This is a genomic window from Virgifigura deserti (assembly GCA_003576685.1).
Classification (GTDB): domain Bacteria; phylum Pseudomonadota; class Alphaproteobacteria; order Dongiales; family Dongiaceae; genus Virgifigura; species Virgifigura deserti.
The window spans coordinates 1-113581 of the sequence record QOZR01000011.1; the positions used below are offsets into that span (position 1 = coordinate 1).

The window sequence follows — 113581 nt, forward strand, 5'->3', positions numbered from 1 at the left end:
TGGCGGGCGGGCTCGCCGATCCCGCCGCCCTGCTCGCCGCCGCCACCGCCGACGCCGACGGCAACGCCGTCCTCCAGCTCGACCCCGACAGCTCCATCACACTCATCGGCGTCAATCCCGACGAACTTAACGCGAAGATGGTCGCAACCGCTCCATGAAGTGGCAGTCGCTGCGGCGTCAGTCCATATTTAGATCGTCTTCCTATCGGCCCTATCCGGGGCCGATCGGTTTTCGTCTGTGCGCGGGTGCGACGCGGGGGCGTAGCATCGGCGATCGGCTTCGCGATGCTTTGGCTTCCGCCTTCACGGTCTGAGTGACCAGCATCCTCAGATTGGCCAGGACTGCAAGCAGCGCGAAATACACGTCATAGTAGGCGAGCGACAGGGCGCCTCCCGCGACGAAAAAGACGAAGAGGCTGACCTGGATCATGCTCGAGAGATCGCGTGCCCAGACGAGGTCCTCCCTGCCCTTAGTCCTGGCAATGATCCAGCGCGCATTGAGCCAGCCGATCAGCGCGACCATCATGAACAGCCCGAATCCGACAAAGCCGTGATCGCCAAGGACTTGAAAATAGATGCTATGCGCCGCTCGCCCCCGGTCCTGGGTATAGACGGCACTAGGATTGTAAGCCATAAAGATGCGCCGGTTTTCGATCGCCGAGAAGCCGCCGCCGACCAGCGGCCGCGCCTTGGCGAGATTGAAGGAGGCTGTCCAAGCGTCGATCCGACTTTGGAAAGATCTGTCCTCCTCATATTCGGAGATTGTTTCGGCTCGGCCGAACCATTTCTCCGGCATGAAGAAGATCGCGGGGATCAGCAGAAGCGGAAGCAATATGAGAAACTTGAACTTCTCCTTGGATTTCAGGATGAAGAACAGGATCAACGCGGCAAGCGCGACCAGGCCGCCGCGCGAATAGGTGCCAATGACGGCAATGATGGTCAGCCCGCCGGCACCCATGAGAGCAAGACGGATCCATTTCTCTTCTGTGTGCAACCGAAGATAATTGATCAAGGGAAGAACCAGGACCATCGCCAAGGCGACGACATTGTTGTCGCCGATCATCGTATCGGCCGGGCCGAGGACCTTGTACTGCCCACCGGTGATGATCGTGAAGGCGCCCCCCTTCACGCCGTAGAAGCCGATCGATATTACGATCACCCAAATCAACGCATGCAGTCGGACGCGATTCTGCATGACGGAAACGATGACGAAGACGAGCGCGACCGTCGTGAGATTGCGCTGCCACAGGTCCCACGAATGGCCCGGAACGAGCGCGGTCGCCGTCGTCAGGGTCGTCCAAAGCGCGAACAACCCAACCACGAGAACGGTCGAGTTCATCGGGATGCGCTTCGGTTCTCTCGAGATTAACCAAGCAACGATCGTGGCGATCGCGACCATTTTGTTGAAGGGCTGATCGTAGGCGAAGCCGTAGGTTTCGCGGTGCGGATTCATGAACGCGATCCACGCCCAGGTCAGGACGCCCACATGCGGCAGAAAGAACGATGGGACCAGCAGGCCGAGAAAAATCATGAGAAGAGCCAGATCGCGCATTTAATTCGGCCTCTATCTACCTGCTTGCTCTTTCGGATCCGTCTCTTGTATCGCTGTGCATATATCCGAACTCGAGATTATGGCAAAGGGACAGGGTAACGACTTAACGTCGGCCAGTGGAGGCACCCCGCCGTGGTGCGACCGTAGCAATAGCGCTGGCTCCTGCGGCGAGTGATCGCCAACGAAACTTGGCCAACTGAACTTGGAAGGTATCGTTAACGCATGTCTGGATTTCTGCTTTTGTTGGCGATGCTGGCTGTCGTCGCGGTCATCTATTGGAGCGTGAAGAATGACAAGCAATGAACGGATGTCACGCCATCTCCAAGGCATCGCGATGAGAACGGGTTGCGCCGACTCGCCGCGGCTCTCCGGAAACGGGAGCGTCACCTCGCGCAGAAGGGGCAACCGAGCATGATCGTCGCGTGCCGTTCCGTGGCGTTCAGGCACGGGCCGGTCAGGCCCCTTTTTCGATCGAACCGAGTCATGATACAAAATCATAGGATCCGCGGGGGGGCTAAATCAACCGAGACCTGTGGGTTCGAGCCGGCCAAGATGGCGCAAATCCGACGGCCGGTGCGCGTCGAGGCGGTGGAACAACTTGCCCCGGCAAGCCTTCAATCGGCCCGAATCAGCCGGAAGACCGCAGGGTTCGACCGACAATCATATGGCGAAGCCGACCAGATGGTTAATGAATTAGCGGGCAAGTTCGAGAAGTCCGTTCGTTGGCGCCGGAGTGTCGCCGATGGTGAGCGTCAGTCGGCGCCCAGCGCGGCGCGCTTTCGGCTGGCATAGGGACCGGGATGTCGCCGCTTGATCCAGCACTTTCGCCCGTGCACTCACCGGTAGTTGGCCCGGGCGATCGTCTGGGCATCCTATCGGTGACGACGCTTTATCCCAACGCGGCGCAGCCCGGGCATGGCGTGTTCGTCGAGAACCGCTTGCGGCACCTGGTTGAAAGCGGCGAGGTGGCGCTGCGCGTTGTCGCTCCGGTGCCCTGGTTTCCGTCCGGTTCCGCGCGCTTCGGCCGCTATGCTGCCTTCGCCCGCGCGCCGCTCCAGGAGACGCGGCATGGCATTGCCGTCACTCACCCGCGCTATCCGGTGATCCCGAAGATCGGCATGAGCGTGGCCCCGGCGCTCCTGTACCGACCCCTGGTACGCCATGTGGAGGCGCTGGTGGCCGCCGGTCATCGCTTCGATCTGATCGACGCCCATTATTTCTATCCGGACGGGGTTGCCGCCGCGCTGCTCGGCCGGCGGCTGGGCAAGCCGGTTCTGATCACCGCCCGCGGGACGGACCTGAACCTGATCCCGCAGCATGTCCTGCCGCGGCGGATGATCCTGTGGGCGGCGAACCAGGCGGCCGGACTGATCACGGTGTGCCAAGCCCTGAAGGATGTTCTGGTGGATCTCGGCGTTCCTTCCGGGCGTGTTTCTGTCCTGCGCAACGGGGTCGATCTGGCGCAGTTCCGGCCGGTCGAGCGGGAGTCCGCGCGCAAGGCGCTCGGGTTGACGAATCCGACCCTCCTGTCGGTTGGGCACCTGATCGAGCGCAAAGGGCATCATCTCGTGATCGAGGCGCTGGCGAACCTGCCGGGAATGACGCTGCTGATCGCCGGCGATGGGCCGGAGCGATCCGCACTCCAGCGCCTAGTGGAACGGCACGGTTTGGGCGACCGCGTGCGACTGCTAGGATCGGTCCCCCATGATCGGCTGCCGCAGATCTACGGTGCCGCCGATGCTCTCATCCTCGCCTCGAGCCGCGAAGGCTGGGCGAATGTGCTGCTCGAGGCGATGGCCTGCGGCACACCGGTCGTCGCCTCGAATGTCTGGGGAACGCCCGAAGTGGTGGCCGACCCCGCCGCCGGAACGCTCGCGGCCGAGCGCACGCCCCGCGGCATCGCCGATGGCGTCCGACGCCTGTTCCAGGCCCTGCCGGATCGCGCCGCCACCCGGGCCTATGCGGAGCAGTTCTCCTGGGATTCGACGACTCAAGGGCAACTTGACCTCTTCCGGAAAGTTCTGGAAGGTCGGACCTCACGATAGTCGGATGACGGCACAGCAGCAGGGAAGGGCGAATGGCACGATATCTGGTCACCGGTGGCTGCGGTTTCATCGGCTCCCATCTGGCGGACGCCTTGGTCGCCGGAGGGCATGATGTTCGTATTCTCGACGACCTTTCCACCGGCCGGCGGAGCAATGCGCCGGAGGCGGCGGAGCTTCGAATCGGGGATGTTGCCGACCCGGCCGCCGTCGCCGAAGCGATGGCGGGTGTGGACGGCTGCTTCCATCTTGCCGCCGTCGCTTCGGTTGCGAGATGCAACACCGACTGGGCCGGTGCCCATCGGGTGAATCTGACGGGGGCGATCAACATCCTGTCGGCCGCGCGGGCGACCGACGGGCAAGCCCGCGTGCCGGTGGTCTATGCCTCGTCGGCGGCCGTCTATGGCGACAACCCGGAGCTGCCGCTCGGTGAGGATGCGCGAACCTTGCCGCTCTCCGCCTACGGTGCGGACAAGCTCGGCTGCGAACTCCATGCGCGAGCGGCCGCGATCGTTCATGATCTGCCGACCATCGGATTCCGCTTCTTCAACGTCTATGGGCCGCGCCAGGATCCGAAATCGCCCTATTCCGGTGTAATCTCCATATTTGCCGGCCGTGTCGGACGCGGCGATCCGCTGCAGATCTTCGGAGACGGTGAGCAGACGCGGGACTTCGTCTATGTCGATGATGTCGTGCGATGTGTTCTGGCCGGCATGCGCCGCCTGCAGGATGCGCGCGACGAGACGCCACGCGCGGAGGTAATGAACGTCTGCACCGGGGCGGCGACGGCCGTGCGGCAGCTCGCCGAAGTGATGATCGACTTAGCGGGACAGCGCGTGCCTATCGAGCACCAGCCGCCGCGCGAGGGCGATATCAAGGTCTCGGTCGGAGATCCCCGGACGGCAGGCCAGCGACTGAACTTCAAGGCGACAGTACCGTTGCGGGAGGGCCTCAGCCGGACTCTTGCCAGCCTTGCCCATGGTTCGCCGCCGATAGCCACTGTTGGCTAGAGGTGGTTTTGCAGGTGTAAGGTACGACCTTCCTTCACAAGCGCTTGTCGATGGCCGCTGCCCGGAGATGAAATTGAAAGTCTTAGAGAATACGCGGAAAGTCTTATCGGCCGACGAGCCGGCACCGTTTCTGCGGTTGCCTCCGCAAGGCGATCTGACGCCGGAGCAGATTCGAGCGCACTATTTGGTTGAGAAAGACCTTGCGCGACAACTCATCGATGCGGGCAAGGAAGATCGGCGCATTCTGTACAATAAGCTCTATGACGAGCTTTTCGAAAAAGTCCCTTTCCATCCACAAATTCGGAAGAAGCAGGATCCTGCCTATTCGGAGCAGCAACTCCAATCGCAACTAAAGTTACTGCGGCGTTTTTTCGACAAGCAGAAGGTGTTTCTGGAAATCGGTGCTGGAGACTGTGCGCTCTCCAGGGCGGTGGCCGATCATTTCCGGCTCGTCTATGCGGTTGATGTGAGTGAGCAGATTTCTCGTGGCAACGGATTCAAGGAGAATGTCCGGTTTGCCCTCTCCGACGGCACCAGCATCCCTGTACCGGCTGGGACGATCGATCTCGCCTACAGCAATCAGTTAATGGAACATTTGCACCCGGACGATGCGGCCGAACAGTTGGGCAACATCTATGCCGCGCTGGCGCCCGGAGGATCTTATCTTTGCATTACTCCAAATCGCTTGTCCGGACCGCACGACGTGTCACGGTATTTTGACGAGGTGGCGACTGGATTCCATTTGAAGGAATATGTCTCCTCAGAGTTACGGCAGATGTTCTCGGATGTCGGCTTCACGAACTGCCAGGTTCTGATCGGCGTCGCGGGCCAGTACCGCAGGTTACCAGCCGGCAATTTCTTTCATTCCATTTTGGAAGGGGTGCTGCGGCGCTTACCACGCCGGTTGCGTCAGCAAGTTGTGTCGTTGTCTCCTGTAAATTCGGCTTTGGGTCTGGTCTGCATCGCGCAGAAACCGGACCAGTGTTAACTCAAAGCGCATCACTCATACGCCAAAGTTTGGAAACAACATGTCTCCCGAGCTTGCACGTTCAAAGGCTGGTGGATAGAGGCAGTAGGGGAGGTGGGGGCAATTTGTACATAGTTGTTGATGTTGGTCTGGAATGCCTTCGGTCGCTGCTGCGTTAACCGCTCTGTTCGGGCTTAAATCGGGTGCGGCGTGTGCACGGATTGAAACGGCCAGGGTTTCATGCCATAGACGACCGACAATTGACCCATTTTCGGATGCGTCAAACAGCCGGAGCGCCCTCGGAGGACCTCAGCCTCGCAGAGCGGCTTCCTGAGATTTAGAGAAAAGTATCAAGAAAATACGCGCGAAGGTACTGGATGAAGATCTTAATGCTATCCTGGTACTTTCCGCCGGGCAATTCGATCGGCGCAGTGCGCGTCGGAAAGCTTGCAAAATATTTTCACGAGCGGGGACATGAGGTTAGAGTCGTAGCAGGCCGTCATTGGGATCTTCCGGAGACACTCCCTTTGGAGTTGCCAGCGGAACGTGTGCACTTCACCAAATTCTTAGATGTTAATTGGCCAAGGGACAGGATCCAAGGATTATACAGTCGGCTCTTCGGTGGTGATGAGGCACAAGGGACGCCGAATGGAACCGCGAAATACCAGCCCAGAAGTGGGGCAGCCTCCATCACGACGGCGTTGCGCCATCTCAGCAATCTCTACACGGATGCGCTGAATTTCCCCGACAGCCGGATCGGCTGGCTGCCTTGGGCGATGTCGGAAGCAAAGCGCATCTGCCAGCAATCGCCGCCCGACCTGATCTATGCCAGCGGACCGCCTTTCACCTGCCTGTTGGCCGGCCACCTCATCAGCCGGCAGACCAAGACGCCGTGGATTGCCGAGTTTCGCGACCGCTGGGTCGACGATCCCTATAACGAATATCCCGATTGGCGTACCAATATGCTGGCGCGGCTCGAACGGCGTGTCGTCAACAGCACGCTGGGCATCGTCACAGTGTCCGAGCCTTGGGCCGAGTTCTACCGCGAGAAGTTCGGCAAGCCTATCGCCGCGATTTATAACGGTTACGATTCTCGCGACTTCGCCCTCGAGCCGGATGACGAACCCAAGCCGGCCTCAGAAAAGCTGGAGATCGTCTACACCGGAGTCATCTATTCCGGGCGGCGCGATCCGTCGCCGCTGTTCGAGGCGCTCCGGTTGCTCGGCCCGGATCGGGAGCGCTGCCGGGTCGTCTTCTATGGGTCCGCCCCGGAACTCGTCCATCCGGTGGCGGAGCGGTGCGGAGTGAGCGACCTCGTCGAGGTGCATCCGGCCGTCCCCTACAAGGATTCTATCCAAATTCAACGGGCGGCCGACATCCTCCTGCTGTTGCAGTGGAGCGATCCCAAGGAGCAGGGCAACTGTCCGGCGAAACTTTTCGAATATTTCGGTGTTCTGCGGCCGATCCTTGGGCTCGGTCTCGAGAACGGCGTTCCGGCCAAGTTCATTCGAGAGCGATCGGCCGGCTTCTTCTCGAACGACCCGCGACTGATCGCCGACCGATTGAGGGAGTGGCTAGAGGAAAAGGAACGGAATGGCTCCATCAAATCCTTGCCCCCGAGCGCGCGCGAGGGGCTGTCCAGAGAAGTTCAGTTCGAGAAGCTCGAGCATTTCTGCCTTGAGCGCTTGGCATCGGTCCGCTGAAGGCAGGAGAGAGAGCGGCAAGGGGGTCGGTAAAGTGCCGAACAGCATCCCTGTATTCTGTCGAGCCGCTATCTGCATCGCATGAACGATATCCCGGCGAGACTACGGCGACTGTCGCTTCTTCGGCTGAAGCGGATGCGACAGGTTTGGCGCCACCGATTCCTGTCGGATGCCGAACGGGAACTCACCTTCGTTTCGGGCGTTCAACGCTCGGGCACGAACCTTGTCATGGATATTCTGGAACGTGGCTGGGAGACCGATGTCTTCCATGAAAGCGATCCGCGCGCGTTCGATAACTACGTCATGCGAGATGTGCCGGTGATCCGCCGTCTGGTTGAAACTTCGCCATCGAGACGTGTGGTGGTCAAGGCGCTTTGCGAGGCGAGCGACCTTACGAGACTGATGGATGTGTTCGCGCCCGCACGAGCGATATGGATGTTCCGCCATTATGACGACATGATCAACTCGAACATGGTGGCCTGGCCGGGCGGCCGGAATCAGATCGACGCGATCGTCAAGGATCGAGCCAGCGGTGACTGGCGCGGCAAGGGCATGACCGACGAAACCCATGCGATCGTCCGCGAGCATTATCATCCCGGCATGAATGACGCCTCGGCCCTCGCCCTGTTCTGGTACTACCGTAACCAGCTGTTTTTCGACCAGGGTTTCGACCGGCATGACCGGGTGATGCTGATGCAATATGAAGCGCTCGTCACTGATCCGGCGAAGCATGTCGGCGGCATGACGCGGTTCATGGATGTTGCGTGCAGGCCGTCGATGTCGACCATGATCTCGCGAGGATCGATCGGGAAGAAATTCCCGCCGGTGATTGACGACAGGATTCGCGCGCTTTGCGATGCGATGCTCGCGCGGCTGGACGCAGTATGGAAGGCCCGATGGGAAGATTACGCGTGATGCGCCGATGTTCACGGTGCGGGGTTCGCAATCGGACGAGGTCGCACCACACCACCTCGGCGCGTGCCGGGCCATAACGATCCTCTCGGGAGCAGTTTAGCATGACCATGATCGCCGGCATCGTCGGCCTGCGGGATGACTTCCCCATTTCGAACGAGGTTTGCGACGATCTGCGGCAAGCGATTTCTCGTCATTCCGGCGAGCAGGTGCTCGAGCTGCGGGGAGACCGCCACTATCTTATCAAATTCGATATCGGCGCCTTCGGTTCTTCGGGGCTTCACCAAGACGATGCCGGCGCCATCAGTCTGTTGGCTGGCGAGCCCTTGCTTGATCGGACCGGCAAGGCGCGCAAACGGCCGCGCGCCGATGACCTCTCGGAGCTTCATCACTGCTGGCGGCGAAACGATCGGTCCGCTCTCAAGGCGGCGCGTGGTGCGTTTTGCATGGCGCAGTTCGACCCTGCGTCGCGCCGGCTCGACTTGGTTGCCGACAAGCTTGGCTTGCGGTCCCTGTACTACTATCGCGCGGACGATTATGTCGTTTTCGCATCGGCCCTCCGGGTGCTGGAGGCCAGCCGCGTCGTCAAGAAGCACATGGATGTCCGTGGCGTCGCGGAGATCGCGGCCATGCGGACTGCCCTTGCGGACCGCACGCCCTATGCGGGTGTAAAGGTCCTGAAGGCGGGGCAGATTATTAGCTTCCCGGAGAACGGCCATGCCGAAGAGCCTTATTGGCGATGGGACACGATCCGACCAGCTTCGGCGGATCTGCAGGATCTGCGGCGCGAGGCCTATCGGCTGTTCAGCGAATCGGTGAAACTCCGATTGGGCGAACATCAAACCGCCGTCGCCTTCTTGAGCGGGGGACTCGATTCGCGCTGCATCGTTACCGCGCTCAAGTCAGCCGTCGATGACGTTCATACCTATAGCGTCGCCTTTCCGGACACGCTCGACCAGCCGCTGGCTGAGCGATATGCCGAAGCCATCGGCTCCATTCACCGCCACGTGCCCATTTCCGACGATGGCGCGCATTCTCCCCTGACGAACGTCCTGCCTGTGCTCAATCCCGTGGAATTCGGGGCGAGCGAAAGCCCGAAACGGCCTCGCATCATCTGGTCGGGAGAGGGCGGAAGCGGCGTGATCGGCTATGTTTCTCAGACTACCCAACTGGTGGAGTTGCTGAGAAACGGGCGGATCGAAGAGGCTGCCACGCGTTACCTGGCAAGGAAGAACCAGATGTTGCCTCGAAGGCTCTTCGCACGATCCATCGCGGACCTCGTCTGCGACCTTCCCCGACGCGGCATGGTCGAGCGTCTGAGCAGTTTCGAATGTGCCGATCCGGGGCGCGCCATCAGCTTTTTCGATCTGATCGATTATCAGAGCCGGCATTTGGACGATCATTACGAGGACATCGACGTCACGCGCGTCGAGTTCGAGACGCCATTCTATGACAGCGACTTTGTCGCCCTGATGTATTCGGTCGGCATCGACGCCTGCCTCTATCACGATTTTTATCACAAGTGGCTTGCCGAGTTCCCGCCGGTAACGACGACTGTTCCCTGGCAGACCTATCCGGGTCATCGGCCTTGTCCACTTCCTCTTCCGGAGAATTTTCGGGACCAGTGGTCCAACTCGCATGGGCGCGACTGGAAACGGTTACGGGCGCGCCTTCAGCTCGATGAGCTGAACCGGGAACTCCGCGAATCGAAGTTTCCGTCGCCGATTCTAAATAGATTTTCCGTCAACTTGGCACGGTGGACGGCCAGGGCGGGAGTGGGGAATTACGGCCATATCCTGACCAAGGCGGCAATCTTCACCAAATACTGGAAGGCCTGTGGCGGACAATATGTTCTATCCGATCCGATCCGGACGACCGTCACCCACTAAAAATTAACGTTCTCAACCAAGTTCGCTTTCTGATGTATTCAGTTGCAGGCATCGCGGCTTGCGATGTACTTTTGGAAAGGGCGCTTGCGGCGGTATCGGTAATTGCGGTTGTCCAATGGGCCGTTTTTGGGGGAAGTGCCGGTTTTTCAAGCGCTCGCTGACTTCGGCCAGCTTCCTGCGCGAGGAGGGCTGGTGGTTGTATTCGGATGCCCGCCGTTGGTGGCTCCGGCCGGCGACGTTGCCGTACATATGGCTCCCATTTAACGGGTTTTTCAGGCAACTGGCTCCAGGGTTCGGTCATGCCTGAACCCAAGAGCCAAATGGCAGCGCCTGTTCGGGAGCGCACCTTCAAGCTGATCAAGACGGTCGTGCCGTCGCCGCTACTGGCTTTCGCCAGCAGGATCTTGCCGAAAGGCGTAAAGCGCGCCGTCAACCAGGCAGTCCAATCGATAGGCGGGCCAGTCGAGGGGCTGCTGCTGCGGCGCGCCGAGGCGCGAGTCCGCGAAAGCCGCCCTACCGTCACCCGAGATGCGCTGATCGCCGATCTGGAGGCGCTGGCGCTGCCCTCCGGCGGGATCGTGTTCGTCCACAGTTCACTGAAAGCCCTCGGCTATGTCGAAGGTGGTGCCGCCGCGGTCGTGGATGTGCTGAGGACCGTGATCGTCGAGCGAGGCGGCGGCACCTTGGCGATGCCGACCTTCACCGGCCTCGGCAGCATGTCCGAGACGCTGCGCTCGGGCGCAGTGTTCTGCAGCCGGACGAGCCCATCGCGGGTCGGTGCGATCACGGAGCTGTTCCGTCACGAGCCGGGCGTCCGCCGCAGCCTGCATCCGACGCATTCCGTGGCCGCGCTCGGGCCGCGCGCGGACTGGCTGGTGGAGTCGCATCACCGCTGCGTCGGCGCTTTTTCCGAGGGGTCGCCGTTGGCGCGCCTGCTCGAGGCGGACGGTCACTTGCTCGGGCTGGGCACCGGCCTTGGAACGGTCACCTTCTACCATGTTCTCGAGGACCTGCGTCCGGACTTCCCGTTCAGTGTCTACACGCCTGATTCGCCGATCGAAGCGATTTGTCGCGACGAAAGCGGTGTCGAGCATCGGCTGCGCGTGATGGCGCATGATCCCTCTGTCTCGCGAACCCGGATCGACCGACCGGAAGGCGAATGGATCCGCGGCTACATCACCCGTCATTTCGAGGCGGCCGGCAGCCTGCGCTGGGCCAGCGTGGGGGCAGGCAGCGCCTGGACGATTCCGGCGCGGAGCATGTATGTGGGCCTCGAGGCGCTGCTTGCCCGTGGGATCACGATCTACAGCACACGTAGAGAGGTTGAAGGGAAGGCGCTCGGCGAAGCGATTTAACCACCGAGTCGGCGCGGGGAAGCTAAGGGGGAGACATCGATGGTTCTTGTGATGGGAAGGACTTACGCTTCGGCTTGCGCGTCGGCCGGAGACACGGGACGTGGCCATGAGTGAGCAGCCTCGGCCGCGTGCGCATCGGCCATGGGGGTCTTTGCGGCATTCGGTGCTACGCTTGAAGCCGGCGCGCCGGCTGATCGATCGAGTCCGCGACCGTTTCGAATTGCCGGCGGCGGCACGGGCAGAGCGTGACCGCGATGCGCGCGGTCTGGCCGAGCATGAGGATCCCGGATTAGATCGAGTGATTGCCGAGGGAATCGAGTGGATTGGGCGGGCACAGGACCATTCGGCGACCGCCGATGGCGGTGTCGCGCGGCACTATTCTCTGGTCGGCGGCTGGGGGCCGTCCTACCCGGAAACCACGGGCTACATCGTTCCGACTCTGCTGCAATACGCTGAGCGGAGCGGCGAGGCCTCGGCTCGTGAACGCGCGCGAAGGATGCTCGACTGGTTCGTCAAGATCCAAATGCCGGGCGGCGGCTTTCAGGGCGGCACCATCGATGCCGCGCCCGTCGTTCCCGTGACCTTCAACACGGGCCAGATCCTTATAGGCTTGGCCGCGGGCGTGCGGGCATTCGACGAATATCGGGAGCAGACGATCGCAGCCGCCGACTGGCTCGTCGCGACGATGGATTCTGACGGCTGCTGGCGGAAGCACCCGACTCCGTTTGCTCGGGTCGGCGAGAAGACCTATGAGACGCATGTTGCCTGGGGCCTGTTTGAGGCCGACCGTGTCATCCCGGGCCGCGACTACGGCGCGGCGGGGCTGCGGAACGTCGGCTGGGCCCTGACGCACCAGCAGAGCAACGGATGGTTCGCCCGATGCTGTCTCACCGACCCTACGCAGCCGCTGACCCACACGATCGGCTATGTCCTCCGCGGCGTGATCGAGGGCTATCGGTTCGGCGGCGACGCAGCCCTGCTGCAAGCCGCGCAGCGAACCGCCGACGGCGTGTTAACTGCCTTGCAGCCGGACGGCTTCCTGCCCGGCCGACTGAATTCCGACTGGAAAGGTGCGGTGCCGTGGGTCTGCCTGACCGGAACCGCGCAGATCGCCCATTGCTGGCTGCTGCTGTTCCGCGAAACCGGCGACGCGCGATATCGTGACGCCGCCTTTGCCGCGCTGCGCTATGTTCGTCGCACGGTTCGCATTGGCGGTTCGCCCGAGATCCGGGGCGCGGTCAAAGGTTCCTTTCCGATCAGCGGCGACTATGGGCGCTACGAGTATCTGAATTGGGCGTGCAAGTTTCTGGTCGACGCCTGCATGCTCGAGCAGGAGATTCGCGCGGTCGAGGGGGCGGAAACCGTCGCTGCGGCGATATCGTAACGCGAAGCCGAGGCCCTGGGAACAAGCCGCCTAATAGCGTCCGCCCGACAGGAGGCCGGCCATCCAGCGCCAGTTCTCGGGCCGTGTCAGCAAGCCCTTCAGCTGTGCCTGCGCGCCACCGGCATCCTTGCGGGCGAGCGCGTAGTACACGCCCATGAAAGCACTCTTTGCTTCGGATTTGCAGGAAGTGAAGCGGCTTCGTCGTACCAGCGCCGGATGACTCGTTTCCTCCGATAGGCGCTTCAGCGCATGGTTTCGCTGTTCGGCCTCAGTCGCGTCGCACGGTACCGGGCACCCATCGTCGTCGATCCGCAATGGGATAGGATCCATCTCGATCCGGACGTCGTCTCCGTGGATGTTCAATGTGACTGCCAGGAGCATGCTGTCGGATGTTCCCGGGCGACGCTCCTGATAAGAATTCCCCTTCACCGGGAAGACATAGTTCCCCAGGGAATAGGCGATCAGGCCGTCTTTGTAGGCTTCCAGGCCTTGGACGACGTGCGGGTGGTGCTGAATGACCATCGTCGCACCCAAGTCAATTAGACGACGCGACAGCCGTTGACGGAACGGAGCGGGATGAGAGACGAACTCAAGATCAGCATGAAGGATCACGATAACGATATCGGCGATCTGCTTGGCAGCGATGACCCGGCGCACGAGACGTCGCTGCATCAGGGGAGCGATGCCAGGGCGGCTTCGGTCAGCATAGAAGAGGGACGCATCGCAGGCGCCAAGGAAGGCGATCCTCTTGCCCTTGCAGGTAAGGATCAAAGGCTTCTCGGCCTCCGCGAGGTCGGAACCCGCGCCGAAAAAGCGAAAGCCGTTCTCCCGCAGGAAACTGGCGGTCGCCTGCAGGCCGCGTGCGCCGAAGTCCATGATATGGTTGTTCGCTAGGCTGAAGATTTCGATTCCCGAGTGCTTGAGAGTCTCCGCCTGGTCATGCGGAACGACAAGGCGCCCTCTCACCTCCTCGAATGCGCCATCGGAGAGGCAGAGCTCGAAATTGCCCACCGTGAGATCGAACTGTTCGAGGAGTGGCAGCATTGCGGCGAAAGGTGCCCGCGGTCCTCGCCTTTGCACGAGATCCCAAACGGCCCTGCCCAGAAAGACATCGCCGACAAATCCGATTGTGATTGATGCGGGATTCGACGATGAGGTCATGGTTGGGCTCTGCAAGCTGCCGGCTCGTGCTGGCGTTCGTTGAACGATCGTTGATTAGTGCGGCTTTGGTATCGGATATAGGTGAAAAGTAAAACTGTTATTTCTACCCAATCAAAAGAAAGAAAATTTGAATTCATTAGTTGAAGGCGTCCTCAGAATACTTAACCTTAAAGCGGGATGGTTAAAGACTAGGGGCGCTACGCTTGCGGGGCTTCAGCGCGGCCAGGCGCGTGCCGAGATATTGAAGCCCCGCACGCTCCGCCCCTGATGGCCGTCCCGAAACGACCCAGAGCAACGCTAGCGATGCAACAAAGGTCGCGGCACCGAGCGGAACTTTGATTGCGAGCCGCAGCGCAGGCTCCAGGTCCGAGAGATCCACAGGAAGTTTCTGAACGACAACGGCCATCGCGAGCGCGGCGATCAGCGGGCGCCAAGTGAAACTAAAGAGCCGCCGGACAGAGAACGGAAGCACCGACTTCAGGAGGATGAAGTAGGTGGGCATGAGCAGCACGACTCCCGCGAGGTAGGTGGCGGCCACACCTTCCGGACCGACGTAATAAGCGGCGGCGGCCAAAACCGGGATCATGACGATCAGGCGCCACCAAGCCTGTAATGCGGCGTATCGGATGTGACCCAGTGTGCCCAGGATCAGGAAAACGCTATGGCTGTAGGCGGACACGCCCGCTGCGAGGGAGAGCCAGAAAATGAACGGAGCGGCATCGATCCATTGAGGTCCCAGAAGAACATACACCAGATCCTCGGCAATCAGGGCGATGCCGGCTGATGTCGACGCGGCCACGATGACGATAACGGACAGGACATTGAAATAGGCGTCGAGCAGCTGTTTCGGATCGTGGCTGAGCTTGGAGTATGCTGGGAACAGGGCGCGTTGGAGAGGACGGATCAACTCGTCACTGGGCAGTTTCGCCAGTTCGACGGCGATCTGATAGAAGCCCATCAGACCCGATGTGGCGATGGCGCCGACCGTGTACTGGTCAAGCCGGTTATGGAGATAACCGCCCATCGTCATGACCCAACTCCAGAACGAGAAATGCCAGATCTCTCGGATCTTCGTGAAGCAGATGCGTGGGCGATAGGGGTGGAGCAGATAGCTGAGCGCGACCGAGAAGACTTGGCCGAAGACGATTCCGCCGACAAGCGCCCAGTAGCTCCGCAGATAGAAGGCAAGGGCGAGCGTGGTGACGAACGACAGAAGCTTCTTGTAGACGCCAAACCGGAATTCCTTGGCGAAATCGAGTTCCTTGCGGAACAGAACGGTCCCGATGTTCTCGAATCCGATCAGATAGACGCGAAGCGAGAATATCTGGACCAGCAGCACGGCGCGCGGGTCATCGAAATACATGCCGGCCAGCGGGGCGGCCAGAACCACGGTCGTGCCGAGGACCAAGCCGACGAGCACCTGGGTCGTCCAGGCGGAGTCGAAATGTTCCCGCGTCGGGTTGGGGTGCCGGATCAGGGCCGCCTGCTGCCCGGTTTCTCCCATCATCTCGATCAGGCCGACGAACAGCATCGACATCGCAACGAGGCCGAAGTCCTGCGGAGTCAGGAGTCGGGCCAAAATGATCGTGCTGACGAGCCCGATCGCGCGAATGCTCCAGCGCATCACGACCATCCAGATCGAGCCGCGGATCATGTGTGGCCGAACGGCGGCTTCGGTCAGCTTCTGACTTTCGGGTCTGCTCGTCATGATGGCCTATCGGCTCGGACTGGTATCGGGGTCGGAATGTTTAATAGGCCGTGAATAGGGGCCAGCAGGCATCTTTAACCAGCAGGCATCTTTAACATATGCATGCGGGAGTTACAGAATCCCTGTCCGATTGATAATGTCGCCGTTGGTTCGAAGTCCATTCGGCCGAGCATAATCGATGAGTCCTCACGACGCCGGTGCGGTGGTGGGCGACGGCGCCTCAACCGGATCGGTGATGCCGGGCAGTTTGTTGCACGCGACCGGGGCGGGTTGCTCTGTGTTTCTCCAGTGATAGACGTGCAGCTTGACGTCGAGCGGCAGGACAATGGGCTCAGCCTGCGCGACGAGGAGATCGGCCGCCGCATCGGTCAGGCCTTCCGGGCTGCGCCAGTAGTACTCGTTCGAAATGAACAAGCCGGTCGGATAGCAAGCCAGGACCAGTCGCACCGACTCCGTCGCGCTGATAATCGGCCGGCCGGTGCGTGGATCGTCCTTGAACTCCGCCGGGTTCGGCGTCTCCATGAGGCGGATTCTGTTTACCAGAATGTCGGAGCGCCCGAAATAATAGAGCGAGCGCAATTCGTCGGTGGTGACGAGGACATCGACGCTCTCGATCAGGGGCGCGAGTTCCTCGCGGAGCGTGGTCCAGGCCTCGGTCCGTTCCGGCTCCGGCGGCTGGAGCAGCTCGCCGAACGTCTGGGTAAAGGCCGGATTGCCAAGCACCAGAAACGCGGCGACGACTGCGAGCAGCGTCCACCGGGCCGGACGCCGGATCCAGGTTCGATCGCCGATCTCCAATGCGCTCAGCGTCCGGTCGGCGGCGGCATTCAGGCCGCGGCCGAAGGCCGGCAGCCAGTGGGCGAGGGCGATGCCCCAGATCACGAAGAAGTACGGCATCGCGTAATAGATATATCGCTCCAGCTTGTTGCCGGCGAAAGAGTGCAGAACGAAGGCAGTGCCGAAGACGAGGCTCGCGAACAGCGCCGGCTGCGGCCGGGCGGCGATGGCCGCCAGTGCCGCGGCAGGCAGGAGCGGCCACAACGTGGGATACTGCTCCAGGAAGAGATTGAAGTAGAAGCCCGGGTAATCCTGATTCACGCGATTCCAGTAGGCCACGCTGCGGTAACTGCGAAACAGGTCTTCGGCCAAACCGCTATAGACCAGGACGACAGCGACGAGCACCGCGGCGCCGGCCAATGCCGCGATCCCAAGCAGACGGGTAGGGCGGGAGTAGCCGGAGCGAAGCCATGCGGTGGCCAGCTCATAGGCGACCCAAAGGCCGATTCCGAGAATGCCGATCAGCGTCGTCACCTGAAGATGCGTGGCGATCGCGAAGCAGACGGCCGTGCCGATGGCAACGGCCGCGCGAGCCGGGATGTTCGCGCGCCGGAACGGGTGGGCGAACAGATGGTAGACTCCGGCCGCGCCGAGCCAGAACAGAAGGCCGTGGACGGTGTAGAAGCGGGTGAACTGCGATAGCCAGATCGCGGCGGGCGCCAAGCCGAACAGGGCGGCGGCGATCCAGGCGGCGCCGCTGCCGGCGACCGCGCGAGTCCACAGGAAAACGGCCGCAACCCAGAGGCTGCCGGCAAGTGCCGAGGGAATCCGGGCGCTGATCAGGCTGTCGCCGAACAGCCCGAACCACCAGCCCAGCCCCATCGTATAGAGCGCTCCGCGGTCATAGATGCCGTCGGCGATCCGCAGCGTGCCCTCCGCCAGCCAGGACCGCGCCGCCAAAACATGGAAGAACTCGTCGATATGGGCGTCGTGATCCAAGTTGACCAAGCGGATCAACAGCGCGGCCGTGAAGACGATGGTTGCCTGAACCCAAATCTGAGCCCCGATCTGCGCCGGCGAGATATCGCGCTCCGACATCGATCGTCAGGCGCTCTGCCGCAGTTCGTCGACGGCGGATGAGACCAACGCCCGGGCCGCTCGCGCCGGCGAGAGCAGCCGCGAGCAGTTCCCGAACTCTTGACGCAGGCTGGCGAACGCCTTCGCCCGAATCAGGAGCCGGAACAATACCTGGAACTCACGATAAATCCGCATGGTGAAGATTCGGGAATAGTCCGATGGAAGCGATCTCTCCTCGATCCACCGCCGCACCCTGTCCATGGCGAAGATCTTGGCTTTGGTGTTCGTCTCCGGCGTAAGCGAACGTCCCAGGCTGTTTTTCGTTTGAACCACGACGGTATCGCAGCTTTGGACGTATCCGATGGCGCTTGCCTCCATCACCGCCCGCCAGAACAGATGAAAATCCTCATAGAGCGGCGAATCCGTATAGAAATACCCGCCGATTCGGTCAAGAAGGTCCCTTCGGAGCATAATAGTGGATGTCTTTAGAGAAAATGAACTTAACAAATGAGTTTTCGAGGAAAGAGCGTCGAAGTTCTTCGTATCACGGGGTTTGCTTCTTGTTCCGTCGAGATAGAGTGCCTGCCAATTCGTGTGTAGGAAATCGATCCTTGGGTTCGCTTCGACGACCGTGGCGAAGTTCGAAAGCTTGTCCGGTTCCCAAAGATCATCTGAATCCAGAAAGGCGATCCACGCGCCGCATGCCTCCCCGATTCCCCGATTCCGCGCCGCACCAGGCCCGGCATTCTCCTGCGGGACATATCGGATCCGTCTCTCGCGATCCGAGAATGTCTTGACGATGTCGGCCGTTCCATCGGTGGACCCATCATCGACGACGATCACTTCAAAGCCGTCGAACCGCTGCGAGAGCAGAGATTCGAGCGTATCCGCAATCAGCTTTTCCCTGTTATAGACCGGCACGATGACGCTGACGGCGACAGCGGGCGATGAAGAGCGTTCCGAAGTCACGACCGCACGCCCATCCGGATCAAATCCCGTTGCATATGCACCTGTTTCATATGCAATCGAACGGCGGCTCCGGTTGGCTTCCAGCTCTCTAGTCCGCTCGTCATGACGGCCCCATAAGCCCCGGCTTGCCGGTCTCGACGGCATGCGAGCATGCGCCGGCGGGTCCAGAGAATGGGTTGGCCACCCACTGGCCGATTGCCAACGCCGAAGGGAGCCTCGTGATGACGAGATCGTCATCGAACAGACTGAACCACCAACCCAGGAATGTGGTGTAAAGCCACCCGCGCGTGTAGACGCCCTCGGCGATACGCATCTCGCCGTCTGCCGCCCAGGAGCGTTCAGCCAGAATATGATAGAACTCGTCGAAATGGAGGAGCTGATCTAGGCTGACCAAGAAAACCGACAATGCGAGAGCGAAAACAGCCGTTGTCTGTACCCAAGCCGGCGTGACGCCGAAGGCACCAGCAGGCGATAGGGCGTGTTCCGAATTCACGGCGCAATCCGAACAGGAAGTGGAACGGCTATCAAAGCGGGCACAGTACACTGGAAATCAACGGAAAGCGAAGACCATTGGCCGGCGGAAAGGGAGCGGTCCATGCCGTAGCGATACGGGATCGACGATGGTAAACGCCTCTTCCGCGAGGAAAGTTCATCAGTCTCTGCTAGGGATTCCAAGACGAACCGGCAAATTCTCGAATCCCGGAAATTTTCGGAACCTGGCCAGTGTGGTTGGCGTTCGGAGAACCTGGATGATCGGCGGATGAGGGGGCAATGAAGATCGCGGTCCACATCGGTGGGACGGACACGGAGCGGATGCTCGCGCGGCAGGCTCTCACCGCAGGTGAATGCGAGGTCCGGTCGATCGACGGCGGCAGCATCGGCTGCCTTCAGGGCCTATTCGAGGAACGGGACGGCAATCTTCTCGCGATGACCGGGACGCCGCTCGATATTCCGGACTTTTCCCAGATCCGCGACTATCGTGACGCGATGCGCTGGCTGCCGCAATGCAACGGCGCCTTCGCCGCCCTCTACTGGGACGCGGCGAACCGGAAGTTGGTCGCCGTCACCGACTTTCTCGGATTCAAGCCGCTCTATCTGCGCCGTGGGCCGGGGGAACTCCGGCTGTCGAGCGATATGAGGGCGATGCCGGGCGCGCCTGATCCGGCTGGCTGGGGCGCCTTCATTGCTCTCGGCCACACGATCGGCGATCGGACCCTGATCGAAGGCGTCGAGCGGGTCCGGCCGGCCACGATCCTTGTCTATGACGTCGCGGCCGACCGTTTGGAGCAAGAGCAATATTGGCGCTGGCCCACACCCGCCGGGTCGCGTTCCTCGGAAACCGCTGACGGCGACGGCCTTGTCGAGGGCTTGCGCCACAGCGTGGCCGAATACGCCAAATATGGCGATCCTGGCACGGTGCTGCTGAGCGGCGGATTCGATTCCCGCCTCATCCTGTTCCTGCTGAAGGAGGCCGCGCTGACCCCCCGAGCCACGATCGTCTCCCACCGCGACGAGTTCCTGGATGCCGACGGGCGGCTGGCCGCCGCAATCGCCGGGCGGGCGAAGCTACCCTATGATCGCGTCTTCTCCAGCCAGCATTTCTTTTCGTCCGAAGCCTTTCTCGACTACCTCGTCGCGAGCGATGCCTCGACACCAAGTCTTTACCTTTTTATCTCTCAAATTGCGCAGTTCGTTGGCGACAGCGCCGTTTGGGAGGGCGTCGTGCCGGGCTATACGCTGACCGTGCCGCATCAGCCGCCGGGCGGGTTCAAGGCCTATCTCGCGCAGGAGTGCAAGGGCCGGGACGCGCCGATCTGGCGCGCCGCGGCGGTCCTCTTCCGGAGGCAAGCCGTGGAGGCGATGTATGAAGGTTTCCGGACCGACTTGCAGGCGGAAATGAGCAAATACGCGGATGACGGGTTCGGCGTCTCCGAGTTCATCGTCCGAAATCGGATGCGCAACCGGACCTCCATCAATCCCTACAAGGTCTACGAGAACCGCGTCAGGGCGTTCACGCCGGGAATGACGCGGGCCTATTGGGATATCGCCGGCACCCTGTCCTATGACGCCCGAAAGCAGAATCGGTTTTATCTCGATCTCTTCAGGCGACATTTCCCGGCCGCTCTCGCGGTCCCGATCCTCTCGGGGAACAGTCTGGTCCGGCCCTCGCCCTGGTCGGTGAGCTTCCTTTATAACCGTGTTCTCGCGGTGGCGGCGCGCCGGGCGGCGATGCATCCGAATGTCATTCGCCGGTTCGTCCCCTCCGGCGCGTTTCCTTTCTCCTACGCACGGTCGCGGTTCTTGGACAGCCCTCTGCTGCGGGCGCCGGACGATCCGTTCCTTGAGCCTGGCGCCAAGATCCCCGACCAGGAGTTGTTGGGCAAGGCGGCGGAGCGGCTGCTGTTCCATTGGCGGGCCTGGCATTGGGTGCAGGAGGGGCGCCTGCAGGAGGTACTTTCGCCCTTTCTGGAGCCGGCGGCCACGCCGTCCCGGTCGTGAGGGGGCTGTCATCCTTGTGCTTTATCAACCATCTTGACGTTGCGGCCTCTTCCGATCAGGCTCCCCGCCGGAACTTGGAACGCGGTCAGCGGCCAGACATAGCCTGAATGTTGAAAGTCCTCACTGTTTTCGGGACGCGCCCCGAGGCGATCAAAATGGCGCCCGTCGTCCGTGCGCTCGCCGCGAGCCCGTCCATCGACGGCCGTGTCTGCGTGACGGCCCAGCACCGGTCGATGCTCGATCAGGTCCTGCGGCTGTTCGACATCACGCCGGACTACGACCTGAACATCATGAAGGCCGGCCAGAGCCTGAGCGACATCACCACCGCCGTGCTCGATGGCCTGACACCGCTGCTGGAGGCGGAGCGGCCCGACCGTATCCTGGTCCATGGTGACACGACCACGGCGATGGCGGCGACGCTCGCCGCCTTCTATCAGCGGATCCCGGTCGGCCATGTCGAGGCGGGTCTGCGCACCGGCGATCTGGCGCGCCCCTGGCCGGAGGAAATGAACCGCAAAGTGGTCGACGCCATGGCCGACCTTCTCTTCGCGCCGACCGAGAGTGCGCAGGCAAACCTGCTGCGTGAAGGGTTGCAGGATCGTCGAATCCTGATCACTGGCAATACAGTGATCGACGCCCTACTGCATACGGTCGGGCGGTTGCGCAGCGAGCCTGCCCTGGCCGCAGAATGCGCTGAGCAATTTACTTTCCTGGACCCGGCCAAGCGGCTTATCCTCGTCACCGGACATCGACGCGAGAGCTTCGGCGATGGCTTCGACCGGATCTGCGAGGCCCTCGCCAAGCTTGCGGAGCGGGGGGATACGGAGATCGTCTATCCGGTGCATCTCAATCCCAATGTCCGCGAGCCGGTCCACCGGTGGCTCGGGGATCGACCGGGCGTGCATCTGATCGCGCCGATGGATTACCTGCCGTTCGTCTATCTGATGGACCGTTCATATCTGATCGTCACCGATTCCGGCGGCGTTCAGGAGGAGGCGCCGTCGCTCGGGAAACCTGTGCTTGTCATGCGCGAGGTCACCGAGCGACCCGAAGCGGTGGCGGCGGGTACCGTGCAGTTGGTCGGGACCGACGTTGACCGAATCGTGAAAGCAGCAACGGCGCTGCTGGATGACGCGGCTGCCTATAGCCGGGTTCAGCGGGCGCATAACCCCTATGGCGATGGACACGCCAGCGATCGTATAGCCAAGGAGCTTCTTCGTGCGGCACCAATTCAGTAAGATTTCCGTCATCGGCCTGGGCTATATCGGCCTGCCGACGGCGGCCACGATCGCCAGCCGCGGTATCGAGGTGGTCGGCGTGGACGTCAATGATCGCGCGGTCTCCCTGATCAACCAGGGCCATGTGCATTTCATCGAACCCGATCTCGACATGCTGGTCCGCGCCGCGGTCACGACCGGCCGACTCCGGGCCTTGGCCAAACCGGAGCCGGCCGAGGCTTTCATCGTCGCCGTGCCGACGCCGCTGACCGCGGACAAGCGGCCGGATCTCAGCTATATCGACGCGGCGGTCCGCTCGATCGCCCCGGTTCTGGAAGCCGGCAATCTCGTGGTGCTGGAATCGACCTCGCCGGTCGGAACGACGGCGCAGCTCGCCAAGAGCCTCGCCGAACTGCGGCCCGATCTCAGTTTCCCGCACGAGGCGGGCGAGCGTTCGGATATCCGGATCGCCTATTGCCCCGAGCGCATCCTGCCCGGCCGCATGGTTCTCGAACTGGTCGAGAACGACCGGATCATCGGCGGCTTGACCGCGACCTGCGCGGCGCGCGCGAACGAGCTCTACAAGACCTTCGTCAAAGGCTCCTGCTTCCTGACCGACGCCAGCAGCGCCGAACTCGTCAAGCTGACCGAAAACGCCTATCGCGACGTCAACATCGCCTTCGCCAACGAGCTGTCAATGATCTGTGATCGGCTCGGCGTCGACGTCTGGCGCGTCATCGAGCTGTCGAACCGTCATCCCCGGGTCAACATCCTGCAGCCCGGTCCGGGTGTCGGGGGCCATTGCATCGCGGTCGATCCCTGGTTCATCGTCGACAGCGTCCCCGAGGTGGCCCGATTGATCCGGACGGCGCGCGACGTCAATGACGGCAAGCCGCATCAGGTAGTGGCGAAGATTCGGCGCCATGCCGAGCGCTTCAAGGACCCGGTCATCGCCTGCCTGGGCTTGAGCTACAAGGCGAATGTCGACGACCTGCGCGAGAGCCCGGCGGTCGATATCGTCGGGCAGATCGTTTCCGAGCGCATCGGCAAGGTTCTCGCTGTCGAACCTCATATCGAGTCGCTGCCGCCCGCCCTCGCCGGACAGGACGGTCTGGAATTTATGGATGTGCGCGCCGCGCTCGAGAAGGCCGATATCGCCGTGCTTCTGGTCGATCACAACGCCTTCCGCTCGGTGGAGGCGGCGCAGTTGCTAAACAAAATCGTGATCGACACGCGCGGCTTCTGGCGTGATCGGCTGGCCGTCGTAGAACGCCCGAACTGATTTGTCGCATCCGGCCCAGTCAGCGATTAGCGGACCGTCGGCGTTCAGGCGAAGATGATCAGAAACAGCAGCCCCCAGAAGAGCAGGGCGATCGCTGAAATGAATTTCGCCCCCTTCACCTTGCGCCAAGCTGCGAACTCCTGGTCCGCATAGACGAGCGCCGGGACGCGTTCCCGATTTGATGATAGTGCCGCTTGCATTTGCCGGCGCATTCATCCCTCCCGAGTTATTCTTTTTATGCCGCGCTCGAGACCGTCAACCACAACACTTAGTAGATAGACGACCGACCCAACACAAATATTGTCTATTCTTTAGCGTGGGTCGTCAAGATGTCACAGCCGTATCATTTTTGTGGCAAATTCGCGCTCCTGTTGGTCCTCTATGCTGAGGCTTGAGAGCGGACCTGTTCTTGATAAATTCCATCGACGACTCCGTCGCGGTTCTTTACAGAACGCGTCGGTCGCGACATCAGGGAAATTCACCGCTGCTAGCTGGTTGAACGTTGACGGTGTTTGCGAAACCATTCGCCCGCCAAGTCACGATGTTTCGCGTCACCCGAGTTCGCAAGGATATGCGCCTGCTCCGCGCAGGTGATTTCCGAGGGTCCAAGACGATAAAGTATCTTCGCAATGGTATGAGGGAATACGTCGCAGAACACGTCAAAATCCGGAATCGTGTCCCGCATGTACTCATATAAATCGTTTATGAGGTAAAGGCGTTTGCTCCAGTCCTGGTCTTCCAGTTGCTTTACCCATCGCTCGGAAAGCTCCTGGGCCAAGTCCTCGTTCGCCAAATCTGCAGTCGGCATATCGTACCCTCGAGGTGAGCGGACCCCAAGCGGTTCCCTGTGTCCATAACCCATCTATAGCGTCCGAAGCAATTTTTGCGCCAATCTCACAACCTCTTCACAGGACGCGAAAATTTCTAAATTCGTAACATCGTTCGAAGGAATTTGTAAAGATTTCCGACTCCTGCCATCGGGGTATTAGGTATCGGGAGCTAGCCGAATGCTCCGACCGCCGCCTCCAGCACTTGGCCGAGCTCCGGCGCGAACAGCGCCCCGCCGATGAATGCGAAGGCGACACCCACCAGCCAGATCGTCGCGGAGGATGTGAGCAGGCGCGGCCTGTCGATCAACTGTAAAAGATCCGCCTGCTGCTGATGCAGAACCAGGTTGAGATTTTCGATTTCGGGTAGCAGCTTTCGCTCGACGGATGCTACGGCGACCTCCGCGACGCGCTCCTCCAGTGCCCGCTCATCCTGCGGCCGCGACTTTACTGCTTGCTCGAGCTCGTCGCAGAGACGGCCGAGGACCGTAGCCTGATCGCGCCATAGATCGCTCAGGTTCTTGCGATGATCTGCTTCGATGCGGCTCAGCGCCTGTTGCAGATGGCCGCCGAGCGCTTCGTCGATGAGGCGCGCGGCGCGGATGCGCATCTGCTCCGGGTCGGAGCCGGCCGAATCTCCGTCCGCGCCGACCAGTCGCGCGGAGGCCAAGCTGCCAGTCAGCTGCCGAACCTCGCCAACGATCTCCTCCAGAGACTTCTCCGCCAAGATTTCGACCCCCTCAATGGTGTTCGGCTGCTCTCGCTAGCGTTGTCGAGCGCAGTTTGATCTGGATCTTATCTCTAGTTAGCCTCTAGTTACGAATTAGTTGCGATTTTCGTCAAGTACGCTTCGGTGGTCGTAAAAGGCGGTGTTTCAGCCGCCGTAGGGCGCCTTCGACCTTCCGGGGCAAGCCTTCGGCCGTCAGGGCGAGCCACACTAGGCGCGTGGCGTGCGTCGACAGGCTGCGTTTGTGCTGCCCATCCCCGGCCATGAAGTCGTAGACGAGCCGTCCCTCGTCAAGCGCATGACGGATCGCCAGATAGTGGCTCACGAGGCCCGGCTTCAGGCGGTTGTCTTTGTCATAGGCGAAACCACTCTGGTAGGCATGCACCCACCCGCGCCAGGTGAAATTGTAGAGATAGCCGATCTCACGGTCGCCTGCGGAAACGCGGCAGAGCTCGACGGAGCCGGCCGCGACGCCGTCGCGGATCAGCCCATCATGAAACCGCTCGAAGACGGGCGCGGCGAAGGCGCCCGGCTGGCCCCGTCTGCGCCAATGCGCCTGATGCAGCAGCTTCATCCGGGCGAAATAATCCAGGGCTTCGGCCGAATCTCGGGCGACGCTGAACCGCAGCGGGCCGGAGGCCTCGTACAGGCGAACCGCGCGGCGTACCGCATGGCGTGTGCCGCGGCCGAGCAGGGCAAGATAGTCGTCGTCCCCATCATGCCCGAGGCGGTGTCCTTGGCCGCGTGCCGCACTCAGATCGACATAGGGGCGGACGGTCTCGCTGAGTATCCGCGGCGCGAAGCCGGCGGCAGTGGCGGCGCACCCGGCGGCAAGCTCGAGTTCCGGCCCGATGCCGCCGAGGATCATCTCGTCGCATCCGGGCAGGTTTTCGAGAAGCCAGCCTAGGATGATGCAGGGCAGGTCGCTTCCGCAATCACGTGCCAGAAGAATGCCATTGTCCTCGATGGTCAGGATGTCGGCTAGCGGGTCGCCGGTCTCGTGCAGCCACCATCGGCGCATCGGCAGCAGGGCCAGCCGGCGACAGCATCGCGAGACGAACAACGCCAGCCCGACGATGGACGAGCCATCGCGCAAGATCAGGAGCCAGGGTTTCGTTTCCGGCGGTAGAGTGCGAACCCAGCAGCCGATCCACGTCCAGGACAGGAAGAAAGACGGCTCCGCACGGCGTTCGAGATCGAGCCAAAACGCCTTCAGCGTTGCAGGGTCCGGGGCTGGTTCGAGCGTCAGCGTGAACCTGCCGAAAGCGGCCGGGAAGAGTCCGCGATTCTTCCGCGTTTCCGGCTTCCGCATCGGCTCCCCCGTCATCGGTTCCGCGGCCGGGAGGCGAAATCCCGTGACATTTCGAGTCGAACCTTCCGCTGGCCCATAAAACTCTTACGGCAAATCAGGAGGAATGTCCCCGTTTCGGATCGGAAGGGCAGGCTTCACGACGGCAGCCAGCCGCCGAAAGCGAGTGCGACTTCGCCATCCATGATGGCCTCCCCCTGGCTGGTAAGCGTGATGCGCACCGCGCCACCGGGCATGCGGACCTCGATTTCGTCGGCGGCAAGTAGGCCGCGCGCCCGCGCGCCGGCGGCGGCCACGCAGGCACCCGATCCGCATGCTTCCGTCAGGATGCCGGGGCGCTCCCAGACCCGAAGCCGGATCGCATCGGGGCCGAGGATCTGCGCCACTCCTACATTGGCCTGCGCGGGAAACAAGGGGTGGTTCTGAATAGCCGGGGCATAAGCCGGAATGTCGATGGCATTAAGGTCGTCGACGAAGAATACCGCGTGGGGATTGCCTATGCTCATGCCGACGGGATCCCGCAGCGGCCCGGAGGTCAATCCGAGATGGAGCGTGTCACGCGGCTCGCTCAAGGGCAGCGCTCGCCAGTCGGTCTCGATGGCGCCCATATCGACCGACACCGACATCGCCCCGGTCCGAGTGCAGTGCAGGAGTCTGGCGATGGTTTCGATAATGACCTCGTCGCGGCCGGTTTCCTCCATCAGCAGCCAGCCCACGCAACGGGTTGCGTTGCCGCACATTCCGGCCTCGCGCCCATCCACATTGAGGATGCGGAGAAAGACATCGGCCCCGGCCGCGCGCGGGTGTTCCAGCACCAGCAGTTGATCGCCGCCCACGCCACCGTGACGGTCGCAGATCCGAACGATCTCCGGCACGCTCGGGCGAAAGGGATCGTTGCGCCCGTCGACGATCACGAAGTCGTTGCGCAGACCGTGCATCTTCAGGAACTCACGGTCGCGTCTGATTATCCGCCTCATCGAGGGCGTTTCCCTATTGCCGGACGTCAATCGCATTTCTCCCCAAGGCAGCCGCGCCGTCGCACAGCCTTGGGAGTAGTCTGCACGTTCCCGCCGTTGGCTGCCAGTCTCCTTGCCATGCGTGTCACCCGGGCTCTCAATGAAAAGTCGCTACCGATCATCCGATATCAGCAGCTAAATTGCATTGCGGATCGCTTTGCTGCTAGGATCGCGAATAATGCCTCGCCTAAGAATATCAAGAATATCATGTCAGACGCGCTGACTGTCGCCGAACGTCGGCGGCCCTGGCTGTTGTTGGCACCGACATTGATCACGCTCGCGGTGCTGATGGTCATTCCGATGATCATCATGTTCACCTATTCCTTTCATGTTTATCTCGGAAACGGGCGCGATCAGCCGGACTTCTATCTCGGCAACTGGGCCGAGTTCTTCACCGACGGCTATTATCACTACGGTATCTGGCAGACGGCGCGGATCGCCGCGATCACGACGGTGATGTGCGCCCTCATGGGCTATCCGGCGGCGTATTGCATCGCGATGTCGCGTTTTCGGCGCAAATGGATGCTGCTGCTGCTGCTCATCCTGCCGTTCTGGATCAGCTTCATCATCCGCACGCTGTCATGGATCCATATCCTCGGCGAGCAAGGGGCGATCAACGCGACGTTGCGCTGGCTCGGCCTCATATCGGAGCCGATCCCGATGCTCTACAACGAGGGCTCGGTGATCATGGGCATGATTCACTTCCTGCTGCCCTACATGATCCTGAATGTCTATGTCAGCCTGGAGGGCATCGACCGCAATCTCGTATCGGCGGCCCGCACGCTCGGCTGTACCGCTTGGCAGGCCTTTCGCGAGGTGACGCTGCCCTTGTCCTTGCCGGGCTTGGCCGCTGGCTGTCTGCTTTGCTTCGTGCTCGCGGCGGGGAGCTATGTGACGCCGCTGATCCTGGGCGGCCCGAGCAACTTCCTGTTCGGCAATCTGGTCTTCGACGCCGTGATGGCCGAGTTGAACTGGCCGATGGGGGCGACGCTTTCCATGGTGCTGCTGATCCTGCTCGGTGCCATCGCCGCGATCTACAGCCGCTATATGGGGTTGAGCCGGATTTATAAGGGACTCAGCCGATGAACGGGCAGGGCGGCTGGGGCTGGCGAGCGGTCAAGGCGTTCACCGTTCTCGTCTATCTCTTCATGTTCGCGCCGATCGCGGTGACGGTGCTGCTGTCATTCAATCCGGCGCAGTTCGGTGGCTTTCCGATGGAGGGCGTCACGCTTCGCTGGTTCTGGGAGCTGGCCGCCAACGACATGGTGCTGCGTGCGCTCCGGACGTCGCTGCTCATCGGCGCGCTCAGCGCACTGATCTGTACGCTGCTCGGCATCCTCGCCGCCATGGCCTTGGTGCGCTATGAATTCCGCGGCAAGGAATGGATCAACACGCTGCTGATCTCGCCGGTTCTGATCCCGGAGACGGTGCTTGCGGTCGGCCTTCTGCTGTTCCTGCGCTGGCTCGAGCAGCCGCGGAGCCTTGTCCTGCTGCTGCTCGGCCATGTCATGCTCACCCTGCCGTTCGTCGTGCTGGTGGTTCAGGCTAGGTTGATCGGGATCAAGCGCGTCTATGAGGAGGCTGCGCTGAGCCTCGGCGCCAACCGTTTCCAGACCTTTCGCGAGGTCACGCTGCCGCTTCTGATGCCGGCGGTGCTGGCGGGAATCTTGCTGGCCTTCACCATCTCGTTCGATAATGTCACGGCGACGATGTTCTGGAGGCCGGCGGGTGTCGAGACGATGCCGACGCAGATCTTCTCGATGCTCCGCAATTCGATCAGCCCGGAAATCAATGCATTGGGCACGCTGATGATCGTCGTCACGGTCGGTTTGCCTGTTATCGGCGCCGCGCTTGCCCGCTATGTGGGCCGAGGTCAACGCTAATCCACGATAACCAAAAACGAATGGAGGGAAGAATGAAGATGGACACCACGAAGCGCCTCGAGCGTCTGGTCGAGCGATATGGGAACGGCGGGCTGGAGCGCCGCACCTTTCTTGGATTGATCGCGGCCGCCGGCGCTTCCGCCGGCATCATGACCCGGTGGAGCGGGACAGCGCTTGCCGCCGTCTCGGAGGTGCGCTTCGACGGCTGGGGCGGCATCGTGTCGGAAGCGTTGCGCAAGCACGCCTTCGATCCCTATGAGGCGAAGACCGGCCGCACCGTCGTCGAGGGAACCTTCGGCGACGAGATCGACGTGCTGACCAAGGTGAAGGCGAGCGAGCCCGGTGCCCTTCACGTGATCCATAGCTCAGGCATCGAGTGGTACAAGCGCTATGCCGATCTCGGCTTCACGTCGGTGATCAACGAGGCGAATGTTCCGAACCTGAAATATGTCATGACGGCGCTCATCGAGCCGTTCCGCAAGGTGACGCCGGAGGGGTTGTCCGCGGCGCCCTACGACTACGGGACGACCGGCATTGCCTACAACACCAAGTACATCTCCAAGGAGGAGGCCGAGGAACTTGGCGCCAACCTGCTGATCAAGCCGGAACTGAAGGGCAAGATCGGTGCTCTCGACCAGATGTCGACGCGCGTCTGGTACGGCGCCCTGCAGACCGGGCAGGACCCGAACAACATCGAGGACATTGATGCCGTCTGGGCGAAGGCGCGCGAGCAGCGCGAGCTGGTGAAGAAATATTGGGGATCCGGCGCCGAGTTGATGGACCTGCTCAGCCGCGAGGAGATCGTGGTCACCGACGGCTGGTCCGGCCGCATCGCCCACCTGCAGCAGGAAGGCTTCCCGATCGGCTATCTCGACCCGCCGAACAGCATGGCCTGGATGGAGGATATGCTGATCCTCAAGGGCGCGCCGATGGCGGAATGCGAGGAACTGGTCAACTTCATGCTCGAGCCCGACGTCGCGATTGCTGTCGCCGAGGGGCAGAACTATCCGCCCGCCCTTGATCCGACGAAGGTGACCCTGACCGAGAAGATCAAGAATCTGCCGGCGTTCGATCCCACCGGCACGATGAAGAACCTGACCTTCGCCGATCCGAACTACTGGGCAGCCCACTTCGATGAGTGGGAGAAGCAGTGGAATCGGATCGCCAAGGGCGCGTAACCGAGCCAACTATGCGCGGCGCCGGCCGCCGTTCCGGTCGGCGCCGCACTTCGATCATCGAGGGATCACAATAACATGACGCAGGGGGAGCCCACCGTCGAGCTGAGACGGGTGACGCTCGGCTATGGCGGTTTCATCGCGGTCAAGGACGTCGACCTGACCGTGCCGACCGGCACGTTCGTGACGTTGCTCGGCCCGTCCGGCTGCGGCAAGACGACCATTCTACGCGCGATCGCCGGACTGGTACCGGCGCTGGGCGGCGAGATCATCATCAAGGGAAGGCGCGTCAACGATGTGCCGATCCATAAGCGGAACATCGGCCTCGTTTTTCAGAACTACGCGCTGTTCCCGCACAAGACGGTGTTCGACAATGTCGCCTTCGGCCTGAAATATCGCGGCGTCGACAAGGCGGCGATCGAGAAGCGTGTGAAGCGGGCGCTCGATGTCGTCCGTCTGCCCGGAGTCGAGAGCAAGCTGCCGTCCGAACTGTCGGGCGGTCAGCAGCAGCGCATCGCGCTCGCCCGCGCGGTCGTCATCGAGCCCGACGTGCTGCTGCTCGACGAGCCGCTGTCGGCGCTCGACGCCAATCTGCGCGAGGAGATGCGCGTCGAGCTCAAATCGATCCAGCGGACTCTCGGCATCACGACCATATTCGTCACCCACGATCAGGAGGAGGCGCTCGCCCTTTCGGACTGCGTCGTGGTGATGGACCATGGGCGCATCGAGCAGGCCGGCGCACCCGAGGAAGTCTATCGCTGGCCCGCATCGCGCTTCGTCGCCGACTTCCTCGGCCAATCGAACCTTCTTCCCGGCCAGATCATTGATGTGGCGAACAGCGGTGCGACGGTCCGGCTCTCCGGCGGCGGCGAAATTCTGGTGCGCAACGGCGCCGGCGCGCAGCTGGGGCAGGCGGTGGAGACGGTGATCCGCGCCCATCGCGTGATGGTTCGTCCGCCGGGCCACGAGACGGGCCCCAACCTGTTCGATGGGCGCGTGCAAAGCGTCGCTTATCTCGGCGGCATGGCGGCCTATGTCATCGAAGGTGAGATCGGCGTCCACGCGATCAACACGATCGATCGGCAGATCTTTCGCGAAGGGGACCGGGTGCAGGTCTCGATCGCGCCGGAAGACTGCGTTCTGTTGGACGACAAGGGACTCCGGATCGGTCACTGATTCCGTTGATCCGGACGCGAGGGGGTCGGTGCGACTTGACCCAGCCTGTGCTACTCTTCAGTGGTGCAAGCCGAAGCGGGGGAGCCGTGCGCCAATGGACATGGTGATCGACTGTGCCGCCTATAAGGATGGGCGGCGCATCGCCAGTCCGGAGCTCGATCAGATCGGGGAGATTGTCCGCTCGGCCGAGCATTTCGTCTGGGTCGGCCTGCATGAGCCGGATGCGGATCTGCTGCGCAAGGTTCAGGCACAGTTCGGCCTGCATGACCTTGCCATCGAGGACGCGCACCGCGCGCATCAGCGACCCAAGATCGAGGTTTACGGCGACTCGCTGTTCGTCGTCATGCGTACGGCCCAGCTCGTCGACGGGAAGATCCTGTTCGGCGAAACGCATATCTTCGTCGGCCGGAATTATGTGGTCACCGTCCGCCATGGCCCGTCGATCTCCCATGCTGAGCTTCGCTCGCGCTGCGAGAGCACGCCTCGACTGCTGAAAAAGGGCTCGGATTTCGTCCTCTACGCCGTGATGGATTTCATTGTCGACAACTACTTTCCGATCGTCGACGCGCTCGAGGCCAAGGTGGACGTGATCGAGGACAGCGTCTTCGAGGCCTCATTCGAGAGCGACGACGTCAAGCGGGTTCACGATCTGCGACGCCGGTTGCTGACGCTGCGGCGTGCCGTGTCACCACTGTTGGAGATGTGCAATCGCCTGGCGCGCTTCGACCTGCCGCTGATCGACAAGGAGATGCGGCCTTATTTCCGGGATGTCCACGACCACGCGATCCGCGTGAACGAGGGCATCGATGCACTCCGCGACGAGCTGACCGTGGCGCTGGAGGCGAATCTTCATCTCGCTTCTGTCCGTCAGAACGAGGTTATGAAGAAGTTGGCCGGCTGGGCGGCGATTCTCGCCGTCCCGACCGCGATCGCCGGAATCTACGGCATGAATTTCGTGTTCATGCCGGAGCTCGAATGGCGCTTCGGCTATCCGGTGACGATCGCCGTAATCGTCGGAATATGCGGCTATCTCTACTACCGCTTCCGGCGCTCCGGCTGGCTCTAGCGTGCGCGGTCAGCTGCCGTCGCGCATCTCCTTGACGGCGTTGATCAGGCCGTTGGTCGACGAATCGTGACTGGAGACCGGATCGGGCGTTTCCAGCTCCGCGAGGATAACGGTCGCGAGCTGCTTGCCGAGCTCGACGCCCCATTGGTCGAACGAGTTGATCCGCCAGATCATGCCCTGAACGAAGATCTTGTGCTCGTAGAGGGCGATCAGCGCGCCCAGGGTGCCGGGATCGAGCTTGCGCAGAAGGATCGAGTTCGTCGGCTGGTTGCCGGGAAAGAGCTTGTGCGGCAGGAGCCGCTCCAAGGCGTCGCCCGACAGGCCGCCGGCCTGAAGCTCCGCCCGAACCTCGGCGGCGGTCTTGCCCCGCATCAGCGCTTCGGTCTGCGCGAAGAAGTTGGCGAGCAGCATGTCATGATGCCGGTCGATCGGATAATGGCTCTCCGCCGCCGCGATGAAATCGGCGGGGATCAGCTTGCCGCCCTGATGCAGCGCCTGAAAGAAGGCGTGCTGACCGTTGGTTCCGGGCTCGCCCCAGACGACGGGCGCGGTCGCGTAGTCGACTGCTTCACCGTCGCGGGTGACGCGCTTGCCGTTGCTTTCCATGTCCAGCTGCTGAAGGAAGGCGGGAAAGCGATGCAGGGTCTGGTCGTAAGGCAGCACGGCGAGCGTCTCCGCGCCGAAGAAACTGCCGTACCAGAGGCCGAGAAGGCCCATCAGCACAGGCATGTTCTCGTGCAGCGGCGCCGTCCGAAAATGCTCGTCCATGGAATGCGCACCGTCGAGCAGTTCGGTAAACCGCTCGAATCCGACGGCGAGCGCGATCGGCAGGCCGACGGCCGACCAGAGCGAATAGCGGCCGCCGACCCAATCCCAGATCTCGAAGGTCCGCTGCGGGTCGATTCCGAATGCGGCGGCCGCATCCTTGTTGTTGGTCACGGCGACGAAATGCTGCGCCAGCGACGCCATGTCGCCGCCGTTCTCGAGAAACCAGCTCCGGGCAGTCCGGGCGTTCGCCAGCGTTTCCTGCGTGGTGAAGGTCTTCGAAGTGATGATGAACAGGGTCGAAGCAGGATTCAGCCGTTGCAATGTCTGCGCAATCTGCGCGCCGTCGACGTTCGAGACGAAATGGACGCTGAGTTCCGCCGAACCGTAGGGCTTAAGCGCCTCGCAGACCATCTCCGGCCCGAGATGCGACCCGCCGATGCCGATATTGACGATATCGGTGATGCGGCCCTGGGCATAGCCCGCCCAGGCGCCGGACCGGACTGTCTCGCTGAACGCCTGCATCCGCGACAGGACCGCATTGACGGCCGGCATCACGTCCTGTCCATCGACGGCGATGAGGCGGTTGCTTCGGTTGCGGAGCGCGATATGGAGCGCCGCGCGCCCTTCGGTCGTGTTGATCCGCTCGCCACCGACCATGTGCTCGATCCAGTCCGGCAGGTCCGCCTCGCGCGCCAGGTCGAGCAGCAGCGACCGCGTCTTCGTCGTGATCCTGTTCTTGGAATAGTCGAGCAGGATGTCGCCGACTTGGAGCGAGAACCGCTCGAAGCGGTTCGGCTCCTGGGCGAATAGATCGCGCATCTGAACCCGCGCTATCGTCTTGTGATGGGCCTGCAAGGCCTGCCAACCGGGGGACTGCGTCAGCACCGACATCTTATCTCCTCTCGTTGCACACGAACGGAACAACCGACGCCACGCCCGCATGTCCTGTTTGCGGCCCCCGTTTGCGGCCCAACGTCGGTCGGCTGGTGTTATCACTGTCGATGATTGTTCAGAGTAGGGAGGCGATCGACCACGGCAAAGAAAAAATTGCGCAACGATTCAGCCGCTCGGCCATTGACAGCAATGGGATGGTGCGGCAAATCCGATCGCTTGGTTTGTTGACCCCATAGTACCGCCCTGGCCGCTGGGCCTTTTCACGGGCTTTGACTGATGAGTTCAAACGTTTCCTCGGATGCATGCTGGCTGGTCGGCGACGTTGGAAGCACCAATGCGCGCTTTGGTCTCGTCGCGGCCGGAGATCGGTCGGCCGCGCTGCGCGACGTTGCCAGCCTGCGGTGTGCCGACTACCCGGGCCTTGCCGCCGCGGTCGAGGCTTATCTGGCACGAGTTCCGGAACCGCGGCCGCGCGTGGCGGCCATTGCAATCGCGGCACCGCCGACCGGAGACCGCCTGTCCCTGACGAACCATCCCTGGACGTTCTCGATTTCCGAAACGCGGCAGGTCCTCGGCCTCGACCGGCTCGACATCCTGAACGACTTCACCGCGCTGGCCCTGTCGCTGCCGGTTCTGCCCATGGAAGATCTGGTGAAAGTCGGCGAGGGGAGCCCGACGGCGGATGCGCCCCTCGCGGTCATCGGACCGGGCACCGGGCTGGGCGTGTCAGGGCTGATCAAGACGGGCGATCGGTGGATGGCCCTCACCGGGGAAGGCGGCCATGCGGCGTTCTCGCCGGTGACGGAGCGGGAGATGGATGTCGCCCGCATGCTCAAGCGACGCTATGGCCATGTCTCGTGGGAGCGGCTGCTTTCGGGTCCGGGGCTGGTCAATCTCTACGAATCGCTCGCCGAGCTGACAGGCCAGGCGCTCGAGCCGCTGTCGCCGAGGGATGTGAGCAAGCGGGGGATGGAGCGGTCCTGTCCGATCTGCAGCGAAGCGCTGGATATGTTCTGCGGCACGCTCGGCACCGCGGCGGGCAATCTGGCCCTGACCCTCGGCGCCCGTGGCGGCGTTTATATCGGTGGCGGGATCGTGCCGAAGCTCGGCGCCTTCTTCCAGCGGTCGGCGTTCCGTCAGCGCTTCGAGGAGAAGGGGCGATTCGCCGACTATCTCGCCGCCATTCCCACCTATGTCATCAGCGCCCGTTATCCGGCTCTGATCGGCTCCGCCATCGCGCTTCTTGCTCCGGCGGTTTCGGCATGACGGGCCGTACCCTTGTCGACTCGTAAGAGACTCTAGGGGTGCGTCGTTCAACCCTGTGGCGGCGGATCGGCTACCGCCTTGAAGCAATTCTGCTGCATGCGCTGTTCGGGCTGGCGCGGCTGCTGCCTATCGACGCGGCGTCGGCGATCGGCGGCTCGATCGCCCGCACCATCGGGCCGCGGCTGCCGGTCAGCAACACCGGGCGTCGCAACCTGTCACAGGCCTTTCCGAAGAAATCGAAAGCGGAGATCGAAGCCATTCTGCGCGGCGTCTGGGACAATCTTGGGCGCACCACAGCCGAATATCCGCACCTCACCAAGATCTGGGATTACACGGAGGAATCGACGGGTGCGAAACGCCGCGTCGAATTTGTCGGGCTCGAACATTTCGCGGCTCTGCGCGACGACGGCGCCCCCGGTCTGATCTTCTCCGGCCATCTCGCAAACTGGGAGCTGCTGCCCGTCGGCGCAGCGCGGCACAATCTCTCCGTCGCGTCGCTTTATCGCCCGCCCAACAATCCCTACGCTGCGGAGCTGGTGCGCCAGATCCGCAGCGCCGCGATGGGCGGCCTGATCGCGAGCGGCCTCGAGGGCGCGATCGGCGCCGTGAGGGTGATGGAGAAGGGGGGACATATTGGAATGCTGATCGATCAGCGGTTCCGTCGCGGCATCCCGGTTCCCTTCTTCGGTCAGCCCGCGCTGACGGCTACGGTCCTCGCGAAGCTCGCGCGGCGGTTCGACTGCCCGGTTCACGGCGCACGCGTCGAACGGCTCGGCGGCGCCCGTTTCCGGGTGACCCTCTCGCCGCCCCTCCCGGTGCCGCGAACGGAGGACGCGAACGCGGACATCGCGGCGATCATGGCCGAAGCCACCGCGATGCTCGAGGGCTGGATCCGCGAGCGGCCGGAGCAATGGCTGTGGCTTCATAACCGCTGGCGCTCTTAGAGTGCCTAACAGGCCCTCTCGATGTGTTCGCGCGGCAGGAACATTGCGATTCGGAGACGAGTTGCCTAAAGTTTTTCCGCGAGTGGTCTGATCGGCATGCTTGGCTCCCAGACATTGCGTGAATCGGCTCATTCGGTCATAGAATTTGTGGTTTGATACCGAAGAGGGGGCAGTCATCGGCATCAAGCCACAGGGTGCCAGTTATTTCGAAAGCTAGTCATTTCGCGGGGACGAGAGCATATGGCCGAAACGTTCGACGCGGTCGCCGACATCATCGCCGATGTCTGCAACATCGACCGCTCGGAACTCCAACCGGAGTCGCACACGATCAACGACCTCGGGATCGACAGCCTGGACTTCCTCGACGTCACCTTCGCCATCGACAAGCGCTTCGGGATCAAGCTGCCGATCGAGCGCTGGATGCAGGATGTGAACGAAGGCAAGGTCGCGGCGGAGCATTATTTCATCCTCAAAAACCTGTGTGACCGGATCGATGAACTGGTTGCGGCCAAGGGCGCGTGACGACTGAGCATCCGACCGCTGCGGCGACAAAGCGGCCTGCCGGAGTGCCGGTGAAGTCGGCCGCCGGGCGATAACGGTCAATGCGCATCGATTATTTTCAACTTATCGATGCGGTGGAGGAATTTGCGCCGACCGAGGGGCGAATCCGTTGTCGGGCGACGGTGCCGGAGACTTCCACGATTTTCGAGGGGCATTTTCCGGGTTATCCGATCATGCCCGGTGTCCTGCTGGTGGAGTCGATGGCGCAGACCTCCGGGCATCTGCTCCTCGCGAGCAACGGCTTCTCGCGGATGCCTTTCCTGGCCGAGATCAAGACGGCCAAGCTCCGGAGCTTCGTGCAACCCGGCACGGCGTTGAGCGTGACCGCCATCCTCGAGCATGAGGGTTCGGGCTACGCCGTAACCCGCGGCCGCATCGAGCTGGCTGGCAAGGCCATCGCCGAGGCGGAGCTGCGGTTCCGGACGATGCCCTTCCCCTCGGATGCGTTCCGCGATCTGATGCGCGATCACGCGAGGCGGCTCGGCGTCCAATGAGCCAGAACGGACAGGCGGATCGGCCTTTGATGCGCGACGTTTGGATTACCGGCTGCGGTCTTGTCTCGGCCCTGGGCGAGGGCAAGGCGCAGCACTGGGCGCGCCTCGACGGCGCTGCGGCCGGCGAAGCGGTCGACAGCACCAGCTTCGCGCCCTTCCACGTCTATCCGATCGGCCCGTTGGAACTCGACCGCCACATTCCAAGGCGGGGCGATCAGCGCGCCATGGGACCCCTGATGCAGTACGGGACCTATGCCGCGGGCATGGCGCTCCAAGCCGCCGGTGTTGCCGGAGACGAAGACCTGCTCAGCCGCATGCATCTGCTGGCGGCGTCGGGAGGCGGCGAGCGCGATGTCGAACTCGACGAGCAGATCCTAGCCACCCTGTGCGGCGGCGAGGCGTCTCAAGCCGCGCTGAACGAGGCGACATTGAACGAGCAGCTGATGAATGGGCTGCGGCCGACCCTCTTCCTGGCGCAGCTTCCCAACCTTTTCGCCGGCAACATCTCGATCGTGCACGGCGTTAGCGGCTCCAGCCGTACTTTCATGGGCGAGGAATCGGCCGGCGTCGATGCGGTGCGCATCGGCTTCGAGCGGATCGCAGCCGGGCAGGGCGACCTTGTTCTCGTCGGGTCGGCCTTCAATGCCAGCCGCTGGGACACCCATCTGATTTATCAGCCGGGAGGCTTGCTGCTGAGCGGGCCGATGCGCGGGCTGTGGGATCGGCCGCGAGATGGGATCTGTCTCGGCAGTGCCGGCGCCTTTCTGGTTCTCGAAGCGCGGGACCATGCGGTGCGGCGCGGTGTGGCGCCCCTGGCGCGCCTCTCGGCCATCCAGAGCGACCGTTGCGGCCGGACCGCCGGAGCGGCGGCGAGCAACGCGGCGCGGCAATGGGCGACGGTGCGGCCGAAACTGCGCGACAGTGCCCTCGCGGTGCTGAGCGGCGCCTGCGGCTCCGGGCCGATCACGCGGGAGGAGAGGGGCTTCCTTCAGGATCTTGCCGGCTGGGGCGTCGATCTCACGGTCCGCGGCACGGCGGGGGTGCTCGGCCATTCGGTCGAGGCCGCCTTCCTCACGAACCTGATCCTCGCTATTTCATGTCTTGAGCGGCGCAAGCTGTTCGCACCGTTGGCCCCGGAGGAGCCGCTGGAGGTGAGGGATGTTGGCGCGGTCGATCAGGTCCTCGTCACCGGCTGGGGGCACCGGCGCGGCGAGGGCATGGCGCTGCTGCAGACGGTGGAATGATGTGATGACGATCGGGGCATTGAGAGATGTCTAGAAAAAGCGCATCCAATCGCCCTGTTGCGGTGACCGGGATTGGCATCATCACGTCGCTCGGCCGCGGACGGCAGGAGAACTGGCGGAAGCTGGTGGCCGGAAGCTCGGGTATTCATCGCCTCACCCGGTTTCCGATCGAAGGGCTGCGGACGACGATCGGCGGGTCGGTCGACTTCCTCGATCTCGATCCGATCAGCGTGCCGGCGCTGAGCCTCGCGCTGGCCCGCGAGGTCTGTGCCGAGGCTATCGCGCAGAGCGGGGTCGGCGAGGCGAAGAGCTTCCCCGGCGAGCTGTTTCTGGCTTCGCCGCCGCTGGAGCAGGGCTGGCCGCAGCGCATGATACTGGCGCAGCGTATGCCGGGCATTCGCGAGACCGGGCCGCGCTATGCCGACCTCCTGCAGGCGGCGGCGCAGGACTGCGGCGACATGCATACCGACTTCCTCAATGGAACCATTGCCGACAGTTTGGCGGAGGAGTTCGGCACGCAGGGGTCGCCGATCACTCTCTCGACCGCCTGCGCTTCGGGTGCGACGGCAATTCAGCTCGGCGTCGAGGCGATCCGCCGCGGCAGCAAGGCGGCGCTGTCGGTCGGCACCGACGGGTCGCTGCAGGCCGAGGCGCTGATCCGCTTCACGCTACTCTCGGCGCTCTCGACCGCGAACGAGATTCCGGAGCAGGCGGCGAAGCCGTTCTCGAAGAATCGCGACGGCTTTGTCATGGCCGAGGGCGCGGCGGCGCTGGTCCTCGAGGACGCCGACCATGCCAAGACCCGCGGCGCCAAGATCCTCGCTTATGTCCGCGGCTGCGGCGAGGCGGCCGATACCTTTCACCGCACCCGCAGCAACCCGAACGGGGCAGCAATCGTCGGTTGCATGCAGCGGGCGCTGGCCGATGCAGGCATCGGGCCCGAAGACGTGGATTACATCAACGCGCATGGCACCGGAACGCCTGAGAACGACAAGATGGAATCCTTCGGCATTCAGCAGGTCTTCGGAGCACGCGCTTCGAGCGTTCCAGTCAGCTCGAACAAGTCGATGATCGGCCACACTTTGACTGCGGCCGGCGCGGTAGAGGCGGCCTTCTCGGTCTTGACGCTGAATGAAGGATTGCTGCCGCCGACAATCAACTACGCCCAGCCCGATCCGGCGATCCCGCTCGACGTAGTGCCGAACGAGGCGCGCCGGGCCGACGTCGCCTTCATATTGTCGAACTCCTTCGGCTTCGGCGGGCAGAACGTCAGTCTCGTTCTCAGCCGGGAGGCAACCTGATGGCACCAAGCATCCGAGCCCGGCGTGTCCTCGTTACTGGCGGTGCCCGGGGGATCGGTGCCGCGATCGTCCATGAGCTCATTGATCAGGGCTATACCGTCGATTTTACCTTCAACGCCTCGGCCGAGCCGGCGCGGGAACTGGAGCATGAGATCCTCGCCCGCCATCCGCGCGCGGTACTGCGGCCGCGGATCTGTAACCTCGCCGATGCCGATGCGGTCGAGTTGCTGGCGCATGATCTGGAGCAGGTCGAGACCGGCTATTATGGCTTCGTCCATAACGCCGGGACCACCTATGATTCGCTGTCGGCGCTCGTCGATCTGGAGACGGCGGAGCGGGTGATGCAGGTGAATTTCTGGTCGATGGTGCGGCTGTTGCAGGCGGTAATGCGCGGCATGACGTCGCGCGGCGAGGGGCGCATCGTCCTGATCGGCTCGCTGACGGCGCTACGCGGCGCGCGCGGCAACGCGCCCTATGCCGCGAGCAAGGCGGCCATGCTGGGCTATATGCGCTCGGTCGTCGAGGAGGTGGCGCGCAAGGGCGTGACAGCCAACTATGTCGCCCCCGGATTTATCGATACCGACATGCTGGAGCCCTATGCCGCACAGCGGGGGACGCTCGAGCCGCAGATTCCCGCCGGGCGCTATGGCCAACCGGAGGAGGTCGCCGCGGCGGTCGGCTTCCTACTTTCCGAGCGCGCCGCCTACATCAACGGCGCGACGCTGGAGATCGACGGCGGTCTCGGCGCCACGCTCGCCGCGCAACCCTGAGGCAATCCATGCGGGCCTTGCGTCTCGTCGAGGAGGGGCGCCTCGCGCTCGAGGCACTGCCCGATCCGCCGCCGCCTGAGGCCGGGCAGGTGCGCATCCGCATGAGGGCGGTGGCGCTCAACCACATCGACCTCTGGGGGATGCGCGGCATGGCTTTTGCAAAGCGCCGCCTGCCGATCACCGTCGGGGTCGAGGGTGCGGGCATCGTCGAGGCGGTCGGTCCCGGCGTCATCAACCCGGCGCCCGGCACACCGGTCGTCGTCTATGCCGGCCTGACCTGCCAAGTCTGTCGCGCTTGCCGCGAGGGGCGCGAGAACCTGTGCGAGAACATCGGCGGCATCATGGGTTTTCATGTCGACGGCATCGCGGCCGAGACGGTTACGATTCCTGCCCACTTGGCGCTACCGATTCCCGATGGCGTGGACTGGCCGCAGGCGGCCTGCGCACCGGTGACCTTTGCGACCGTGCAGCACATGCTGTTCGACAATGCGCGGCTGGAGTCGGGCGAATCGATCCTAGTCCATGCCGGCGGCAGCGGCGTCGGCTCAACGGCGATCCTGATGGCGAAGGCGATCGGCGCGACCGTATTCACCACCGTCGGCAGCGGCGGCAAGATCGAGAAGGTGACGGCGCTCGGCGCCGATCACGCAATCAACTACCGCACTGACCGCTTCGAGGGCGTGATCCGCCGGCTGACCAATAAGCGCGGTGTCGACGTCGTGTTCGAGCATGTCGGGCCGGATACCTGGGGCGGTAGTCTGCTTTCACTGAAGAAAGGCGGGCGGCTGGTGACCTGCGGCTCGACCAGCGGCATCACCGCGCCGACCAACCTGTTTCACCTGTTCCAGCAGCAGATCCGGATCATCGCCTCCTTCGGCGCCAACTTCCGCAACGTGCAGGAAGGGCTGGCGAAGATGGCGTCGGGCGCGGTGCTGCCGGTGATCGACAGCGTGCTGCCGCTGCAGGATTTCGGCGCCGGCCTGGAGCGGCTGAACAACCGCCAGGTCTTCGGCAAGATCATCGTCGAGGTGCCCTAGCGGGAGAGAATCGAGTCTGCGACTGACGGCTGATTTACCCCGTCGCCTTCGACGACCAGATCGCCGCCATGACGGCACCTTTGATATAGGGCAGCAGCCCGAGCGTCAGGATCAGTGTGGCCGGCAACCAGATCGAGAGCTGCACCCAAGTGGGCGGGGCGTACCACTGCTCCATCATCAGAAGGCCGGGCACGACGACATGACCTACGAGAAAGATCGTGAAATAGGCTGGTGCGTCATCCGCGCGGATCGGGTCGAATGCCAGCCGGCATCGGCCGCAGGATTCGGGAACGGACAGATAGCCCGAGAACAGCCGCCCCTCACCGCAGCGCGGGCAGCGCCGGCAGAAGCCCCGCCGCAAGCAGTCGAGCCAGGAGGGGGTCGAGCCGTAAATGGTGGTGCCGGGTCTGTAATCCATCATTGCGATCGCCGTTCTCCGCGTCTCTTTGGCACAGGAAATTAGTCGTCGCAGCGTGCCGCGTCACCTGCGACGTGATGCCGCGTTCATCGCCGTCGTTAAATCGCCGGCATCGTGAAGGGCCGCGCCCGCTCGAAGGCCCTGGCGGCGCGCAGGACAGCCGCATCGGCATAGGACGGTCCGACAATCTGCAAGCCCACCGGCAGCCCGGCCTTGGTGACGCCGCAGGGGACCGTCGCCGCCGGCTGGCGCGTCAGGTTGAACGGGTAACTGAATGGCGTCCAATCGACCCAGCGTGCGCCGTCCGAGGTCAGCGGGGTCTCGTGTCCCGCCTCGAACGCGGTCAACGGCATGGTCGGCGTCAGCAGCAGGTCCCAGTCCTGGTGGAACAGGTTCATCTTCACACCCATGGCCTCGCGCTGCTTCACCGCATCGAGGTGGTCGAGCGCCGACAGCCGCGCACCGATCTCGGCGACCTCGACCAGCCCCGGGTCCATCAGCTTGCGCTGCTCCGGGGTGAAGGTGCGCAGCGCGTTGGCCGCGCCTGGGAACCAGTGGCGGCCGAAGATGTCGGAGCTGTCGCCGAGGCCCGGATCGGCTTCCTCCAGATGGGCTCCCAAGTCGGCGAAAACCCGCGCGGCATCGGCCACGAGCGCCGCGACCTCCGGCTCCACCCGCGCGCCGCCGAGCGTCGGGCTGAAGGCGATGCGCACGCCCTTGACGCCCTCCTCGAGACCCTCGCGATAGTCGCGTCCATCGGGCGGCAGGGCGTACCAGTCGCGCGGGTCCGGTTCGGCCAGCACCGTCAGCATTAATGCCGCGTCGGTGACGGTCCGGGTCATCGGGCCGAGATGAGCGACCGTGCCGAACGGGCTCAACGGATAGGCCGGCACGCGCCCGAAGCTCTGCTTGAACCCGAAGATTCCGGTGAAGCTCGCCGGGATGCGGATCGAGCCGCCACCGTCGGTGCCGATATGCAGTGCCCCCATGCCGGTCGCTGCCGCGACCGCCGCACCGCCACTGCTGCCGCCGGGGGTCTTCTCCGGGTTCCACGGGTTGCGGGTGATGCCCGTGAGCGGGTTGTCGGTCACGCCCTTCCAGCCGAACTCCGGTGTCGTCGTCTTGCCCAGCAGCACGGCATTGTGCTCGCGCAGCCGTGCGACAGCCGGCGCGTCCTCGTCCCAGGGCTGGTCCGGTGACACGGCCCTGGAGCCGCGCAAGGTCGGCCACCCCTTGGTCAACACCAGGTCCTTCACCGTTGTGGGAACGCCGTCCAGCAGGCCTTGCGGCCTGCCCTCCTGCCAGCGTTGCTCCGACGCCCGGGCGGCGGTAAGCGCCGCCGTCTCGTCCACCAGGCAGAAGGCGTTCAGCGTTCCGTTCAGCTCGGTGATGCGCTTCAGCGCGGCCTGCGTCGCCTCGACTGGGGAGAGCCGCTTGGTCCGGTAGTTGTCCAGAAGCTCGGTAGCGGGCATCAAGGCGAGATCGCGCGACATGAAAGCTGTTCTCCCTGTGCTTGGTATGACGAATGTTGATTTCTGGCACGGCATGGGCGGGTTTGTCGAGCGGGCGACGGTCAGGAGGGAAGAGGAACAGGTCGCGGGGCTGGCGCGTTGGCTCCCGGCGGCTGTAGACTGCCGCTCCCTCCGGGCTCACCCCCGTTTACCGGTATCGCCATGTCCACCGACGCCCTCACCGAACGGCAACGCTGGCTGAGTTTAAGCGCTCCCATTGCGGGCGTGCTCGGGGTCGGCGTCGGTTTCGGCGCCATGATTCCGCTGATCGCGCTGCGGCTGGAGCAGGACGGCGTCGATGCGGGGTTGATCGGCATGAATTCCGCCATGTCTCCGGCCGCCGTGCTGCTGATCGGCCCTTTTCTGCCGCGTCTTATCGGCTGGCTTGGAACCCTGCGGTCCATGTATGTGGCGCTGGCGGTCGGCACCGTCGCGATTCTTCTATTCCCGCTACTGCCGACCCTGTGGGTCTGGTTCGTCCTGCGCTTCGTGATCGGCTTGGCGACGGCGGTGCATTGGGTGGTGACGGAAACCTGGGTCAACACCGTCGCCTCCGATCGCACCCGCGGCCGGGTCATGGGTGTCTATGCGACCGTCATCGCCGCCGGCTTCACGGTCGGGCCGCTGATCGTCAGCCTCATTGGCATCGAGGGCTGGTTGCCGTTCGTACTGGTCGCCCTCTGCATCGCATTATCGGCGGTCCCCTTGCTTCTTGCCCGTGATCTGGCGCCGCCCTTGCCGCATCGGCCGGACATTCGCCTGTGGCGGCTGGTCGTTTTTGCGCCCACTGTGATGCTGGGGGCACTCGCTGCCGGCTTCATCGACATCAGCCTGTTCGTGATGCTGCCGGTCTACGGCTTGCGGGCCGGCTTCGACCAGGCGCTCGCGGTGCAGATGCTGAGCGTTTTCGTCGCCGGCAACCTCGTCCTGCAGATGCCGCTCGGCTGGTTGGCCGATCACACGAACCCGCGTACGGTGCTGATCGGCTGCACAGCGGCCGGAGTCATCGGCATTCTGCTGCTGCCGGTGCTGTTGCCCCACGGACCGCTGCTCTGGATCATGATGTTCCTGTGGGGCGGCACGACCTTCGGTCTCTATACCGTCGGCCTCACCTTGCTTGGCCGGCGGTTCCCGGCGGCACAGCTCGCCGGCGCCAACACCGCCTTCGTGATGATCTACGAGATCGGCAGCATCTCCGGCCCGGTCATATCGGGCTTCGCGATGGATATCTGGGGCGGGAATGGGCTCGTCGTCACTGTCGGCACAGTCGCCGCGGCCTTCCTGCTGTTCAGCCTGCTGCGCGCCAGATTGGCAGGGCGGGATCCCGAATAGTCATATGCCCAGCTTCGCCATCAGATGCTGGGCGGTGCCGAGATCCTCATGTCCGCCGCCGCCGGACTTGAAGAGGGTGATCTCGTCCGCCGTGCGGCGCCCCGGCCGCTCGCGGCGGGCGAGCTGGAACGTATCGGTGATGTCGGCCTCGGCGATCAGGCCGGAGGCCAAGGGCTGACAGATATCGCCGGCCTGCTCCAGCGTGGTGAAGCGCGCGTCGACGAAGATGCGGGCCCGGCGGATGGCCGCGTCATCGGCCTCCCGCATGTCGGGACGGAAGCCGCCCACCAGATCGAGATGGGTCCCGGGCCGAAGCCAGTCGCCACGAACCAACGGCGTCGTCGCCATCGTCGCGCAGGAAATCACGTCTGCGTCGCGCGTCGCGTCCTCGATGGTCTCCGTCACGGCGATGTCGATGTCGCGGGTCCAGTCCTGCACCGCAAGATGCGCGGCGACCTCCTGCGCGCGGGTGGGTGTGCGGTTCCAGATCCGCACGCGCCGGATCGGCCGTACGGCGGTATGCGCCTGGATCAGATGAGGCGCGAGCGCGCCGGCGCCGACCATGAGAAGCGACTGCGCTTCCTCGCGCGCGAGATAGCTTGCCGCGAGCGCCGAGTTCGCCGCCGTCTTGCGCAGCGTCAGCGCCGCTCCGTCGATCACGGCGAGCGGCAGGCCGCTGGTCCCGTCGAACAGCAGATAGACGCCCTGGATCGACTCGAGGTTCTTGGCCGCGTTCTCGGGGAAGACGCTGACCAGCTTCACGCCGTAATGGCGGTCGAACTGCCAGGCCGGCAGCAGCAGCCAATCGTTCTGCCGCCCGTCGGGCAGCGGTTGCGCCAGCCCGATTCGCTCCATCCGATCGACCCCGCGGCGGAACAGATCGCGGAGCGCTTCGACGAGCGCAGGATAGTCGAGCAGGCGGTGGACCTCTTCAGCGGGGACGACTCTCATGCGCAGGGGCTCCATGGATTTTCCGCGACGCTGCAACCATGTCATTCTAGCGGATCAAATCGCGGGCGGCGCGGGACTGCAAGACGGAGGTTCCGATGGCAGAACGGATCGAACGGCGGCGGCTGATCGGGTGGATCATGGCGCTGCTCGCCCTGCCTGCGCTCGCCGCCTGCGAGTCCAACGGCATGTTCGGCCAGCGCGGGGACGACGAAGACGATAGCGACGGCGGCATGGGCGGCAGTACGGGTGGCGGTACCGGCGGCGGCTACTGAGCCGTTATCCAGAGACGGGTGAGGAGCGGCCGAGCGCGGCGCCGGTGAGGGCGGAGAGACTCTCCCGCTGGCGGCCGGCGGCGTCGAAATTCGCCGGAGCGAGCCATCGCTCGAACGCGGCTTCGAGCGCCGGCCAGTCCTGGTCGATGATCGAATACCAGGCGGTGTCGCGATTGCGCCCCTTATAGATAGTCGCCTGCCGGAAGATGCCTTCGAAGGTGAAGCCGAGCCGTTCGGCGGCCGCGCGCGACGGCGCGTTCAGCGCATCGCACTTCCACTCATATCGGCGGTAGCCCAGCTCGGCGAAGACACGCCGCATCATCAGATACATCGCTTCCGTCGCTGCCGCAGTCCGCTGAAGCGCCGGAGCGTAGTTGATGTGCCCCACCTCGATCACCCCGGCGCGGGTGTCGATCCGCAGATAGCTCGCCACGCCCAAGGCGCGGCCGCTCTCCTGCTCGGTGATGGCGTGGAAGAAGGGATCGTCGCCGGCACAGCTCACTCGCATCCAGTTCCGGAATTCTTCCAACATCTCGAACGGGCCGTAGGGCAGATAGGTCCAGATCCGCCCTTCGCCGTCCGCCCGCGTGGCGGCATGGAAATCGGCGGCGTGGCGGTCAGGGTCGAGCGGCTCGAGGCGGCAGAAGCGACCCTCCATCGCGCTACGCGGTGGCGCCGACCGCGCCGTCCAATAGGCAAGCGGAGAGCCGACCGGCTGGCCCAGAGGATTCCGGTTGACTGTCATCTCTACAATGCCCGACCGAGCTTCCGCCCTTCATAGATCGCCGCCGGCGCATGGCGCGGTGCGACGCAGTCGCCGATCGCGTGGATCTCTAGGCCGGACTCACGCAGCTCCTCGACAAGGCTGGCCTCCGCGAGGTTCGGCGTGTTCAGGACGAGGCTGTCGAACGGCTGCCGCTCCATGGTCCCGGTCAGCAGGTCGAGAATCGTGGCGCCGTCCCCATGCCATTCGGCGACCGCGGAATCGGTCATGAACCGGACGCCGAGCTCGCGCAGCTTGCGTCGCAGCGGAAACTCCGTCCCGGTATGGATCAGCTCGCGCGCGACCGTCGAGTCGGGTGTCATCAGCGTCACTTCATGACCGCGTTCCGCCATGGACCAGGCGGTGCCGGCCCCGCGCCAGTTGCCGCCGTCGTCGAGCAGCAGCACGCGCTTGCCGAGCCGCGCGGCGCGGCCCATCACATCCTCGACCGACCAGGCATTGCCGCGCTCGATTCCCGGCATCTGCGCCACATCGGGAAGGGCGCGCTGATAGCCGGTGCCGGTCGGAAGCGAACCGGTGGCGAGCACCACCGTATCCGCACCAAAGGCGCGAATCTCGTCCGCCTCCATGTAGCTGTTGAGCTGGGTGGCGACCTGGAATTTCTCGAGCTGCGTCTCGTACCAGCCGAGGAAATCGAGGATCTGCGCCCGGCGCGGCTGCTCGCCGGCGAGGCGGAACTGCCCGCCGAGCTTGTCGGAGGCCTCTGCCAGTGTCACGTGATGGCCGCGTTCGGCGGCGACGCGCGCTGCCTCCAACCCTGCCGGGCCGCCGCCCACGACTAGGACCCGGCGCGGCGTCTCGGCCCGCTCGAACCGGTCGCCGTCCCACTGGAATTCGCGTCCCGCGGAGGGATTGATGAGGCAGGAGATCCAATAATCGCGCGACCGCCGGCCCCAGCACATCTGGTTGCAGGAGATGCAGGGGCGGATGTCCTCCGGCCGGCCCTGGTACGCCTTATTGGCGAGATGCGGGTCGGCGATCTGCCCGCGCACAATACTGACCATGTCGGCCTGGCCGGAGGCGATCACGTAATCGGCGTTTTCCGGTGTGCGGATATGGCTCTCGGCCTGGACGCGGACATGCTTCACCACGCCCTTGATGGCTTCCGCGAAGGGCGGACCCAGCTTGTCCTCATAGACGAAGGGGGGAATGATGCGGGTGAAGTCGTAATAGCTGCCCGTGCCGACCGTCACGTAGTCGTACAGGCCGCGGGCATCGTGCCAGGCGGCGATTTCCTGCTGATCGGCGACCGACATGACCTTCGGCTGCGTCGGGTCGACGCTGATCGCCATGCCGACGATGAAGTCGTCGCCGCAATAGGCTCGAATGCGTTCCAGGATCGCGGTCGAGAAGCGCATCCGGTTTTCGAAGCTGCCGCCCCAGCCATCGTCCCGGCGATTGGTCAGCGGCGACCAGAACTGCTCGATGATCGCGTTATAGGCGGCCATCAGCTCGCAGCCGTCGAAGCCTGCCTGCTTCGCCCGCCGCGCCGCCCGGGCGAAGGAGTCGACGATCTCCTCGATCTCCAGCTCCGTCATGGCGTGGCTGCCGTCGGAATCATGCATCGAGGGTCTGCCCGAGGGCGACCAGCTCGGCTCGAACGAGTTGTGCCACTCGCCATGCGCGCCGACATGATAGATCTGCTGGATCATCACCGTGCCGTGCTCGTGGCAGACATCGGTGATGCGCCGGAAATGCGGAATCACCGCATCGTCGTCCGGCCGGAAATTGCCGCGCGTCAGAACGCCCGTCCGGTGCGGCGGCACCGGCTCGACCACGATCATTGCGGCCCCGCCGCGTGCCCGCTCCCGGTAATAGCCGAGATGCCGCTCGCCCGGGAGGCCCTCGACGCTCATATTCGCCGTATGCGCGCCGAAGTTCAGCCGATGCTTCAGCGTCTTGTGCCGCAGGGTGAGAGGCTGGAAGAGGTGAGGGAAGGGCTGGGACACTGATTGTTGCTCCATCTTACCGCTGCAACCCCTCGCCTTCGCTCCATCTCCCTCGAGGAGGCGAGAGAAATTCGACCGCACATTCGTACAGAAAGGCTACGGCGTGGCGGCTAGGCGGGTCAAAGGGAATTGAGGCTCGGCTTCTCCGTCCGGAGAGGCATATAGTGGATTTATCGGGCGCGGCCGGTTTGTTTGGAGGTCTTTTGCGGCCATCGCAAACCAAGTGGCGCCGCCGCGCTGTCGGTGCCCTGCTGGTAGCGCCGCTCGGCTATGCGGTGCTGGCCTATGGCGTCGCGCCGGCCCTCTGGCGCCATTACGAGCATCATCCGGCAATGGAAGGCGCCCCGAAGAAGACCACGACCGCGGCGGGCCTGCCGGGCGATCCGTTGAATATCGGGCTGGTGGGCAGGCAGGAGGAGGTCGTGCGCGCCTTTCTGACCGCGGGCTGGGCACCGGCGGACCCAATCACGCTGCGCACCAGCCTAGCAATCGTGGAGAGCGTGCTGCTCCGGCGAGCCGATCCGACCGCGCCGGTCAGCCCCCTGTTCCTGTGGGGCCGGCGCCAGGATCTGGCCTTCGAGCAGGCGGTCGGCGCTAGCGCGCGGGAACGGCACCATGTGCGGTTGTGGCGCTCGGACGCGCTCGGCGTCGACGGCCGTCCGTTCTGGCTCGGCGCGGCGACGTTCGACCGCGGCGTCGGCATCGGCCATCGGACCGGGCAGGTGACCCATCACATCGCGCCCGATATCGACGCCGAGCGCGCGGCGCTGATGACCGATCTCGTCCGCGCCGGGCAGGTGACGCACCTCTACCAGGTGACCGGCGTCGGCCCGACGCTGCTGGGCCGCAACGGCGAGGGCGACCGCTACTTCACGGACGGCGAGGTGACCGTCGCCGTCCTGTCCCACGGGAATGCGCCTCGGTCGCAACCGCCGGAGCGGCTGCCCAATCCTGCCCCGGTGACATTGAAGAACCGGGTCTGGGCGTGGGCGCGGACCCTGTTGTGAGGATTGCCCCTACCGCATCGTCGGCATGACGAACTCGGCGCCGGCGCGGATGCCGGTGGGCCAGCGGGAGGTGATGGTCTTCAGCTTGGTGTAGAAGCGTACGCCCTCGGGGCCGTGCATATGATGGTCGCCGAAGAGGGAGCGCTTCCAGCCGCCGAAGCTATGGAAGGCCATCGGCACCGGGATCGGCACGTTGACGCCGACCATGCCGATGTCGATCTTCGCCGAGAAGTCGCGGGCGGCATCGCCGTCGCGGGTGAAGATCGCCGCGCCATTGCCGAACTCGTGCTCATTCACGAGGCGAACCGCGCTGTCATAGTCGGGCGCGCGCACGACCGAGAGCACGGGGCCGAAGATCTCCTCCTTATAGATCCGCATCTCCGGCGTCACCTGGTCGAACAGGCAGCCGCCGAGGAAATAGCCGTTCTCGTAGCCCTGCAGCTTCAGGCCGCGGCCGTCGACCACCAGCTTGGCGCCTTCCTCGACGCCCAGATCGACATAGCCGCGCACCTTCTCGAGATGCTGCTTGGTGACGAGCGGGCCCATCTCCGCCTCCGGGTCGGCGCCGGGGCCGACCTTGAGCGCCCGCACCCGCGGCTCCAGCCGCTCGATCAGGGCATCGCCGACGCCACCGACCGCGACCGCGACCGAGACGGCCATGCAGCGCTCGCCGGCCGAGCCGTAGGCGGCGCCCATCAGCGCGTCGGTCGCCTGATCAAGGTCCGCGTCCGGCATCACCACCATGTGGTTCTTGGCCCCGCCCAGCGCCTGCACCCGCTTATTCTGCGCGGCGGCGGTGTGATAGATGTACTCGGCGATCGGCGTCGAGCCGACGAAGCTGACGGCGGCGACGTCGGGATGATGGAGCAGCGCGTCGACCGCCTCCTTGTCGCCATTGACCACATTGAAGACGCCGTCGGGCAGGCCGGCCTGCTTCAGCATCTCGGCCATGAACAGGCCGGCCGACGGGTCGCGCTCGGACGGCTTTAGGATGAAGCTGTTGCCGCAGGCGAGCGCGATCGGGAACATCCACATCGGGACCATGGCGGGGAAGTTGAACGGGGTGATCCCGGCGACCACCCCCAAGGGCTGGCGCACCGACCAGCTGTCCACGGCGGTGCCGACATTCTCGGTGAACTCGCCCTTGAGGAGCTGCGGAATGCCGCAGGCGAACTCGACCACCTCCAGCCCGCGCTGGCAGGAGCCCTTGGCGTCGCTCAGCACCTTGCCGTGTTCGGCCGTCACCAGCGCGGCGAATTCGTCGAGATTGGCCTCGACCAGTGCCTTGAAGTTGAACAGCACGCGCGCCCGGCGCAGCGGCGGCGTCGCCGCCCAGGCGGGAAAGGCTGCTGCTGCGGCGGCGACGGCTTGGCCAACCTCGGCGGTCGAGGCCAGCGGGACGCGACTTGCGACCTCGCCGGTCGCCGGGTTGAACACGTCGCCGAACCGGCCGCTCGCCCCCTCGACGCGTGCGCCGTTGATGAAATGATGCAAGCTCTTCGCCATGACTGTCTCTCCCGCCGCAAGATCGTCCTGTCGCCCGCCCTGCGGTTGTGCGTTTCGATTTTGCTGTATGCGCGGCAAAGTATCCCATCGATGGAGCGCGGCGCAAAGGGCGTCGGTGCGGCGTGGCCGCTGAAAAGCCGCGGGCGCGACCCTATATGCAGCGGATGGGGCCCGGCGGACGCCGGGCGGGTATGGAGCGAGGTGCCGATGCGGAGTTTCATGACGATTACGGCCCTGGCGTTGCTTCTGACGGCGTCGAGCGGCGTTCAGGCGCAAGACAGGGACGAGGCCGACCGGTCGCCGGGCGCGCTTGCCGCGGAGGGGTTGGCGACGGTCTTGCAGGCACTCGACCTTTTCATCCAGTCGATCCCGCAATATGAGCCGCCGGAACTGACGGAAGAGGGCGACATCATCCTCCGCCGCAAGCGGGAGGAGGCCGAGCCCGTGCCGCAGCCCCCGTCGCGGTCGGACGACCGGATCACGATCTAACCTTCGTCGCCCCCTCACCCGTAAGCGTGTGCCGGGCCGTAGTCGCCGATATAGCTGACATGGGTGACGAGGCCGTCTTCCGGCCACCAGTGATGGAGGTGGCAGGCGGGCGGCTCGAGGATCCATGAGACCGGCGCATCCGGATCGACGTCGAGCAAGACCTGATGGGCCGTGCCGGGCGCCGTGGTCACGACCGTTCCGTGCCAGCGCAGGCAGATCGGCCGATGGATATGGCCGCAGAGGATGCGCTCGATCTGCGGGTTGCGGGCGACGATCGTACCGAGTGCCGCGCTGTTCGCGCAGTTGATCGCATCCATCTCGGCGATGCCGCTGACGAAGGGCGGATGATGCATCGCAATCACCGTCGGCTCCGCCGGAGCTTCGGCGAGCCGCGCCTCGAGCCAAGCCAGCCGCTCGCGGCAGAGCAGTCCGCCGGTTTCGCCTGCAACCACCGTGTCGAGAGCGATGATCCGCAGCGGAAATTCGTCCACGACATAGTTCATGAACGTCCCTGCCCGAAGATAGCAATGGTCGGCGAAGACCGCGCGCAGGCTGTCCCGGTCGTCATGATTGCCGGGCATCAGCCGATAGGGCAAGTCCAGTGCTGCAAGCCGCGCGCGAAGATGCTCGTACTCCGAGACCGCGCCGCCATCGACCAGATCCCCGGTTACCAGAACGAGATCGGGACGCGGCCGCAGCCCCTTGAGATGATCGATCGCCCGCGCGAGATAGGCGCCCGTGTCCAAACGGTCGAACAGACGGTGGCCGGCGGCGGTGACGTGCAGATCGCTGATCTGGGCGAGAAGCATAGGCTCGACCGCGTTCTCAGGGTTGCCGGTCCGTGAACTCCCTCTATAAAGGATAGCGACATTCGAATGACGGGACCAGCAGCGGGGGAGACATAGCAATGCCGATCGACGATCCGCTGGGCGCCTTCATGCAGCAGGTCGAGGCGGTCCTGCCGGGCGCGCGGACGGGCCCGCTTGCTGGGCTGCGCTTCGCCGCCAAGGACATCTTCGATGTCGCCCGCCATGTCACCGGCGCCGGCAATCCGGACTGGCTGGCGACACACGCTCCCGCTCCCGCGACCGCCCCGGCGGTCGAAGCGCTCGTCGCCGCCGGCGCCACGATGATCGGCAAGACGATTACCGACGAACTGGCCTACAGCCTCAACGGCGAGAATTTCCATTACGGAACGCCCAAGAACGTCAACGCCCCGGGCCGGATTCCCGGCGGCTCGTCGAGCGGGTCGGCGGCGGCGGTGGCCGGCGGCCTGGTGGATTTCGCCCTCGGCTCCGACACCGGCGGCTCGATCCGTCTTCCGGCCAGCCTGTGCGGCATCTTCGGCTTGCGACCGAGCCACGGCCGCGTGCCGGCCGCGCGGGTCGTGCCGCTCGCGCCCAGCTTCGACGTGGTCGGCTGGTTCGCCCGCGACGCCGATTTGCTGGCCCGTGTGGGAGCGGTCCTGCTCGGGCCGGATCCGACTCCGGCGCGGCTCACGACCCTGTGCGTCGCCGAAGATGCCTTCGCCCTGGCGGAGGAGCCTGTCCGAGCCGCGCTTCGGCCGGCAGTGGATGCCGCGACCACCCTTCTCGGTCCGGCGAAACCGGTGGATGTGGGCGGCGAAGGCGGGGGGCTCGGTGCCTGGATGACCGTCTTCCGCATCCTGCAGGCGCGTGAGATCTGGGCCACCCACGGCGACTGGATCGAATCGGCAAAGCCGCGCTTTGGGCCGGAGATCGCCGCCCGGTTCGCCTGGGCAAAGTCGGTCGCCGAGACGCCGGCCGGCGACGAGGCGGCGCGGCGCGAGGCCTTCACCGCCCGGCTGGACGGACTCCTGGCCGACGGCGCGGTGCTGTGCCTGCCTTCGGCCCCCAGCATTGCTCCGTTGCGCGATCAGCCGGCGGAGGCGTCACAGCAGTTCCGAGACCGGACGCTCAGCCTCACCTGCATTGCCGGCTTGGCCCGGCTGCCGCAGGTGAGCCTGCCGGCGGCACAAATCGAGGGCTGTCCTGTCGGATTTTCCCTGATCGCCCGGCGTGGCGCCGACCGCGCGCTGCTCGATCTCGCGCGGGAATTGGCGCGGCGGCTGAATATCTAACCGGCGACCACCGTAGGAATGATGCGCCGGGCGGGCAGTCGCACCGTCGCCGTGGTGCCTGCTCCAACCTTGCTCTCGAGACTCAGCGTGCCGCCATGGAGTTCGACAAGCGACTTGGTGAGGGGCAGGCCAAGGCCGGCGCCATCGGACTTGCGGCTCAATGAGCAATCGACTTGGCCGAAGGGCTGCATGATCTGTTCCATGTCCTCAGCCGCGATGCCGATTCCGGTGTCCGCGACTGTGAAGACAAAGCCCTGCTGCGGGTCCGCGCCCGCCGAGACGGTGATCGAGCCGCCGCTCGGAGTGAATTTGACCGCATTCGAGAGGAGGTTGATCAGCACCTGTTTCAGCCGCCGCTCGTCGGCGAACAGTCGCGGCAGCGCCGGCGGCAGTTCGCTGTGCAGCGTGACGCCGCCGCGAACGGCGCTGTTCTCGATCAGATTGAGGCAGCAGTCCACCAGAACGGCGCAGTCGACCGGCTCCTCGAACAGTTCGATCTTTCCGGCTCCGGCCTTGGATACATCGAGAATGTCATTGATCAGCGACAGCAGATGGTTGCCGCTCTGGCAGATATGACCGGCATATTCGCGATATTGCGCGTTGCCCAGCGGGCCGAGCACGCCACCTCGCATGATCTCGGAAAAGCCGATGATGGCGTTCAGCGGCGTGCGCAGCTCGTGGCTCATATTGGCCAGAAACTCGCCCTTCGCCCGGCTCGCCTGTTCCGCCGCTTCCTTGGCTTCGCGTAGGGCCTGTTCAGCCTGCCGCCGCTGCAGTTCCATTCCGACCGAGTTGGCGATCAGGTGGACAAGCTGCTCGCCGCGATCGCTGTGGGCGTGGGGCTTGTCGTCCATGGCGAAGACATGGCCGATTCTCCGGCCGGCATCGTCCAAGAACGCCTTACCTTGATAGCTCACTGCCCCAATGTCAGCCAGAAAGCGATCGTCGGGGAAGAGATCGGCGACGCGATTCGGAAAGAAGCAATACGGTCGGTCGTCATACACCGCGGCGCAGGGTGTTCCGGCGAGCTCGTAGGTGAACAGATTGCCGGGCGCGCCATCGCTCCAATGGGAAAGCAGTCGGACCTGCCGCCCGTCGGGAAGCAATTCGGTGACACCGGCCCAGCGGCAACCGAAACCGACCGCAAGAGCCTGCCCGGCGGCCTGCAAGAACGACGAGCCGGAGGATCGATGGCCGACGATGATTGCAAGCGCGTTCTCATGCCGCCACAGATCGGTGATATCGGTCCAGACGCAGACGGTCGATCCGTCCGACATCCTGCGTTCGACGATCTGAACATATCGGCCGTCGGCGAGCCACAGCTCGCGTGGGCCCTCCGGTGCGCGGTGCGCCGCGAGCCGGGTTTCGGCGGAGGCTTCGATCTCTTCTCGGTCGCCAGCATAGACCCCCCGTTCGATCGACACTCGAACAAGCTCTTCGAAGCGCAGGCGTGTATCGAGCAAGTCGGCTAGTTGGGGAAAGAAGCTGGCATAGGTACTGTTCCAGAGCGTGAGGCGATCGTCGGAATCGAACAGGGCAAAGCCGTAGGGAACGCTCTCCAGCGCCGCGAGCAGTTGCGCCTGGGTCAACGCGGCCTGATCATCGCTCCGGCCAGTCATGGCCGCGATCGTCCAGGGTCCGTGGCGATCCGTCCCAGCCTCCAGGATCCGGATAGCGGCTGAGTCTGGTCAAGGCATATGGGCGGCATGGTGTGGTCCGGACTGGAGGAAGTCGACGATCCGTGGAGCATGCGACGGGTGAAAGAGGTGATCTGGGCCGCCGGGGGCTATGAGCCTATCCTCTTTCACGAACGTAACCCATTTCTTAACAGCTGACGGCTGCTCTCCCGGTGCTCCGTCAGGAATCGTATGACACGACCGAAAAGAATGGAACGGCTAGCTTTGCCCGCCCCTTCAGGAAGGCCAGTTCGATGATGCAGGCGGCGGCGCGGACGTCGGCTTCGACCTTGCGGAGCAGGTCTATGGAGGCGGCCATGGTCCCGCCGGTGGCGAGAAGGTCATCCAGCACGACGACGCTTTGCCCCGGGCGGATGGCGTCGGCCTGGATCTCGACCGTATCCGTGCCGTATTCGAGGTCGTAGGTATAGGGGATCGTTGGTCCGGGCAGCTTGCCTTTCTTGCGGACCATGACGAAGCCGCATCCGATTTCATAGGCCAGAGGTGCCGCCACCAGGAAGCCTCGCGATTCGATTCCGACCAGAAGGTCCGGCTGACAAGGCCGCACCGCCTCGGCGAGTTGGCGCACCGTCTCCCGCCATGCATCGGCATGCGCCAAAAGCGTTGAGATGTCGTAGAACAGGATGCCTGGCTTCGGGAAGTCGGGGACCTGACGGATATGAGTCTTGATGAGCATGCATCGGTTCCATGGGCTGTCGCGGGAGATCGCCGGCTTTTGCTCCGGCAAATTCAGTCGCCTTCAGTATATCCCCGAGTATTATAGCGCCCGGGGCAGGGGAACAATCTGAATGGCGACTGCCGCAGGGTGGTTCGATACCGCGCGGGACGGCGAAGATCTGGTCATTGCGATCGGTGGCCGCTGGACCCTCGAGGCGGCGAAGTCGCTGGATGCGTCGCTGCAACGGCTTTTGCCTGCCGGGGCGCGCAGCGCACGCTTCGATCTCGCGCCTCTCGAGGAGCTGGATACCGCCGGCGCCTGGCTGATCGAGCGGACGCGTCTGGCGTTCGACGCCGCGGGCGTGCCGGTGACGATCAGCGGCGTGCATCCGGAGCACGCCCAGCTTCTCGATCGTGTCGCCGAAGCGGGGCCGCCGCCACCGCCGATGGTCCGGGCGCGCAAGGTTCCTGGCGTCGATTTCGTCGCAGGTGTCGGCGAGGGGGCTGTCGCCGCCCTGCGCCAAGGGCGCGATCTGCTGGGCTTCTTCGGCCTTGTCATCTTGACCGCCCTGGGCGTGATTGCTCGTCCCGGCCGGATTCGAATGGTGTCCGCCGTCAGCCATCTCGAGCGGGTCGGCCTGAATGCCATGCCGATCGTGGGGTTGATCTCCTTCCTCGTCGGCGTCGTCCTCGCCTATCAGGGCGTCGATCAGCTTCGCCAGTTCGGCGCCGAGGTCTTCACGGTAAATCTGGTCGGCATCGCCGTGCTCCGCGAGATGGGGATTCTGCTGACGGCGATCGTCGTTGCCGGTCGCTCGGGGAGCGCCTTCACGGCGCAGATCGGCACCATGAAGGTGAACGAGGAAGTGGATGCGCTGCGCACCCTCGGGCTCGATCCGGTGGAAGTCCTCGTCCTACCGCGGATTCTGGCGCTGATGATCGCCCTGCCGCTGCTGGCGTTCTTCGCCGACATCATGGCGCTGCTCGGCGGCGGCCTGATGTTGGTCGTGCTGATCGACGCGACCTTTCCGCAGATGATGCAGCAAATGCAGGACGCCGTCGCGCTTTCTCATCTCTGGGTCGGGCTGAGCAAGGCGCCGGTCTTCGCATTCCTGATCGCCATGGTCGGCTGCTTCGAGGGGCTGCGGGTGAGCGGCAGCGCCGAAAGCGTCGGGCGCCTGACGACCCAGTCCGTCGTCGAGTCGATCTTCCTGGTTATCGTGGTCGACGCCATCTTCTCGATCCTGTTCTCGTATATGGGGGTGTAGCGGGTCGTGACGGAACCAGAGCGCGACCGCCGGGCGCCGGCGATCTCCATCCGCGGCCTGCGTACGCAGTTCGGCCGGCAGGTGATCCACGACGGCCTCGATCTCGACGTGCGACTCGGCGAAGTCCTGGGCGTGGTCGGCGGGTCCGGCACCGGAAAGTCGGTCCTGCTGCGCACGATCATCGGTCTCAACCGGCCCCGCGCCGGGACCATCAAGGTCCTCGGCCAGGAGCAAGCCCGAATGAGCGCGGCGCAATGGCGCCGGCTTCAGGTTCGCTGGGGCGTCCTGTTTCAGAACGGGGCTCTGTTCAGCTCCATGACCGTCGCACAGAACGTTCAGCTGTCGTTGAAGGAGCATACCGCCCTGCCGCAACGGCTGATGAACGAACTGGCGGCCTTGAAGATCGAACTGGTCGGGCTTCCGGCCGACGCGGCGGGAAAATACCCGGCGGAACTCTCCGGCGGCATGCGCAAGCGGGCCGGCTTGGCGCGTGCACTGGCGCTCGATCCCGAAATTCTGTTCCTCGACGAGCCGACCTCCGGACTCGACCCGATCGGCGCGGCGGCCTTCGACGAGCTGATCCGCAGCCTTCAGCAGAGTCTCGGACTGACCGTGTTCATGGTCACGCACGATCTGGACAGTCTTCGGGCGATCTGCGACCGTATCGCCGTCCTTGTCGAAAAGCGCATTCGAATCGGTACCATGGAGCAGCTTCTGCAAGACGATCACCCGTGGATTCACGAATATTTCCACGGACCGCGCGCGCGCGCGGCGCTGGGCGCGTAGTCTGCGATGGAAACGCGGGCCAGCTATGTTGCCGTCGGCTCCTTTGTTCTCATCCTTGTGGCGGGGCTGGTCGGGTTCATCATTTGGCTGGGCAAGGTCCAAGGCCAGGAAGATTTCGCTTTCTATGATGTCCTCTTCGAGGGTGCGGTCACGAACCTGCAGGTCGGTAGCGCCGTCCGCTATCGCGGCCTTGCGGTCGGTCGCGTCGTCGATATGCGCATCGACGACGAGGATATCGACCGGGTACGGGTAACGATCCAGGTCAAGCCGGACACACCGATCCGCACCAACACGGTGGCGTCCCTGGAGTATCAGGGGATTACCGGGGTCGCCTACGTCCAGCTCACCGGCGGCGCGCCGGCCGGCGAACCGCTTCCCGAGAGAACCCAGCCGCCTTATCCGGTCATCGCGTCGAAGCCGTCGCAATTGGCGCAGCTCTTCGAGGGTGCGCCGGACTTGGTGACGAGTCTCAACGCGCTGGTCGACCGCGTGACGCTGCTGTTCAGCGACCGGAACCGGCAGGCGATCGACGAGACTCTTCGATCCCTCCAACTTCTGACCACCACCTTGGCGCGCGACACGGGCGGCCTCAACCAAGTCCTGACCGATGGCGCCGCCGCGGCCGACCAAGTGCGTATGATGGCGGCGGAGTTCGAACGGCTCGCCAGCGATGCTCGCGGTCAGTTGAACAGTGTCGGCGGCGAGGCGGAAGCAACGATCGCGGAGCTTCAGGAAACCGCCGATTCATTCTCGGCCGTGGCCAGCGAGATCGAGCTGCTGGTCCATGATAGTCGCGCTCCGATCCGGGACTTCACCGCGAGCGGCCTCTATGAGCTGACGCAGTTGATCACGGAGACGCGCCTTTTGGTAGCATCGCTGTCGCGCGTTTCATCGCAGATCGAGCGTGACCCGGCACGCTTTTTCTTCGGCGACCGGAGCAGAGGATTCGAGGCGCAATGACGTCCACCACATTCATGCGGCGCGGCATCGTCCCGGTCATGGTCCGGATGATCTTCCTCGGGCTGGTGCTGGCCACGGCGTCCGGTTGCGGCGTGCTGCCGTCTACCGTGAACGACCCGCTTCAGCTCTACACGCTGACGCCGAAGACGACGTTCGAGGGAACGCTTCCGAAAGTCGATTGGCAGCTCGTCGTCGAACTGCCGAATGCCGCCGCAGGGTTGGACACATCGCGAGTGGCCCTCTCCCGCTCGCCCTATACGATCGAGTATTACAGTAATGCCACCTGGACCGACAACGCGCCGGCGATGATCCAGACCCTGCTGATCGAGTCCTTCGAGAGCACCCGCAGCATCGTTGCGGTGGGGCGCGAGGTCATCGGCCTTCGGCCGGACTTCATCCTGCAAACGGACCTGCGGGAGTTCCAGGCGGTTTACGAAGAGAACGCCGCCGTTCCGACCGTTTGGGTCCGCATGAACGCGAAGCTGGTAGAGATGCCGGAGCGGCGGATCATCGCCTCGCAAACATTCGAGCGGCGCGTAGCGGCATCCGGCCGCAGCTTCGAGAATGTGATCGAGGCCTTCGACACGGCGTTGGGCGGGGTAATCAAGCAGATCGTGCTGTTCACCCTCACCACGCCGCCGGCAAGTCTCCAAGGCGACGCGTAACCCCAGCCACCATCTTGCGCAAAATCCGACAGAACGGGTGACCCTATGACCTGTGTGATTCCATGACTCATGTCTTCCATCGCGATCCCCGCGCGACGCTGCCGGTCGCAGTGCGCGGCGAGGGTGTCTATATCCTGGATGAGGCTGGCCGCCGCTACCTCGATGCGTCGGGCGGGGCGGCGGTGTCCTGTCTCGGCCATAGCCACAAAAAGGTCGTCGAAGCGATTCAGAGGCAGGCGGCGACGCTGCCGTTCGCCCATACCGGCTTCTTCACCAATCGACCGATGGAGGAACTGGCGGACGTCCTGATCGCCGACGCACCCGCCGGGCTCGATAAAGTCTATTTTGTGTCGGGCGGGTCGGAGGCAACCGAGGCAGCGTTGAAGCTGGCGCGCCAATATTTCCTTGAGCAGGGCCAGCCGAAGCGCCGGCATTTCATCGCGCGGCGGCAGAGCTATCACGGGAATACGCTCGGCGCGCTGGCGGTCGGCGGCAATGCGAACCGTCGCCGGCCTTACGAGCCCCTGCTGATGGCGGTGAGTCATATCGCTCCCTGCTACGCTTATCGGGAGCAGCGGCCGGAGGAGACGGACGAGGCTTATGGCCAGCGCGCGGCCGACGCGCTGGAGGCGGCGATCCTGGAACTGGGCGCGGAGTCGGTCGCCGGTTTCATCGCCGAGCCTGTCGTGGGGGCGACGCTCGGCGCGGTGCCGGCGGTGCCGGGCTATTTCAAGCGCATCCGCGAGATCTGCGATCGTCACGGGGTGCTGCTGATCCTCGACGAGGTGATGTGCGGGATGGGCCGCACCGGCACGCTCTATGCCTGTACCCAGGACGGCGTGGCGCCGGACCTGCTGACCGTCGCCAAGGGATTGGGCGCCGGCTACCAGCCGGTCGGCGCGCTTCTGGCCTCGCGCCGGATCTTCGAAACTGTGACGTCGGGCTCGGGTCAGTTCCGTCATGGTCATACCTATATGGGGCATGCCACCGCTTGCGCCGCCGCCCTGGCAGTGCAGCAGGTGATTCGGGAGGACGATCTGCTGGAAGCGGTGAACCGCCAGGGGCGCTTGTTGCGCGCGCTCCTCGACGACCGTTTTGCCGACCACCCCAATGTCGGTGACATCCGCGGTCGCGGCCTTTTCCTGGGACTCGAGATTGTCGCCGATCGGGCGACCAAGGCGCCATTCGATCCGGCACTGCAGCTCCATGCGCGCATCAAGACCGAAGCAATGCGTCAGGGGCTGATGTGCTATCCGATGGGTGGAACGGCCGATGGAATCGCGGGTGACCATGTGCTGCTGGCGCCGCCCTTCATCATCACTGACGACGAGGTGCGGGAGATCGTCGATCGGTTGGCCAAGGCGATCGATCTGGCGCTCGACACGGCCCCTCTTTCACGGTGAAGAAAAGAACATCCGGCGCATGAGAATGATACGTATCAACACGATTGCCGCGGCCGGCCTGGCCATCTGCCTTCTCTTCGGAACGACCCGGAGCGACGCGGCGGACTCGGAGTCCGGATCGGAGGGCCAGGATCCGGCCCCGCCGGCCGAACAGATCCTCTTCGTCGGCACGGGGCCGGTCGTTGGCGTGTATTTTCCCGCCGGCGGCGCCGTCTGCAGCATGGTCAATCGCGAGCGGGCGCTCCACGGGATCCGCTGCACCGTCGAGAGCACCGAAGGCTCGATCGACAATCTCGCGGCGCTGCGCAGTGGCGACCTGGACATGGCGGTCACCCAATCGGACTGGCAGTATTACGCCTATGAGGGCAAGGCGCTGTTCGAGGAGGACGGCGCGTTCGAGGAGTTGCGGTCGATCCTCACCCTGCATGGCGAGCCGATCACCGTGGTCGCGCATCCCGATGCGGATATCGAGACGCTGCCCGACCTCGTGGGGAAACGCATCAATATCGGCGTACCTGGGTCTGGTCAGCATGTCATGGCCGAGACGCTGATCGAGACGCTTGGCTGGACGTCGGAAGACTTCGCGGCGCTGTTGGAGATTGAGGTGAATGAGCAGTCACGTGGGCTCTGCGCCGGCGCGTTCGACGCCTTTATCCTTCCGGTCGGGCATCCGAACGGTGCCATTCAGGAAGCGGTCCGGGGCTGCGGCGCCGTGCTCATCGACCTCTCCGGCGCCGAAATTGACCAGTTGATCGAAGACACGCCCTACTTCGCGAAGACGGTGATTCCGGCCGGGACCTATCCCGGGAACCCCGACGCTATAGCAGCCTTTGGCGTGAAGGCGACGCTCGTGGCGACGACGCGCTTGAGCGAGGAGATGGTGTATCAGGTCGTCAAGGCCGTCTTCGAGAATTTCGACCACTTCAAGGCCATGCATCCGGCGTTTGCCGGACTGACTCCCGAAGAGATGATCGGGGCCGGGAACTCGGCCCCCCTGCATCCAGGGGCGCTTCGCTATTACAAGGAGCGGGGCTGGCGGTGACAGGCGCCCTGGAGCGTCGGGAATCGGGTGTCGGGCGGTTAACGTTTGAGCTGCCGCCGACGTCTTGATCCTTCTGAGTTTCGATCTTAAGACCGCCTTAACCGGACGTCGACATACTGTCAACCGGTCCGACAGAGGCCACGCGGGCTTGCGGCCGGAATAGGCAAATGGTGGAAGCCGTCCAAGGCGATGACGAGCAATCTTACGGAAGCCGACGTCACCCGTCTTCTGCATGACCCGTCGCCGGAGGCGCGTGCGGAGACGGCGGCAAAAATCGCCGTCAGCTTCGAGCGAGCCAAACTCAACGAGACCGAGCGCCGTATCGCCACCGATATCTTTCGCGTCATGGCGCGCGACGTCGCCGTGCATGTTCGCGAGACGCTCTCCCGGAACCTGAAGGCGAGTGACGATCTGCCGCACGATCTGGCGCTCGTCCTGGCGCGCGATGTCGAGTCCGTGGCGCTCCCGATCCTCGAGCACTCCGCTGTTCTGACCGACGAGGACCTGGTCGAGATCGTTCGCGGATCGAGCGCCGAGAAGCAGGCCGCGATCGCCCGGCGGACATCGGTTTCCGCGCCCGTTGCGGACGCCTTGATCGACAGCCGGAACGAAGGCGCCGTTGCCCATCTGGTCGAGAACGCGGGCGCCGAACTGTCTGAAAAGGCGCTGCAGCAGGTTCTCGACAGCTATGGCGAGGAAGACTCGGTCAAGGGATCGATGGCTCGTCGCGCGAAGCTCCCGATCACGGTGGCCGAAAGGCTTGTCGTGATGGTTTCCGACAACCTGCGCGAATATCTGGTCACCCACCATGAGCTGTCGCCCGCACTCGCCACCGACTTGATTCTCGAGAGCCGCGAGCGCGCGACGGTCGGCCTCCTCCCGCCCGCCGCGGAGGCACCGGACATCGAGAAGCTAGTGCGGCAGCTGAAGGTGAATGGCCGGCTCACGCCGTCGATCGTCCTGCGGGCACTGTGCTTGGGCGACCTTGCCTTCTTTGAAGCGAGCCTGGCGGTTCTCGCGAAGACTCCGATCGTCAATGCGCACACGCTGATCCACGATCCCGGCTCGCTCGGGCTGAAGTCTCTGTATCTCCGCGCCAGTCTTCCGGAGCGCATGTACCCGGCTTTCCGCGTCGCGGTGGATGTCGCCCGTGAAACCGAATATGACGGCGGCGAGCGCGATCGCGAGCGCTATGTCTCCCGCATGATCGAGCGGATTCTGACGCAGTATGAGAATGTCGGTTTCGACAATCTGGACTATCTGCTGAAGAAGTTGAAGCAGCTCGCAGCCTGACGGGCCGGCGGCCGGTCACCCGGATCCGTCGGACCGGCGGCTAAAGATGGTCGGTCTCGAGATCCCCGCAGGAATAGCCGAGCGCGGACAGGGCCTCCTCCATATAGTCGGCGACGAGCGGCGTTCCGATCAGATAGTCGGGCGCCTGGTCGTTCTCGATTTGCTTCGCCTCTTCCAGGACAGTCTCCCATTCGTCCTTGGTGTAGTCGCCGCGTCCGATCCACATCAGCGCGAGCAGCGAGGCGGTCTCCTCCTCGTTCAGGGACTCGAGGAAGGATCGCATCTCGATCTGAACCGGGTCGCTTCCGTAATCCTCAAGAATTTCCCGGAAATCGTCGTCCGAGACATTCGACCCCGGGTCCGGTTCGACCACCCCGGTCTTGGCTTGGAACTGCCGGGCTTTGATGATGAAGTAGCAGGCTTTCTCCGGATCGATCGCTATCATCTCGCCTCCAATCTTGACGGCCTCTGGCTTTATGTCTCCATGATTAGGAAAGGGGCGGAGAATCACAATTGCCGCCCGGCAAAGAAAAGGCCGGGGCTTTCAGAGCCCCGGCGAGTCGACAGGGAGGCTGCCGTAATTCGCTGCCAGGGGAAGCAGCAACCGCCACGGGCACGGGCGGATCTCTACCTCAATAACGGTTCGTGATTTCCGAAGGTTCCACCTGGTCCGGAAATCTCGGACGGTTCCGCAATACTACCCGCAGGAACAATGTCTTTACCAAGAACGTTATCGGGCCATGGAACCAAGCGTCAGCGGCGCGGCGCTCACAGCACTGTTGGAGGAAGCGTGTCTGGAAAGCGGGCCCTACTGCTGGTGAACGCGAAGAGCCGGCGTGGAAAGGTCGATTTCACGGCCGCGCTCGATCGGCTGCGTCAGGACGATTTGGAACTGATCGAGGCGTTCACGCGCCGGCCGCGGGAGATCCCGGAGGTCATCCGCCGTCATCGGGACGAGATCGATTGCATCATTCTCGGCGGTGGCGACGGCACGCTGAATGCCGCAGCGGAAGCCCTGCTCAACGCCGGCTTGCCGCTCGGTATCCTGCCGATGGGGACCGCCAACGATTTCGCCCGGACGCTAGGAATCCCGACGACGCTGCCGGAGGCCTGCGAAGTTATCGTCGGTGGCGTTCTGCACCCGATCGACCTCGGCGTGGTCAACGGAAAATATTTCTTCAACGTTGCGAGCATGGGGTTGAGCGTGCAGTGTGCTCGCCGTCTGACGGGCGAGGTCAAGCGCCGTTGGGGTGTGCTGGGATACGCGATCTGCACGCGTGACGCGCTGAAGGCGACCCGGACCTTCTCGGCGGAAGTGACTTGCGACGGGCGGACTTCCCGCTTCCGCTCCATTCAGATCGCTGTCGGCAACGGGCGGCACTATGGTGGCGGGCTCACCGTCTCCGAGGACGCGGCCATCGACGATGCGCGACTAGACCTCTACAGCCTCAGGCCGCAGAGCATCTGGTCGCTGATTGCGCTGATCCCATCGATGCGCAGCGGGCGGCATGGTCGGTGGGAGAGCGTCGATCTGCTGCATGGGCAGAAGATGCGAATCGTTACCGATGAGCCGATGCGCATCAACACCGACGGAGAGGTGACGACGCGCACGCCGGCTGAGTTCCGCGTGCTCCCGGGCGCGCTGTCCGTATTCGTGCCCGAACGTTACGTGCTCGACCGAAAGGAGGCCCTCCGTGCTGCGGGATGAACGGCAGATCGCGTTGAACGACGTGATCGTGGCGTGCAAGGACGCCGCGGACGGATATGACGACGCTGCAGACGCGTCGGGAGAGCCGGAACTGGCGGCTCTCTTTCGCACCTACGGGCGGCGGCGGCGCGAGGTCGCCGCGGAGCTGGAGACGCATATTCGGGATCTCGGGGACCTGCCGCGCAACCCCGACGCCGATGCGGAAACCATCGAGCGGCTGTTCACCCAATTGAAGGCGATCCTTTCCGCTGACGAGCGCGCGACGCTGCTGGAAGAGCGCGAGCGCGGCGAAGTGGAGATCGGCCGTCTTGTCGAGGCCGCTCTGAACACGGACCTGCCGGAGGGGACGAAGACGGCCCTGCGTCAGCTCGGGCAGGAGGCGTCGGAGGCGGCGCAGTGCCTGGCCGCGGCGCGCGCGCCGCAAAATACCTGACCGCGGCGCGCGCGATGATGGCCTTCAGAGTCCGCGGGCGTCGGAGAAGTCCGTCCGCTCAAGATTCGTGAAGGAAAACTTGGCGCCCGTGAGATCGGCGCCGCGAAACCGTCCACGCCGCAGATCGGCTCTGCTGAAATCGACGGGCCAATAGCGCTGGTCGCCCTGGTCGGTGCCTTCGAACGGCGCGGCCGTGAAGCTTGTATTTACCGCATCGATGTCGCAGAGCTTCGCACCGCGAAAGGACGCCCCCGAGCAGTCGGCTCCGGCGAGTGATGCTCCCGAGAGATCGGCGGCGTCGAAGCAGGCGAACCGCAGGCGCGTATGATCGAATCTCGCCTTCTGCAGGCGTGCGTTGCTGAAGGAGGCGGCACTGAGTTCCTGGCCCGCAAAATCGACGCCCTGAAGGTCCGCCCCATCAAACGCGGCCCGTCGCCCGCGCCGACCGCCGCTTTCGACCCAAACGGCGTGATCGCGAAGCATATCGGTGACCGCGGCGGCGTCGACGACGCGGTCGGCGAGAATCGCCTGCGACAGGTCCGCGTCGACCAGTCGGCACTCCATCAAATCGGCTCCGGTCAGCACCGTCCGTGTCAGCTTGACATTGGCAAGCTGCGCCCGGTTCAGCTTGGCATTGGTCAGGTCCGCGCCGGTGAGATCGGCACCGCTGAGATCGGCATCCGTGAAATCGGCGTTGCGCAGCACGGTCCCGGTCAACACGGCATCGCGCAGCAGAACGCCGGACAGGTTGGCGCCTGTGAGATCGGTGTTGGTGATCGTCGCGCCTTCCATCCGCAGGCCGGCCAGATCGGCATAAATCATGTTGGAATCGCTGATTGTGACGCCGTCCGCCTTGGACAGCGATAGGCTGATGAGCTGCCCGTTGTCCCAGCAGGCGAAGGAGCTTTCCTGGAGGTTCACGCCTTGCATGTCGCAGCCGATGATCCGCGCTCCGCCGAGGTGCGTGCCCCGCATGTTGGCCCGCAGGAGTGTTGTCCGCTCCAGTGTCGCGTCGGTCAGATCGGCGCCGAAGAGATCCGCTTCGGCCAGGTCGCAGTCGGCGAAGAGACATGCGACCATGCAACTGCCGAGGAAGCGTGCACGGCTCAGGTTCCGCTCCGTGAAGCGCTGCCCGCCCAGCATCTGACGCGAGAAGTCGGCCTGCGCTCCGCCGGCGTTGGAAAGCCATTTCAGGTGCTTGTCGAAGACCTGCTGCAGCTGTGCCTGCTCCATCGCCATTCCGCATCCGGAAATCGTCTCGACGACCCAGGACAGCATGAAATAATTACCAAGTCCTTCAGGGGCCGGAGCAACAGGCGTTAAGCACTTCGTCAGCCGCCGCCGATCCCCTCGGTGATGCGGCCCGTTCCGTTACAGGTCGGGCATCTGTCCCCATCCTGGCGGCCGGTGCCGGAGCAGTCGCGGCACAGATCCTCACCGGTTCCGGGGGTGTCGGGCGGAGCCTCGTCTCCGGGATTCAGCTCGTCGCCGCCGGATGCACGGTATTGCCAGGGTATTTCGCCTTCCTGTTCGACCATTCTCGTACTCCACTCGCCATATTCTTCCTGTGAGAGGCCCTATTCGGCGCCTTTTGAACCAGGAACCCGGAACAAGGCGTCCGGTTCCGCCGCCGCGGATGCGACCGGCCGCTGAAACAGGCGGATTCGGAAAATTGCAATCCGCCGTGTTTTGCCGCATCATTTAGGGTGTTTCGGGAGTGCTTGTTGCAAGTTCAGCGACGGGCAGGAACCGAAGCAAGGCGGCAGAGTGCCGTGACACCAGCAATCATCCAGCGGCGAAGGATCGTTGCGATGATGTGCATTCGCTTTAGCAAAGGAGAGATGGCGCGTTCGAACGCCCCGTCCGATGTGCCTTCACTCCGGAGGTGCTGCGTCGTGCCGCAACTCCGACGACCAGGGAGGAATGAATGGCTGAGGTCGACTGGCGTCTGAAAGGGGAGTGGGTGAAGAATTGCAACTGCGCCTTCGGCTGCCCGTGCGACTTCAACGCGCGGCCGACCCAAGGGCACTGCGAAGGTCTGGTGGCGATGAACATCCAGGAGGGCCATTTCGGCGATGTCCGGCTGGACGGCCTGAAGTTCGTCGTGACGGTGAGTTGGCCGGGAGCGCTGCACGAGGGCAACGGAACCATCCAACCGATCATCGACGAGCGCGCGGACCAGCAGCAGCGCGAGGCGCTTCTGGCAATCATGTCGGGCCAGCATTCGGCGGACGGCACGCTCTTCAATATCATGAGCCTGATCGTGACCGAGATTCTGGAGCCGCAGTTCGCGCCGATCGATTTCACGTTCGACATGGAGGCGCGGCGGGCACGGGTCTCGGTTCCGGGCATTCTCGAGACGGAGGTGGAGCCGATCCGCAACCCGGTGACCGGCGCCGAGCATCGGATCCAGGTGATGATGCCGGACGGCTTCGAACACCGCGGTGCCGAGGTCGCCAGCGCCCGCATCGCCAGCACCGGCGGGATCAAGTTCGAGACGCCACAGGGCCACAGCTCGCTGGCGACGGTCGAGCAGACGCCGACGGGCGTCGCTGCCTAGAGCCCGGACAGGATAATAGGGAGGGGGCCGATGACCGGCACGACCACGCTGGAACGGCTGCTGCGCCGTGACCGCGCGGTGGTGGTTGCGGGGCTCGTCGGCGTGATCCTCCTGTCCTGGGCCTATCTGCTCCTTGGCGCCGGGATGCCGATGGACCCGATGTCGATGGGCGAGGCGATGGCCGGCATGGCGCCGATGGCCTGGTCGCCGTCCTACGCCCTGCTGATGGTCGTCATGTGGGCGGTGATGATGGCGGCGATGATGCTGCCGAGCGCGGCGCCGATGATCCTTCTGTTCGCGGCCATCGACAGAAAGCGCCGCCAGGGCGGTTCGCCCTATGGCCGGACCTGGGCTTTCGCGTTGGGTTACGTCGTCGTCTGGCTGGGCTTCAGCCTCGTGGCCGCCGCCCTGCAATGGCAGTTGGAACGCGTCGCGCTCTTGTCGCCGATGATGGCCAGCACGAGCGCCGTTTTTGGCGGCGTCGTCCTGCTGGCCGTGGGATTCTATCAGCTGACACCGCTGAAGCAGGCCTGTCTGAAGCACTGCCGCTCGCCTTTGGACTTCATCCTTCATCACTGGCGTGCCGGTATGGGCGGCGCGACGGCAATGGGCTTGGCACATGGGGCCTATTGCCTGGGTTGCTGCTGGATGCTGATGGCGCTGCTGTTCGTCGGCGGTGTCATGAACCTGCTCTGGATCGCCGCCATCGCGGCGTTCGTGCTGGTCGAGAAGACAGCGCCTGCCGGTCACTGGCTCGGTCATGCCGCGGGACTCGTCCTGATCGTCTGGGGGGGCGCGACCATCGCATCCGCTCTGCCGTAATTTAAATCAGTCGCCTGCGCGGAATGCGCGGCGGAACTCGCCTCGAGGGGAAGGCGTTCTCGTCTCGTGGGACGATCGGCAAAGGGCGAAGCCATGGAGCATAGAAGACGTCAGAGCATTGCAATCTATCATGCGCCGGGATCCGAGCGCCTGGAACGGTTGGCAGGCTTTCTGGACGATCTGTCCGCCGATGCGCTCACCTTCTGCTGCTGGTACAGCCGGGGAAAGGGGTGCGCGGTCGGCTTGGCCGCCGCCATGAATCCCTGGTTCCGGGCCCAGGGCCTTCGACTCGAAAGCGCGGAGAGCGTGAAGGATTGCCGGCCGGTCTATCGCAACCATTCGGATTGGCAGGCCGTGGCGACGTTCTTCGGGCTCACCAACGAGGATGCGCGGGCCCTGTTCGATCGGGGCGGCTATGGCGGTCAGGCGCGCCCGCACCCGCGGCAGGTGGCGCGAAAGATCCGCGCCCATCTGAAAGCGAGCGAGCTTCACGCGATCCCCGCGTGAACGCGCCGCCTCGCGTCGCTCGACATCGCCATAGAGTGAACCAGCCGCACAGAGTGATGTGAGGCGTCGGCGGGACGGGCGATCGGCGATGACGGTGTTCTTCACCAGCGACACGCATTTCGGCCATGGCGGCGCGCTCGGCCTGTTCGGGCGTCCCTTCGCGTCCGTGGCGGAGATGGATGCGGAGCTGATCCGGCGCTGGAACGACAGCGTCGGCCCGGAGGACGACGTCTGGCATCTCGGCGATTTCGCGATTCGGCAACGGGCCGGGCGCATGGCGGAGATCCTCGAGGCGCTCGCCGGTCGCAAGCATCTGGTCGTCGGCAACAATGACGGCGAGGTGACCACCAGCCTACCGGGTTGGGCCAGTGTGCAGCCCTATGCGGAAATCATGCTCGACGACACGCGCCTCGTCCTGTGCCACTACCCGTTCCGGTCTTGGAACGGCATGGGCAAAGGCGCCGTCAATCTGCATGGCCACAGCCATGGCCGCATGGCGCCACTGCCGCGACAGGCGGATGTCGGCGTCGATCTATGGGACTTCCGGCCGGTGACGTTGGCGCAGCTTCGCCTCGGCCGGCGGCGCAAGGCGCGATGATTCTCTCCCCATACCGGGACGGGCGCCAGGGCCTGTGTCCTGCGCTATGCTCGGGAACGGTCGATCGGAAGGCGAATTTCGAAGCGGGCGCCATGCGGGGCCGGGACGCTGTCAAACTGCGCGTCGAGCTGGCTGGTCAAGGCGGTAACGATCTTGATGCCGAGAGTGCCGCACGCCGTGAGGCGGATGCCTTCGGGCAGGCCGGCCCCATCGTCCGACACGGTGATTCGCAGCAACCCGTCGGAGTCCAGCTTGCTTTCGACGCGAACCGTTCCCTCGGTCGCTTGCGAAAATGCGTGCTTCAACGCGTTGGTGACGAGCTCGTTGATAATGAGCGCGAGCGGGATCACGCGGTCAGTCGGCAAGGTGACGTCTGCCGCATCGACCAGTAGCGTGATCGGCTTTTCTCCGGCGGACAGCATGTCGGCGAGGTCAGCGCAGAACTCCCGAAGGTACTGACCGAACTCAATCGATTCCGTGTTTGTGCCTTGATAGAGACGCTGATGGACGCGCGCGACCGTGCCGATTCGGTTGCGGGCTTCGACCAGGTACTTCCGCGACTCCTCCGGGACGGTCGTGCTCTGAAGCATGAGGAGGCTCGATATAAGCTGAAGATTGTTCTTGATCCGGTGATTCGCCTCCCTTAACAGGACGTTCTTCTGCTCGACCAGCATGTCCTTTCGCTGCAGCAGGGTCTCCTTTTCCGAAAGCGCATCCTGGAGGGCCGCTTCCTTGGCCTTCCGCCGCGTGATGTCTGTCACCACGCCGACGATGCGCGCGGGCGCGCCATCCGCGTCCGCGACGACCTCTCCGCGAATCGCCAGCCAGCGAATGGAGCCGTCGGCCCGGATCACGCGGTGTTCGCCGGCGACGCCGCCTGATTCGGCAATGGCAGTGGTCAGCTGATTCCGCAGCGCTGCGGCGTCCTCCGGCTGCATGCGGGTGAGGATGTGAGAGATCTCCGGCGGGGCTTGGCCGGGTTCGAGCTCGAAGAATCGATCGACGGCGGGGGACCGCAGAACTCTTTGAGTTTGCAAGTCATAGTCCCAGATGCCCATTTTGGCCGTTTCCAAGGCCAGGGCCAGCCGCTGCTCGCTCGCATGGAGCGCCGAGATAAACCGCTTCAGCCTCACCATCCTCTGGTTCAGCGTCGCCAGGGTGCGTCGCGTCGCGCCGAGATGTTTCCGGAAGGCAACCGGACCCTGACAGAGCGCCGCCGACGCCCGCCTGACCGCCGCGCCGCAGTGAGTCAGCGCGCGCATGCAGTGCTTCAGGGTGCGCAGAGCGCGACCGCCGGAGCCGTGGTCACCAAGCCCGGTTTCCATATCGTTGCCGATATCCGGCTTCGGCGGAGCGAACCTGTCTTGCACGTCGATCATTCTCCCTCTTCTCCACCGAAACGCTTCGGATTGAAGCATGCTTAGCGGCCGCTTCTCTTGACGGGCAGATCATCGGGACGGCTGTTCCAAAGTGAGCTTCAGCCGCGCGGCATCGCGCTAAACTTGGTGCGGTGTCCAGGCGGGACAATGCCCGGTCGCGCCGACCCTTGCGCCCTTCAAACGAAAAATCCGCGCGGCGCTGGAACGTACGTTGACCGCGACTGTTTACCATGCGCAGACCGAAAACCCAATCGCGAGAGACGGAGTCGCCGTTCAGCGCGGCGAAAGGATGGAGAACAGGATGCTTGACGGCTATGGCCCGGAGGAGCTTCGACAAGTTGTGCGCGATCTTGCCGAGGCAACAGCGATGGTCGTGGGAAAGGCGAGCCTTACCCATGCCGCTGCGATGCGAGCGATCAGGACGGGGACGAAGGCGGACGCCGAACAGTTCTTTCTCCATCTGGGCCGTCTCAATGAAGCCGATCAGATTCGTATCGCGCAGAAGCGGGATTCGCTCCTGATCGAGCGGTGGACGCAGGCGGTTTTCGGCTCGGCCGAGCCTGCGGACGAATATTGGTCGCGTTGGAAGGAGTAGGAGGCGCGGCACACCCCGACGTGCGGTGGCATATAGCGCAGCCGCCGGGAGCCGCGGGGATGCCGCTGTCTCAAGGACTGGCGTACCCTTTGGGACGAAGATCGAGCCGGTACTGCGATGGGTCCCGGGTGAAGAACAGGCCCGCTTGACGTTCGGATGACCGCGGCAGGTAATCGATCGTCGCCTCGCTGCTCTCCACGATCGAGCCGTCCCGCATCAATGTTCCCTCGATCGTCAGTGCCGCCGCGGTTGATCCGCCGCGGTTGGCGGCCTTGACCGTCACCAGGTAACCCTCGCCGCTCGGCGCGACAGACTCGGCGGTAACGAGGACCGACGGCGGTTCGGACCGGGTGGTCAGCGCAAAATATGCCAGATAGCCGACCGCGCCGACGATCAGGACCAAGCCCAGCGCCGCCACCGCCCACTCCCACGGCGATGTCGCCTCCGCCGGATGCGCGTGATGTCGCGCGTCGCGGGTATCTGCCTGTGCGGCCTTCGCGTTGCTCATCGGATCGCTCCCATGCTCAAAGAAGCAGGCGCGCTGCGGCGGCGCCGATGGCGCCGGGAAAGCCGAGCACGACCGTTGTGCTCAGGATTTCCTCGAGCGCCGTCCCGGTCGTTCGCCCGAAGCTCCAAAGGATATACAGGCTGATGATCAGCACGATGGCGTAGCCGACGACAGTGAATCGGAGAAAGAGGCTCCAGAAGGTTGCCGTGTCGGGCGGCTCGGGCCGTCCTCGGAAATCGACGGCATAAACGAATGCGTGCATGAGCGCCAAGGACAGAAGGACAAGCGCGATCTCCTGCCACGTTGCCATTGTGTAGGCGATCAGAATCATTTCTTCGGTCGGCGCCACGTTGAGGGACAGAAACAGCGCACCGACCGCCATCAGGAAGATTTCGCCGGCATAACTCGACTTCTCTTTCCTCTCCTTTTGTTCGCGGTCTTCCTGCTTGGACTGCGCGTCATTGTTCTGTTGCCCAGATAGCTGACTGCGTGCCAGCATCGCGCCTATGCTGGCCGGAATCGCCTGCAGAGCGATCTTGCCGATCAGCTCGTCCGGAGACATTTCGGGCGTGACGATGCCGAAGATCGCCAGGATGATGGCGGAGGCGATCGAGCCGACGGCAAAGGCGACGAAGGCATCGACGATTTCGTCGCGCAGCCCTGACGTCTCCTTGAAGCCGCTGTAATAGCCCAGCCCCGCAAGCAGCGGCAGAAGCAGCACAAGAAGCAGTATCAGCCGCAACGGGTCCATGTAGAATCCGAGCTGCCACATCTCCATCGTCATCAGCATGGGAAGCGCAAAGATGAGCGCTCCTGCGAAAGCGCGTGCCAGACCAACGGCGAAGCGGCGATTCTGGGCGGACCTCCGTTCGGAGATTGCGCCTGATGAGAGAGTTGCCATGGAAATGTCGGGACCTCTCTTGGCCGCCCTTCGTGGATCGGTCGCGGGATGAGCCTCGTTCTCGATAACCCTGCGGTTCCTGCAGGATCGTCGTAAGTTCACAGTCTTGAACGTTGATTTTCGAGGCTTGGTTCCGCCGCAACCACCCGGAGGCGAACGCCCGCAGCAGATGTGGAAGCTGCCGGCCGTGCGACGACGGGATTGAAGCGGTTGCCTCTCCCGGCGCTCTATAGGCTATTCTCCCTCGAGGTGGCCGCTCCGACTGCCTCAGGATTTGGGCAAGCGGCTACTCGGCGTCGGCTGACGACCCCCGAGCGTTTTACCCGGCTCGGCACCTCGAAGGCTGAGTGAAGGGGAAAGAAAACCCCCGCTCCCGTTAGGGAGCGAGGGCTTGGGTGAGGTGTGAAGATGACTCAAATTCGATTGAGTCGATATTATTCGCCGATCTCGCCGGTGACCCAGTAGTTGACGCGCTCTTCGTGCGTCTCGATGTACTCGGCCACGGCCTCCTCATAAGAGGTCTCCTGGGCCTTGAACATCACCGTTTCCAGCTCCTCCAGCGGGATATACATCCGTGCGAGGAACGCGGCGGCTTCCGGATGGTCGTTGTAGAAGCCTTTGCGAGCCAGGGCGTCGATATGCTCGACCCCGGCCAGGACACCCTTCGGATCCTCGAGATAGCGGAGCTCGTAGGCGCTGAACATCCAGTGCGGATTCCAGGCGGTCACCACGACCCACTCGTCGCGCTGGACCGCGCGGTCCAGCTCCGCCGTCATGCCGGCGCCGCTCGACGACACGAGTTGATAGTCGTCGAGGCCGTACTCCTCGACCGCCTCATTCGAGAGGCGCATCAGCCCGGCGCCCGGATCGATGCCGACGATCCTGTTGCCGAGCTTTTCGGCGACCTCTTCCTTCTGCAGGTCCTCGATCGAGCTGAGCTGATCCTTGGGGATGTAGTTCGGGATCGCCCAGCCGAGCCGGGCGCCCGTATAGAGCGGCCCCAGATCGATGACCTCACCAGCGAACTTCTCCATGTAGTCCTGATGGGTCTGGGGCAGCCACGCCATCATCATCAGGTCGATATCGCCGCTCGCGACGCCGCTGTACTGGATGGCGACGTCGGCCAGGGTGAGCTCGACGTCATAGCCGAGCCGCTCCTCGAGAATCTTCGCGGCCATCTTCGTCACCGCCTCGGCATCGGACCAGGCGGTCCAGCCGATATTGATGGATTTGTCGTCCTGAGCGTTGGCCGGCGTGCCGGCCGACCCGGCCAGCAAGCCGCCGATCAGCGCCGTGCCGAGTGCGAGGTTCTTGACGGCGTCAAGCATCTCTTTCTTCCCTCCTGGTCTGTTGGTGAGCCCCGCTTTTGCCGTGAGGACGGGGCGTCGATCGTCCCGTTTCAGCGAGCGCCGCGTCGCACGGCCGGCGACGGCTCCCGGGAACTCGATTTTGCTTCGTCGCCGGTGTTGGCAGTCTGCCGCCGGGGTCCGAAGAAGTTGCGAAGCGCGGCGAACAGGCTGCTCCGCTGGCCGAAGCTCTGGGTGATCCGGTCGAGGATGATCGCCAGGATCACGACGCCGAGCCCACCTTCGAAGCCGAGACCGACATTCAACCGCTGAATGCCCGTCAAGACCGTATTGCCGAGGCCGCCCGCGCCGATCATCGAGGCGATCACCACCATCGACAGCGCCAGCATGATGGTCTGGTTGACGCCGGCCATGATCGACGGCATGGCGAGCGGCAACTGGACCTTGAAGAGCAACTGCCTGTCCGTGCAGCCGAACGCAAGGCCCGCTTCGACATTCTCGACGCTGACCTGGCGAATGCCGAGATTGGTCAGGCGCACCACCGGCGGCATCGCGAATACCAGGGTCGCGATCGTGCCGGGAACCTTGCCGAGGCCGAAGAACATGACGGCCGGAATCAGATAGACGAAGGGCGGCATCGTCTGCATGAAATCGAGAACCGGGCGTACCGCGGTGGCAACCATGTCGTTCTTGGCCATTGCGATACCGAGCGGTATGCCGAGGAGCAGGGCCACGAAGCTCGCCGACAGCACCAGGGCCAATGTCGAGATCGACGCCTCCCACAGGCCCATGCCGACGATCAGGACAAGCGCAATGGCGGTGAACAGCGCAAACCGCCAGCCGACCCGCCAGAGCCCGATGCCGACGAGAATCAGGGCCAGCAACCAGATGGGGAGGGCCAGAAGACCGTCCTCGACGGTTTCGGCGACAAGGCCGACGGCGCCCGAGATGGCGTCGAAGAACGGGCCGAAATTGTCGACCATGAACTCGACCGCCGCGCTGACCCATTCTCCGATATGGATTTCAAAGTCCATCGCTCAGTTCACCTTGTCCAGAGCCTGAAGAAGGGCGGTCTTCGAGATCGAGCCGATATAGCGCCCCTGATCGTCAATCACTGGCACCGGCCACTGGCTTCCGGCAACCCGACCAAGGACGTCCGACAGGTTCATATCCTGCGGAATCGGTTCAATCTCCGCTACGAAGGCGTTCCGGTAGCTTGGTTCCTCCTCGGCCTGGATCTGCTGGATCAGGGAGTCGACCGTAACGACGCCTTGAAATTTGCGGTCGCCGCCGATCACGATGCCGATATCCCGGTCGTGCTCGCGCAGCATCTCCAGTGCCGCGCGCACGCCGAGGCCGGGCCGTTCGATCACCGTCACCTGCTCCCGGCGGGCGATATCGCCGGCGGTGAACACTTGGCTGACATCCACGCCGCGGAAGAACGAGCGAACATAATCATTGGCCGGCTGCCGGACGATCTCTTCCGGCGTGCCGATCTGCACAACCTCGCCGCCCTGCATGATGGCGATGCGACTGCCGATCCGCATCGCCTCATCCAGATCGTGGGTGATGAAGACGACTGTCCGGGCATGCTCCTGCTGCAGCCGCAACAGCTCGTCCTGCATCTCCGTTCGGATCAGGGGGTCGAGGGCGGAGAACGCCTCATCCATCAGCAGGATCGAGGGGTCGGTGGCCAGGGCTCGGGCCAGCCCCACGCGCTGCTTCATGCCGCCCGACAATTCGTCAGGATAGCTGGCGGCATAGGGCTTGAGGCCGACGGCGTCGAGCGCATCGAGCGCCCGGTCCTGCCGCTTGGCGCGATCGACGCCGGCGACTTCCAAGCCGAAGGCGGCATTCTCGAGCACGGTCTGGTGCGGCATTAAGGCGAAGGACTGAAACACCATGCCGATATCCCGCCGGCGCACCGCGATCAGCTCGCGCTTCGACATTCGGGTGATATCGCGTCCGTCGATCAGGACTTCTCCGGAGGTCGGGTCGATCAGCCGGTTGAGCATGCGCACCAGCGTCGATTTGCCGGAGCCGGACAGGCCCATCACGACGAAGACTTCCCCCTCTTCGACGCTGAAGCTCGCATCCTGTACACCGACGGTCTGGCCGGTTTTCCGGAAGATCTCGTCCTTGCCCTCGCCGCGACGCAGCATCTGCATCGCCGCCTCCGACTTGGAACCGAAGATCTTGTACAGGTTCTTAACGACGATCTTTTCGGTCAATCTCGCTCCCTTTGGATGCTCCCTCGCGACTGGCGCGCGGCCAAGACCAAACCGCACTGTTCCATCGGGGAAAAGGTCGCGCTACTCCCCTAACAGCGCGATTTACTCAAAGTTCCGCTGGCTACAGACGGGACGGATGGAGAACATCCGGCCGGGCAGTTGGCGCCAGGCCAGTCAATGAACAACCCGGCGAACCCTATCAGCCGTAGGATTGGCCGGTCAATGATCGGCGAGCAACTGCTTGAGAAGGCGGCCTTACGCCGCTGCTCTTCAATCAGTTTGTGCCGATGACGCGGGATGATGGGGACGTTCGCCGTGAAAGGACCAGCCTTCAATATGGGGCGGACGCGGGATCTTGGGGGAATGGTCGGAGTGAGAGGATTCGAACCTCCGGCCCCTGCGTCCCGAACACAGTGCTCTACCAGGCTGAGCTACACTCCGACAGCGGCGCCTTATAGCGCCAACCCCAACAGGCTGCAAGGGGCGCCTGCAACGAAATAAGTAGCCCCGTGGGCCGGCTCAAGAATCAGTAAGCCCGCTCGATGCAGAAATCGATCACGTCGAGCAGCGCGCGTTTCTCGGAACTCTCCGGGAACAGGCCGAGCGCGTCCCGCGCGATGGCGCCATAGTGGCTGGCGCGGGCGACCGTGTCGCGCAGGGCGTCATGCCGCTCCATCAGCTCGATGCCGTGCACGAGGTCGGCCTCCTGCTGGTCGAGGGTTTCGAGGGCGCGCCGCCAGAAGGTTCGCTCCGGCTCGTCGCCCCGCCGGAAGGCGAGGATCACCGGCAGAGTGATTTTCCCTTCCCGGAAGTCGTCGCCGATGGTCTTGCCGAGTTCCGCCTGCTTGGCCGAGTAGTCCAGAACGTCGTCGATGAGCTGAAAGGCAATGCCGAGATTGAGGCCATAGCTCTCAAGGGCTTCCTCCTCAGCCTTCGGACGGTCCGCGACGACCGCGCCGATGCGGCAGGCGGCCGCGAACAGGGCCGCCGTCTTGCGCCGGATCACGTCGAGATAGGCTTGCTCGCTGGCCTCGGTATCGTTGCTGGTCACGAGCTGGAGCACCTCGCCCTCGGCGATGACCGCGGAGGCGTTCGAGAGAATCTCCAGCACCTTCAGGGACCCGTCCCCGACCATGACCTGGAAGGCGCGGCTGAACAGAAAGTCGCCGACGAGCACGCTCGCCTTGTTGCCCCAGACCGAGTTGGCGGTGGCGAGGCCCCGGCGCAGGTTGCTGTCGTCCACGACATCGTCATGCAGCAATGTGGCGGTGTGAATGAACTCGACGCAGCTCGCCAGGGCGACATGCCGGTGTCCCTGATAACCGCAGAGCCGTGCCGCGGCGAGGGTCAGCATCGGGCGCAGCCGCTTGCCGCCCGCGGCGACGATATGGCCGGCGAGCTGCGGGATCAGCGCCACCGGACTCTGCATGTTCTGGATGATGAGGTCGTTGACGGCCCTCAGGTCGTCGCCGACCAGATGGCCGATCGCATCCAGCGACGGCTTGCGCGGCTTGCCCCGCTCCTCTCCCAGATTGACGACGACGGCCACCGATGCTCCCAATTCTGCTCGCTTGACGCACTTCTTAACAGCGGCGAGCATAGTTGGAACAATTTCCGGGTCAAGCCTGCGCGCTGTCCAGGGAATGCTGCCAAGGGCCCTGCCAAGGGGGCCTGGGGGCGGAGCACCGAAGCCCGGCTAGGCTCGCCGACATTTGGCGGGGACGTGAAAGATTGAAGGAATTACTGCGAACAAACGATCCGATTCGGCTGTCCTGGCTGATTGCCCTGCTGGCCGGCGAAGGCATTGAAGCCACCGTCCTCGACATGCACACGAGCATCGTCGAAGGCAGTATCGGCGCCATTCCCCGCCGCCTGATGGTGCGCGCGGCGGATGCCGCGCGGGCGCAACGGGTGCTTGCCGATGCAGGCGAGGCGGTGGACGGTGACTGAGGATGGGCAGTCGGGCGAGAGGCGGGCGGGCGAGGCGGCGGCGGGCGCGATCAGCGCCGACGCGCTTCTCGACGGGAACATCCGGCTGCTGCAGCCGCAAGCCGGCTATCGAGCCGCGATCGATCCGGTTTTCCTGGCCGCAGCCGTGCCGGCCGGCCCGGGGGACATGGTACTCGATGTTGGGGCCGGCGTCGGCGCCGTATCGCTTTGCCTCGCCTGGCGCGAACGCGGCTGCCGGGTCCGCGGTATCGAGCCACAGCGCGACCTCGCGCGGCTGGCGGCCCGCAACGTCGAGTTGAACGGATTCGTCGGCCGGGTCGAGATCATGATCGGTGATCTTCTGCGGGCGCCGCCGCGGCTCGCGCCCGGATCCTTCGATCATGTGATGGCGAACCCGCCCTACCTGCCGGCACGTGAAGGGTCGGCGCCGGTCAACCCAGGCCGGGCGACGGCGCAGTTCGAGGGCGATGCCGGCCTGACGGACTGGATGCGCTTCTGCTTCTCGATGGTTCGGCCGAAAGGGAGCGTGACCTTCGTCTACCGGGCCGATCGCATCGACCTCCTGCTGAGCGAGCTTCGGACGCGCGCCGGAGAAATCGTCGTGTTCCCGCTCTGGCCGGGCGGCAGCAAGCCCGCCGGGCGGATTCTCGTGCGGGCGCGCAAGGGCGTTGCCGCCCCGACCCGGCTGGCGGCCGGCCTCGTGCTGCACGAGGCCGACGGCCGTTACACGGAGGCGGCCGATGCGGTGCTGCGGCGAGGCGCGGGGCTGATCCTGTGACGACGCAACGTCGGATCAGTCCTGACTGGCACCCGTCCTGATTGGCACCAGCCCTCCGAACGCCTATCTTGAACGCCATGACAGAACGATCCTTTCTCGCCAAGCTCCCGTTGCCGTTCCTCCGTCGCCATATTCCCGTCGTCACCGTCGTCCGCCTCGCCGGGGTCATTGGGACGATGGGTCCGTTGCGCGGCGGATTGACGCTGGCCGGTGTCGCCGGCGCGCTGGAACGCGCGTTTAAGTCCAGCAACCTGAAGGCGGTTGCGCTGGCCGTCAATTCGCCGGGCGGCTCGCCCGTCCAGTCGGCGCTGATCGCCCGACGCATTCGGGCGCTCGCGGCGGAGAAGGGCGTGCCGGTCTTCGTCTTCGCCGAGGACGTCGCGGCTTCCGGCGGCTATTGGCTGGCCTGCGCCGGGGACGAGATTTATGCCGAGGAGGCGTCGATCGTCGGTTCGATTGGGGTCGTCAGCAGCGGGTTCGGATTCCCGGAGCTGTTGAAGCGGCTCGGCATCGAGCGCCGCGTCCACACCGCCGGCGAGCGGAAGGGCATGCTCGATCCGTTCCGCGACGAGGAGCCCGAGGACGTCGCCCGGCTGAAGGCTCTGCAGCAGGACATCTACGAAAGCTTCAAGACGCAGGTTCGAAGTCGCCGCGGCGAGCGCCTGAAGGCAGAGGACGAGGTTCTTTTCAACGGCGATATTTGGACCGGAAAACGCGCTCTCGAGCTCGGCCTCATCGACGGGATCGGTGATCTCCGCTCGGTGATGCGGGCGCGTTTCGGCGACAAGGTGAAGCTGAAGGCGGTCGGTGTCGAACGTGGCTGGCTGATGCGCCGGCTGCGCGTGTCGGCGCCGCCGCACGCCGCCGACTGGATCCAAGAGGGGGTCGCCGCGCTCGAAGAGCGGGCCTTATGGGCGCGGTACGGGCTGTAGCAGCCCACCAACCTGTCCGGCCGCAAGCCTGTCCTACCAATAGGGCCGGCGGCCGTAATAACCGTAGAGCCGATTCTCGTAATCGCGGTGGATGCCAGCCTCCGGATCATATTCCGGGCTGTTTCGAACCTGCTCCTGGGTGAGGTCGAGATCGACCCTGCGCTCGCTCCAATCGACCCGAAGCACCCAGTCCGGCGATATGAGGACCCGCTTGCCGGGCAACCAGTTCCGGGTGTCGGCGACGAGATACCGAATCGACCAGCCGTTCTCGTCGATCAGAAAATCCTCGATATGGCCAATCTCGCCGTCCCGGGCACCAATATAATAGCCGCCCACCTCCTGCGCGCTGCGGAGATGGGGGTTGCCGTGCTCGGCCTCCTCCTCGGCGCGCTCCTCCAGTTCCGCCCGGGCACCGGTGGCGGGGAAGGCACCGCGGCCGCCGTCATAGGGCGGTATGGCGTCGGCGGCCGGCATCATCCAGTAGTTGGGCCAGCCATAATAGCCGTGCAGTGTTGTTTCCTGTTGGCGGCTGACCGGTTTGTCCGTATCGATATCAGGACTGTTTCGGACCTGATCCTGGGTCAGGGAAATGGGAAATTCGCGCCGCTCCGGATCGGGTTTGTCAAGGACCGAGGGGATGAGCAGCACGCGTCGGCCGAACAGCCATTTGCCGGTATCGACGACGAGATAGCGAACTGTCCACTCGGAGTCGTCGAAGAGCATATCCTTCACGTCGCCGAGAGTGCCATCGGTGGCGCGCAGGGCATAATCGCGCAGGTGCTCATAGCTCCACAACATTGTTCGCTCCATTCCAGCTCTCACCTTGATCTCCCTGTTAAACACCGATCGCCAGCCCGTCGTTCCGCGTGGTTCAGCCGGCAGGGAGGCCAGCGGGGGAGGCCGCGCTTGACCAGCTCGGCGACCACCCGCTAAATGGTTGGATGTTCACGTTTCCCAGCCTGACGAAAATCCTCGTCCTGGCCACCATCCTGCTGGCGGTCTGGTTCGGCTTTCGGCTCCTCGGCCAACTCGACCGGGCGCGCAAGGAGGAGGCTCGCCTGAACCAGGGCGGCGGCCGCCGACGGTGGGCGGCCCGGGGCGCCGGAAAGGCGAAATCGGCCGATATCCAGGACATGATGAAATGCTCGGCTTGCGGCGCCTACGTGCCGTCGGCCGGAGCCACTGCCTGCGGACGGACCGATTGCCCTTATTAACTATCCGCAGGCGGCACGCGGTCCAATCTTGCGCTTGCTAGATCCTCGGGGGCGCCGCTAAGTTGCGCTGCACCATAATCGCTTCCGACCGATGATCGAGTGACGTCTGATATGGCATCCGCCGACCCCGAAACCTGTTTCCAGGCGCTGATCCTGAAGCTGCAAAGCTATTGGGCGGCGCAGGGCTGCGTCGTGCTGCAGCCCTATGATCTGGAGGTCGGGGCGGGCACCTTTCATCCGGCGACGACCCTGCGGGCCCTGGGGCCGCAGCGGTGGAGCGCCGCCTATGTCCAGCCGTCCCGCCGGCCGCAGGACGGGCGCTATGGCGACAACCCGAACCGGCTGCAGCATTACTATCAGTTCCAGGTGATCCTGAAGCCGTCGCCGCCGGACAGCCAGGCGCTTTACCTCGGCAGCCTGAAGGCGCTCGGCATCGATCCGCTGGCCCACGACATCCGCTTCGTCGAGGATGACTGGGAGAGCCCGACGCTGGGCGCCTGGGGGCTCGGCTGGGAGGTCTGGTGCGACGGCATGGAGGTGACGCAGTTCACCTATTTCCAGCAGGTTGGCGGCATCGAGTGCGACCCCGTCTCGGTCGAGCTGACCTATGGCCTGGAGCGGCTGGCGATGTATGTGCAGGGGGTCGACAATGTCTACGAACTCGACTGGAACGGGGTTGCCGGCGCCGGCAATGTCCGTTATGGCGACGTCTTCCTGCAGGCCGAGCGGGAGTTCTCGACCTTCAATTTCGAGCGCGCCGACACCGATCAGCTGTTCAAGCGGTTCGCCGAGGTGGAGCGCGAGTGCCAGGCCTTGCTCGACGGCGACCGGCCGCTTCCTCTTCCGGCCTACGACCAGTGCATGAAGGCGAGCCACATCTTCAATCTGCTGGATGCGCGCGGCGTCATCTCGGTGACCGAGCGGCAGGCCTATATCGGCCGCGTGCGGACACTTGCCAAGGGCTGCTGCGAGGCGTGGCTCGCGACGCAGGTCGGGCAGGGGTGAGTCATGGGTGAGCTTCTGCTCGAGCTGTTCTCGGAGGAGATCCCGGCGCGCATGCAAGGTCGCGCCGCCGAGGATCTTAAGCGGCTCGTCACGGAACGACTCGCCCGGGCCTGCCTGACCTTCGACGCCGCCGAATCCTATGTGACGCCGCGCCGCCTGACGCTGGTGGTGGATGGCCTGCCAGCGGGCCAGCCCGACGTTACCGAGGAGAAGAAGGGCCCGCGCGTCGGCGCGCCGGAGCAGGCCGTCCAGGGCTTCCTGAAGAGCGCCGGCCTCGCGAGCCTGGATCAATGCGAGCAGCGGGACACCGGCAAGGGCGTGTTCTGGTTCGCCGTCGCGCAGCGGAAGGGGCAGGCCACGGCGGCGGTGCTGCCGGGGTTGATCACCGAGGCCGTGATGGCGCTGCCCTGGCCGAAATCGATGCGCTGGGCGGGGCACGCGATTCGCTGGGTGCGACCGCTCCACGGCATCGTCGCGATGCTCGACGGCATGGTGCTGGACGGCCACCTGCCGCTCGGTGGCGGCCAAGCCATCACGTTCGGGACCGCAACCTGCGGCCATCGCTTCCTCCATCCGGAGGCGATCTCCGTCACGGGCTTTGCCGACTACCGGACGAAGCTGTACGACGCCAAGGTGATGCTCGATCCAGCCGACCGGCGCGCGGCGGTTCGTGCCCAGTCGGACTCGCTGGCCGCGGCCGAGGGCCTGACGATCCGGCCGGACGAGGCGCTGCTCGAGGAAGTGACGGGGCTCGTCGAATGGCCGGTGGTCCTGATGGGGCAGATCGACCGCGGCTTCATGGAACTGCCGCCGGAGGTGTTGATCACCTCAATGCGGGCGCATCAGAAATATTTCTCGCTGCTCGACAAAGTGGGCGGCCTCGCGCCGCGCTTCCTGGTGGTCTCGAACATGGAGACGGCCGACCGCGGCCAGACGATCGTCGCCGGCAACGAGCGGGTCCTGAGGGCCCGTCTGTCGGACGCGAAGTTCTTCTGGGACCAGGATCGCAAGACGAAGCTGGAAGCGCGGGTGCCGGCGCTCAACGACATCGTCTTCCATGCGAAGCTGGGCACGGTCGCCGACAAGGTGCGGCGCGTGCAGGAGTTGGCGGCGGCGCTGGCGCCGTCCGTCCCGGGCGCCGATCCGGACCGGGTGCGGCGGGCGGCGCTGCTCGCCAAGGCGGACCTGACGACGGGCGTGGTCGGCGAGTTCCCCGAGCTTCAGGGCGTCATGGGCCGGTACTATGCGCTGGGCGAAGGCGAAGAGTCGGCGGTCGCCGATGCCATCGCCGAGCATTACGCGCCGCTTGGCCCAAACGACCGCTGTCCGACCGCGCCGCTCAGCGTGGCCGTGGCGCTGGCCGACAAGATCGACACGCTCGTCGGCTTCTTCGGCATCGATGAAAAGCCGACCGGCTCCAAAGATCCCTATGCGCTCCGCCGCGCCGCGCTTGGCGTAATTCGCCTGATCATCGAAAATAAACTGCGGTTGCCGCTCGGTCCTATTTTCGCCGAGGCAGGTCGTCTGCTGACGGAACAAAAATCCGCGATCGGCGATTATTTTAAGCCGGACGAACTGATGGAGTTTTTCGCCGATCGGCTCAAAGTGGCGCTCAAGGAGCAGGGCGTGCGACATGACCTGGTTTCTGCGGTGTTCGCGCTCGGCGGCGAGGATGACTTGGTACGGCTGCTGGCGCGGGTGGACGCGCTCAAGGCCTTTCTCGAAAGCGACGACGGGGCGAACCTGCTCACGGCCTACAAGCGCGCCGGGAACATCGTCCGCATCGAGGAGAAGAAGGACAAGACGCGCTATGACGGCGGGATCAACCGGACGCTGCTGCGCGCGCCTGAGGAGCAGGCCCTGGCCGCAGGCCTGGCCGAGGCGGGCGAGGCCAGCCGCCGGTCGCTCGCGGCGGAGGATTTTACGGGCGCAATGGCGGCCCTGTCGCGGTTGCGCCGGCCGATCGACACTTTTTTCGACGAGGTCACGGTGAACAGTGACGAGGTCGATCTGCGCGCCAACCGGCTTCGGCTGCTGTCGCAGATTCGGGCGACGCTCGGGGGCGTCGCCGACTTCTCAAAAATCGAGGGATAGAGGACGTCATGAGCCAGTGGGTGTACGGATTCGGCGACGGCCGCGCCGAGGGGCGCGCCGAGATGAGGAACTTGCTCGGCGGCAAGGGCGCCAATCTGGCGGAGATGAGCAATCTCGGCCTCCCGGTGCCGCCCGGATTCACCATCACGACCGAGGTCTGCACCTACTATTACGCGAACGGCAAGACCTATCCCGCCGAACTGGAAGACCAGGTCGCGAAGGCCTTCGCCATCATCGAGAAAGCGGTAGGCGCCCGCTTCGGCGACGCGAAGAACCCGCTGCTGGTCTCGGTGCGGTCGGGCGCGCGGGTGTCGATGCCGGGCATGATGGATACGGTCCTGAATCTCGGCCTCAACGACGAGACTGCCGCCGGCCTCGCCGCGCAGTCCGGCGATCCGCGCTTCACCTATGACAGCTATCGCCGGTTCATCCAGATGTACGGCAATGTCGTCCTCGGCGTCGACCATCATCATTTCGAAGAGTTGCTGGAGCTTCACAAGGAAGACCGCGGCGTCACGCTCGACACCGAGCTGGGCGCCGAGGACTGGAAGGCTCTGGTCGGGGCCTACAAGGCCAAGGTCGAGGAGGAGCGGGGCGAGCCCTTCCCGCAGGACCCGATGGTTCAGCTCTGGGGTGCGATCAGCGCCGTGTTCGGAAGCTGGCACACGCCGCGCGCCGTGACTTATCGCCGCCTCCATCGCATCCCCGAGGATTGGGGCACGGCGGTAAACGTCCAGGCGATGGTGTTCGGCAATATGGGTGACGACTGCGCGACCGGTGTGGCGTTCACGCGCAATCCCTCGACCGGAGAGGACGAGTTCTATGGCGAGTTCCTGGTCAATGCCCAGGGCGAGGACGTCGTCGCCGGCATCCGCACGCCACAGCATCTGACGGTCAAGGGCAAGACGGCGAACCGGTCGACGCTGCCGGCGATGGAAGAGGTGATGCCCGGCGTCTTCGCCGAGCTGGAGCGGGTGCGCGAGAAGCTCGAGGCGCATTATCGCGACATGCAGGACATCGAGTTCACGGTCCAGAAGGGCAAGCTCTGGATGCTGCAGACGCGCAGCGGCAAGCGCACGGCGGCTGCGGCGCTGCGGATCGCGGTCGATATGGAGCAGAAGAAGCTGATCGACCGGCGGCAAGCCGTCGCCCGCATCGATCCCGCGTCGCTCGACCAGTTGCTGCACCCGATGCTGGATCCCAAGGCGAAGCGCAACGTGATCGCTCGCGGCCTGCCGGCCTCGCCGGGTGCGGCGGCCGGCCGGGCGGTGTTCAGCGCCGATGAGGCGGAGGATCGCGCGGCGAAGGGCGAGACGGTGATCCTGGTGCGGGTCGAGACCAGCCCGGAAGACATCCATGGCATGCATGCCGCGGCGGGCATCCTGACGACGCGTGGCGGCATGACCAGCCATGCGGCGGTGGTCGCGCGCGGCATGGGCCGCCCCTGTGTGGCCGGCGCCGGCGATCTGCGAATCGATGCGAAGGCCCGCACCATGAAGGTCCGAGACGTCGTCGTCCGCGATGGCGAGATGATCACGATCGACGGCGGGACCGGCGAGGTGATCCTCGGCGAAGTGCCGACGATCCAGCCGGAGATGTCCGGCGACTTCGCGACGCTGATGGGCTGGGCGGACGAAATCCGCCGGCTGGGCATCCGGGCCAACGCCGATACGCCGACCGACGCGCGGACCGCCCGGCGGTTCGGCGCCGAGGGCATCGGGCTGTGCCGGACCGAGCATATGTTCTTCGACGGCGACCGCATCATCGCCATGCGCGAGATGATCATCGCGGAGAACACGGCCGGCCGGCGCGCCGCGCTCGACAAGATCCTGCCGATGCAGCGTGAAGATTTCATCGAGCTCTTCCGCATCATGAAAGGGCTGCCGGTGACGATCCGGCTGCTCGACCCGCCGCTGCACGAATTCCTCCCGCATACCACCGCGGAGATGGAGGAGGTGGCGAAGGCCGCTGGCGTCGATCTCGATACCGTCCGGCACCGTGCGGCCATGTTGAAGGAGCAGAACCCGATGCTGGGGCATCGCGGCTGCCGACTCGGCATAAGCTATCCCGAGATTTCCGAGATGCAGGCCCGCGCCATCTTCGAGGCCGCCGCGGCGGTGCAGAAGGAGACCGGGGAGACGGTCGAGCCCGAGGTGATGGTCCCGTTGATCGCGGTGCCGCGTGAGTTCGATATCCTGAAGGAGTTGATCGATCGCGTGGCCGGCGAGGTGAAGGCGGCGACGGGGGTCGAGGTGTCCTATCTCGTCGGCACGATGATCGAGCTGCCGCGCGCCGTGCTGTGCGCGGCCGAGATCGCCAAGACCGCCGAGTTCTTCAGCTACGGGACCAACGACCTGACCCAGACCACCTACGGCCTCAGCCGCGACGACGCGGCCAGCTTCCTGCAGACCTACGAGCGGCGCGGAATCCTGGCGCAGGACCCGTTCATCAGCATCGATGTCGAAGGCGTGGGCGAGCTGGTGCGCATCGGCACCGAACGCGGCCGCAGCACCCGGCCGGACATCAAGCTCGGCATCTGCGGCGAGCACGGCGGCGATCCGGCCTCGGTCCGGTTCTGCCACGAGGTCGGGCTCGACTACGTCTCCTGCTCGCCCTACCGGGTGCCGATCGCCAGGCTCGCGGCCGCGCAGGCGGCCTTGGCCGAGGCCGAGACGCAGGCGGAGCCGAGTCAGGTCTGAGCGCTTCTTCCTAAGAACGGCGATTCAGGCGCCGGCGAGTCGAGAGACCGCCGCCTCTCCTGCGCGCCTCGGTTGTAGGCTCGCCAGGTAAGAAACAGGTGTGGCAAACCACCGAGCACGACGATGCTGCGCCACAGCCAGCGTTCGGGGTCGGTCGGTTCCAGGCCGGCAACGGACGCGGTTTCGCAGGATTCCGCGTGACCGCCTTGCTTGACCTCAAAAACTGGCGACCGCTAAATGGCGACCATTCTCATTGACGGTCGGGAAAACGATGGATCTGGACTCCCTTCGGAGTGGCGGAAAACCAGCTCTGGCGGCCGCGCTGGCGGCGCTCGAGCGGCGGCCGGACGCGGCCGAGAATCTCGCGCTTCTCAACGCGGCCTATGCGGCGCCACAGGCGCATGTGATCGGCGTGACCGGGCCGCCGGGTGTGGGCAAGTCGACGCTCACCGGCGCGGTCATCGCCGCGTTGCGGGCGCAGGGGCGGAGCGTGGGGGTCATCGCTGTCGACCCGTCCTCGCGGCGGTCGGGCGGGGCGCTGCTCGGTGACCGGACGCGGCTCGCGACCGATCCGGAGGATGCCGGCATCTTCGTCCGCTCGATGGCGGCGCGCGACCGGCTGGGCGGACTGGCCGAGCTGACCGTCGCCGCAATGGTCGTGATGCGGGCCGTCTTCGACGTGGTGCTGATCGAGACGGTGGGCGTGGGGCAATCGGAGACGGACGTGGTCGAAGCAGTGGACACGGTCCTCTTCTGCGTTCAGCCCGGCGCCGGCGACAGCCTGCAGTTCATGAAGGCCGGCATCGTCGAGATCCCGCATGTGATCGCGGTGACGAAGGGCGATGTCGGCGCGGCGGCCCGCCGTGCTTGCGCAGACGTCCGGGGCGCGCTCAGCCTCGCCGATGCGGAGGGCGACGGCTGGTCCGTGCCGGTACTGACCGTCTCGGCCCTGCGCCGCGAGGGTATCGAGGAGTTGATCGAGGCGCTCGACAGCCACGGGCGCTGGCTGGAGCAGGAGGGGCGCCTCGCCGCCCAGCGGCAGGCGCAGGCCGCCTTCTGGCTCGCCGAGGCCGTGCGCGAGCGTTTCGGGCGCGAGGGGGTGAAGCGGGCAGGGACGTTGACGCTGGCGCCCGGCGACTCGCCATTCGCGCGGTTGGCGGCGATCAGCAGCGAACTGGCCCGCTGATTCTGAGTTACCGTCCGTAGATCTGGTCCAGCACGCGGGCCACCTCCACCAGCCGTTCCGCTGTGGGCGCGAATCGCTCCCCTCCGGCCAGGCGCGTCGCCCAGTCGGCTGCCGCGCGTCCGAACCACGCATCCGGCGGCGTTGCCAGCATCTCGCCTGCGGTGCCGTGGTAGCGCTCCGCGATGAAGTCATAGAAAGAGCCGTCGACGTTGCGGAGCGCCGCTCCGCCGTCCGTTCCGTAGAACGCGGCGGAGATCATGGCATCGCACCCAGCCTGGAGGCGCCAGGAGCAAGCGAGCCGCACCGTAGCCCCCGTCTCCAGCTCCATGGTGGCGACGGCGTAGTCCTCCACCCGGTCGGGGCGCTTGCCGAGCGGTTCACCACCTGCGAACAGCTTTCCGGAGACGCCGGAGACCGCCGGAAAATCGAGCGTCCACAGCGCGAGGTCTACCAGATGCACGCCCAAATCCATGACGCACCCGCCGCCGGAAAGCGCGGGGTCGTAGAACCAGCGCTTATCCGGTCCGTAGGCGTTATGGAAGACCAGGTCCACGGCATAGACGCGCCCGAGCTCTCCGGAGCGGACCACCTCACGGATCCGGCGCATCCCCTCCGTGAACCGGTAGGAGAGATCCACGCCCAGAAGCCGGTCCGCCGCGCGCGCCGCGTCCAGGACGGCGCGCACCTCTGCCGCCGTTCGCCCCAGCGGCTTCTGGCAGAAGACCGCCGCGCCGCGTTCCAGGGATTGAATGGACTGCTCCGCATGCATCGCGCTCGGCGTTGCGATCACCACTCCGTCCACGCCTGCGTCCAGAAGATCATCCAGCGTGGAGACCAGCTTGGCGTCCGGTGCCAGCCGCCCTGCCTCCGCGGCCATCTCCGGCGATGGGTCGGCAATGGCCGCGGCTTCGACCGCGCCCGTTTCCAGGATGGCCTTCATGCGGTGGCGGCCGATCCAGCCCACGCCCAGGAAGCCGAGGCGCGGGCGGGTCAGCGGCGCTTCGGGCGGCGTTTCCGCCAGGACCTGTGTCATCAGGGTGTTACCACAGCTTTGATGAACCCGTCCGGCTTGTCGCGCGTGGCGTCGAGCGCCTCGTCCAGACGATCCAGAGGGAAGCTGTGGGTATACAGGGCGCTAGGGTCGAGACGGCCGGATGCGACCGCGTCCACGGCCTCGCGGATGCCCTGGATGGAGACCCTGGGGTCGCGCTCATGGGCGTTGATCACGTCGAAACCGCGCCAGTTCCAGAGCTGCATATTGACCTGTCGCGGTCCGTCCTGGTGGTACCCGGCCACCACCATGCGTCCGCCTTCGCGGGTCAACTCCGCGGAGAGGTCGAGCGGCCACTGCTTCCCGACCGCCTCGATCACGCGGTCGCAGAAGACGCCGCCGGTCAACGCCTTCACCCGGTCGATGATCCCATTGTGATCATCCATCGGGATGGCTTCGGCGGCGCCCATTTCGCGGGCCACGTCCAGCGAGAAGGGACGCCGCGAGATTGCGATGACCCGCGCCCCGGCATCGGTCGCGAGTCGCGTCAGGATTGCGCCCAGGAAGCCGATCCCGACGATGGCGACGGTCTGCCCCGCCTCGATCTCGCTCCGGCGAAAAATGTTCATAGCGCAGCCGAGCGGCTCGCCCGGGAAAGGCTGGCTCGCGAGCGACTCCGGGAGCGCGACCACGGCGTCCGCATCGGCCAGGTCGTACTCCGCATAGCTATTGTAGGAGAGCGCCGCGACCCGGTCGCCTACAGAGAGCCCCTGGACATCGTCCCCGACGGCGTCCACCACACCCCAGCCCTCATGCCCAAGCGCGCCCGGCTCGGTGGGGAACTGCATCCACTCCGGCCCGGCCCAGGGAGTCAGATTGGAGGCGCATACCCCGCAGCCCTCCAGCCGAACGCGTACTTGCCCGGGTCCCGGCTCAGGGCGCCCGACCTCGTTCATCCGCAACTGCCCCGGTCCGGTCAGGACCGCGGCCCGCATCGTTCCCGTCACGGCGGGCGCTCCACTCATTCAGCCTTCCTCCACCAAAGCGTGTACCCGGTGGAAGAACGCCTCAAAGCGTGCTCTTGTTCATCGGAGCGCCGAAGATTGACGCATTTCCTGGCAGGATAGGGGCGGGTTTGAAACCCGCCCCTACAGCCTCAGGCGTTGTCCTTTGGCCGATAACGCTGCATTACCTGCTGGAGGCGGTCGAGCGGCAGGGCGTGGACGGTGCGGCCCTGGAATCCGGTCATCGTCTCGGCCGCGGTCATCGCATTGAGGATCGCCTCCTGCGTCGCCTCGGCGGCGGCGAGGAACAGCGGCGTCATCGAGTCGGGGGACAGGGTGCGGACCTCGCTGACGGGGGCATCGGGGCGAACGGCATTGCCGGTGGAGAAAGCGATGAAGATGTCGCCGCTGCCGTTCGCCCCGATGCCGCCGACCCAGGCGAGGCCGGTCGTCGCACGGCGCGCCAGCCGCTTGCACTGGATCGGAAGAAGCGGCGCGTCGGTCGCCAGGACCACGATGATAGAGCCGGCATCGCGGGGCGCACCCTTATGGGAGGGAACCTCGTCCGGGCCGATCTCCAGACCGACCGGAACGCCGTCGACCCGCAGCAGCTCACGGCTGCCGTAATTCGCCTGGACCAGTGCGCCGACGGTGTAGTCGGTTCCCGACAGGCTGGCGATTCGCGAGGCGGTGCCGATACCGCCCTTGAACTCGTGGCAGATCATGCCGGTGCCGCCGCCGACATTGCCTTCTGCAACCGGTCCGCCGACTGCGGAGTCGAGCGCTGCGAAGGCGAGATCCTGCGTCACGGGAAAGCTGTCGGCGTCGCTCAGCCAACCGTCATAGGTTTCGGCGACCACCGGCAGATGGAAAGCCTGGAACGCCTTTTCGCGGACGGCGTAAGCGCAGATCGCATCGCGCACGATGCCGACGGCATGGGTGTTGGTGATGCAGATCGGCGCGCCCAACAGGCCCTGCTCCTCGAGCCAGACCACCCCCGTCATCTCGCCATAGCCGTTGAAGCAATGGTAGCCGGCGAAGACGTAGTTTCGCCAGATGTCGGGGCCACCCGGCCAGATCGCGGTGACGCCGGTCCGTGCGACGGTCGGTTCGTCGCGGATCAGCGTCGCATGTCCGACGCGGACGCCGGCCACGTCGGTAATGGCGTTCAAGCTGCCGGTCGGCAGCCGGCCGATGGTGATGCCGAGGTCGCGGAGGCGGGCGCGCGTCATGGTGATCCTGCATCTGGAAGCGAAATGAAGACACGATAAGACTTCAGGGAGCGTCGAGGACGCAAGCGCCTGGATGGGCTAGAAGACCGCCCAGTCCGGCTTGCGCGGCGTCAGGCGGCTTTCGCCGGCGCGGAAGGCGCCGGGACTGGCGGCCTGATCGAGATATTCGAGGCGAAGCACCGCCAGGCCGATGCCATCGGCGCCGGACCGCATCTCGCCGGCCGCCTTTTCGTCGAACAGGATCGGTGTTCCCCAGTCCGGCGTCGGACCCTCGATCTCGACGGGCACCAAGCGCTTGCGGACGATCCCACGGTACTTGGTACGGGCGGTCAGCTCCTGGCCCATATAGCAGCCCTTCTCCCAGTCGACCCCATGCAACTCCTCGAAGCCGTTCTCCAGGAGGATGGCTTTCTCCACGGGAAGGTCGCGGCTGCCATCGGGGATGCCGAGAGAAAGGCGCAGCCGGTCGTAATGCTCGTCCGGCGCGGGCGTGAAGGCGGCGGCGGAAAGCCACTCGGCCGCGACCTCTCGCGGCAGGATGGCCCGCGCGCCGAGCTCGGCAAGGCGGGGATCGGTGAAGACGATTCCGCCGGCGCGCGCGACCGCATGGCCGGGCTCCGGCGGAAGGTCGAGCGTGGCCAGCGCCTCGGTGCCGAAGGACTGTGCCACCGAGAAATCGGCGGTCGCGTCGGTGACGCTCACCTTCGAACGGAGCTTGTAGATCGATAACCGCCGACGCAGATCCTCACGCCGCGCCGCCTCGCAATCGAGATAGAGCGCTTCGCCGACCTCGGCGATGAAGAAATCGTGGAGATACTTGCCCTGCGGCGTCAGGAGCGCGGCATAGACCGCACGCTCGGCCGAGACTTTGTTTACGTCGTTCGACACGAGGCCCTGGAGAAAGCTGCGGCGATCCTCGCCGGTCACGGCGATAACGCCGCGCTCCTCCGCCAACCGATAAGATTTCGCCGTCATCACCGCCGTTCCGTTCGCTGAGTCGAGACCTAGAGATTGGCCGATTCGCCGCTTCGCGCAAGAGTGTCGGTTTATCCTTACCTCGCGCGGCGCGATGCGCTAAACGCTCGTGGGACAGATCGACCGCCGGGATGACGGTCGCAACAAGCAGGAGCCGGCTCATGGCGGACAGCTACGATCTCATTCTGAAAGGCGGAATCGCGGCGACCCCGAACGGGATTGCCGAATCCGACATTGCCGTGAAGGACGGCAGGATCGCGGCGATCGGCGATCTCGGCCGGGCTTCGGCCGCGGAGGTTTTCGACGCCAAGGGGCTTCATATCCTGCCCGGCGTCATCGACTCGCAGGTGCATTTCCGCGAGCCGGGCCTGGAGCATAAGGAGGACCTCGCGACCGGCACGGCCGGGGCGGCGCTGGGCGGCGTCACCGCGATCTTCGAAATGCCGAACACCAATCCGAACACGCTGACCGCCGCCGATCTGGCCGACAAGGTCGCGCGAGCCCGCGGCCGGGCTTGGTGCGACTTCGCCTTCTTCATGGGCGCTGCAGAATCGAACGCGGCGGTGCTGGGGGAGCTCGAGCGGCTGCCCGGCTGCGCCGGCGTGAAGATCTTCATGGGCAGCTCTACCGGCAATCTGCTGGTCGCCGAGGACGACGCGATTCGCGCGGTGCTGCAGAGCGGCCGCCGTCGGGTCGCCGTCCATTCCGAGGACGAGAAGCGCCTGCGGGAACGCTTCGCACTGGTGCGCGACGGCGCTGATGTCGCTTTGCATCCGGAATGGCGCGACGTCGAGACGGCGGTGACCGCGACGCGGCGGCTGATGCGCCTTGTCCGGGAGACGGGGCGACGCGTGCATGTACTGCATGTGACGACCTCGGAAGAGACGGAGATCTTGGCGGAGCACAAGGACCTCGTCACCTTCGAGGTGACGCCGCAGCATCTGACCCTTGCCGCGCCCGAGTGCTATGCCGAGCTCGGCAGCTTCGCCCAGATGAACCCGCCGATCCGCGAAGCCCGCCATCGCGACGGGCTGTGGCGGGCCGTCGGGCAGGGGCTAGCCGATTGCGTCGGGTCGGACCATGCGCCGCATACGCGTGAGGAGAAGGCGCGGCCCTATCCGCAGAGCCCGTCGGGCATGCCCGGCGTCCAGACGCTGCTGCCGCTGCTACTCGATCACCTGAATGCGGGCCGCCTCACGCTGGAACGCCTCGTAGACCTGACCAGCACGGGGCCGGCGCGGATCTATAACATTGCCGGCAAGGGGAGGCTCGCCATCGGCTATGACGCCGACCTAACGGTCGTTGACCTGAAGGCGCAGCGGACGATCACGAAGAACTGGATCGCGGCGAAATGCGGCTGGACGCCGTTCGACGGCCGCCGCGTCACCGGATGGCCGAAGGCAACGATCCTGCGCGGGCAGATCGTGATGCGCGACGACGCGCTGATCGGCGCGCCGAGCGGCGAGGTGGTGCGCTTCGCGGAGTGCTTGGCACCCGGGGACAGTACTTCCTGAGCGGGTAGTGTCTCAGTCCGAATTTCAGCTATGTGTCGATCCAGTTGAAAAGCTCTTTGGGACCGCTTGAGCCAGCTACTCCTGGTACTCATAGGAAACGGAGGGCGGCGGACTTCGGCGTTTGTGCGTCGGTCATATCGGACTCCCTTGTCGAAATCGTGGGGAAGCTTGTCGGCCGGTCGCGGAGCGCGGTCACGCGGGGGGCGAGCCGAACGCCCAGGTGACGCCGTGGGGATCCTTCACCATACCGTAGCGATCGCCCCAGAACTGCAGCTCTATGGGCATCAGCACGTTGCAGCCCGCCGTGACGGCCCGGTCGAACCAGCGGTCGGCGTCGTCTACCTGGAGATGAAGGTTGAAGGCCTGAGGGGCGACGGCCGGGTAGCTGTGCTCGGGCATCGGGTCCATCAGCATGACCGAGCCGCCGTTGACGTCGATGCATGCGTTGAGAATTCGGCCGTCCTCCGTCCTGGTCCGCTCGCCGGCCTCCTCGGCGCCGAGCGCGCCCTTGTAAAAGTCGATGGCTGCGGCCGCGCCGTCGAGCATCAGGTAGGGAACCACGCCGCCGTTCAGGGGCGGCGCGGTATCGGGTCGATTGGTCGAGGCGGCGTCTGACACTTCAGGGTCTCCCAGGACTGAGTTGACGCACATCGTTGACATCAACATATATGGGGCATGTCAAAGATGCCGATGATCCCCTACGGGACCACCCTGTTCGTTCGCGACCACTGCCTGTGCCTTCATGCGCAGCGGGTGGCCCGGGCGCTGGCGCGGCGGTTCGACGAGGCGCTGCGCCCGCTCGGACTGACCAACGGACAATTCTCCCTGATGATGTCGCTCAACCGGCCGGAACCGCCCAGCATGGGATCGGTGGCATCTCTGCTCGCCATGGACCGAACCACGCTGACGGCGGCGCTCAAGCCGCTGGAGCGGCGCGGGCTGGTTACGGTGGTCGCGAACCCAGATGACAGACGCAGCCGACTTCTGGCGCTCACGAGCGAAGGGGAGTCGTTACTGGCGGATGCCCTCCCGCTCTGGGAGCGGACACACTCCGATGTTGATCGCCTGCTCGCCGAACATGATGCCGGTCAGATTCGCTCCGCCCTCCGCGCCTTGGCCTGAAGATGATCGTCGCTAATGAGACGCCACTTCGGAGCGAGTCTTGTTGCGCGGCGAAGCGTAAACCGCTTTGTTAGACTTCGGAAATCGATCAGCGATGGATAGAGCGGAGGCCGTTTCATGGTCGCTTGCATCGTCGGCTGGAGTCATACGCCCTTCGGGCGCCATCAAGGCGAGGATGTCGAAAGCCTGATCGTCCAGGTGGCCGGCGCCGCCTTGGCAGACGCGGGTATTCCGGCGGCGGATCTCGACGAGGTCTTCGTCGGCCATTTCAATGGCGGGTTCTCGCGCCAGGATTTTCCGGCCTCGCTGGCGCTGCAGGCCGACCCCGCCATGCGCTTCAAGCCGGCAACGCGGGTCGAGAATGCCTGCGCCACCGGAACCGCGGCGATCCATGCGGGCCTGCGCGGCATCGCCGCGGGGCAGGCGCGCCTATCGCTCGTCGTCGGCGTCGAGAAGATGACAGACGTGACGGCGCTGGAGATCGCCGGCAATCTGCTGAAGGCCAGTTACGTCAAGGAGGAGGCGGAGATCGCCGGCGGCTTCGCCGGGGTATTCGGCCGGATCGCCGACCTCTATTTCCAGAAGCACGGCGACCAGTCCGACGCGCTGGCGCGTATCGCGGCGAAGAACCACAGGAACGGTGCCGCCAACCCGCTGGCCCAGATGCGCAAGGATTTGGGCTATGAATTCTGCCGCACCGTTTCGGACAAGAACCCGCTGGTCGCGGGGCCGCTGAAGCGCACCGACTGCAGTCCCGTCTCGGACGGGGCGGCGGCGGTCGTGCTGGCCGATCTCGAAACCGCCCTGCGGCTGCGCAAGGCCATCGTCTTCCGGGCGGCGGAGCAGGTGAACGACTTCCTGCCGATGAGCCGGCGGGACGTCACGCTGTTCGAGGGTGCGGCGGTTGCTTGGCGGCGGGCCCTGGAGAAGGCGCGGCTGACGCTCGATGATCTGAGTCTGGTGGAGACGCATGATTGCTTCACCATCGCCGAACTGATCGAATATGAGGCAATGGGCCTGACGCCGCGCGGCGAGGGCGCGCGTGCCATCCTCGAAGGCTGGACGGAGAAGGACGGAAAGCTTCCCGTCAATCCGTCCGGGGGGCTGAAGGCGAAGGGGCATCCGATCGGGGCGACCGGCGTGTCGATGCATGTAATGGCGGCGATGCAGCTTTCCGGCCAAGCGGATGAGATGCAGGTGAAGGACGCCAAGCTGGCCGGTATATTCAACATGGGCGGGACGGCGGTCGCCAATTACGTCAGCATTCTGGAGCCGCTGCGCTAGCGTCCCGAAAAGCGAATCAAGAGAGGGAGTCGAAGGAAGCCATGTTCAAGGCGCTCGTCCTGCAAGAGAAAGACGGCAAGGTGTCGAGTTCGGTCCAGGAGTTGGAGGAGACGGCGCTGCCGGCCGGCGACGTCACCGTCGCCGTCGACTATTCGACGCTGAACTATAAGGACGGGCTGGTGCTCAACGGCCTCGGCCGGCTGGTGCGCAATTATCCGCATGTGCCGGGCATCGACTTCGTCGGTCGGGTGGAGCAGTCGGACGACCCGGCCTGGAAGCCGGGTGACGCGGTCATCCTCACCGGCTGGCGCGTCGGCGAGGCGCATTGGGGCGGCTATGCCCAGAAGGCGAGGGTCAAGGGGCAATGGCTGGTGCCGCTGCCCGACGGGCTGACGCCGCAGCGCGCGATGGCCATCGGCACGGCGGGGTTCACGGCCATGCTCGCGGTCATGGCGCTGGAGGAGCATGGCGTGACGCCCGAGAAGGGCGAGGTGCTGGTGACCGGCGCGGCCGGCGGCGTCGGCAGCGTGGCGACCGCGGTGCTGGCCAGGCTCGGCTATCAGGTGGTCGCATCGACCGGTCGGTCGGAAACGGAGGAGTATCTGAAGGAGCTTGGCGCCGCGACGATCATCGAACGATCGGCGGTCGAGACGCCGTCGGGCAAGCCGCTCGATACCGAACGGTGGGCCGGCTGTATCGACTCGGTCGGCGGCTCGACGCTCGCGACGGTGCTGCCCGGCGTCAAATATCATGGCTCCGTTGCCGCCGTGGGACTCGCCGGCGGAACGAAGCTCGAGACGACGGTGATCCCGTTCCTGCTCCGCGGCGTCAACCTGCTCGGCATCGATTCCGTGATGTGCCCGACGGAGCGGCGCAAGCAGGCCTGGGCGCGGCTGGTGCAGGACCTGCCGACGGCGAAGCTCGACGGGATGATGCAGCCGGCAAGCTTGGCGGACCTGCCGCGGCTCGGCAGCGAGATTCTGGCCGGCAAGGTGCGAGGGCGCGTGGTTGTCGACGTTAATCGATAGACCGGCACGGCAGACGAGGAGCGCCGTCGCCTGGGCAGTGCTCGCGCTGTCGCTTTCCGCCTGCAATCCGCTGGCGCCCTTCGCGCCGACGGAAACGGAGCTGCTGCAGGCCGGGTTCATCGAGCCTGACCGGTTTCCGCCGCCACGGCCGAGCTTCTGCTACCGTACCCTGGCGGAGGCGGACTGCTTCGTGATGCCGCAGCCCGGCGAGGCCCACCGGCTGGTGGGTGCCTATGCTCCCGCTTATATGCTGATCGACTGAAAGGTTAAGCCGCCACGGCTTCGTTCACCGGCGGTTCGACACAAGATTCGAGCGCCGCGACGCCGACCGATCCCGCCGGATCGACGACAGTCACGGCTAAACTCGCCATCGCGACTCGCCCACCGGCGATTAGGTTGACGATGATCTGGTCGCCGCTCCGGACCATTTCCCGCGCGGCGTCGAAATAGCCCTGCGTGGCACCGTTCGGCTGGCGCGTGAGCGTTTCGAGGCTGTCCTCGGTGCGGTAGTGCCAGAGCGTGAAGCCGTTGGCATAGGCAAGGACGCTGAGTTCGCGCGATTCGAAAGCCATTCCATTCCCCCGCTGGAACTGTTTGATCAGCGCGGAGTATTATAACGCATATTACGTAATACGAAAAGCAGAAATCGAGCTGCGCGGTGGCGGGTGGGGCCTAGCCCGGCTCTCCGGACCCCGTAATCCGGTAGATGCGCCTCACCTCGCGCGCGGGTAGCCGGATGTCCTTCCGCGGATTGAACTGGCGCAGAAGGACGTAGTCGTCGCTGCGGCTGACGAACTGCTTGATCATGCCCTGGCCGTCGCTCAGCTCGACGGCGACGAAGCAGTTTCGGGTGAGCGGCCGGTTCGGATTCACATAGAGGATCTCGCCGGCGAAATAGCGGGGTTCCATGCTGTCGCCATAGACATAGAGCGCGAACGCGTCGGTCGCGCCGGCCAGGTTCGCCGGGCGCAGGAGGAACTCCTTCGGCTCGCCCTCATTGAAATAAAACCCTTCAGATCCGCCCTTTACGGCGCCGAGGACCGGCAGGTCGCGCGCCGGGCCGGGCGATGGCGCGACGGAGGCAAGCCGGAGCGGGGACGTTCCGCCGGCTGACGCGGCGGGTGCCGTTCCGATACCGGCCAGCTCCAGGACGGACGCGGGGTCGATGCCCTCGGCCTTGAAGATTTCCGCGAGCGCATAAGCGAGGTCCGCCGGCAGGAAGGGCCGTTTGTAGCGGTCCTCGTAATGCTGGTACCGCGTGAGCGCCCAGCCGAGCGCCTCGGCGACCGACCGCATGGAAAGCCCGGACTGCTCCCGCAGCGCCTTCAGGCGCCGGGCGGCCTCGGAGACCTCGATCGTCGGGTTATCCGTCATCTCACATCATCATACGTAAAAAGCGGTTGACGCTGTTTCCGTGTTATGCGTAATATTTGCGTATGAAACTGCATCAGTCAAGCTCCAATCAAGAATGGGCCGGGGCGCCGGCGGCGGGATCCGCGCCGGTCGACTCCGGTTCCGACCACAGGCCCGGCGTCGGACGGCGCCGGGCGCGCAACTGCCTGTGCTGCCGGCGCCCGTTCCCGAGCGGCGGCAGTCATGAACGAATCTGCGGCCCCTGTAAGGAGCGGGAGGACTGGAGCTGCGGGCCGGCCGTCACGAAAGGACATATCGCATGGTGAAAGTATGACGCGGGTGATCGCATTTCCAACGTCGGAGACGCTGCGGCCGCAGCAGGCCGTTGCCGAGATCGGCAAGGTCGCCTGGGAGCAGGTGATCGGCCTCGGCGTGACGGCGGACGGGGACTTCGAGGTCATCAACAGCGAAATGACGGCGGAACGCGCGCTGTGGCTGATCGAATGGGCCAAGCGCTGGGCGATGGGCCTGGAGGAAGAGGAGTCGTGACGGTGAATGAACAGCCCGAGGAGGAGATGCGATGAAGGCGTGGCGGAGCGGCCGGCGCGGCCGGCCGAGAAGCGAACAGCCGAAGATCGACCAGGGAACGCCGGAGCTGCGGGCGCGTCGTGCGGCACTCGCCGGGGGAGGTGATCCGGCGCTGACGGAATCGCCGCTCGGCCTGATGCTGGCGCGCGGCCTGGTCACGCCGCAGCAGCATGAGGCGGGCTGCTATTACGCCTTCCTCTATCGCCGGACCATCGGCCGGACGCAGATCGCCAGCGACCGTGTATATGCCCGGATAGCGGCCGGCGCCGGTGGAGATTCCGGTGGCGGCGGCCCACTCAGCGAGGGTGCGCAAGCCCGGATCGAGGGGCTGTTCCGTCTCGGCAAGAACCGGCTTCTCGCGGCGAGCCGCCGGATCTGCGACGCGACGGAGAATCTCGCGGTGTTCGCACGGCCGCCGCGCTTCCTGGATACCGGCGGCCAGCGGCCGGCCTCTGCCCGCCGCGCCGACGCGACCGAACTGGAAGCGGTTCTCGAGGGCCTCGATATTCTCGCAGCCTGCTATGGCCGCTCGGCCTGCCGGATCGGCCGCATGGAGACGCACAAGGCGCCGAGCCTGGCGCAACGCCGGGACGATTTTTCTGTTGACAGAGATAGGAATAAAAGCATATAGTGAGGTTATTCTTTGATGGGGTCGTGCGCCGAGGCGCCGGCCCCATTTTCTTTGAGGCCCTCCCCATCCGGGGATTCGTGCCGAGGGGGCAGCATGACGAAACAACCTCGGCGGGCAGGCCGCAAGCGGGCGAGTGAAGGCAGCGGGACCGCTGTCGCCTCGGACAAACCACCTACCAACACAACAGCGCCGCCGAAGGCGGCGAAGCGGCGCCAGGCCACCGATCCGGCGGTTCGGGTGCTGGCGCGCGCGCATGCGGATGCGGCGGTGGCGGCGCTGGCGGCGGTGATGACGGATGCGGACGCGACGCCGGCGGCGCGGGTCTCGGCGGCGAGCGCGCTCTTGAGCTGGGGCTATGGCAAAAGCGGGCCCGGGGCGGCCGGCGACAAGCCGGATCAAAGGAAACTGGAGCAGGTGGTCCGACTGATATGGGGCGGCGAACCGAAATCGTGATCGCGCTGCCCTATAGGCCGCGACCGCTCCAGGCAGAGCTTCATCGGACTCTCGGACGCTTCAACGTGCTGGTCGCGCATCGGCGGTTCGGCAAGACGGTGTTCTGCATCAACGAGCTGATCGCGAAGGCGGTGGCGAATGCCCTTGTCGAGCCGCGCTACGCCTATGTCGCGCCGTTCTACCGGCAGGCGAAGAGCGTCGCCTGGGATTATCTCAAGCACTACACGGCGCCGATCCCGGGCGTCCGCCACAACGAGAGCGAACTGCGCTGCGACCTGCCGGGCGGGGCGCGGATCCGGCTGTTCGGGGCCGACGATCCGGACCGGCTGCGCGGACTCTATTTCGACGGCGTGGTGCTCGACGAATATGCGCAGATGAACCCGCGGGTCTGGTCAGAGGTGCTGCGGCCGGCGCTCACCGACCGCAAGGGCTGGGCGATCTTCATCGGCACGCCGATGGGGCGCAACGGGTTCTGGGAGATCTACGACCGGGCGACCCGGGAGCCGGACTGGTTCGCCGCGCGGTTCCGCGCCTCCGAGACGGGGGTGATCGATGCGGGCGAGTTGGCGGCGGCACGGGCGGTGATGTCGGAGGATGAATATGCCCAGGAGTTCGAATGCTCCTTCGACGTCGCGGTGACCGGTTCCTATTACGGCAAGCTGATCGCCGCGGCGGAGGGGGAGGGACGAATCGGCAAGGTGCCGTGGGAGCCGGCGCTGCCGGTCCATACCGCCTGGGATCTCGGCGTCGGCGACTCGACGGCGATCTGGTTCTGCCAACAGGCGGGCCGCGAGGTCAGGCTGATCGACTATTACGAAGCGTCGGGCGTGGGGCTCGATCACTACGCCAAGGTCCTGAGCGCGAAGCCCTATGCCTATGGCGAGCATCTGCTGCCGCACGACGTTCGAGTAACGGAACTCGGGACCGGCAAGAGCCGGCTCGAGACGCTGGCCGGGCTCGGCCTCCGGGCGCGGGTGGTGGCGAACCTGCCGGTCGACGACGGCATCCAGGCGGTGCGCAACCTGCTGCCCCGCTGCTGGGTCGACGCGGAGCGGTGCGCGCGGGGGCTGGAGGCGCTGCGGCAGTACCGTCGTGAATATGACGACAAGCTGAAGGCCTTCAAGGCGCGGCCGCTGCATGACTGGACGAGCCATGCGGCCGATGCGCTGCGCTATCTCGCGGTGGGGCTGCGGCCGGCCGAGGGCGCGGCGGCACCGATCAAGTACGACAACCGATGGATCGTGTGAGAGGGGCCGAAATGATGAACTCTTCGCAACCGTATCAGCTGATGCCCGCGCGCATACCGTCCTTCGATTTGGGAGATTTGGCGCAATGGTTACAGCCGATGCCTTTCAAGCCGCGAGCTGTACCGCAACGGTACCAGCCGTTGCCCTGGCGCACGCCGCCCTTCAATCCGGACGCGGCGCCGCAAGGGTCTACATATCCCGGCGGGGGATTGCTCGACCCGATCGTGCAGTTCGAGACGCCGGTGATCGGCGGTCTCCTCGATCCGGCCGGGTGGCAGGGAATCCGCGGAGAGGAAGGGCAGCTAGCAGGGCGACGGGTAAAGCGGAAGGATCTGCCTGAAATCCTGCGCGACCTGCCACTCGGACTGGAGGGCGGTCTGATCGGCGCCATGCTTGCCGAGTATGTCGAACCCGATGCCGAACCGCAGATGACCCGGAAGCTACGCTCGAGAATGGCCAACGGCGGTCAAGCGGACATTCCGGCTGTGACCAATGCCGATCTGCCGATTCCGCCGACAAAGCCCAGTCCGCCACTGCCTTATCCGCAGCTTCCGCTACCGCCATCGGCGGAGTGGGCGGACAAGGGCTTCGGCGGTCCACGCGGCGACGTCAGCACTCCGACGATTAACCTGGAACCGAGGCGGCGGGCGAACATCCTAGACGACCGGCCGGCGCGATTCGATATTGCCAACAGCCGCGAGGCGGACGGAGAGGAGCCGTTCCACGCGGACCACGACATCGGACGCGACGCGGTGGCAAAGCACACGACATTGATAGAAGAAGAGGCACGACGGCAGGGCGTTGATCCCGACCTGGTGAAGGCCGTCATGTATGTCGAGAACGCTCAAGGACACTACTTCGGCTTGGCTCGACTTGCCGAACAGTTTGGGTTGGCTGACAGCCTTTTCCCCATGAATATCAATCCCAAGCTCTGGTCCGATTTGGCAGGGCCCAAGGCGGATCTAAGCGACCCAGATTCGAATATCCGAGCCGGTGTCACATTGATTCGACGAATACAGGATCGGTTAAATCAACCAGAGGTTGCAAAAATCGCTACAATCTATAATGCTGGTGCTGCCGAGCATGTGAACGACTATGGCGCACGGGTTGCCGACGTCTATCAGTCCAGGCTCTGGGAGCAATAACAGAGAAGGCCCGTATATGCGCCGCTCGCGAATCTTCCTTAAGGTTTATGTGGCATTTTCGCTCCTATCAGGAATGCTTGGCGGAGCGGCGACGGTTTACATGGCTTTGGACCACAATCCTCAGGGAGCCTACTGCGAGTATGTTCCAAAAGGGGAGCGCGGCGATATCATCTTGCAGCATGGCTATTGCAATATCGTCTTCGGTAACCTCGCCCCTCTCGTTGCCATCAATGCAGCGTTCGTCTCTGGCATTTTCCTCCTGCCTGTCGCGCTATACCTGAGTGTCGCTGCCTTACTGAGGTGGCTCAGACGCAGCCCTCAGGCGTAAGGACAGGGCGCGGTAGCTGCACGAGACGAGCGAAGATGAGCGGCTCTCGAATCTTCCTAAAATCCTACGTCGGCTCGTCTCTTTTCCTTGGCGTATTGGTCAGCTTGACGGTTTGCTATCTCACGTTCGAACGTTCGCCTCGGGAACTCTGCGAATTTGTGTCGGGGCTGGAGCCGGCGAACTTCACGCACATTATCCGAATCTGCGACGTACGTCTCGGGGCGCTGGCAGGCCTGTTTTTTACATCGTTTGCTGTTATATCCGGCCCGCTGCTTGGACCGCTCGCACTCGCCTTAGGCGGTATCGCACTTCTGCGTTACCTGCTGCGTAGACGCGGCGGCATGACACAGACGATGCCGCAGGATCGGGAGACGGCGCCGAGATTCCGAACGCCTCCGAAGCAGGCGCCGGAGAGCCGTTCCGAGAGGGGGTGGCGGATGGCGAAACGGTGCTACTTCATCGTCTGCGGTTTTGTTTTTGCCATGGGTTTGACATGGTCCGTTGCGGCAACTTACGCCGCCTTGCAGCATAATCCGCAAGGCGAGTTCTGCGACTACAGCAGCTTTGATGGGGACGGCCTTTCGGCTTGGCTAGGCGTTGACTGCAACCTGCAATGGCACAACTTGGTGCTGTTCCCGCTGTTCGGCGGCGTCATCGGTGCTATTCCGCTGATCCTTTACTTCTGCGTTCTCGCCGCTACCAGATCATGGCAGTGGCTCGTTCGAATGGTCCGCGCCTGATCGATTCTGAAAGCGTCGCACGCTCAAGACCATTCATCTGAGCGGTCGAGCGGACCCGGTCTATCGACATCATTGCAAGAGGACGACGTCATGAGCATCGCCTTGGAGAGGCGGCTGCGGCTGCTCGAGTCGCGTGTGGCCGAGCTGGAGCGGCAGATGGTGCCGCGTCCGGTCGCCTGCGCGGCCGATGAGTCCGGACCGCCACCCATACCGTCTCCGCCGCCAATCCCACCGATGCTGCGTTCCAAGCCACGGAAGGACAGGACAACGCGATGACGACCATGACCGACAGCGAATTGAAGGCCGTCCTCTCCGCGGAGATCGACGGGGCGGTGGCGCATCTCGGCGGCGAGCTCGCCGAGCAGCGGCGCAAGGCGCTCGACTACTATCTCGGCGAGCCGTTCGGCAACGAGATCGAAGGCCGCAGCCGCGTGGTCTCGACCGACGTGGCCGATACGATCGAGTGGATCTTGCCGTCGCTGCTGAAGGTCTTTACCGCCGGCGATGACGTGGTCCGCTTCGAGCCGACCGGGCCGGAGGACGAGGAGGCTGCCCGCCAGGCGACCGAGTACGCCAACTGGATCTTCACGCGGGATAATCCGGGATTCCTGATCCTCTATACGCTGTTCAAGGATGCGCTGCTGCAGAAGAACGGCATTGCCAAAGTCTGGTGGGACTCGGGCGAGGAGGCGGTGCGCGAGAGCTATGCGGGCAAGAGCTTCGAGGAGATGCAGCTCGTCCTTGCCGATCCCGAGGTCGAGGTCATCGAGCACAGTGCCTATGAGGCGCTCGGTGTCGTCGCCGGGCCGCAAGGGCAGGCCGTGGAGGCGCCGGTCACGCTTCATGACTTCGTCGTCAAGCGGCGGACGGGCTATGGCTGCGTCCGGATTCTGCCGGTGCCGCCGGAGGAGTTCCTGATCTCGCCGCGGGCGCGGTCGATCGACGAGGCGGCCTTCGTCGGCCACCGCATCCGGAAGACCGTCTCCGAGCTGATCGAGGCGGGCTATGACCCGGATATGGTGGATCGGCTGGCGAGTGCGGACGAAGATGACGATCCGACAGGCGAGCGGCGGGCGCGGTTCGGCCCGGAGGGGCTGTCGGATTTCGGTGACGCCGGCGGGGTCAACCGCGCGATGCGCGAGGTCTGGATCACCGAATGCTATGTCAAAGTCGACTGGGACGGCGACGGCATCGCCGAACGGCGCAAGGTGACGGTCGGCGGCGGGGCGCATGAGATCCTCGACAACGAGCCGTTCGAGGGCGTGCCGTTCGTGTCCGTCACGCCGATCATCATGCCGCATCGGTTCTTCGGCCTGTCGGTCGCCGATCTGGTGATGGATCTGCAGCTCATCAAATCGACCGTGCTGCGGCAGATCCTCGACAATCTCTATCTCAGCAACAACGGGCGGCACGTCATCAGCGAGCAGGTCAATCTCGACGATATGCTGACGAGCCGGCCGGGCGGCATCGTGCGCCTCAAGAGCGGCGCCATGCCGGGGCAGGGGCATGTGATGCCGCTCGACACACCGCTCGTTGCGGCGCAGGCCTTTCCGATGCTGGACTATATCGACGGCATCCGCGAGAGCCGGACGGGAGTCACGAAGTACAACCAGGGCCTCGACGCCAACAGCCTGAACAAGACGGCGACCGGCATCGCGCAGATCATGACTGCGGCGCAGCAGCGCATCGAGCTGATCGCGCGCGTCTTCGCCGAAACCGGCGTGAAGGACCTGTTCCGCAAGATCCTCGCGTTGATCGGCAGGTATCAGCACGCGCCGCGCATCATCCGGCTGCGCAACCGCTGGGTGCCAATGGACCCGCGCCAGTGGAACACGGGCATGGACCTGACGATCAATGTGGGGCTCGGCACCGGCAACAAGGACCAGATGCTGATGCATCTGCAGACCCTGCTCGGTATCCAGGTGCAGGCGATCCAGTTCCAGGGCGGCGCCGACGGGCCGCTGGTAACGCTCGAGAACATCTACAACACGCTTTCGAAGCTGGTGGAGAACGCCGGGCTGAAGTCGGCCGACCCCTACTTCGCGGATCCGGCGCAGCGGCCGGCTGCGCCGCCGGCACCACCGCCGGTTGCTCCGCCCCAGGCGCCGCCACCCGATCCACGGCTGATGGCGCTGCAGCAGCAGATGAAGCTGGACGAGGCAAAGCTGCAACTCGACCGGGAACGGCTGCAGGCGGAGCTTGCCCTCGATCGGGCGAAGCTGGAGGCCGAGCTGGCGCTCAAGCGCGAGGAGCTGACGGCGGAGATCGCGCTGAAGCGCGAAGCGCAGGCGATGCGCGCAGCCAATGGAACGGGAGCAGCGCGATGAGACTGGAACAGGAATCGACGCGCGGTGAGCAGGCGCGGCGGCTGCTTGCGGACCCGCTGCTGGTCGAGGCGTTCGAGACCGTGGAGGCCGACCTGCGCGCGGCCTGGGCCGCAACGGCCGAGCCGCAGGAACGCGAGCGTGAGCGGCTCTGGCTGATGGTCAAGCTGCTCGGCCGCCTGAAGGGGCATCTGACCAGCGCGCTGGACACGGGCAAGCTGGCCGATCGGCAACTCGCGGCATTGGAGGAGTCGACGGCGCGAGTGGACTGATCTCAATCTTCCGGTTGGCCGCCTCGGCATTTCAAATGACGGCCGGCTTGCGGCCGGGTCATGCCGCCACTCTTTGAAGAGGATATGCATCAATGTTGCCTCCCACGAAGTATCGGCCGCAGTTCGGATCGATGTCAGCGTTCGTCCGGCCAGCGATGACGGGTGGACTCCTCGAAGTCTGGGACGAGCGGCTTCGAGTGCCACCGTTGGCACCGAAGGTCGATCTGTTCCAGATCAGCGAGGATGACCTGCTGCCGCAGAGCGTCATCAATCTGTACCGTGAGCAACTGGATGAGGACGAGTTGGATTTCCTGAAGCGGGGGCCGCGCTCGCCAGCCGAACATCTGGCTTTCGTGCAACGTGTTCATCCGGCAGCGCACCAGACGGCCGAACCGGCCTCAGAACCCGAACAGCGGCTCTTCCGCGAACGCAGAATGCTCGACGAGCATTCCACCTTGGTTGGTCCGGATGGGATCGTTTATCGGCGCGGTGAGGACAGCGGGGAAGGATTGGCGGCGCGGATCCGGCGCGGGCTTGAGAATGCCGTAGGCAGTTACAAGCGGCTAGAACTCACGTCTGTTCTCCGTCAAGGAGCGCCCTCCATCGCTGATAGTACATCTATGAACACGGCAGAAGTTGAAGATCTTCATAAATCCGAGAATGGTCAAACACACCCGATACGGGGGGTGACTCAAAACGAAGCCGGACCACCATCTCTGATCAGCCCCGTACCAGATGGTCGAGTTCGCGGGAATGATACCTTTGGTGAAGGCCGCTTCGGTGCGCGGCGGGATGGTGGCAAGCGGCAGCACCAGGGTGTCGATATCATCGCCGAGCCGGCCGCAACCGTCGTCAGCGCAGTGAGCGGAACTGTGACGAAGATCGGTTATCCGTATGGTGACGATCTCAGCTACCGTTATGTCGAAGTGACGACAGAAGACGGATATGTCGTTCGACACTTTTATGTCAGTCCCGCCGACGGCTTGAAGGTTGGCGATCGCGTTGAGGCCGGCCGTACGCAGATCGGTGTTTCACAGGATCTCGGCACGCGGTACGAAGGCATCACAAACCACATACATATCGAGGTGCGTGATCCGAGTGGACGCGTTATCGATCCGACACCATGGTTAGAAGGGATGCAAGCGCCCGAACTCGTTGACAGCGAGATAATTCTACCATAAGTTGCAGAAATGAAAATTCGCGCTCGTCTTCTTGTTGTGGCGACTGCCGTGGCTGTCTTTGCAGTCTTGCGACCCAGCCACGGCGAAGTCCGGACCGTAACGGAGACGGATGCGACAAGCCGTTGCATCGGGGATCCGATCACCGCCACTTGCGCGGTCGAGACGCTGATCGCCTGCTTTGCGCGTGGCCAGAGGGATCTCTGCAAGAGCGTCGGTGTCGGTGCTTTCGAACCGTCTGCCATGCAATCGGTCCGAACAGCGCATTATGTAATCATAGATGTCCTCGCCCTGCGATCTGGCGATCGATTGTGCTGGTCCGGAAATCCGGGCGGAAAATGCATCATCCGCGAAGCGGGTCTGGTCCAGGTGGATACGCTTCAGGAATTTGGTGGCGGAAGTGAGAACGGCGAAGTAAAGCCGTGGCGTCCCGTTGGTTACCTCCTCCGCAAAGTTGGTGGACGCTGGCAGGTGCTCGAGTGGGCCGCTGGCGAACCTGGTAGAGGTGCCTATCGCCATAGCCGAGGGTACAGGGGCGACTTCGACGTGATCTCCGTAGCCGATGCGACTAGCGATTGCATCGGCGATCCGGTGACGCCGGTTTGCGCGGTCGAGACGTTTGCCGCTTGCGGCGTCCGGGCTGAGCTGCGGCTGTGTCAACGCGCCGGCATTCAGGACGTGCGCCGTTGGCGAGGAAAGCGCGGAGTGCTGGTGACCTATTTTGTTGACCATGTCCAGGAGTTCGCTCCGGGTGACATCTATTGCTCGGATCTGATCGCATCCGACGATTGCCGCATTTCGAAACCAGGCTTCGCGGCGGTTTATATCTCTTTCCAGCAATGCCGCGCTGGGGACGTTAGCTGCGCGGAAGGTCCATTCGCAGACGAACGATGCTTGGTAAAGGAAGTAAAGGGGCGATGGCACGTGATCGGATGCGAAGAGGATTATTCGACAACACTCCCGTAATGCTCCAGCGAGTTGGCACCGCTTGCCCGAATAGCCGTTCAAGCTCCACTCCGAGTGGAGGGAGAGGGCTGAGGGCGCAGTCGCCGTGAGTTTTGGCAGGTCCAGCGAAGACTTTGGCGCTATACGTGCCGAGTGGTCCGACCAGATTTGAATCGTCGACAGTCGCAGGGTGGGGTTTAAGAGCCGGGTTGGTGAGGTGATGGAAGATGTCTGGGCGCGCTTGCTGCCATCCTATCGGCTCTACTTGGCAATGTGCGCCGTGACGGCATTACTGCTGCCGGCGGTCTTCGCCGTGACGCAGGGATATATCGCCTCCGCCGCTTTCCATTATTCGACGTGGGTGCGATTGACTTTCTCGGCTCCGGCCCCGACCGACTATCCGATCGACGTGATCGCCGCGTTCCTCGCTTCCGCCTTCCCGGGGACGATGATCGCCCTATGGCGGGTAGCAACGAGACCGCGCCTCGCGCAGAGGATCGCCTACACTCGCTGTCCTTAAGTACAGCGCCGATCTCGGCCTGATCTGGGTGTCCGGTTCGACCAAGAGGGCATCGGCGACCTGGTGATACCGGTTCGTACGGTCGAGGTGTTCGCTCGTCGAACGGTTGCAGTATTTCGCTCTTTACAGACGGTGGTGGCTGGCCTGGTGCCAGATCGCACCGTCATTCCCAGAAAGGATTTGCAGCGATGTCGCTTTCCACGAAATACCGGCCGCAATCCGGATCGATGACGCGCGTACGGCAGCCGGCGATGACGAGCGGGCTTCTCGATGTATGGGAGGAGAGAATGCCCGAGGCTGCCGGCAGAGCGGTTGAGCGAGTTCTGCCAGTGCTACCCCTGCCGACAAGCATCGATCCGTTTCGGACCGACGAAGACGATCTGCTGCCGCAGAGCGTCGTTAAACTATACCGTGAGCAACTGGACGATGACGGGTTGGACTTCCTGAAGCGGGGACCGCGTTCAACGGCCGAGCGGCTGGCGTTCGCGCAGCGCGTTCATCCAGCCGCCTATCGGACGGCCGAACGGCTATCCGAGGACGACCAGCGGCGTTTCGAGGCACATGGCGAGATCGACTCGTATGCCGCCTTTGTGGGTCCGGACGGTGTTGTCTATCGGCGCAATGGGGACAGCGACGAGAGCTTGGCGGCGCGGATCCGGCGCGGTTTCGAAACCGCGGTCGGCGGGTATGATCGCAGCGATCCGGTGCGGCTTCTTGCGGCGGGTCGACCAGTCACGAGCGTATCGGAAGATAGGAGCGTCGCCCAAGGCGCGGATGACGGCCAGCCCGTCAGGTCCGATCGCGAGAGTACTGCCGATAGAAGGGAATGGCGGGAGCGCCCTATCTCTGACAATCCCGCCGAGACGGCGCCTAGCTCTTCGCCGCAAAGGACGAAGTGGCTTCCTAAGGGGGTTTTTCGGTCAAGCCCGGGGGGCGAGGGGCATCCCGTGATCTTCGAATATCTGAACGGCGATCAGTATGTCGCGCGAAATTCGGAGAATGACGAACGCCTCCTCGTCAGAGGAGACAAACCTCTGGTGATCCAGGCCGATGAGGCGGAGCAACTCGGCCTCGCGGAATGGATGCCCTATACCAGACCGGAGCCCGAAGCGCAGGTGTATGTTCCCAGCAGCCCACCTCCCATACGGGGGCGGAGGCAAATCCTCCCTGGTTACCTCGGCGCAGTAGCCAAATATTTCGCAACTGAAATCCCGGACATTGTGCGGGTCTTGGACGATGTGGAAGGAAAGATCCGCGCCCAGGAACTCTATACGCCGCGCGAGTAGATAACCTCGTTCCGCATCAACGCGGCAATGGTTGTGGCGACCAGGCTTCGACGCGGCGCTTGGCTTCGATGAGATCCTCGGTGACCATTCTCTCGGCAATCCAATCGCGCATCTTCTCGGCATCAGGGTGCGGACGTCGATGGCGGGCAGCAAGCGCGTACCATTTGTAAGCCTCAATGATATCCGGCGTGAGAATATCGCGATCGGGAAGTGGCAACTCACGGTCTGCGGATTTTTCGGTCGGCCGCAAGTACCAGTAGCCGAGCATCATCTGAGCGGCCGCGACGTTGATCTCCGCAGCCGCGTGATAGAGGCGCGCAGCCTCGCGCATGTCGCGCGCGACCCCCTGTCCCGCATGGTATAGCCGCGCAAGAAAGTACTGACCATAAACCTCGCCGTTCGCGATATCCGCCTGAAGGGTGGCAGCGGCTCGTTTATACCAATGCTGCGCCTCTGTGATGCTGATCGATACACCGTTCCAGCCGTAATGGTAAATGTCACCGAGCAGAAACTGAGCTTCGGCCTTTCCGCGCTCCGCGGCAAAGCGGTACCAGCGAACTGCCTCAACCGGGTCCTGCTCGCTCGGATCTCCCATATGGTATATCATCCCGAGATGATAGGCCGCATCGGGATGGCCTTGTGCGATGGCGCGGTGATACCACTGCGCCGCTTCGCCAGAGTCTGTTGGCATGCCCTGGCCGAAATGCAGCATCATGCCGATACGCCACTGCGCTTCAGCGTTGCCGCCCTCCGCCAGCGGCAGCAACTCACGGTAAGCGGTTTCGTAGTCCCAGCTTTCCTGAGCGGCGATGCCTGCCGCAAGATCGGCCCGGGCCGCCGGCGCAATACCTACGAGCAGGCCGATGAGTGCGAGGACAAGAACGCAAGACTTCATGACGATAGGCTCCCCACCCGCTAACAAACCCGGAGCCAAATTAGCATAACGACGCATCGAGGACAACCTGGGGTTGTCTGTCGACCGCGCGCAAGTCGTGGTCGTGGAGACGATGCCAGCCCCCATCGGGCGGGTTATGACCGACGCTGAGCGGCTGTCTACTGCCTGTCATCACATCTTCAATCACAACCAAGGAACACCACCATGACCGACGCAGCGACGCTGGAACCGGCAACTGCATCCGAACACACCCAGGCGTTGGATCTTCCCACTGCCGCCCGCAAGATCGAGCGCCTGATCGAGGCCGAAGAGGCCTCCGGGCGGGCCGATCAGGGGCGACGCAAGCCCACGGCCCCTGAAACGGATCGGCCGACCGGACGTGACGACGGGACGGACGATGCCGATCCTGTCACTGACGCGGATTTGTCCGCCGCACCGGAGTCCGAGGAGGATGAGGGCGAGCAGCCCCGCTATACCGTCAAGATCGATGGGCAGGAGCAGGAGGTCACGCTCGCCGAGCTTCTCAAGGGCTACCAGCGCGGCGCCGACTACACGCGCAAGACCATGCGTCTCGGCGACGAGCGGCGGGAACTCCGGCAGGCACGCGAACGCGTCGAGCAGGAGGCCGCGGCAACCCAGGCGGAGCGGCAGCGCTATGTGCAAGAGCTCGACGTTTTCATCCCCTATCTGCGGCAGCAGATGCAGGCGCAGTTCGCCGGCATCGACTGGGCGCGGCTGGCGGCCGAGGACCCGGTCCGGTTCAATCAGCTTCAGCCCATCCACGAAACCATGTCGGCACAGCTCGGCCAAGCCGAGGCGACGCAAGTCGCGCTTCGGCAGCAGGAGCAGCAGCGTGCCTTCGAACTGCAGCAGGCCGATCTGCGCTATATAGCCGAGCAGCGGCGGGCGCTTGCCGAAAAGCTCCCCGACTTCGCCGATCCGGTGAAGGGACCGCGGGAGAAGGCGGCGCTCTCGGCCTATCTGATCGACGCCGGCTATCAGCCGGAGGACCTTGCCCGGCTGACCGACCACCGCGATGTCATCCTCGCCCGCAAGGCGATGCTCCA

At 64.4% G+C, this 113581-nt stretch carries 110 protein-coding genes and 1 tRNA gene (1 of these 111 cut by a window edge); 69 read left to right on the plus strand and 42 right to left on the minus strand.

The annotated features are described in order from the left end of the window. Positions 1-210: 210 nt before the first annotated feature. Entirely contained in the window at positions 211-1551 is a 1341-nt protein-coding gene (locus DT069_RS18100; protein WP_119461740.1) for a putative O-glycosylation ligase, exosortase A system-associated, read from the minus strand. A 552-nt stretch (positions 1552-2103) separates the two neighbouring features. Between DT069_RS18100 and DT069_RS25035 the strand changes: the two genes are divergently transcribed. The 9 genes from DT069_RS25035 (at position 2104) to DT069_RS18145 (ending at position 12813) form a co-directional block, all read left to right on the plus strand. After that, entirely contained in the window at positions 2104-2343 is a 240-nt protein-coding gene (locus DT069_RS25035) for a hypothetical protein (protein WP_425450355.1), read from the plus strand. 86 nt (positions 2344-2429) lie between these two features. Continuing rightward, positions 2430-3596, plus strand: coding sequence for a glycosyltransferase family 4 protein (locus tag DT069_RS18110; RefSeq protein WP_425450356.1), 1167 nt, complete (start codon positions 2430-2432; stop codon positions 3594-3596). Positions 3597-3628: 32 nt separating this feature from the next. Then, on the plus strand, positions 3629-4603 hold the full coding sequence (locus DT069_RS18115; protein ID WP_119461743.1) for an NAD-dependent epimerase/dehydratase family protein: 975 nt from the start codon (positions 3629-3631) through the stop codon (positions 4601-4603). Positions 4604-4676: 73 nt separating this feature from the next. Continuing rightward, complete coding sequence (locus DT069_RS18120; protein ID WP_425450357.1) at positions 4677-5591, plus strand: class I SAM-dependent methyltransferase; 915 nt, start codon at positions 4677-4679, stop codon at positions 5589-5591. Between the two features lie 368 nt (positions 5592-5959). Further along, positions 5960-7273 carry a glycosyltransferase gene (locus DT069_RS18125; protein WP_425450374.1) on the plus strand — a complete coding sequence of 438 codons (1314 nt, stop codon included), beginning with the start codon at positions 5960-5962 and terminating at the stop codon, positions 7271-7273. Positions 7274-7501: 228 nt separating this feature from the next. Continuing rightward, positions 7502-8188 (plus strand): sulfotransferase family protein, encoded by a 687-nt coding sequence (locus DT069_RS18130; protein ID WP_162913271.1) that lies wholly within the window; start codon positions 7502-7504, stop codon positions 8186-8188. A 101-nt stretch (positions 8189-8289) separates the two neighbouring features. After that, positions 8290-10074, plus strand: coding sequence for an asparagine synthase-related protein (locus tag DT069_RS18135; RefSeq protein ID WP_119461747.1), 1785 nt, complete (start codon positions 8290-8292; stop codon positions 10072-10074). A 320-nt stretch (positions 10075-10394) separates the two neighbouring features. Then, positions 10395-11429: an AAC(3) family N-acetyltransferase gene (locus DT069_RS18140; RefSeq protein WP_162913272.1), complete on the plus strand. Its 1035-nt coding sequence runs from the start codon at positions 10395-10397 to the stop codon at positions 11427-11429. Between the two features lie 106 nt (positions 11430-11535). Continuing rightward, positions 11536-12813 carry a hypothetical protein gene (locus tag DT069_RS18145; RefSeq protein WP_162913273.1) on the plus strand — a complete coding sequence of 426 codons (1278 nt, stop codon included), beginning with the start codon at positions 11536-11538 and terminating at the stop codon, positions 12811-12813. A 30-nt stretch (positions 12814-12843) separates the two neighbouring features. Here DT069_RS18145 and DT069_RS18150 read toward each other — a convergent pair whose 3' ends face one another. The 5 genes from DT069_RS18150 to DT069_RS24700 form a co-directional block, all read right to left on the minus strand. Continuing rightward, positions 12844-13974, minus strand: a complete 1131-nt coding sequence (locus DT069_RS18150; protein WP_119461750.1) for a CapA family protein — start codon at positions 13972-13974, stop codon at positions 12844-12846. 181 nt (positions 13975-14155) lie between these two features. Then, positions 14156-15682 (minus strand): lipopolysaccharide biosynthesis protein, encoded by a 1527-nt coding sequence (locus tag DT069_RS18155; protein WP_119461751.1) that lies wholly within the window; start codon positions 15680-15682, stop codon positions 14156-14158. Positions 15683-15868: 186 nt separating this feature from the next. Then, positions 15869-17557 carry an ArnT family glycosyltransferase gene (locus DT069_RS18160; RefSeq protein ID WP_119461752.1) on the minus strand — a complete coding sequence of 563 codons (1689 nt, stop codon included), beginning with the start codon at positions 17555-17557 and terminating at the stop codon, positions 15869-15871. Between the two features lie 6 nt (positions 17558-17563). Then, the gene (locus tag DT069_RS18165; RefSeq protein ID WP_162913274.1) at positions 17564-18505 is read right to left on the minus strand and encodes a glycosyltransferase family 2 protein; all 942 of its coding nucleotides are present in this window, start codon (positions 18503-18505) and stop codon (positions 17564-17566) included. Between the two features lie 100 nt (positions 18506-18605). Further along, entirely contained in the window at positions 18606-18998 is a 393-nt protein-coding gene (locus tag DT069_RS24700; protein WP_162913275.1) for a hypothetical protein, read from the minus strand. 278 nt (positions 18999-19276) lie between these two features. On the opposite strand from DT069_RS24700, the gene DT069_RS18170 reads away from it, so the two are divergent. From DT069_RS18170 to wecC, 3 genes are all read left to right on the plus strand, one after another. Beyond that, complete coding sequence (locus DT069_RS18170; RefSeq protein WP_119461754.1) at positions 19277-21004, plus strand: asparagine synthetase B family protein; 1728 nt, start codon at positions 19277-19279, stop codon at positions 21002-21004. A 155-nt stretch (positions 21005-21159) separates the two neighbouring features. Beyond that, positions 21160-22242: a non-hydrolyzing UDP-N-acetylglucosamine 2-epimerase gene (wecB, locus tag DT069_RS18175; protein ID WP_425450358.1), complete on the plus strand. Its 1083-nt coding sequence runs from the start codon at positions 21160-21162 to the stop codon at positions 22240-22242. Further along, positions 22223-23503, plus strand: coding sequence for a UDP-N-acetyl-D-mannosamine dehydrogenase (wecC, locus tag DT069_RS18180; RefSeq protein ID WP_119461755.1), 1281 nt, complete (start codon positions 22223-22225; stop codon positions 23501-23503). The genes wecB and wecC overlap by 20 nt, the downstream gene beginning before the upstream one ends. Before the next feature lie 44 nt (positions 23504-23547). On the opposite strand, the gene DT069_RS24705 is transcribed toward wecC, so the two are convergent. The 5 genes from DT069_RS24705 to dapF form a co-directional block, all read right to left on the minus strand. Further along, positions 23548-23715, minus strand: coding sequence for a hypothetical protein (locus tag DT069_RS24705; RefSeq protein WP_162913276.1), 168 nt, complete (start codon positions 23713-23715; stop codon positions 23548-23550). Between the two features lie 275 nt (positions 23716-23990). Continuing rightward, on the minus strand, positions 23991-24311 hold the full coding sequence (locus DT069_RS18185) for a hypothetical protein (RefSeq protein WP_119461756.1): 321 nt from the start codon (positions 24309-24311) through the stop codon (positions 23991-23993). A 191-nt stretch (positions 24312-24502) separates the two neighbouring features. Continuing rightward, entirely contained in the window at positions 24503-25057 is a 555-nt protein-coding gene (locus DT069_RS18190; RefSeq protein WP_119461757.1) for a hypothetical protein, read from the minus strand. Between the two features lie 112 nt (positions 25058-25169). Further along, positions 25170-26384 (minus strand): GNAT family N-acetyltransferase, encoded by a 1215-nt coding sequence (locus DT069_RS18195; RefSeq protein ID WP_119461758.1) that lies wholly within the window; start codon positions 26382-26384, stop codon positions 25170-25172. A 119-nt stretch (positions 26385-26503) separates the two neighbouring features. Further along, complete coding sequence (gene dapF, locus DT069_RS18200) at positions 26504-27304, minus strand: diaminopimelate epimerase (protein WP_425450359.1); 801 nt, start codon at positions 27302-27304, stop codon at positions 26504-26506. 285 nt (positions 27305-27589) lie between these two features. Between dapF and DT069_RS18205 the strand changes: the two genes are divergently transcribed. From DT069_RS18205 to corA, 5 genes are all read left to right on the plus strand, one after another. Continuing rightward, positions 27590-28468, plus strand: coding sequence for an ABC transporter permease (locus DT069_RS18205; RefSeq protein ID WP_119461760.1), 879 nt, complete (start codon positions 27590-27592; stop codon positions 28466-28468). Continuing rightward, entirely contained in the window at positions 28465-29265 is an 801-nt protein-coding gene (locus DT069_RS18210) for an ABC transporter permease (protein WP_119461761.1), read from the plus strand. Before DT069_RS18205 ends, DT069_RS18210 begins: the two co-directional genes overlap by 4 nt. A 32-nt stretch (positions 29266-29297) precedes the next feature. Then, the gene (locus DT069_RS18215; protein ID WP_425450360.1) at positions 29298-30443 is read left to right on the plus strand and encodes an ABC transporter substrate-binding protein; all 1146 of its coding nucleotides are present in this window, start codon (positions 29298-29300) and stop codon (positions 30441-30443) included. Between the two features lie 75 nt (positions 30444-30518). Then, positions 30519-31616, plus strand: a complete 1098-nt coding sequence (locus tag DT069_RS18220) for an ABC transporter ATP-binding protein (RefSeq protein WP_119461762.1) — start codon at positions 30519-30521, stop codon at positions 31614-31616. A 94-nt stretch (positions 31617-31710) separates the two neighbouring features. Further along, the gene (gene corA, locus DT069_RS18225) at positions 31711-32682 is read left to right on the plus strand and encodes a magnesium/cobalt transporter CorA (protein WP_119461763.1); all 972 of its coding nucleotides are present in this window, start codon (positions 31711-31713) and stop codon (positions 32680-32682) included. Positions 32683-32691: 9 nt separating this feature from the next. Here corA and pgi read toward each other — a convergent pair whose 3' ends face one another. Next, positions 32692-34341, minus strand: coding sequence for a glucose-6-phosphate isomerase (gene pgi / locus DT069_RS18230; protein WP_119461764.1), 1650 nt, complete (start codon positions 34339-34341; stop codon positions 32692-32694). 279 nt (positions 34342-34620) lie between these two features. Here pgi and DT069_RS18235 point away from each other — a divergent pair, with 279 nt between their 5' ends. The 8 genes from DT069_RS18235 to DT069_RS18270 all read left to right on the plus strand — a co-directional run bounded on the left by DT069_RS18235 (position 34621) and on the right by DT069_RS18270 (position 41961). Beyond that, entirely contained in the window at positions 34621-35610 is a 990-nt protein-coding gene (locus DT069_RS18235; RefSeq protein ID WP_119461765.1) for a glucokinase, read from the plus strand. A 38-nt stretch (positions 35611-35648) separates the two neighbouring features. After that, entirely contained in the window at positions 35649-36554 is a 906-nt protein-coding gene (locus DT069_RS18240) for a lipid A biosynthesis lauroyl acyltransferase (protein ID WP_119461766.1), read from the plus strand. Between the two features lie 240 nt (positions 36555-36794). Next, a complete protein-coding gene (locus tag DT069_RS18245; RefSeq protein ID WP_119461767.1) occupies positions 36795-37076 on the plus strand; it encodes an acyl carrier protein in 282 nt (93 codons plus the stop codon). An 80-nt stretch (positions 37077-37156) separates the two neighbouring features. Continuing rightward, positions 37157-37609, plus strand: a complete 453-nt coding sequence (locus tag DT069_RS18250) for a 3-hydroxyacyl-ACP dehydratase FabZ family protein (RefSeq protein ID WP_119461768.1) — start codon at positions 37157-37159, stop codon at positions 37607-37609. Positions 37610-37638: 29 nt separating this feature from the next. Then, positions 37639-38853 carry a beta-ketoacyl-ACP synthase gene (locus DT069_RS18255; RefSeq protein WP_119461937.1) on the plus strand — a complete coding sequence of 405 codons (1215 nt, stop codon included), beginning with the start codon at positions 37639-37641 and terminating at the stop codon, positions 38851-38853. Between the two features lie 26 nt (positions 38854-38879). After that, positions 38880-40154, plus strand: coding sequence for a beta-ketoacyl-ACP synthase (locus DT069_RS18260; protein ID WP_119461769.1), 1275 nt, complete (start codon positions 38880-38882; stop codon positions 40152-40154). Next, positions 40154-40924, plus strand: a complete 771-nt coding sequence (locus tag DT069_RS18265) for an SDR family NAD(P)-dependent oxidoreductase (RefSeq protein WP_119461770.1) — start codon at positions 40154-40156, stop codon at positions 40922-40924. The genes DT069_RS18260 and DT069_RS18265 overlap by 1 nt, the downstream gene beginning before the upstream one ends. Positions 40925-40932: 8 nt before the next feature. Continuing rightward, positions 40933-41961, plus strand: coding sequence for a zinc-binding dehydrogenase (locus tag DT069_RS18270; RefSeq protein WP_119461771.1), 1029 nt, complete (start codon positions 40933-40935; stop codon positions 41959-41961). Positions 41962-41995: 34 nt separating this feature from the next. On the opposite strand, the gene DT069_RS18275 is transcribed toward DT069_RS18270, so the two are convergent. Together DT069_RS18275 and DT069_RS18280 are read right to left on the minus strand one after the other, a co-directional pair. Continuing rightward, on the minus strand, positions 41996-42382 hold the full coding sequence (locus DT069_RS18275) for a DUF983 domain-containing protein (RefSeq protein ID WP_119461772.1): 387 nt from the start codon (positions 42380-42382) through the stop codon (positions 41996-41998). Positions 42383-42477: 95 nt separating this feature from the next. Continuing rightward, a complete protein-coding gene (locus DT069_RS18280) occupies positions 42478-43872 on the minus strand; it encodes an amidase (RefSeq protein WP_119461773.1) in 1395 nt (464 codons plus the stop codon). Positions 43873-44052: 180 nt separating this feature from the next. Between DT069_RS18280 and DT069_RS18285 the strand changes: the two genes are divergently transcribed. Further along, on the plus strand, positions 44053-45222 hold the full coding sequence (locus DT069_RS18285) for an MFS transporter (protein WP_119461774.1): 1170 nt from the start codon (positions 44053-44055) through the stop codon (positions 45220-45222). Here DT069_RS18285 and lhpI read toward each other — a convergent pair whose 3' ends face one another. Then, on the minus strand, positions 45223-46173 hold the full coding sequence (lhpI, locus tag DT069_RS18290; RefSeq protein ID WP_119461938.1) for a bifunctional Delta(1)-pyrroline-2-carboxylate/Delta(1)-piperideine-2-carboxylate reductase: 951 nt from the start codon (positions 46171-46173) through the stop codon (positions 45223-45225). A 95-nt stretch (positions 46174-46268) separates the two neighbouring features. Here lhpI and DT069_RS24710 point away from each other — a divergent pair, with 95 nt between their 5' ends. Continuing rightward, positions 46269-46445 carry a hypothetical protein gene (locus tag DT069_RS24710; RefSeq protein WP_162913278.1) on the plus strand — a complete coding sequence of 59 codons (177 nt, stop codon included), beginning with the start codon at positions 46269-46271 and terminating at the stop codon, positions 46443-46445. A 4-nt stretch (positions 46446-46449) separates the two neighbouring features. Here the strand turns inward: DT069_RS24710 and DT069_RS18295 are convergent, their stop codons facing one another. Together DT069_RS18295 and DT069_RS18300 are read right to left on the minus strand one after the other, a co-directional pair. Next, complete coding sequence (locus tag DT069_RS18295; RefSeq protein WP_119461775.1) at positions 46450-47190, minus strand: GNAT family N-acetyltransferase; 741 nt, start codon at positions 47188-47190, stop codon at positions 46450-46452. Positions 47191-47192: 2 nt separating this feature from the next. After that, positions 47193-49193, minus strand: a complete 2001-nt coding sequence (locus DT069_RS18300; protein ID WP_425450361.1) for an oxidoreductase — start codon at positions 49191-49193, stop codon at positions 47193-47195. Between the two features lie 188 nt (positions 49194-49381). Here DT069_RS18300 and DT069_RS18305 point away from each other — a divergent pair, with 188 nt between their 5' ends. Further along, entirely contained in the window at positions 49382-50185 is an 804-nt protein-coding gene (locus DT069_RS18305; protein ID WP_119461777.1) for an LssY C-terminal domain-containing protein, read from the plus strand. Between the two features lie 9 nt (positions 50186-50194). Here the strand turns inward: DT069_RS18305 and DT069_RS18310 are convergent, their stop codons facing one another. Continuing rightward, positions 50195-51691 (minus strand): CoA-acylating methylmalonate-semialdehyde dehydrogenase, encoded by a 1497-nt coding sequence (locus tag DT069_RS18310; protein ID WP_119461778.1) that lies wholly within the window; start codon positions 51689-51691, stop codon positions 50195-50197. Positions 51692-51910: 219 nt separating this feature from the next. Here DT069_RS18310 and DT069_RS24715 point away from each other — a divergent pair, with 219 nt between their 5' ends. Next, positions 51911-52180, plus strand: coding sequence for a hypothetical protein (locus DT069_RS24715; RefSeq protein ID WP_162913279.1), 270 nt, complete (start codon positions 51911-51913; stop codon positions 52178-52180). Between the two features lie 14 nt (positions 52181-52194). On the opposite strand, the gene DT069_RS18320 is transcribed toward DT069_RS24715, so the two are convergent. Beyond that, the gene (locus DT069_RS18320) at positions 52195-52989 is read right to left on the minus strand and encodes a phosphodiesterase (RefSeq protein ID WP_119461780.1); all 795 of its coding nucleotides are present in this window, start codon (positions 52987-52989) and stop codon (positions 52195-52197) included. A gap of 98 nt (positions 52990-53087) precedes the next feature. Here DT069_RS18320 and DT069_RS18325 point away from each other — a divergent pair, with 98 nt between their 5' ends. Then, positions 53088-54281 carry an amidase gene (locus tag DT069_RS18325; protein WP_119461781.1) on the plus strand — a complete coding sequence of 398 codons (1194 nt, stop codon included), beginning with the start codon at positions 53088-53090 and terminating at the stop codon, positions 54279-54281. On the opposite strand, the gene DT069_RS18330 is transcribed toward DT069_RS18325, so the two are convergent. Both DT069_RS18330 and DT069_RS18335 read right to left on the minus strand, forming a co-directional pair. Continuing rightward, positions 54278-55900: a sensor histidine kinase gene (locus DT069_RS18330; RefSeq protein WP_119461782.1), complete on the minus strand. Its 1623-nt coding sequence runs from the start codon at positions 55898-55900 to the stop codon at positions 54278-54280. The two genes, DT069_RS18325 and DT069_RS18330, sit on opposite strands and share 4 nt — an antisense overlap. 238 nt (positions 55901-56138) lie before the next feature. Beyond that, positions 56139-56654 carry an adenine phosphoribosyltransferase gene (locus DT069_RS18335; protein ID WP_119461783.1) on the minus strand — a complete coding sequence of 172 codons (516 nt, stop codon included), beginning with the start codon at positions 56652-56654 and terminating at the stop codon, positions 56139-56141. 112 nt (positions 56655-56766) lie between these two features. Here DT069_RS18335 and DT069_RS18340 point away from each other — a divergent pair, with 112 nt between their 5' ends. The 7 genes from DT069_RS18340 to spbR all read left to right on the plus strand — a co-directional run bounded on the left by DT069_RS18340 (position 56767) and on the right by spbR (position 64052). Continuing rightward, positions 56767-57903 carry an MlaE family lipid ABC transporter permease subunit gene (locus tag DT069_RS18340; protein ID WP_119461784.1) on the plus strand — a complete coding sequence of 379 codons (1137 nt, stop codon included), beginning with the start codon at positions 56767-56769 and terminating at the stop codon, positions 57901-57903. Positions 57904-57909: 6 nt separating this feature from the next. After that, a complete protein-coding gene (locus DT069_RS18345) occupies positions 57910-58689 on the plus strand; it encodes an ABC transporter ATP-binding protein (protein ID WP_119461785.1) in 780 nt (259 codons plus the stop codon). A 6-nt stretch (positions 58690-58695) separates the two neighbouring features. Next, a complete protein-coding gene (locus tag DT069_RS18350) occupies positions 58696-59649 on the plus strand; it encodes an MlaD family protein (RefSeq protein WP_119461786.1) in 954 nt (317 codons plus the stop codon). After that, positions 59646-60314, plus strand: a complete 669-nt coding sequence (locus DT069_RS18355; RefSeq protein WP_119461787.1) for an ABC-type transport auxiliary lipoprotein family protein — start codon at positions 59646-59648, stop codon at positions 60312-60314. The genes DT069_RS18350 and DT069_RS18355 overlap by 4 nt, the downstream gene beginning before the upstream one ends. Before the next feature lie 62 nt (positions 60315-60376). Continuing rightward, positions 60377-61717 (plus strand): aspartate aminotransferase family protein, encoded by a 1341-nt coding sequence (locus DT069_RS18360; protein WP_119461788.1) that lies wholly within the window; start codon positions 60377-60379, stop codon positions 61715-61717. 19 nt (positions 61718-61736) lie between these two features. Beyond that, on the plus strand, positions 61737-62759 hold the full coding sequence (locus DT069_RS18365) for a TAXI family TRAP transporter solute-binding subunit (RefSeq protein WP_119461789.1): 1023 nt from the start codon (positions 61737-61739) through the stop codon (positions 62757-62759). 189 nt (positions 62760-62948) lie between these two features. After that, the gene (spbR, locus tag DT069_RS18370) at positions 62949-64052 is read left to right on the plus strand and encodes a SpbR family protein (RefSeq protein WP_119461790.1); all 1104 of its coding nucleotides are present in this window, start codon (positions 62949-62951) and stop codon (positions 64050-64052) included. Between the two features lie 40 nt (positions 64053-64092). Here spbR and DT069_RS18375 read toward each other — a convergent pair whose 3' ends face one another. Next, on the minus strand, positions 64093-64497 hold the full coding sequence (locus tag DT069_RS18375; protein WP_119461791.1) for a DUF3775 domain-containing protein: 405 nt from the start codon (positions 64495-64497) through the stop codon (positions 64093-64095). Between the two features lie 345 nt (positions 64498-64842). Here DT069_RS18375 and DT069_RS18380 point away from each other — a divergent pair, with 345 nt between their 5' ends. Beyond that, positions 64843-65760, plus strand: coding sequence for a lipid kinase (locus DT069_RS18380; protein ID WP_425450362.1), 918 nt, complete (start codon positions 64843-64845; stop codon positions 65758-65760). Beyond that, positions 65747-66193, plus strand: coding sequence for a PA2169 family four-helix-bundle protein (locus DT069_RS18385; RefSeq protein ID WP_162913280.1), 447 nt, complete (start codon positions 65747-65749; stop codon positions 66191-66193). Before DT069_RS18380 ends, DT069_RS18385 begins: the two co-directional genes overlap by 14 nt. A gap of 24 nt (positions 66194-66217) precedes the next feature. Here the strand turns inward: DT069_RS18385 and DT069_RS18390 are convergent, their stop codons facing one another. Next, positions 66218-67471 (minus strand): pentapeptide repeat-containing protein, encoded by a 1254-nt coding sequence (locus DT069_RS18390; protein WP_119461794.1) that lies wholly within the window; start codon positions 67469-67471, stop codon positions 66218-66220. A 53-nt stretch (positions 67472-67524) separates the two neighbouring features. Then, complete coding sequence (locus DT069_RS18395) at positions 67525-67731, minus strand: hypothetical protein (protein ID WP_119461795.1); 207 nt, start codon at positions 67729-67731, stop codon at positions 67525-67527. A 389-nt stretch (positions 67732-68120) separates the two neighbouring features. Between DT069_RS18395 and DT069_RS18400 the strand changes: the two genes are divergently transcribed. The 4 genes from DT069_RS18400 (at position 68121) to DT069_RS18415 (ending at position 70680) form a co-directional block, all read left to right on the plus strand. After that, positions 68121-68753, plus strand: coding sequence for a DUF1326 domain-containing protein (locus tag DT069_RS18400; RefSeq protein WP_119461796.1), 633 nt, complete (start codon positions 68121-68123; stop codon positions 68751-68753). 30 nt (positions 68754-68783) lie between these two features. Next, on the plus strand, positions 68784-69575 hold the full coding sequence (locus DT069_RS18405) for a DUF2182 domain-containing protein (protein ID WP_119461797.1): 792 nt from the start codon (positions 68784-68786) through the stop codon (positions 69573-69575). 93 nt (positions 69576-69668) lie between these two features. Continuing rightward, the gene (locus tag DT069_RS18410) at positions 69669-70082 is read left to right on the plus strand and encodes a hypothetical protein (protein ID WP_119461798.1); all 414 of its coding nucleotides are present in this window, start codon (positions 69669-69671) and stop codon (positions 70080-70082) included. Between the two features lie 88 nt (positions 70083-70170). Then, on the plus strand, positions 70171-70680 hold the full coding sequence (locus DT069_RS18415) for a metallophosphoesterase family protein (RefSeq protein ID WP_119461799.1): 510 nt from the start codon (positions 70171-70173) through the stop codon (positions 70678-70680). 44 nt (positions 70681-70724) lie between these two features. On the opposite strand, the gene DT069_RS18420 is transcribed toward DT069_RS18415, so the two are convergent. After that, positions 70725-72059 carry a sensor histidine kinase gene (locus DT069_RS18420; protein ID WP_162913281.1) on the minus strand — a complete coding sequence of 445 codons (1335 nt, stop codon included), beginning with the start codon at positions 72057-72059 and terminating at the stop codon, positions 70725-70727. Between the two features lie 301 nt (positions 72060-72360). Between DT069_RS18420 and DT069_RS18425 the strand changes: the two genes are divergently transcribed. Then, complete coding sequence (locus DT069_RS18425) at positions 72361-72654, plus strand: hypothetical protein (RefSeq protein WP_119461801.1); 294 nt, start codon at positions 72361-72363, stop codon at positions 72652-72654. A 70-nt stretch (positions 72655-72724) separates the two neighbouring features. Here the strand turns inward: DT069_RS18425 and DT069_RS18430 are convergent, their stop codons facing one another. From DT069_RS18430 to DT069_RS18460, 7 genes are all read right to left on the minus strand, one after another. Beyond that, on the minus strand, positions 72725-73162 hold the full coding sequence (locus DT069_RS18430; RefSeq protein ID WP_119461802.1) for a hypothetical protein: 438 nt from the start codon (positions 73160-73162) through the stop codon (positions 72725-72727). Positions 73163-73178: 16 nt separating this feature from the next. Continuing rightward, complete coding sequence (locus DT069_RS18435; RefSeq protein WP_425450363.1) at positions 73179-73952, minus strand: TIGR02587 family membrane protein; 774 nt, start codon at positions 73950-73952, stop codon at positions 73179-73181. Positions 73953-74497: 545 nt separating this feature from the next. Continuing rightward, positions 74498-75391: a glycine betaine ABC transporter substrate-binding protein gene (locus DT069_RS18440; protein WP_119461804.1), complete on the minus strand. Its 894-nt coding sequence runs from the start codon at positions 75389-75391 to the stop codon at positions 74498-74500. 71 nt (positions 75392-75462) lie between these two features. Further along, complete coding sequence (locus tag DT069_RS18445) at positions 75463-76404, minus strand: ABC transporter permease (RefSeq protein ID WP_119461805.1); 942 nt, start codon at positions 76402-76404, stop codon at positions 75463-75465. A 3-nt stretch (positions 76405-76407) separates the two neighbouring features. Further along, the gene (gene proV / locus DT069_RS18450) at positions 76408-77601 is read right to left on the minus strand and encodes a glycine betaine/L-proline ABC transporter ATP-binding protein ProV (RefSeq protein ID WP_119461806.1); all 1194 of its coding nucleotides are present in this window, start codon (positions 77599-77601) and stop codon (positions 76408-76410) included. Between the two features lie 364 nt (positions 77602-77965). After that, positions 77966-78042 (minus strand) — tRNA-Pro (locus DT069_RS18455). An 85-nt stretch (positions 78043-78127) separates the two neighbouring features. Next, positions 78128-79150 (minus strand): polyprenyl synthetase family protein, encoded by a 1023-nt coding sequence (locus DT069_RS18460; protein WP_162913282.1) that lies wholly within the window; start codon positions 79148-79150, stop codon positions 78128-78130. 182 nt (positions 79151-79332) lie between these two features. Here DT069_RS18460 and DT069_RS18465 point away from each other — a divergent pair, with 182 nt between their 5' ends. The 3 genes from DT069_RS18465 (at position 79333) to DT069_RS18475 (ending at position 81261) form a co-directional block, all read left to right on the plus strand. Beyond that, positions 79333-79551, plus strand: a complete 219-nt coding sequence (locus DT069_RS18465; RefSeq protein WP_119461808.1) for a putative signal transducing protein — start codon at positions 79333-79335, stop codon at positions 79549-79551. Continuing rightward, on the plus strand, positions 79544-80329 hold the full coding sequence (locus DT069_RS18470; RefSeq protein WP_425450364.1) for a tRNA1(Val) (adenine(37)-N6)-methyltransferase: 786 nt from the start codon (positions 79544-79546) through the stop codon (positions 80327-80329). Before DT069_RS18465 ends, DT069_RS18470 begins: the two co-directional genes overlap by 8 nt. Before the next feature lie 77 nt (positions 80330-80406). Then, on the plus strand, positions 80407-81261 hold the full coding sequence (locus DT069_RS18475) for a S49 family peptidase (RefSeq protein ID WP_119461810.1): 855 nt from the start codon (positions 80407-80409) through the stop codon (positions 81259-81261). Between the two features lie 33 nt (positions 81262-81294). Here DT069_RS18475 and DT069_RS18480 read toward each other — a convergent pair whose 3' ends face one another. After that, a complete protein-coding gene (locus DT069_RS18480; protein WP_119461811.1) occupies positions 81295-82059 on the minus strand; it encodes a PRC-barrel domain-containing protein in 765 nt (254 codons plus the stop codon). 143 nt (positions 82060-82202) lie between these two features. On the opposite strand from DT069_RS18480, the gene DT069_RS18485 reads away from it, so the two are divergent. From DT069_RS18485 to meaB, 5 genes are all read left to right on the plus strand, one after another. Continuing rightward, entirely contained in the window at positions 82203-82475 is a 273-nt protein-coding gene (locus DT069_RS18485; RefSeq protein ID WP_119461812.1) for a hypothetical protein, read from the plus strand. Positions 82476-82586: 111 nt separating this feature from the next. Then, entirely contained in the window at positions 82587-83480 is an 894-nt protein-coding gene (locus DT069_RS18490) for a glycine--tRNA ligase subunit alpha (RefSeq protein WP_119461813.1), read from the plus strand. A 3-nt stretch (positions 83481-83483) separates the two neighbouring features. Next, entirely contained in the window at positions 83484-85574 is a 2091-nt protein-coding gene (gene glyS / locus DT069_RS18495) for a glycine--tRNA ligase subunit beta (RefSeq protein ID WP_119461814.1), read from the plus strand. 8 nt (positions 85575-85582) lie between these two features. Beyond that, positions 85583-88273: a pyruvate, phosphate dikinase gene (gene ppdK, locus DT069_RS18500; RefSeq protein WP_119461815.1), complete on the plus strand. Its 2691-nt coding sequence runs from the start codon at positions 85583-85585 to the stop codon at positions 88271-88273. A 271-nt stretch (positions 88274-88544) separates the two neighbouring features. Beyond that, the gene (gene meaB, locus DT069_RS18505) at positions 88545-89459 is read left to right on the plus strand and encodes a methylmalonyl Co-A mutase-associated GTPase MeaB (protein ID WP_119461816.1); all 915 of its coding nucleotides are present in this window, start codon (positions 88545-88547) and stop codon (positions 89457-89459) included. 7 nt (positions 89460-89466) lie between these two features. On the opposite strand, the gene DT069_RS18510 is transcribed toward meaB, so the two are convergent. The 4 genes from DT069_RS18510 to ygfZ all read right to left on the minus strand — a co-directional run bounded on the left by DT069_RS18510 (position 89467) and on the right by ygfZ (position 93661). After that, complete coding sequence (locus DT069_RS18510; protein WP_119461817.1) at positions 89467-90492, minus strand: Gfo/Idh/MocA family protein; 1026 nt, start codon at positions 90490-90492, stop codon at positions 89467-89469. Then, a complete protein-coding gene (locus DT069_RS18515; protein WP_119461818.1) occupies positions 90492-91475 on the minus strand; it encodes an MDR/zinc-dependent alcohol dehydrogenase-like family protein in 984 nt (327 codons plus the stop codon). Before DT069_RS18515 ends, DT069_RS18510 begins: the two co-directional genes overlap by 1 nt. Before the next feature lie 131 nt (positions 91476-91606). Then, positions 91607-92686 carry a DmpA family aminopeptidase gene (locus tag DT069_RS18520; protein WP_119461819.1) on the minus strand — a complete coding sequence of 360 codons (1080 nt, stop codon included), beginning with the start codon at positions 92684-92686 and terminating at the stop codon, positions 91607-91609. Between the two features lie 78 nt (positions 92687-92764). After that, a complete protein-coding gene (gene ygfZ, locus DT069_RS18525) occupies positions 92765-93661 on the minus strand; it encodes a CAF17-like 4Fe-4S cluster assembly/insertion protein YgfZ (RefSeq protein ID WP_119461820.1) in 897 nt (298 codons plus the stop codon). A 161-nt stretch (positions 93662-93822) separates the two neighbouring features. On the opposite strand from ygfZ, the gene DT069_RS18530 reads away from it, so the two are divergent. After that, a complete protein-coding gene (locus tag DT069_RS18530) occupies positions 93823-95175 on the plus strand; it encodes a dihydroorotase (protein WP_119461821.1) in 1353 nt (450 codons plus the stop codon). A gap of 192 nt (positions 95176-95367) precedes the next feature. Here the strand turns inward: DT069_RS18530 and DT069_RS18535 are convergent, their stop codons facing one another. After that, positions 95368-95793 (minus strand): VOC family protein, encoded by a 426-nt coding sequence (locus tag DT069_RS18535; protein ID WP_425450365.1) that lies wholly within the window; start codon positions 95791-95793, stop codon positions 95368-95370. A gap of 66 nt (positions 95794-95859) precedes the next feature. Here DT069_RS18535 and DT069_RS18540 point away from each other — a divergent pair, with 66 nt between their 5' ends. The 4 genes from DT069_RS18540 to DT069_RS18555 all read left to right on the plus strand — a co-directional run bounded on the left by DT069_RS18540 (position 95860) and on the right by DT069_RS18555 (position 98871). Then, positions 95860-96297, plus strand: a complete 438-nt coding sequence (locus tag DT069_RS18540) for a MarR family winged helix-turn-helix transcriptional regulator (protein ID WP_425450366.1) — start codon at positions 95860-95862, stop codon at positions 96295-96297. Positions 96298-96414: 117 nt separating this feature from the next. Next, entirely contained in the window at positions 96415-97581 is a 1167-nt protein-coding gene (locus DT069_RS18545) for an acetyl-CoA acetyltransferase (RefSeq protein WP_119461823.1), read from the plus strand. Positions 97582-97622: 41 nt separating this feature from the next. Continuing rightward, entirely contained in the window at positions 97623-98609 is a 987-nt protein-coding gene (gene acuI / locus DT069_RS18550) for an acrylyl-CoA reductase (NADPH) (RefSeq protein WP_119461824.1), read from the plus strand. Continuing rightward, positions 98590-98871: a hypothetical protein gene (locus tag DT069_RS18555; RefSeq protein WP_162913283.1), complete on the plus strand. Its 282-nt coding sequence runs from the start codon at positions 98590-98592 to the stop codon at positions 98869-98871. The genes acuI and DT069_RS18555 overlap by 20 nt, the downstream gene beginning before the upstream one ends. A 4-nt stretch (positions 98872-98875) precedes the next feature. Here DT069_RS18555 and DT069_RS18560 read toward each other — a convergent pair whose 3' ends face one another. Together DT069_RS18560 and DT069_RS18565 are read right to left on the minus strand one after the other, a co-directional pair. After that, positions 98876-99181: a hypothetical protein gene (locus DT069_RS18560; RefSeq protein ID WP_119461826.1), complete on the minus strand. Its 306-nt coding sequence runs from the start codon at positions 99179-99181 to the stop codon at positions 98876-98878. Between the two features lie 100 nt (positions 99182-99281). Further along, complete coding sequence (locus tag DT069_RS18565) at positions 99282-99983, minus strand: LexA family transcriptional regulator (protein ID WP_119461827.1); 702 nt, start codon at positions 99981-99983, stop codon at positions 99282-99284. A 309-nt stretch (positions 99984-100292) separates the two neighbouring features. Here DT069_RS18565 and DT069_RS18570 point away from each other — a divergent pair, with 309 nt between their 5' ends. From DT069_RS18570 to DT069_RS18615, 9 genes are all read left to right on the plus strand, one after another. Next, positions 100293-100511 carry a hypothetical protein gene (locus tag DT069_RS18570; RefSeq protein ID WP_119461828.1) on the plus strand — a complete coding sequence of 73 codons (219 nt, stop codon included), beginning with the start codon at positions 100293-100295 and terminating at the stop codon, positions 100509-100511. A 31-nt stretch (positions 100512-100542) separates the two neighbouring features. After that, the gene (locus DT069_RS18575; RefSeq protein ID WP_119461829.1) at positions 100543-101181 is read left to right on the plus strand and encodes a hypothetical protein; all 639 of its coding nucleotides are present in this window, start codon (positions 100543-100545) and stop codon (positions 101179-101181) included. A 93-nt stretch (positions 101182-101274) separates the two neighbouring features. Further along, positions 101275-101634, plus strand: coding sequence for a hypothetical protein (locus tag DT069_RS18580; protein WP_119461830.1), 360 nt, complete (start codon positions 101275-101277; stop codon positions 101632-101634). After that, complete coding sequence (locus tag DT069_RS18585) at positions 101610-102881, plus strand: terminase large subunit domain-containing protein (protein WP_119461831.1); 1272 nt, start codon at positions 101610-101612, stop codon at positions 102879-102881. The genes DT069_RS18580 and DT069_RS18585 overlap by 25 nt, the downstream gene beginning before the upstream one ends. A gap of 11 nt (positions 102882-102892) precedes the next feature. After that, positions 102893-104026, plus strand: coding sequence for a transglycosylase SLT domain-containing protein (locus tag DT069_RS18590; RefSeq protein ID WP_162913284.1), 1134 nt, complete (start codon positions 102893-102895; stop codon positions 104024-104026). Positions 104027-104389: 363 nt separating this feature from the next. After that, on the plus strand, positions 104390-105094 hold the full coding sequence (locus DT069_RS18600; protein ID WP_119461834.1) for a hypothetical protein: 705 nt from the start codon (positions 104390-104392) through the stop codon (positions 105092-105094). A 272-nt stretch (positions 105095-105366) separates the two neighbouring features. Next, the gene (locus tag DT069_RS18605) at positions 105367-107421 is read left to right on the plus strand and encodes a portal protein (RefSeq protein WP_119461835.1); all 2055 of its coding nucleotides are present in this window, start codon (positions 105367-105369) and stop codon (positions 107419-107421) included. Beyond that, entirely contained in the window at positions 107418-107690 is a 273-nt protein-coding gene (locus DT069_RS18610; protein WP_119461836.1) for a hypothetical protein, read from the plus strand. Before DT069_RS18605 ends, DT069_RS18610 begins: the two co-directional genes overlap by 4 nt. 131 nt (positions 107691-107821) lie before the next feature. After that, positions 107822-108871 (plus strand): M23 family metallopeptidase, encoded by a 1050-nt coding sequence (locus tag DT069_RS18615; RefSeq protein WP_162913285.1) that lies wholly within the window; start codon positions 107822-107824, stop codon positions 108869-108871. Here DT069_RS18615 and DT069_RS24720 read toward each other — a convergent pair. Next, positions 108863-109876, minus strand: coding sequence for a hypothetical protein (locus tag DT069_RS24720; protein ID WP_162913286.1), 1014 nt, complete (start codon positions 109874-109876; stop codon positions 108863-108865). The genes DT069_RS18615 and DT069_RS24720 overlap by 9 nt on opposite strands. A 157-nt stretch (positions 109877-110033) precedes the next feature. Here DT069_RS24720 and DT069_RS18630 point away from each other — a divergent pair, with 157 nt between their 5' ends. Together DT069_RS18630 and DT069_RS18635 are read left to right on the plus strand one after the other, a co-directional pair. After that, positions 110034-110333, plus strand: coding sequence for a hypothetical protein (locus DT069_RS18630; RefSeq protein ID WP_119461840.1), 300 nt, complete (start codon positions 110034-110036; stop codon positions 110331-110333). Between the two features lie 287 nt (positions 110334-110620). Beyond that, the gene (locus DT069_RS18635) at positions 110621-111619 is read left to right on the plus strand and encodes a hypothetical protein (RefSeq protein ID WP_162913287.1); all 999 of its coding nucleotides are present in this window, start codon (positions 110621-110623) and stop codon (positions 111617-111619) included. A gap of 16 nt (positions 111620-111635) precedes the next feature. On the opposite strand, the gene DT069_RS18640 is transcribed toward DT069_RS18635, so the two are convergent. Beyond that, positions 111636-112571, minus strand: a complete 936-nt coding sequence (locus DT069_RS18640; RefSeq protein WP_162913288.1) for a tetratricopeptide repeat protein — start codon at positions 112569-112571, stop codon at positions 111636-111638. A gap of 147 nt (positions 112572-112718) precedes the next feature. Here DT069_RS18640 and DT069_RS18645 point away from each other — a divergent pair, with 147 nt between their 5' ends. Beyond that, a protein-coding gene (locus tag DT069_RS18645; RefSeq protein WP_119461843.1) for a hypothetical protein crosses the window boundary here: on the plus strand, positions 112719-113581 show its 5' portion. The gene runs 187 nt beyond the window's last position; the window shows 863 of its 1050 coding nt (coding positions 1-863); the start codon lies at positions 112719-112721; its stop codon lies beyond the right edge, outside the window.

Coding starts and splice junctions, on each gene's coding strand:
- DT069_RS18100 (WP_119461740.1), bottom strand. CDS start 1,551: ATGCGCGATCTGGCTCTTCTCATGATTTTTCTCGGCCTGCTGGTCCCA.
- DT069_RS25035 (WP_425450355.1), top strand. CDS start 2,104: ATGGCGCAAATCCGACGGCCGGTGCGCGTCGAGGCGGTGGAACAACTT.
- DT069_RS18115 (WP_119461743.1), top strand. CDS start 3,629: ATGGCACGATATCTGGTCACCGGTGGCTGCGGTTTCATCGGCTCCCAT.
- DT069_RS18125 (WP_425450374.1), top strand. CDS start 5,960: ATGCTATCCTGGTACTTTCCGCCGGGCAATTCGATCGGCGCAGTGCGC.
- DT069_RS18130 (WP_162913271.1), top strand. CDS start 7,502: ATGGATATTCTGGAACGTGGCTGGGAGACCGATGTCTTCCATGAAAGC.
- DT069_RS18135 (WP_119461747.1), top strand. CDS start 8,290: ATGACCATGATCGCCGGCATCGTCGGCCTGCGGGATGACTTCCCCATT.
- DT069_RS18140 (WP_162913272.1), top strand. CDS start 10,395: ATGGCAGCGCCTGTTCGGGAGCGCACCTTCAAGCTGATCAAGACGGTC.
- DT069_RS18145 (WP_162913273.1), top strand. CDS start 11,536: ATGAGTGAGCAGCCTCGGCCGCGTGCGCATCGGCCATGGGGGTCTTTG.
- DT069_RS18150 (WP_119461750.1), bottom strand. CDS start 13,974: ATGACCTCATCGTCGAATCCCGCATCAATCACAATCGGATTTGTCGGC.
- DT069_RS18155 (WP_119461751.1), bottom strand. CDS start 15,682: ATGACGAGCAGACCCGAAAGTCAGAAGCTGACCGAAGCCGCCGTTCGG.
- DT069_RS18160 (WP_119461752.1), bottom strand. CDS start 17,557: ATGTCGGAGCGCGATATCTCGCCGGCGCAGATCGGGGCTCAGATTTGG.
- DT069_RS18170 (WP_119461754.1), top strand. CDS start 19,277: ATGAAGATCGCGGTCCACATCGGTGGGACGGACACGGAGCGGATGCTC.
- wecB (WP_425450358.1), top strand. CDS start 21,160: ATGGCGCCCGTCGTCCGTGCGCTCGCCGCGAGCCCGTCCATCGACGGC.
- DT069_RS24705 (WP_162913276.1), bottom strand. CDS start 23,715: ATGCGCCGGCAAATGCAAGCGGCACTATCATCAAATCGGGAACGCGTC.
- DT069_RS18185 (WP_119461756.1), bottom strand. CDS start 24,311: ATGCCGACTGCAGATTTGGCGAACGAGGACTTGGCCCAGGAGCTTTCC.
- DT069_RS18195 (WP_119461758.1), bottom strand. CDS start 26,384: ATGACGGGGGAGCCGATGCGGAAGCCGGAAACGCGGAAGAATCGCGGA.
- dapF (WP_425450359.1), bottom strand. CDS start 27,304: ATGCACGGTCTGCGCAACGACTTCGTGATCGTCGACGGGCGCAACGAT.
- DT069_RS18205 (WP_119461760.1), top strand. CDS start 27,590: ATGTCAGACGCGCTGACTGTCGCCGAACGTCGGCGGCCCTGGCTGTTG.
- DT069_RS18210 (WP_119461761.1), top strand. CDS start 28,465: ATGAACGGGCAGGGCGGCTGGGGCTGGCGAGCGGTCAAGGCGTTCACC.
- DT069_RS18215 (WP_425450360.1), top strand. CDS start 29,298: ATGAAGATGGACACCACGAAGCGCCTCGAGCGTCTGGTCGAGCGATAT.
- DT069_RS18220 (WP_119461762.1), top strand. CDS start 30,519: ATGACGCAGGGGGAGCCCACCGTCGAGCTGAGACGGGTGACGCTCGGC.
- corA (WP_119461763.1), top strand. CDS start 31,711: ATGGACATGGTGATCGACTGTGCCGCCTATAAGGATGGGCGGCGCATC.
- pgi (WP_119461764.1), bottom strand. CDS start 34,341: ATGTCGGTGCTGACGCAGTCCCCCGGTTGGCAGGCCTTGCAGGCCCAT.
- DT069_RS18235 (WP_119461765.1), top strand. CDS start 34,621: ATGAGTTCAAACGTTTCCTCGGATGCATGCTGGCTGGTCGGCGACGTT.
- DT069_RS18245 (WP_119461767.1), top strand. CDS start 36,795: ATGGCCGAAACGTTCGACGCGGTCGCCGACATCATCGCCGATGTCTGC.
- DT069_RS18250 (WP_119461768.1), top strand. CDS start 37,157: ATGCGCATCGATTATTTTCAACTTATCGATGCGGTGGAGGAATTTGCG.
- DT069_RS18255 (WP_119461937.1), top strand. CDS start 37,639: ATGCGCGACGTTTGGATTACCGGCTGCGGTCTTGTCTCGGCCCTGGGC.
- DT069_RS18260 (WP_119461769.1), top strand. CDS start 38,880: ATGTCTAGAAAAAGCGCATCCAATCGCCCTGTTGCGGTGACCGGGATT.
- DT069_RS18265 (WP_119461770.1), top strand. CDS start 40,154: ATGGCACCAAGCATCCGAGCCCGGCGTGTCCTCGTTACTGGCGGTGCC.
- DT069_RS18270 (WP_119461771.1), top strand. CDS start 40,933: ATGCGGGCCTTGCGTCTCGTCGAGGAGGGGCGCCTCGCGCTCGAGGCA.
- DT069_RS18275 (WP_119461772.1), bottom strand. CDS start 42,382: ATGATGGATTACAGACCCGGCACCACCATTTACGGCTCGACCCCCTCC.
- DT069_RS18280 (WP_119461773.1), bottom strand. CDS start 43,872: ATGTCGCGCGATCTCGCCTTGATGCCCGCTACCGAGCTTCTGGACAAC.
- DT069_RS18285 (WP_119461774.1), top strand. CDS start 44,053: ATGTCCACCGACGCCCTCACCGAACGGCAACGCTGGCTGAGTTTAAGC.
- lhpI (WP_119461938.1), bottom strand. CDS start 46,173: ATGAGAGTCGTCCCCGCTGAAGAGGTCCACCGCCTGCTCGACTATCCT.
- DT069_RS24710 (WP_162913278.1), top strand. CDS start 46,269: ATGGCAGAACGGATCGAACGGCGGCGGCTGATCGGGTGGATCATGGCG.
- DT069_RS18295 (WP_119461775.1), bottom strand. CDS start 47,190: ATGACAGTCAACCGGAATCCTCTGGGCCAGCCGGTCGGCTCTCCGCTT.
- DT069_RS18300 (WP_425450361.1), bottom strand. CDS start 49,193: ATGGAGCAACAATCAGTGTCCCAGCCCTTCCCTCACCTCTTCCAGCCT.
- DT069_RS18310 (WP_119461778.1), bottom strand. CDS start 51,691: ATGGCGAAGAGCTTGCATCATTTCATCAACGGCGCACGCGTCGAGGGG.
- DT069_RS24715 (WP_162913279.1), top strand. CDS start 51,911: ATGACGATTACGGCCCTGGCGTTGCTTCTGACGGCGTCGAGCGGCGTT.
- DT069_RS18320 (WP_119461780.1), bottom strand. CDS start 52,989: ATGCTTCTCGCCCAGATCAGCGATCTGCACGTCACCGCCGCCGGCCAC.
- DT069_RS18325 (WP_119461781.1), top strand. CDS start 53,088: ATGCCGATCGACGATCCGCTGGGCGCCTTCATGCAGCAGGTCGAGGCG.
- DT069_RS18330 (WP_119461782.1), bottom strand. CDS start 55,900: ATGACTGGCCGGAGCGATGATCAGGCCGCGTTGACCCAGGCGCAACTG.
- DT069_RS18335 (WP_119461783.1), bottom strand. CDS start 56,654: ATGCTCATCAAGACTCATATCCGTCAGGTCCCCGACTTCCCGAAGCCA.
- DT069_RS18340 (WP_119461784.1), top strand. CDS start 56,767: ATGGCGACTGCCGCAGGGTGGTTCGATACCGCGCGGGACGGCGAAGAT.
- DT069_RS18350 (WP_119461786.1), top strand. CDS start 58,696: ATGGAAACGCGGGCCAGCTATGTTGCCGTCGGCTCCTTTGTTCTCATC.
- DT069_RS18355 (WP_119461787.1), top strand. CDS start 59,646: ATGACGTCCACCACATTCATGCGGCGCGGCATCGTCCCGGTCATGGTC.
- DT069_RS18360 (WP_119461788.1), top strand. CDS start 60,377: ATGACTCATGTCTTCCATCGCGATCCCCGCGCGACGCTGCCGGTCGCA.
- DT069_RS18365 (WP_119461789.1), top strand. CDS start 61,737: ATGAGAATGATACGTATCAACACGATTGCCGCGGCCGGCCTGGCCATC.
- spbR (WP_119461790.1), top strand. CDS start 62,949: ATGACGAGCAATCTTACGGAAGCCGACGTCACCCGTCTTCTGCATGAC.
- DT069_RS18375 (WP_119461791.1), bottom strand. CDS start 64,497: ATGATAGCGATCGATCCGGAGAAAGCCTGCTACTTCATCATCAAAGCC.
- DT069_RS18390 (WP_119461794.1), bottom strand. CDS start 67,471: ATGCTGTCCTGGGTCGTCGAGACGATTTCCGGATGCGGAATGGCGATG.
- DT069_RS18395 (WP_119461795.1), bottom strand. CDS start 67,731: ATGGTCGAACAGGAAGGCGAAATACCCTGGCAATACCGTGCATCCGGC.
- DT069_RS18400 (WP_119461796.1), top strand. CDS start 68,121: ATGGCTGAGGTCGACTGGCGTCTGAAAGGGGAGTGGGTGAAGAATTGC.
- DT069_RS18405 (WP_119461797.1), top strand. CDS start 68,784: ATGACCGGCACGACCACGCTGGAACGGCTGCTGCGCCGTGACCGCGCG.
- DT069_RS18410 (WP_119461798.1), top strand. CDS start 69,669: ATGGAGCATAGAAGACGTCAGAGCATTGCAATCTATCATGCGCCGGGA.
- DT069_RS18415 (WP_119461799.1), top strand. CDS start 70,171: ATGACGGTGTTCTTCACCAGCGACACGCATTTCGGCCATGGCGGCGCG.
- DT069_RS18420 (WP_162913281.1), bottom strand. CDS start 72,059: ATGATCGACGTGCAAGACAGGTTCGCTCCGCCGAAGCCGGATATCGGC.
- DT069_RS18425 (WP_119461801.1), top strand. CDS start 72,361: ATGCTTGACGGCTATGGCCCGGAGGAGCTTCGACAAGTTGTGCGCGAT.
- DT069_RS18430 (WP_119461802.1), bottom strand. CDS start 73,162: ATGAGCAACGCGAAGGCCGCACAGGCAGATACCCGCGACGCGCGACAT.
- DT069_RS18435 (WP_425450363.1), bottom strand. CDS start 73,952: ATGCTGATGACGATGGAGATGTGGCAGCTCGGATTCTACATGGACCCG.
- DT069_RS18440 (WP_119461804.1), bottom strand. CDS start 75,391: ATGCTTGACGCCGTCAAGAACCTCGCACTCGGCACGGCGCTGATCGGC.
- DT069_RS18445 (WP_119461805.1), bottom strand. CDS start 76,404: ATGGACTTTGAAATCCATATCGGAGAATGGGTCAGCGCGGCGGTCGAG.
- DT069_RS18475 (WP_119461810.1), top strand. CDS start 80,407: ATGACAGAACGATCCTTTCTCGCCAAGCTCCCGTTGCCGTTCCTCCGT.
- DT069_RS18480 (WP_119461811.1), bottom strand. CDS start 82,059: ATGTTGTGGAGCTATGAGCACCTGCGCGATTATGCCCTGCGCGCCACC.
- DT069_RS18485 (WP_119461812.1), top strand. CDS start 82,203: ATGTTCACGTTTCCCAGCCTGACGAAAATCCTCGTCCTGGCCACCATC.
- DT069_RS18490 (WP_119461813.1), top strand. CDS start 82,587: ATGGCATCCGCCGACCCCGAAACCTGTTTCCAGGCGCTGATCCTGAAG.
- glyS (WP_119461814.1), top strand. CDS start 83,484: ATGGGTGAGCTTCTGCTCGAGCTGTTCTCGGAGGAGATCCCGGCGCGC.
- ppdK (WP_119461815.1), top strand. CDS start 85,583: ATGAGCCAGTGGGTGTACGGATTCGGCGACGGCCGCGCCGAGGGGCGC.
- meaB (WP_119461816.1), top strand. CDS start 88,545: ATGGATCTGGACTCCCTTCGGAGTGGCGGAAAACCAGCTCTGGCGGCC.
- DT069_RS18510 (WP_119461817.1), bottom strand. CDS start 90,492: ATGACACAGGTCCTGGCGGAAACGCCGCCCGAAGCGCCGCTGACCCGC.
- DT069_RS18515 (WP_119461818.1), bottom strand. CDS start 91,475: ATGAGTGGAGCGCCCGCCGTGACGGGAACGATGCGGGCCGCGGTCCTG.
- DT069_RS18520 (WP_119461819.1), bottom strand. CDS start 92,686: ATGACGCGCGCCCGCCTCCGCGACCTCGGCATCACCATCGGCCGGCTG.
- ygfZ (WP_119461820.1), bottom strand. CDS start 93,661: ATGACGGCGAAATCTTATCGGTTGGCGGAGGAGCGCGGCGTTATCGCC.
- DT069_RS18530 (WP_119461821.1), top strand. CDS start 93,823: ATGGCGGACAGCTACGATCTCATTCTGAAAGGCGGAATCGCGGCGACC.
- DT069_RS18540 (WP_425450366.1), top strand. CDS start 95,860: ATGCCGATGATCCCCTACGGGACCACCCTGTTCGTTCGCGACCACTGC.
- DT069_RS18545 (WP_119461823.1), top strand. CDS start 96,415: ATGGTCGCTTGCATCGTCGGCTGGAGTCATACGCCCTTCGGGCGCCAT.
- acuI (WP_119461824.1), top strand. CDS start 97,623: ATGTTCAAGGCGCTCGTCCTGCAAGAGAAAGACGGCAAGGTGTCGAGT.
- DT069_RS18560 (WP_119461826.1), bottom strand. CDS start 99,181: ATGGCTTTCGAATCGCGCGAACTCAGCGTCCTTGCCTATGCCAACGGC.
- DT069_RS18565 (WP_119461827.1), bottom strand. CDS start 99,983: ATGACGGATAACCCGACGATCGAGGTCTCCGAGGCCGCCCGGCGCCTG.
- DT069_RS18570 (WP_119461828.1), top strand. CDS start 100,293: ATGACGCGGGTGATCGCATTTCCAACGTCGGAGACGCTGCGGCCGCAG.
- DT069_RS18575 (WP_119461829.1), top strand. CDS start 100,543: ATGAAGGCGTGGCGGAGCGGCCGGCGCGGCCGGCCGAGAAGCGAACAG.
- DT069_RS18580 (WP_119461830.1), top strand. CDS start 101,275: ATGACGAAACAACCTCGGCGGGCAGGCCGCAAGCGGGCGAGTGAAGGC.
- DT069_RS18585 (WP_119461831.1), top strand. CDS start 101,610: ATGGGGCGGCGAACCGAAATCGTGATCGCGCTGCCCTATAGGCCGCGA.
- DT069_RS18590 (WP_162913284.1), top strand. CDS start 102,893: ATGATGAACTCTTCGCAACCGTATCAGCTGATGCCCGCGCGCATACCG.
- DT069_RS18600 (WP_119461834.1), top strand. CDS start 104,390: ATGAGCGGCTCTCGAATCTTCCTAAAATCCTACGTCGGCTCGTCTCTT.
- DT069_RS18605 (WP_119461835.1), top strand. CDS start 105,367: ATGACGACCATGACCGACAGCGAATTGAAGGCCGTCCTCTCCGCGGAG.
- DT069_RS18610 (WP_119461836.1), top strand. CDS start 107,418: ATGAGACTGGAACAGGAATCGACGCGCGGTGAGCAGGCGCGGCGGCTG.
- DT069_RS18615 (WP_162913285.1), top strand. CDS start 107,822: ATGTCAGCGTTCGTCCGGCCAGCGATGACGGGTGGACTCCTCGAAGTC.
- DT069_RS18630 (WP_119461840.1), top strand. CDS start 110,034: ATGGAAGATGTCTGGGCGCGCTTGCTGCCATCCTATCGGCTCTACTTG.
- DT069_RS18635 (WP_162913287.1), top strand. CDS start 110,621: ATGCCCGAGGCTGCCGGCAGAGCGGTTGAGCGAGTTCTGCCAGTGCTA.
- DT069_RS18640 (WP_162913288.1), bottom strand. CDS start 112,571: ATGCGTCGTTATGCTAATTTGGCTCCGGGTTTGTTAGCGGGTGGGGAG.